This is a genomic window from Formosa sp. Hel1_31_208 (assembly GCF_900104785.1).
Classification (GTDB): Bacteria; Bacteroidota; Bacteroidia; order Flavobacteriales; family Flavobacteriaceae; genus Psychroserpens.
Genome location: NZ_LT629733.1, coordinates 2512376 through 2627718 on the forward strand (window position 1 = coordinate 2512376; position 115343 = coordinate 2627718).

At 34.4% G+C, this 115343-nt stretch carries 112 protein-coding genes, 1 other RNA gene and 1 pseudogene (2 of these 114 running past the window's edge); 55 read left to right on the forward strand and 59 right to left on the reverse strand.

The features are described from left to right. From BLT57_RS11365 to tilS, 3 genes are all read right to left on the reverse strand, one after another. A protein-coding gene (locus tag BLT57_RS11365) for a CocE/NonD family hydrolase (RefSeq protein WP_172827450.1) crosses the window boundary here: on the reverse strand, positions 1-573 show its 5' end (the start). The gene continues 1311 nt to the left of window position 1, outside the view; only the first 573 of its 1884 coding nucleotides appear in the window; its start codon is at positions 571-573; its stop codon lies beyond the left edge, outside the window. A 65-nt stretch (positions 574-638) separates the two neighbouring features. Further along, complete coding sequence (gene ade, locus BLT57_RS11370) at positions 639-2264, reverse strand: adenine deaminase (protein WP_091425789.1); 1626 nt, start codon at positions 2262-2264, stop codon at positions 639-641. A gap of 12 nt (positions 2265-2276) precedes the next feature. Further along, positions 2277-3542, reverse strand: coding sequence for a tRNA lysidine(34) synthetase TilS (tilS, locus tag BLT57_RS11375; protein ID WP_369825369.1), 1266 nt, complete (start codon positions 3540-3542; stop codon positions 2277-2279). 165 nt (positions 3543-3707) lie between these two features. Here tilS and BLT57_RS11380 point away from each other — a divergent pair, with 165 nt between their 5' ends. Then, complete coding sequence (locus tag BLT57_RS11380) at positions 3708-4400, forward strand: hypothetical protein (protein ID WP_091425793.1); 693 nt, start codon at positions 3708-3710, stop codon at positions 4398-4400. Here BLT57_RS11380 and BLT57_RS11385 read toward each other — a convergent pair. After that, positions 4397-5650: an anthranilate synthase component I family protein gene (locus BLT57_RS11385; protein ID WP_091426777.1), complete on the reverse strand. Its 1254-nt coding sequence runs from the start codon at positions 5648-5650 to the stop codon at positions 4397-4399. The genes BLT57_RS11380 and BLT57_RS11385 overlap by 4 nt on opposite strands. Positions 5651-5797: 147 nt before the next feature. Between BLT57_RS11385 and BLT57_RS11390 the strand changes: the two genes are divergently transcribed. Together BLT57_RS11390 and BLT57_RS11395 are read left to right on the forward strand one after the other, a co-directional pair. Then, positions 5798-7150: a DEAD/DEAH box helicase gene (locus tag BLT57_RS11390; RefSeq protein WP_091426778.1), complete on the forward strand. Its 1353-nt coding sequence runs from the start codon at positions 5798-5800 to the stop codon at positions 7148-7150. Between the two features lie 23 nt (positions 7151-7173). Further along, entirely contained in the window at positions 7174-7953 is a 780-nt protein-coding gene (locus BLT57_RS11395) for a S1/P1 nuclease (protein WP_091425794.1), read from the forward strand. Positions 7954-8044: 91 nt separating this feature from the next. Here BLT57_RS11395 and BLT57_RS11400 read toward each other — a convergent pair whose 3' ends face one another. From BLT57_RS11400 to BLT57_RS11415, 5 genes are all read right to left on the reverse strand, one after another. Then, a complete protein-coding gene (locus BLT57_RS11400) occupies positions 8045-8872 on the reverse strand; it encodes a hypothetical protein (RefSeq protein WP_091425796.1) in 828 nt (275 codons plus the stop codon). Positions 8873-8898: 26 nt separating this feature from the next. Then, on the reverse strand, positions 8899-9075 hold the full coding sequence (locus tag BLT57_RS14145) for a hypothetical protein (protein WP_172827451.1): 177 nt from the start codon (positions 9073-9075) through the stop codon (positions 8899-8901). Beyond that, a complete protein-coding gene (locus BLT57_RS11405) occupies positions 9075-9647 on the reverse strand; it encodes an RNA polymerase sigma factor (protein WP_091425798.1) in 573 nt (190 codons plus the stop codon). The genes BLT57_RS14145 and BLT57_RS11405 overlap by 1 nt, the downstream gene beginning before the upstream one ends. A gap of 172 nt (positions 9648-9819) precedes the next feature. Then, the gene (locus tag BLT57_RS11410) at positions 9820-11070 is read right to left on the reverse strand and encodes an alpha/beta hydrolase-fold protein (RefSeq protein WP_091425800.1); all 1251 of its coding nucleotides are present in this window, start codon (positions 11068-11070) and stop codon (positions 9820-9822) included. 20 nt (positions 11071-11090) lie between these two features. Continuing rightward, positions 11091-11507, reverse strand: a complete 417-nt coding sequence (locus BLT57_RS11415; RefSeq protein WP_091425802.1) for a MotA/TolQ/ExbB proton channel family protein — start codon at positions 11505-11507, stop codon at positions 11091-11093. A gap of 189 nt (positions 11508-11696) precedes the next feature. Here BLT57_RS11415 and BLT57_RS11420 point away from each other — a divergent pair, with 189 nt between their 5' ends. From BLT57_RS11420 to BLT57_RS11430, 3 genes are all read left to right on the forward strand, one after another. Then, positions 11697-12758, forward strand: coding sequence for a sensor histidine kinase (locus tag BLT57_RS11420; protein ID WP_091426780.1), 1062 nt, complete (start codon positions 11697-11699; stop codon positions 12756-12758). Then, complete coding sequence (locus BLT57_RS11425; protein ID WP_091425803.1) at positions 12751-13467, forward strand: LytTR family DNA-binding domain-containing protein; 717 nt, start codon at positions 12751-12753, stop codon at positions 13465-13467. The genes BLT57_RS11420 and BLT57_RS11425 overlap by 8 nt, the downstream gene beginning before the upstream one ends. 70 nt (positions 13468-13537) lie before the next feature. After that, positions 13538-14128 carry a hypothetical protein gene (locus tag BLT57_RS11430; RefSeq protein ID WP_091425805.1) on the forward strand — a complete coding sequence of 197 codons (591 nt, stop codon included), beginning with the start codon at positions 13538-13540 and terminating at the stop codon, positions 14126-14128. Positions 14129-14131: 3 nt separating this feature from the next. Here BLT57_RS11430 and BLT57_RS11435 read toward each other — a convergent pair whose 3' ends face one another. The 7 genes from BLT57_RS11435 to BLT57_RS11465 all read right to left on the reverse strand — a co-directional run bounded on the left by BLT57_RS11435 (position 14132) and on the right by BLT57_RS11465 (position 19432). Beyond that, on the reverse strand, positions 14132-14965 hold the full coding sequence (locus BLT57_RS11435; RefSeq protein WP_091425807.1) for a hypothetical protein: 834 nt from the start codon (positions 14963-14965) through the stop codon (positions 14132-14134). A gap of 42 nt (positions 14966-15007) precedes the next feature. Next, on the reverse strand, positions 15008-15415 hold the full coding sequence (locus BLT57_RS11440) for a DUF2721 domain-containing protein (RefSeq protein ID WP_091425808.1): 408 nt from the start codon (positions 15413-15415) through the stop codon (positions 15008-15010). Positions 15416-15431: 16 nt separating this feature from the next. After that, positions 15432-15755: a hypothetical protein gene (locus BLT57_RS11445; protein WP_091425810.1), complete on the reverse strand. Its 324-nt coding sequence runs from the start codon at positions 15753-15755 to the stop codon at positions 15432-15434. A 78-nt stretch (positions 15756-15833) separates the two neighbouring features. Then, entirely contained in the window at positions 15834-17234 is a 1401-nt protein-coding gene (lpdA, locus tag BLT57_RS11450) for a dihydrolipoyl dehydrogenase (RefSeq protein WP_091425812.1), read from the reverse strand. A 270-nt stretch (positions 17235-17504) separates the two neighbouring features. After that, the gene (locus BLT57_RS11455; protein ID WP_091425813.1) at positions 17505-18275 is read right to left on the reverse strand and encodes a LuxR C-terminal-related transcriptional regulator; all 771 of its coding nucleotides are present in this window, start codon (positions 18273-18275) and stop codon (positions 17505-17507) included. Between the two features lie 46 nt (positions 18276-18321). Then, complete coding sequence (locus BLT57_RS11460) at positions 18322-18849, reverse strand: CPBP family intramembrane glutamic endopeptidase (protein WP_231928690.1); 528 nt, start codon at positions 18847-18849, stop codon at positions 18322-18324. A 121-nt stretch (positions 18850-18970) separates the two neighbouring features. Next, positions 18971-19432 carry an Lrp/AsnC family transcriptional regulator gene (locus BLT57_RS11465; protein ID WP_091425817.1) on the reverse strand — a complete coding sequence of 154 codons (462 nt, stop codon included), beginning with the start codon at positions 19430-19432 and terminating at the stop codon, positions 18971-18973. Positions 19433-19596: 164 nt separating this feature from the next. On the opposite strand from BLT57_RS11465, the gene BLT57_RS11470 reads away from it, so the two are divergent. Continuing rightward, the gene (locus BLT57_RS11470; RefSeq protein ID WP_091425818.1) at positions 19597-20823 is read left to right on the forward strand and encodes an aminotransferase class I/II-fold pyridoxal phosphate-dependent enzyme; all 1227 of its coding nucleotides are present in this window, start codon (positions 19597-19599) and stop codon (positions 20821-20823) included. Positions 20824-20873: 50 nt separating this feature from the next. On the opposite strand, the gene BLT57_RS11475 is transcribed toward BLT57_RS11470, so the two are convergent. Continuing rightward, complete coding sequence (locus BLT57_RS11475; RefSeq protein ID WP_091425820.1) at positions 20874-21896, reverse strand: metal-dependent hydrolase; 1023 nt, start codon at positions 21894-21896, stop codon at positions 20874-20876. 101 nt (positions 21897-21997) lie between these two features. Between BLT57_RS11475 and nhaC the strand changes: the two genes are divergently transcribed. The 4 genes from nhaC (at position 21998) to BLT57_RS11495 (ending at position 24896) form a co-directional block, all read left to right on the forward strand. Next, on the forward strand, positions 21998-23482 hold the full coding sequence (gene nhaC / locus BLT57_RS11480) for a Na+/H+ antiporter NhaC (protein WP_091425821.1): 1485 nt from the start codon (positions 21998-22000) through the stop codon (positions 23480-23482). A gap of 209 nt (positions 23483-23691) precedes the next feature. Beyond that, positions 23692-24336 (forward strand): peroxiredoxin, encoded by a 645-nt coding sequence (locus BLT57_RS11485; protein WP_091425822.1) that lies wholly within the window; start codon positions 23692-23694, stop codon positions 24334-24336. Between the two features lie 7 nt (positions 24337-24343). Next, positions 24344-24658 (forward strand): co-chaperone YbbN, encoded by a 315-nt coding sequence (locus tag BLT57_RS11490; RefSeq protein ID WP_091425824.1) that lies wholly within the window; start codon positions 24344-24346, stop codon positions 24656-24658. Continuing rightward, positions 24639-24896: a hypothetical protein gene (locus tag BLT57_RS11495; protein WP_091425826.1), complete on the forward strand. Its 258-nt coding sequence runs from the start codon at positions 24639-24641 to the stop codon at positions 24894-24896. Before BLT57_RS11490 ends, BLT57_RS11495 begins: the two co-directional genes overlap by 20 nt. A gap of 64 nt (positions 24897-24960) precedes the next feature. Here the strand turns inward: BLT57_RS11495 and BLT57_RS11500 are convergent, their stop codons facing one another. Beyond that, positions 24961-25434 carry an ankyrin repeat domain-containing protein gene (locus BLT57_RS11500; RefSeq protein WP_091425827.1) on the reverse strand — a complete coding sequence of 158 codons (474 nt, stop codon included), beginning with the start codon at positions 25432-25434 and terminating at the stop codon, positions 24961-24963. A gap of 89 nt (positions 25435-25523) precedes the next feature. Beyond that, positions 25524-27734 (reverse strand): catalase/peroxidase HPI, encoded by a 2211-nt coding sequence (gene katG / locus BLT57_RS11505; protein WP_091425828.1) that lies wholly within the window; start codon positions 27732-27734, stop codon positions 25524-25526. Between the two features lie 430 nt (positions 27735-28164). Here katG and BLT57_RS11510 point away from each other — a divergent pair, with 430 nt between their 5' ends. Then, positions 28165-28401: a putative signal transducing protein gene (locus tag BLT57_RS11510; protein ID WP_091425830.1), complete on the forward strand. Its 237-nt coding sequence runs from the start codon at positions 28165-28167 to the stop codon at positions 28399-28401. An 8-nt stretch (positions 28402-28409) separates the two neighbouring features. On the opposite strand, the gene BLT57_RS11515 is transcribed toward BLT57_RS11510, so the two are convergent. Then, positions 28410-30035 (reverse strand): ABC-F family ATP-binding cassette domain-containing protein, encoded by a 1626-nt coding sequence (locus BLT57_RS11515; protein WP_091425831.1) that lies wholly within the window; start codon positions 30033-30035, stop codon positions 28410-28412. 190 nt (positions 30036-30225) lie between these two features. On the opposite strand from BLT57_RS11515, the gene BLT57_RS11520 reads away from it, so the two are divergent. After that, a complete protein-coding gene (locus BLT57_RS11520) occupies positions 30226-31644 on the forward strand; it encodes a thioredoxin-like domain-containing protein (protein WP_091425834.1) in 1419 nt (472 codons plus the stop codon). Positions 31645-31698: 54 nt separating this feature from the next. Here BLT57_RS11520 and fsa read toward each other — a convergent pair whose 3' ends face one another. The 3 genes from fsa to ffs form a co-directional block, all read right to left on the reverse strand. Beyond that, the gene (fsa, locus tag BLT57_RS11525; RefSeq protein WP_091425836.1) at positions 31699-32352 is read right to left on the reverse strand and encodes a fructose-6-phosphate aldolase; all 654 of its coding nucleotides are present in this window, start codon (positions 32350-32352) and stop codon (positions 31699-31701) included. A 211-nt stretch (positions 32353-32563) separates the two neighbouring features. After that, positions 32564-33367, reverse strand: a complete 804-nt coding sequence (locus tag BLT57_RS11530) for an SDR family oxidoreductase (RefSeq protein ID WP_091425838.1) — start codon at positions 33365-33367, stop codon at positions 32564-32566. 61 nt (positions 33368-33428) lie between these two features. Further along, positions 33429-33527, reverse strand: an RNA gene (gene ffs, locus BLT57_RS11535) — signal recognition particle sRNA small type. 87 nt (positions 33528-33614) lie between these two features. On the opposite strand from ffs, the gene BLT57_RS11540 reads away from it, so the two are divergent. The 4 genes from BLT57_RS11540 to BLT57_RS11555 all read left to right on the forward strand — a co-directional run bounded on the left by BLT57_RS11540 (position 33615) and on the right by BLT57_RS11555 (position 37552). Continuing rightward, on the forward strand, positions 33615-34646 hold the full coding sequence (locus BLT57_RS11540; RefSeq protein ID WP_091425839.1) for a glutaminyl-peptide cyclotransferase: 1032 nt from the start codon (positions 33615-33617) through the stop codon (positions 34644-34646). 4 nt (positions 34647-34650) lie between these two features. Next, positions 34651-35040 carry a thioesterase family protein gene (locus tag BLT57_RS11545; protein ID WP_091425841.1) on the forward strand — a complete coding sequence of 130 codons (390 nt, stop codon included), beginning with the start codon at positions 34651-34653 and terminating at the stop codon, positions 35038-35040. A gap of 93 nt (positions 35041-35133) precedes the next feature. Continuing rightward, positions 35134-35868, forward strand: a complete 735-nt coding sequence (locus tag BLT57_RS11550) for a hypothetical protein (RefSeq protein ID WP_091425842.1) — start codon at positions 35134-35136, stop codon at positions 35866-35868. Between the two features lie 115 nt (positions 35869-35983). Beyond that, positions 35984-37552, forward strand: a complete 1569-nt coding sequence (locus BLT57_RS11555) for a hypothetical protein (protein ID WP_091425844.1) — start codon at positions 35984-35986, stop codon at positions 37550-37552. Between the two features lie 91 nt (positions 37553-37643). On the opposite strand, the gene glyA is transcribed toward BLT57_RS11555, so the two are convergent. Further along, on the reverse strand, positions 37644-38915 hold the full coding sequence (gene glyA, locus BLT57_RS11560; RefSeq protein ID WP_091425845.1) for a serine hydroxymethyltransferase: 1272 nt from the start codon (positions 38913-38915) through the stop codon (positions 37644-37646). A gap of 190 nt (positions 38916-39105) precedes the next feature. Here glyA and fahA point away from each other — a divergent pair, with 190 nt between their 5' ends. Together fahA and BLT57_RS11570 are read left to right on the forward strand one after the other, a co-directional pair. Further along, positions 39106-40398 carry a fumarylacetoacetase gene (gene fahA, locus BLT57_RS11565; protein WP_091425847.1) on the forward strand — a complete coding sequence of 431 codons (1293 nt, stop codon included), beginning with the start codon at positions 39106-39108 and terminating at the stop codon, positions 40396-40398. 117 nt (positions 40399-40515) lie between these two features. Then, positions 40516-41700, forward strand: a complete 1185-nt coding sequence (locus tag BLT57_RS11570; protein WP_231928691.1) for a hypothetical protein — start codon at positions 40516-40518, stop codon at positions 41698-41700. A gap of 48 nt (positions 41701-41748) precedes the next feature. On the opposite strand, the gene BLT57_RS11575 is transcribed toward BLT57_RS11570, so the two are convergent. The 3 genes from BLT57_RS11575 to BLT57_RS11585 all read right to left on the reverse strand — a co-directional run bounded on the left by BLT57_RS11575 (position 41749) and on the right by BLT57_RS11585 (position 44597). Continuing rightward, positions 41749-42462 carry a class I SAM-dependent methyltransferase gene (locus tag BLT57_RS11575; protein ID WP_091425848.1) on the reverse strand — a complete coding sequence of 238 codons (714 nt, stop codon included), beginning with the start codon at positions 42460-42462 and terminating at the stop codon, positions 41749-41751. A gap of 108 nt (positions 42463-42570) precedes the next feature. Then, a complete protein-coding gene (gene ytxJ, locus BLT57_RS11580; protein ID WP_091425850.1) occupies positions 42571-42957 on the reverse strand; it encodes a bacillithiol system redox-active protein YtxJ in 387 nt (128 codons plus the stop codon). Between the two features lie 38 nt (positions 42958-42995). Further along, on the reverse strand, positions 42996-44597 hold the full coding sequence (locus BLT57_RS11585) for a family 16 glycosylhydrolase (protein ID WP_091426782.1): 1602 nt from the start codon (positions 44595-44597) through the stop codon (positions 42996-42998). 227 nt (positions 44598-44824) lie between these two features. Here BLT57_RS11585 and clpB point away from each other — a divergent pair, with 227 nt between their 5' ends. The 4 genes from clpB (at position 44825) to BLT57_RS11605 (ending at position 49263) form a co-directional block, all read left to right on the forward strand. Continuing rightward, positions 44825-47434: an ATP-dependent chaperone ClpB gene (clpB, locus tag BLT57_RS11590; protein ID WP_091425851.1), complete on the forward strand. Its 2610-nt coding sequence runs from the start codon at positions 44825-44827 to the stop codon at positions 47432-47434. Positions 47435-47535: 101 nt separating this feature from the next. Then, entirely contained in the window at positions 47536-47733 is a 198-nt protein-coding gene (locus tag BLT57_RS11595) for a hypothetical protein (RefSeq protein WP_091425852.1), read from the forward strand. Between the two features lie 286 nt (positions 47734-48019). Next, positions 48020-48682 carry a deoxyribose-phosphate aldolase gene (gene deoC, locus BLT57_RS11600; RefSeq protein ID WP_091425854.1) on the forward strand — a complete coding sequence of 221 codons (663 nt, stop codon included), beginning with the start codon at positions 48020-48022 and terminating at the stop codon, positions 48680-48682. A 68-nt stretch (positions 48683-48750) separates the two neighbouring features. Further along, the gene (locus tag BLT57_RS11605) at positions 48751-49263 is read left to right on the forward strand and encodes a phosphoglycerate mutase family protein (RefSeq protein ID WP_091425855.1); all 513 of its coding nucleotides are present in this window, start codon (positions 48751-48753) and stop codon (positions 49261-49263) included. Here BLT57_RS11605 and BLT57_RS11610 read toward each other — a convergent pair. Continuing rightward, positions 49256-50008 (reverse strand): DUF6503 family protein, encoded by a 753-nt coding sequence (locus tag BLT57_RS11610; protein ID WP_091425857.1) that lies wholly within the window; start codon positions 50006-50008, stop codon positions 49256-49258. The genes BLT57_RS11605 and BLT57_RS11610 overlap by 8 nt on opposite strands. Positions 50009-50091: 83 nt before the next feature. Between BLT57_RS11610 and smpB the strand changes: the two genes are divergently transcribed. The 4 genes from smpB (at position 50092) to BLT57_RS11630 (ending at position 54159) form a co-directional block, all read left to right on the forward strand. After that, a complete protein-coding gene (gene smpB, locus BLT57_RS11615) occupies positions 50092-50550 on the forward strand; it encodes an SsrA-binding protein SmpB (RefSeq protein WP_091425859.1) in 459 nt (152 codons plus the stop codon). Between the two features lie 164 nt (positions 50551-50714). Next, a complete protein-coding gene (locus BLT57_RS11620) occupies positions 50715-53180 on the forward strand; it encodes a DUF5686 and carboxypeptidase regulatory-like domain-containing protein (protein ID WP_091425860.1) in 2466 nt (821 codons plus the stop codon). A gap of 11 nt (positions 53181-53191) precedes the next feature. Continuing rightward, positions 53192-53710, forward strand: coding sequence for a hypothetical protein (locus tag BLT57_RS11625; RefSeq protein WP_091425862.1), 519 nt, complete (start codon positions 53192-53194; stop codon positions 53708-53710). 8 nt (positions 53711-53718) lie between these two features. Further along, the gene (locus BLT57_RS11630) at positions 53719-54159 is read left to right on the forward strand and encodes a cytochrome c oxidase assembly factor Coa1 family protein (protein ID WP_091425863.1); all 441 of its coding nucleotides are present in this window, start codon (positions 53719-53721) and stop codon (positions 54157-54159) included. Positions 54160-54164: 5 nt separating this feature from the next. Here BLT57_RS11630 and BLT57_RS11635 read toward each other — a convergent pair whose 3' ends face one another. Continuing rightward, complete coding sequence (locus tag BLT57_RS11635) at positions 54165-54806, reverse strand: protein-L-isoaspartate(D-aspartate) O-methyltransferase (protein ID WP_091425865.1); 642 nt, start codon at positions 54804-54806, stop codon at positions 54165-54167. A 154-nt stretch (positions 54807-54960) separates the two neighbouring features. Between BLT57_RS11635 and BLT57_RS11640 the strand changes: the two genes are divergently transcribed. The 9 genes from BLT57_RS11640 (at position 54961) to BLT57_RS11675 (ending at position 62611) form a co-directional block, all read left to right on the forward strand. Then, positions 54961-55920 carry a Gfo/Idh/MocA family protein gene (locus BLT57_RS11640; RefSeq protein WP_091425867.1) on the forward strand — a complete coding sequence of 320 codons (960 nt, stop codon included), beginning with the start codon at positions 54961-54963 and terminating at the stop codon, positions 55918-55920. Between the two features lie 10 nt (positions 55921-55930). Next, positions 55931-56113: a hypothetical protein gene (locus BLT57_RS14090; RefSeq protein ID WP_157717184.1), complete on the forward strand. Its 183-nt coding sequence runs from the start codon at positions 55931-55933 to the stop codon at positions 56111-56113. Positions 56114-56169: 56 nt separating this feature from the next. Continuing rightward, a complete protein-coding gene (locus BLT57_RS11645; RefSeq protein ID WP_091425868.1) occupies positions 56170-57060 on the forward strand; it encodes a 3-hydroxyacyl-CoA dehydrogenase family protein in 891 nt (296 codons plus the stop codon). 63 nt (positions 57061-57123) lie between these two features. Further along, on the forward strand, positions 57124-58362 hold the full coding sequence (locus tag BLT57_RS11650) for a DUF1015 domain-containing protein (RefSeq protein ID WP_091425869.1): 1239 nt from the start codon (positions 57124-57126) through the stop codon (positions 58360-58362). A gap of 1 nt (position 58363) precedes the next feature. Further along, complete coding sequence (locus BLT57_RS11655; RefSeq protein ID WP_091426784.1) at positions 58364-59026, forward strand: YggS family pyridoxal phosphate-dependent enzyme; 663 nt, start codon at positions 58364-58366, stop codon at positions 59024-59026. A 12-nt stretch (positions 59027-59038) separates the two neighbouring features. Then, positions 59039-60400 carry an exonuclease domain-containing protein gene (locus BLT57_RS11660; RefSeq protein WP_091425871.1) on the forward strand — a complete coding sequence of 454 codons (1362 nt, stop codon included), beginning with the start codon at positions 59039-59041 and terminating at the stop codon, positions 60398-60400. 147 nt (positions 60401-60547) lie between these two features. Beyond that, entirely contained in the window at positions 60548-61429 is an 882-nt protein-coding gene (locus tag BLT57_RS11665; RefSeq protein ID WP_091425872.1) for an ion transporter, read from the forward strand. Continuing rightward, positions 61380-62333, forward strand: a complete 954-nt coding sequence (gene miaA / locus BLT57_RS11670; protein WP_231928692.1) for a tRNA (adenosine(37)-N6)-dimethylallyltransferase MiaA — start codon at positions 61380-61382, stop codon at positions 62331-62333. The genes BLT57_RS11665 and miaA overlap by 50 nt, the downstream gene beginning before the upstream one ends. Before the next feature lie 86 nt (positions 62334-62419). After that, entirely contained in the window at positions 62420-62611 is a 192-nt protein-coding gene (locus tag BLT57_RS11675; RefSeq protein ID WP_091425875.1) for a cold-shock protein, read from the forward strand. A gap of 68 nt (positions 62612-62679) precedes the next feature. Here BLT57_RS11675 and BLT57_RS11680 read toward each other — a convergent pair whose 3' ends face one another. The 19 genes and pseudogenes from BLT57_RS11680 to BLT57_RS11765 all read right to left on the reverse strand — a co-directional run bounded on the left by BLT57_RS11680 (position 62680) and on the right by BLT57_RS11765 (position 85698). Further along, the gene (locus BLT57_RS11680) at positions 62680-63390 is read right to left on the reverse strand and encodes a response regulator transcription factor (RefSeq protein WP_091425877.1); all 711 of its coding nucleotides are present in this window, start codon (positions 63388-63390) and stop codon (positions 62680-62682) included. Between the two features lie 3 nt (positions 63391-63393). Then, a complete protein-coding gene (locus BLT57_RS11685; RefSeq protein WP_172827452.1) occupies positions 63394-64968 on the reverse strand; it encodes a sensor histidine kinase KdpD in 1575 nt (524 codons plus the stop codon). Between the two features lie 63 nt (positions 64969-65031). Next, positions 65032-65631: a dephospho-CoA kinase gene (coaE, locus tag BLT57_RS11690; RefSeq protein WP_091425879.1), complete on the reverse strand. Its 600-nt coding sequence runs from the start codon at positions 65629-65631 to the stop codon at positions 65032-65034. After that, the gene (locus BLT57_RS11695; RefSeq protein ID WP_091425881.1) at positions 65628-66596 is read right to left on the reverse strand and encodes a CdaR family protein; all 969 of its coding nucleotides are present in this window, start codon (positions 66594-66596) and stop codon (positions 65628-65630) included. Before BLT57_RS11695 ends, coaE begins: the two co-directional genes overlap by 4 nt. Beyond that, positions 66586-67596 (reverse strand): glycosyltransferase family 2 protein, encoded by a 1011-nt coding sequence (locus tag BLT57_RS11700; RefSeq protein WP_091425884.1) that lies wholly within the window; start codon positions 67594-67596, stop codon positions 66586-66588. The genes BLT57_RS11695 and BLT57_RS11700 overlap by 11 nt, the downstream gene beginning before the upstream one ends. A gap of 73 nt (positions 67597-67669) precedes the next feature. After that, complete coding sequence (locus tag BLT57_RS11705; RefSeq protein WP_091425886.1) at positions 67670-69229, reverse strand: T9SS type A sorting domain-containing protein; 1560 nt, start codon at positions 69227-69229, stop codon at positions 67670-67672. Between the two features lie 131 nt (positions 69230-69360). Continuing rightward, positions 69361-71070, reverse strand: coding sequence for an FG-GAP-like repeat-containing protein (locus BLT57_RS11710; protein WP_091425887.1), 1710 nt, complete (start codon positions 71068-71070; stop codon positions 69361-69363). Between the two features lie 151 nt (positions 71071-71221). Further along, a complete protein-coding gene (locus BLT57_RS11715; protein ID WP_091425888.1) occupies positions 71222-74101 on the reverse strand; it encodes a fibronectin type III domain-containing protein in 2880 nt (959 codons plus the stop codon). A 362-nt stretch (positions 74102-74463) separates the two neighbouring features. Continuing rightward, positions 74464-76161 (reverse strand): FG-GAP-like repeat-containing protein, encoded by a 1698-nt coding sequence (locus BLT57_RS11720; protein ID WP_091425890.1) that lies wholly within the window; start codon positions 76159-76161, stop codon positions 74464-74466. Positions 76162-76272: 111 nt separating this feature from the next. Continuing rightward, a pseudogene (locus BLT57_RS14245) lies at positions 76273-76461 on the reverse strand (enoyl-ACP reductase); the annotation flags it as partial. Positions 76462-76521: 60 nt separating this feature from the next. After that, positions 76522-78231 carry an FG-GAP-like repeat-containing protein gene (locus BLT57_RS11725; RefSeq protein ID WP_091425891.1) on the reverse strand — a complete coding sequence of 570 codons (1710 nt, stop codon included), beginning with the start codon at positions 78229-78231 and terminating at the stop codon, positions 76522-76524. Positions 78232-78343: 112 nt separating this feature from the next. Then, entirely contained in the window at positions 78344-79162 is an 819-nt protein-coding gene (locus BLT57_RS11730; RefSeq protein ID WP_091425893.1) for an enoyl-ACP reductase, read from the reverse strand. 47 nt (positions 79163-79209) lie between these two features. Beyond that, on the reverse strand, positions 79210-80862 hold the full coding sequence (recN, locus tag BLT57_RS11735; protein WP_091425894.1) for a DNA repair protein RecN: 1653 nt from the start codon (positions 80860-80862) through the stop codon (positions 79210-79212). A gap of 59 nt (positions 80863-80921) precedes the next feature. Further along, positions 80922-81809 carry a DUF4835 family protein gene (locus tag BLT57_RS11740; RefSeq protein ID WP_091425896.1) on the reverse strand — a complete coding sequence of 296 codons (888 nt, stop codon included), beginning with the start codon at positions 81807-81809 and terminating at the stop codon, positions 80922-80924. Continuing rightward, entirely contained in the window at positions 81802-83013 is a 1212-nt protein-coding gene (gene coaBC / locus BLT57_RS11745; RefSeq protein ID WP_091425899.1) for a bifunctional phosphopantothenoylcysteine decarboxylase/phosphopantothenate--cysteine ligase CoaBC, read from the reverse strand. Before coaBC ends, BLT57_RS11740 begins: the two co-directional genes overlap by 8 nt. Before the next feature lie 7 nt (positions 83014-83020). Continuing rightward, entirely contained in the window at positions 83021-83350 is a 330-nt protein-coding gene (locus BLT57_RS11750) for a DNA-directed RNA polymerase subunit omega (protein WP_091425901.1), read from the reverse strand. 12 nt (positions 83351-83362) lie between these two features. Then, positions 83363-84178 carry an outer membrane protein assembly factor BamD gene (locus BLT57_RS11755; RefSeq protein WP_091425903.1) on the reverse strand — a complete coding sequence of 272 codons (816 nt, stop codon included), beginning with the start codon at positions 84176-84178 and terminating at the stop codon, positions 83363-83365. 108 nt (positions 84179-84286) lie between these two features. After that, positions 84287-85180 carry a 4-hydroxy-tetrahydrodipicolinate synthase gene (gene dapA, locus BLT57_RS11760; RefSeq protein ID WP_091425905.1) on the reverse strand — a complete coding sequence of 298 codons (894 nt, stop codon included), beginning with the start codon at positions 85178-85180 and terminating at the stop codon, positions 84287-84289. Then, positions 85180-85698: a hypothetical protein gene (locus tag BLT57_RS11765; protein ID WP_091425907.1), complete on the reverse strand. Its 519-nt coding sequence runs from the start codon at positions 85696-85698 to the stop codon at positions 85180-85182. The genes dapA and BLT57_RS11765 overlap by 1 nt, the downstream gene beginning before the upstream one ends. 71 nt (positions 85699-85769) lie before the next feature. Here BLT57_RS11765 and BLT57_RS11770 point away from each other — a divergent pair, with 71 nt between their 5' ends. Together BLT57_RS11770 and BLT57_RS11775 are read left to right on the forward strand one after the other, a co-directional pair. Next, entirely contained in the window at positions 85770-86534 is a 765-nt protein-coding gene (locus BLT57_RS11770; RefSeq protein ID WP_091426787.1) for a 5'-nucleotidase C-terminal domain-containing protein, read from the forward strand. Next, positions 86531-87442 carry a bifunctional UDP-sugar hydrolase/5'-nucleotidase gene (locus BLT57_RS11775; RefSeq protein ID WP_091425908.1) on the forward strand — a complete coding sequence of 304 codons (912 nt, stop codon included), beginning with the start codon at positions 86531-86533 and terminating at the stop codon, positions 87440-87442. Before BLT57_RS11770 ends, BLT57_RS11775 begins: the two co-directional genes overlap by 4 nt. On the opposite strand, the gene BLT57_RS11780 is transcribed toward BLT57_RS11775, so the two are convergent. Further along, positions 87443-88219 (reverse strand): hypothetical protein, encoded by a 777-nt coding sequence (locus tag BLT57_RS11780; protein WP_091425910.1) that lies wholly within the window; start codon positions 88217-88219, stop codon positions 87443-87445. Between the two features lie 149 nt (positions 88220-88368). Between BLT57_RS11780 and BLT57_RS11785 the strand changes: the two genes are divergently transcribed. Further along, positions 88369-88758, forward strand: coding sequence for a DoxX family protein (locus BLT57_RS11785; RefSeq protein ID WP_091425911.1), 390 nt, complete (start codon positions 88369-88371; stop codon positions 88756-88758). Here BLT57_RS11785 and BLT57_RS11790 read toward each other — a convergent pair. Together BLT57_RS11790 and ligA are read right to left on the reverse strand one after the other, a co-directional pair. Continuing rightward, complete coding sequence (locus BLT57_RS11790) at positions 88747-89487, reverse strand: hypothetical protein (RefSeq protein WP_091425913.1); 741 nt, start codon at positions 89485-89487, stop codon at positions 88747-88749. The two genes, BLT57_RS11785 and BLT57_RS11790, sit on opposite strands and share 12 nt — an antisense overlap. A 97-nt stretch (positions 89488-89584) precedes the next feature. Beyond that, the gene (gene ligA / locus BLT57_RS11795) at positions 89585-91579 is read right to left on the reverse strand and encodes an NAD-dependent DNA ligase LigA (protein WP_091425914.1); all 1995 of its coding nucleotides are present in this window, start codon (positions 91577-91579) and stop codon (positions 89585-89587) included. A gap of 60 nt (positions 91580-91639) precedes the next feature. Here ligA and BLT57_RS11800 point away from each other — a divergent pair, with 60 nt between their 5' ends. The 3 genes from BLT57_RS11800 to BLT57_RS11810 are packed head-to-tail and all read left to right on the forward strand — an operon-like array spanning position 91640 to position 97083. After that, complete coding sequence (locus BLT57_RS11800) at positions 91640-93913, forward strand: beta-N-acetylhexosaminidase (RefSeq protein ID WP_091425916.1); 2274 nt, start codon at positions 91640-91642, stop codon at positions 93911-93913. Position 93914: 1 nt separating this feature from the next. Further along, a complete protein-coding gene (locus tag BLT57_RS11805; RefSeq protein ID WP_091425917.1) occupies positions 93915-94622 on the forward strand; it encodes a copper homeostasis protein CutC in 708 nt (235 codons plus the stop codon). Continuing rightward, positions 94612-97083, forward strand: coding sequence for a glycoside hydrolase family 2 protein (locus BLT57_RS11810; protein WP_091425919.1), 2472 nt, complete (start codon positions 94612-94614; stop codon positions 97081-97083). Before BLT57_RS11805 ends, BLT57_RS11810 begins: the two co-directional genes overlap by 11 nt. Before the next feature lie 46 nt (positions 97084-97129). Here the strand turns inward: BLT57_RS11810 and prmC are convergent, their stop codons facing one another. Together prmC and BLT57_RS11820 are read right to left on the reverse strand one after the other, a co-directional pair. Beyond that, positions 97130-97999, reverse strand: coding sequence for a peptide chain release factor N(5)-glutamine methyltransferase (prmC, locus tag BLT57_RS11815; RefSeq protein ID WP_091425921.1), 870 nt, complete (start codon positions 97997-97999; stop codon positions 97130-97132). Beyond that, complete coding sequence (locus BLT57_RS11820) at positions 97996-98487, reverse strand: GNAT family N-acetyltransferase (RefSeq protein ID WP_091425922.1); 492 nt, start codon at positions 98485-98487, stop codon at positions 97996-97998. Before BLT57_RS11820 ends, prmC begins: the two co-directional genes overlap by 4 nt. Before the next feature lie 54 nt (positions 98488-98541). Here BLT57_RS11820 and BLT57_RS11825 point away from each other — a divergent pair, with 54 nt between their 5' ends. Genes BLT57_RS11825 through BLT57_RS11845 form a run of 5 tightly spaced genes read left to right on the forward strand, consistent with a single transcriptional unit; the run spans position 98542 to position 102089 of the window. Next, positions 98542-98997, forward strand: a complete 456-nt coding sequence (locus BLT57_RS11825) for a hypothetical protein (protein ID WP_091425924.1) — start codon at positions 98542-98544, stop codon at positions 98995-98997. Positions 98998-98999: 2 nt separating this feature from the next. After that, the gene (ribD, locus tag BLT57_RS11830) at positions 99000-100004 is read left to right on the forward strand and encodes a bifunctional diaminohydroxyphosphoribosylaminopyrimidine deaminase/5-amino-6-(5-phosphoribosylamino)uracil reductase RibD (RefSeq protein ID WP_091425925.1); all 1005 of its coding nucleotides are present in this window, start codon (positions 99000-99002) and stop codon (positions 100002-100004) included. Further along, positions 99991-100608, forward strand: a complete 618-nt coding sequence (locus BLT57_RS11835; RefSeq protein ID WP_369825371.1) for an HAD-IA family hydrolase — start codon at positions 99991-99993, stop codon at positions 100606-100608. Before ribD ends, BLT57_RS11835 begins: the two co-directional genes overlap by 14 nt. Next, positions 100605-101468 (forward strand): DMT family transporter, encoded by an 864-nt coding sequence (locus BLT57_RS11840; RefSeq protein WP_091425928.1) that lies wholly within the window; start codon positions 100605-100607, stop codon positions 101466-101468. The genes BLT57_RS11835 and BLT57_RS11840 overlap by 4 nt, the downstream gene beginning before the upstream one ends. Then, positions 101469-102089, forward strand: coding sequence for a YigZ family protein (locus BLT57_RS11845; RefSeq protein WP_091425930.1), 621 nt, complete (start codon positions 101469-101471; stop codon positions 102087-102089). It begins immediately after the preceding gene. Here BLT57_RS11845 and BLT57_RS11850 read toward each other — a convergent pair. Then, positions 102086-102496, reverse strand: a complete 411-nt coding sequence (locus BLT57_RS11850) for a thioesterase family protein (protein ID WP_091425932.1) — start codon at positions 102494-102496, stop codon at positions 102086-102088. The genes BLT57_RS11845 and BLT57_RS11850 overlap by 4 nt on opposite strands. A gap of 192 nt (positions 102497-102688) precedes the next feature. On the opposite strand from BLT57_RS11850, the gene dnaA reads away from it, so the two are divergent. From dnaA to BLT57_RS11875, 5 genes are all read left to right on the forward strand, one after another. Next, positions 102689-104116 carry a chromosomal replication initiator protein DnaA gene (gene dnaA / locus BLT57_RS11855; RefSeq protein ID WP_091425934.1) on the forward strand — a complete coding sequence of 476 codons (1428 nt, stop codon included), beginning with the start codon at positions 102689-102691 and terminating at the stop codon, positions 104114-104116. A gap of 9 nt (positions 104117-104125) precedes the next feature. After that, positions 104126-104590 (forward strand): low molecular weight protein-tyrosine-phosphatase, encoded by a 465-nt coding sequence (locus tag BLT57_RS11860; protein WP_091425936.1) that lies wholly within the window; start codon positions 104126-104128, stop codon positions 104588-104590. A gap of 67 nt (positions 104591-104657) precedes the next feature. Next, complete coding sequence (locus BLT57_RS11865; RefSeq protein ID WP_091425938.1) at positions 104658-106058, forward strand: PQQ-dependent sugar dehydrogenase; 1401 nt, start codon at positions 104658-104660, stop codon at positions 106056-106058. A gap of 4 nt (positions 106059-106062) precedes the next feature. After that, entirely contained in the window at positions 106063-106779 is a 717-nt protein-coding gene (locus BLT57_RS11870) for an SAM-dependent methyltransferase (RefSeq protein ID WP_091425939.1), read from the forward strand. Positions 106780-106899: 120 nt separating this feature from the next. Beyond that, positions 106900-107718: an energy transducer TonB gene (locus tag BLT57_RS11875; RefSeq protein ID WP_091425940.1), complete on the forward strand. Its 819-nt coding sequence runs from the start codon at positions 106900-106902 to the stop codon at positions 107716-107718. A 72-nt stretch (positions 107719-107790) separates the two neighbouring features. On the opposite strand, the gene BLT57_RS11880 is transcribed toward BLT57_RS11875, so the two are convergent. From BLT57_RS11880 to dapF, 5 genes are all read right to left on the reverse strand, one after another. Further along, positions 107791-108480: a peptidoglycan-binding protein LysM gene (locus tag BLT57_RS11880; protein ID WP_091425942.1), complete on the reverse strand. Its 690-nt coding sequence runs from the start codon at positions 108478-108480 to the stop codon at positions 107791-107793. A 108-nt stretch (positions 108481-108588) separates the two neighbouring features. Then, positions 108589-109425: a DUF2279 domain-containing protein gene (locus tag BLT57_RS11885; RefSeq protein WP_231928693.1), complete on the reverse strand. Its 837-nt coding sequence runs from the start codon at positions 109423-109425 to the stop codon at positions 108589-108591. 74 nt (positions 109426-109499) lie between these two features. Beyond that, on the reverse strand, positions 109500-110543 hold the full coding sequence (gene mltG, locus BLT57_RS11890) for an endolytic transglycosylase MltG (protein ID WP_091425943.1): 1044 nt from the start codon (positions 110541-110543) through the stop codon (positions 109500-109502). 3 nt (positions 110544-110546) lie between these two features. Then, the gene (locus tag BLT57_RS11895) at positions 110547-111068 is read right to left on the reverse strand and encodes a GNAT family N-acetyltransferase (protein WP_091425945.1); all 522 of its coding nucleotides are present in this window, start codon (positions 111066-111068) and stop codon (positions 110547-110549) included. Continuing rightward, positions 111065-111841 (reverse strand): diaminopimelate epimerase, encoded by a 777-nt coding sequence (dapF, locus tag BLT57_RS11900; protein WP_091425947.1) that lies wholly within the window; start codon positions 111839-111841, stop codon positions 111065-111067. The genes BLT57_RS11895 and dapF overlap by 4 nt, the downstream gene beginning before the upstream one ends. Positions 111842-111986: 145 nt before the next feature. On the opposite strand from dapF, the gene BLT57_RS11905 reads away from it, so the two are divergent. The 3 genes from BLT57_RS11905 to BLT57_RS11915 form a co-directional block, all read left to right on the forward strand. After that, the gene (locus tag BLT57_RS11905; RefSeq protein ID WP_091425949.1) at positions 111987-113405 is read left to right on the forward strand and encodes a trypsin-like peptidase domain-containing protein; all 1419 of its coding nucleotides are present in this window, start codon (positions 111987-111989) and stop codon (positions 113403-113405) included. 142 nt (positions 113406-113547) lie between these two features. Continuing rightward, positions 113548-114996: a glyceraldehyde-3-phosphate dehydrogenase gene (locus tag BLT57_RS11910; RefSeq protein WP_091425950.1), complete on the forward strand. Its 1449-nt coding sequence runs from the start codon at positions 113548-113550 to the stop codon at positions 114994-114996. A 167-nt stretch (positions 114997-115163) separates the two neighbouring features. Then, positions 115164-115343: the 5' end (the start) of a tRNA (guanine-N1)-methyltransferase gene (locus tag BLT57_RS11915; RefSeq protein ID WP_369825373.1), read on the forward strand. 423 nt of this gene lie beyond the right edge of the window; only the first 180 of its 603 coding nucleotides appear in the window; its start codon is at positions 115164-115166; its stop codon lies beyond the right edge, outside the window.

Consider the following 115343-nt stretch of genomic DNA (forward strand, 5'->3'; position numbering starts at 1 on the left):
TTGTGGTGACGACGCTTTTAACGCTGGATGTTCAGACAATACCGAATAGGTTGCGTAAAAACCAGGATAAGAAATTCCCCAAGTTCCAACATTCCCGTTGTTATTCTCTACATTATTGACTAGCCATTCAATAGTATCGTAGGTATCGCTAGCTTCATCAGTTTGATCACCTGTTTTATTTGGAATGTAGGCTCTCATATTGTCATATAATCCTTCGCTGTTCCAACGTCCACGAACATCTTGATAAACAATAATATTTCCTTCTTCCATCAAGTATTTGTTAGGACCAATTTTTTCTCTAAACTCATTTTCACCATATGGTCTACAACTATACGGTGTTCGCATCATAATCATAGGATAGGTTATAGAGGTGTCTTTAGGCGCGTAGATTGTAGTGTGTAATTTGATACCATCGCGCATCTCAATCATTACTTCTTGTTTGTTGTAGTTATCTTTAACGTAAGTGCTTTTAACATTTTCAGAAGCTACTGTTTCTGTTAAAGGTGTCTCAGTTCGCTTGCAGCTCGTCAATGTAAATGCTATTAAAGCGAGGATATAAATCTTTTTAATCATGGTTGGTGAATTTTTAGAAAGGCTAAAGATAACCATTCTTTAACTTTCAAAATCGAAATGAAATGTTAAGACACTCCCAAAGAGGTGAACTTAAAAGTTTTACCATTAAATAAACCTTTATCACTTAATTTAAGGGAAGGAATCACCAATAAAGCCATAAACGATAAGGTCATATATGGCGCATGTAACTTACTGCCAAGTCTTTTTGCCATCATATTTAATTCGGCATAATCTCTTGCAATTGTTCTTCCATCTTGATCACTCATGATTCCTGCAACAGGCAATGGAACAATCTTTTCTTCGGAATTAGAGACCGCACAAATACCTCCTTTATTCTCAATAATAAGATTCACTGCTTTACAAATCATCTCATCAGACACCCCAACGGCAATAATATTGTGTGAATCATGTCCTACAGACGATGCAATTGCTCCAACTTTTATTCCGAAGTTCTTAATAAATGCCATTGCTGGTGCAGCATCTTTATATCTATTAACAACGGTCATCTTTAAGATATCTTTATGGGAATTAGAAATCAAATTACCGCCTTCAACAGTCACATCAGCTATGAGTTCATTAGTCACCAATTGCCCTTCTAGAGCTTCAATCACTCTTATTTTTTGACTTTCAGAAGCAACTCTAAAATCTAACGGTTCCTTAATACGGGTATTAAAGTTATTATGATTGTCAAATGGAATAGACACCAATTTAGAGTGTCCATTATCACTAACCAACTCCCCATTAATATAAGTTTGCATCACTCTGAAGCTTATTAAATCTTCAACAACGATACAATCTGCCGGCTGACCAACCTGTAACAATCCCACATCGAGATTATAATGCTCGACAGGATTAACACATGCCGCTTGTAATACTTTAAACACGTCTATCTCTTTAGCTACAGCTCTTGCACAAAGTTTATTGATATGGTCAATGATAAGATCATCAGGATGTTTATCATCGCTACAAAACATCATATGCTCGTAATGTTCTGGCAGCAAATCAATTAATGCTTCAAAATTTTTGGCCGCACTCCCCTCTCTAATAAGGATTTTCATTCCTTTTTGGAGTTTTTCTAAGCCTTCTTCATAAGTAAAGCATTCATGATCAGTTGTAATACCTGCACTTATGTATTTACTTATATCATCTCCAATAACACCTGGTGCATGTCCGTCGATTGGTTTATTATAATACTTAGCCCATTCTATTTTTTTTAAAACCTCATCATCATCAAATAGCACACCTGGATAATTCATCATTTCGGCTAGAAATTTAATATCAGGGTTGACCAATAGTGATTTAACCCCTTCTGAATCAATAATAGCACCAGCAGATTCAAAAGATGTGGCTGGCACACAAGATGGTGCTCCGAAGTTAAATTTAAAAGGCGTTTGCTTCCCGTTATTAATCATAAAGTTCACGCCATCAATTCCAAGTACATTAGCAATTTCATGCGGATCAGATACTGTTGCCACCGTACCGTGATTGACGGCAATTCTAGCAAATTCACTAGGCACCAACATAGAGCTTTCGATATGAATATGTGCATCTACAAAACCTGGTAATATAAAGCTGCTCGCATTCACTTCTTTTTCTTCGATGGCTATTATTTTTCCTTTGGAAATAGTGACTTCGCCCTTATAAATACGTTTTTCCTTAATATCGACTATTTGTCCTTGTAGTTTTTGCATAGAATGTAACTGCTATTCAATTGAAATTCTTAAGATATGCTTTGTTTGATTTATGACTTTAAATCGCTCATCTGCTCGTCTTCCAATCACCCAAACAATATTATTCTTCGAACATAATAGCCATGCGTTTTCTTTAGCGACGAGCGATAATTTTTCGTCTTTGAAATATTTACTCAATTTTTTCTTTCCATTCATGCCTAGTGGATGAAATACATCCCCTGTTTTCCATCGCCTTACAACTAAAGGAAAATCTAGCTTGTCTTTATCTACCAAAATACTTGTTTTTTGCGTTCCCGCCAAAGCATTAGCTTTATCAAAGAGTAATATTCCAGCTGGCGTTTGCACCTTATTCTCAGCATCTGATATTAATAGTTCTTCTTCTGTTTTCCGTTTAATATGAGTAAGTATTAGATGCTTTCTGTCTTTTATTAATCGGTGTGTGTCTGATAGTACTTGCTTTCCAGATTGTGCATCTAATAGTTCTAATATATCCTGCCATGCTGTAAACCCATAATCTTTGAACATTTCATAGAGGTATGCTTTCTGATTATTCACTTTTTTAAATTCGGATATTTTAAAAGTGATATGACTTTCATCTATATCAACTATAGCGCGCTTTGTCACTGCATTTAGACTTTCCTCGACAATATCAGCTGTATCATTAAGATGCGCTAGCGTAGATTTAAAACTCTCAAGCAACTCCGGATTGATCTCCTTGAGAACAGGTATTACTTGATGACGAAGTTTGTTCCGAAGATACTTATCAGACGCATTAGTACTATCTTCTTGCCATTTTAATCGGTTAAGTGTAGCATACGATTCTAAAGTTTCTCTTGAGAACGGTAAAAGTGGTCTCACAATATTCTCATTGATTTTCGGAATTCCTATTAATCCGTTAATACCTGTTCCTCTAGTTAAGTTGATTAAAAATGTCTCTAGGTTATCATCTGCATGATGTCCTGTTAAGATATAATCAAAGCCTATAGCATCTGCAAGACTATAAAACCAATTATAACGCAATTCTCGAGCTGCCATTTGAATGGACAACCTCTCCTCTGAGGCATAACTTTCGGTATCAAAACTTTCAACAAACACTTCTAATTCTAACCTATCTGCCAAATCCATGACAAATGCCTCGTCAGCATCACTCTCATCGTCACGCAAATTAAAATTACAATGTGCTAAAGTGATGTCTAGTTGTAAATCATGACATAAATGTGTTAAAACAACACTGTCTAGTCCGCCAGAACATGCCAATAGACACTTGCTATGCGCCAAGAAACGGAGTTCAGAATGTATATGGTTTTTGAACGCTTCAATCATACTTCAAATATACAATAATGCTTAACGAATTGAAGCTTATATTTTATGGGTAGCTGATAAAAATCATATTTATAATCTAAAATAACTGGTAACTTAGAAAGAAACTAAAAACTCAACCATATGAGCACTCTCAAAAAAATTCAGGACAAATCGACTCAAGACGAGTTTGATAAAAAAGTACTTTCAGCCATACAACATTTACAACCTTATGTGAAGCACCGCCTTTATGTAGCTGAGTCTACAGGAATATTACCAAAAAACATGTATCGCTCTAATGATTTAATCGATACGGCGATTTTAGAGTTATACGAAGGCGGTTATAATATTGATGACGAGTCGTTAGCCGTGAAATTAAAGCTGTTTTCATTGGTAGATAAAGATTTAGACGAATTATTTAAGAAAGAAGCATTTCATCAAAAAACCGTGAGTACTCAAACAATATTAGAAGAAGAGTTAGATGGCTTAGAAGAGTCATTTTCAGTGGATGCTGACTTGGATTTTGTTATGAAAGAAGATTTTGATGATATCTCATACGCACAAGATAATAAGCATAAGCACCTGTTCTTATATGCCGATAACAACAAATCGCTTTTAGAAACTTTTGAAATACAAGATATCTCTGCGAAGAAATCACAACAAGTCATTGGAGGCTTTTATAGCTGGTTGCCAACACAAATTGCAGGTATCGTAGATCTATACGTCTTTGGCAAACTTAGTTTTGAAGATATTTCAAAAATAAAACACATCGAAATTACTAGAATTGAACGCGTTTTTCGCGCTATTAAAAAAAGCTTTAGAAAAAATATAAATTAATGTTCTAAGACATCACGCATAGCCTTTGCTTTCACTAAACATTCTTCATATTCTTTGAACGGGTTGCTCTTTGCTGTTATGGCACTACCCACCGAATATGATATGTAGGCATTGGTTGCATTATAAAGAATACTTCGTATGACCACATTAAAATCAAAATCTCCTTCTGGAGTAAAATAACCTACGGCTCCTGAGTATAAGCCACGCTTTGTTTCTTCTAAGTCCTCAATAATATTCATCGCCGAAATCTTAGGCGCTCCGGTCATGCTTCCCATTGGAAAGGTAGTTTTAATTATGTCAACAGGATGCGTATGCTTGTCTACTTTAGAACAGACTGTTGAAATCATTTGATGCACCTGATCAAAGGTATATACCTTGCAAAGCTCTTCAACCTTAACACTACCTTTGGTTGCTGTTTTTGAGAGGTCATTACGCACTAGATCCACGATCATCACATTTTCGCTTCGTTCTTTAATATCTTCGGAAAGTAATTTTTTTAGTAAATCATCTTCAGATTTATCTACCGAACGTTTAGCTGTTCCTTTTATAGGCTGTGATGTGATTTTAGGACCTTCCTTTTTGATGTACCGCTCAGGAGTTGCCGATAGCAAATACTTATCATAAACTCTTAAAAAGGTGGCAAAAGGTGGTTTTGAAATTTCATTAAGTCTGATATATGTTTCTAAGGGTGAAATTTTAGAATTCTCAGCATAAAACTCTTGACAAAAATTCGCTTCATAAATATCCCCTCTATGAATATGGTCAAGCATTTCATTCACTTTCTCGAAGTATTCATCTTTATGAATTCTGAGTTTTATTTTAATATTATTTCCCTCGGTAGTATGCTCATCTTTTAATGTTATGTTAGGGGCAGTCATCACTTTTAAGTCTGACTCAAGCTCATCCTCAACCAAATTCAGATAATGAGTTTCTAGCGTGTTTCCTTTTAAAAAAAAGAGTTTTTTTGGTTGAAAAAAGAACAAGTCAGGAAATTGCAAACCATCATAATTATCTGACTTTAAATCCTCGATATCATTTTTTAAATCATAAGACAGATAACCAAAAATCCAATCATTGGTCGCAGATTGGTATTCTTTTAACTGATTGAAGGCATCGTAATAATCTGTTTGAAACATGGTTAGTGCTTCAACTGCTAGCACCGCATCGTATGATGTATAAAATGTATCATAATCATTACTATCCAACCATACCACCTCTTCAAACTGCTGACTCCATTTTAGGAGTTCCATTTTGAAGGTTTCTGGATTAGAAATATGCTGGGATCTTATGTGTCTCAATACGTCAACTAATGAATGACAAAGAACCGAATTAAACCTGTGATTAACAAGTATGATTTTCTGCACTAAAAAAATTACCTTTGCAGTATGGAACAACAGATCACTTTTCAGGATTTAAACCTAAACACACCTCTCTATAATGCTTTAGATGACCTAGGGTTCGAATACCCTACTCCTATCCAAGCAGAGGCTTTTAATGTAGTTGCTTCTGGAAAAGATGTGGTTGGTATTGCTCAAACTGGTACTGGAAAGACCTATGCTTACATGTTGCCCATATTGCGTCACTTGAAATATTCAACCCAAGACAATCCGAGAGTACTAATTCTTGTACCAACTCGTGAATTGGTCGTTCAGGTGGTTGATGAAATTAAGAAATTAACAGAATATATCAATGTGCGCACCTTGGGTGTTTATGGCGGCACCAATATCAACACTCAAAAACGAGCTATTTCAGAGGGTCAAGATATTATTGTAGCAACACCTGGTCGTCTATTTGATTTAGCCTTAAGTCATGTATTGCAATTGAAGTCCATACAAAAATTAGTGATTGACGAAGTAGATGTTATGTTAGATCTCGGATTTAGACATCAGTTACTTAATATTTTTGATATTTTACCTGAGCGTCGTCAAAACATCATGTTTTCAGCAACCATGACTGATGATGTAGATGAGTTGATCTCTGACTTTTTTGTCAAACCTCAACGGGTCACTATTGCTGTTTCGGGAACGCCTCTGCATAATATTGAACAACAGCGTTATAATGTTGCCAACTTTTATACCAAGGTGAATTTATTGGAGCATTTATTACATGATATTGATACATATAACAAAGTTTTGATTTTCGTAGGGTATAAGAAATTAGCCGATTTATTGTTTGATCAACTTGAAGAGCGTTTTCCAAATGAAACCTGTGTCATTCACTCTAACAAAACACAAAATTACCGTTTACGAAGCATTGAACAATTTAGGTCAGGCGAGAATCGCGTTTTAATCGCTACAGATGTCATGGCCCGCGGATTAGACATCGAGAATATTAGTCATGTCATCAATTTTGACACACCCAAGTATCCAGAAAACTATATGCATCGTATAGGTAGGACTGGCCGTGCAGAACAACAAGGGCATGCCTTAACGTTTTCATCTGAAAAAGAACTAGAGGCTATTGAAACCATTGAATCGTATATGGATAAATCAATAGACATTTTAGAGCTTCCTGAGGGTGTTGAAATTTCTAAAGAATTAATAGAAGAAGAACGTCCGCAAATTAGAGAGCGGTATAATCCTACAAAACGTAAAGATGAAGATGCTCCGGGACCAGCATTTCATGAAAAAAAGGATAAAAACAAAAAAGAAAACTTAGGTGGTTCATACAAATTTAAAATTGCGGCTAAATACAAAAAACCTAAAACTAAAGGAGACAAAAATTACAATAAAAGAAATAAGCGCAAATAATTAATTTAGCCAATCCAAAATTCATGAAATTCAAATATCTTATTATCCTACTTCTTTTCATGTGCTTTAAAGTAACCGCAAGTAATACTCCTATTTGGGGTAAAACAGGACATCGTGTTGTTGGCGTAATAGCGGACGACTATCTAAAAGCAAGCACAAAACGAAAGCTTAAAAAATTACTTCATAACGAATCGTTAGCATTGGTTTCAACCTTTGCCGACGAAATAAAATCGGATAAACGTTACGATCAATATAAAACTTGGCATTACATAAATATGCCTTTAGACGGCAGCTATGAGACCTCTGAAAAAAATCCTAGTGGCGATCTTGTTACTGGTATTGCCTTTTGTAAATCTAAAATTTTAAATGATCAAGTATCTGATGATGACAAAGCTTTTTATTTAAAACTATTAATTCATCTTATAGGAGATTTACATCAACCATTCCATATTGGATTAAAAGAAGATCGTGGTGGGAATGATTTTTATGTGCAATGGCAATCAAGAGATTCTAATATGCATAGGGTTTGGGACTCTCAAATGATTGACTCCTATGGCATGAGTTTTTCAGAATTTGCAAACAATGTTGATCATCTTTCAAAAGAGGAAATCAAAGCGATAAAAATGGGTTCTGAATTAGATTGGATTGCCGAAACTCATCTATTAACTAAAACGGTTTATGCCTCTGCCGAAAAAGCAGAAAATCTTCGGAACTCTTATTCTTATAAATATTTAGGTATTGCGAGAAAACAACTGCAAAAAGCAGGCATACGATTAGCTACACTATTAAATGACATCTTATAAAAAACCCTTTTCAAATACATGAAAAGGGCCAGCTTGAGAACCTGTCAGCGCTGGATAACGTAATCCATACGATTACCCATAACCCTAATACCTAGTCCATGATCCTTATATGACTCTCAACAATATCTTTGATTGGCACGATAAGCTTCCCGTCTTGGTTTTTTAGAACCACCGAAATATTATCTATTGCCTCAATCTCATAATTGTTATTTTGAAACTGAATTTGTTTAACAACTTCAAACGTTTTTCTGGTATAGAATGTTCTTAATAAATCTCCAACAACTTCTCGTGCTCCTAAACCGAAAGCCAAAGCGAAAGCTAATAAGAAAGCTGCAAGAATCATCGTGAGGTTACTCGTGATAATTTCAGTATTTACACCAGCTTGGTTTAAAGCCGTTATTGAAATAAAAATAAGTAGCAGAAAAAATACGACTTGACTGATCATTTTACCACCCGATAAATCCATAGATTCAAAGAATGATTTCAGTCCGTTCTTTACAAAGTTTGCAAACAGAAGACCTAGCGTAAATATAATCAAGGCTACAAATAACTTAGGAATATACCCTAAGAAGTTACTAATTTGTTCTGATATTATTTTAAGATTTAATATATCTGAAACAATAATGAGCAGCATAATATAAATGACCCATTTCACAAAAGTTGACACCACCTTTATGGTATCAAAATTGAGTTGCTTGCCTTCTATTATTTCAATTTCATTTAGTTTATCATCTAGCTTATTGGCTTTGGCCAATTTAAGCGCCTTTTTGATTAATTTAACTACGATTTTTGTAATTATCCAACCGATAATTAGAACGACAATAGCACCTACAATACTTGGGAATATTTTGGTGATTTCTAACCACATAGCCGTCAATGATTCCATAGCTATATCTTTATATGCTGTTATTTTATCCATGATTTATATTTTAATATTAATAGCTTCTAATTTTTCTCTCTTTTGCTCATTACTGTTTCTATCACATCTCCCAAATTGTACGAAAACAATTCAGCCAATTCCATAATCAGTTTTGCAATGGCGATATCATTCATGACCTTAGCTTTCAATTCCGCTGGAACTGATTTCAATGGCTTATCTATATCTCTAAAAGGATTTTCCATTATTTAAGGTTATTAGTATAAACAGTTAATAATTTATCTTTAGCGCGTTTAATTCTCATTTTTACAGCGCTTTCCCCTATACCTAAAACCATCTCAATCTCCTTTATAGAAAGGTTATCTAGATATTTTAGTAAAAGTATCATCTTCTCATCTGGTGATACAAGTTCTAATGCTTTTTTCAGCTTATCCACTCTCATATCGCTAAAATTCGTCTCGTCTTCATCTTCGGAAATATTTTCTATATCTGCGTAGTCTACTGATTGCTTTTCGAATTTTTTAGCGGTATTTCGTGTCACATAATTTACACAATGATTATAGGTAAATGCATATAACCATGTTGAAAATTTAGATTTCCCTTTAAAACTAGCCAACTTCACAAAGAGTTTTAAAAAGACATCTTGAGTAAGGTCTTTAGCTTCGTCTTCGTCTTTGGCAAAACCATAACATTTATTGTATACGAGAGTTGCAAAACGATCATACAATACTTCAAAAAGCATGGTATCATTGTTTTTCACAATAGCACTTACAAGGGCTTCGTCTGATAACTTTAAAATATCATTAGAGGGTTGCAAAAATGTTGGTTTGAATTAAAAGGTTACTATTTAAGACACAGGACAGTGACAAAGGTCACTATTTTTTTGCAAGAAATGTTAAAATTTAAGACTAATATGATCTATAGATCTGAAAATCAGATAAAAAAAGCGAACATATCTGTTCGCTTTAGATAAAGATTTTGATACTGAACTACTTTTTTAAAGCGTCTAGCTTTTCTTTATGATATAAGTTTCCACTTATTTCAAGGGCTTTTGTAAGATATTCTATTGCTTTTAAATTATCATCTTGAGACAGATAATAGTCTGCCATTGCATCATAAGCATTGGCACTTTGCGGATAATACTTAAGCGCCATGCTAAAAAATAACAATGCTTTTTCAGGTTGTCCCATCTGTAAATTCATATAACCATATCCATTAAACAGCTCTTCGATCATTGGTGGTGATTTGTAGCCAAAATTTTTAGTGTAAATAACTTCTTGCGCATTCAACAATGCACGTAAATCCTGAACAGAAGTATCTGGATTATTATATTTCTGCGGATATTTAAATTGAAACCATTGAAATAGAGATACAAGTCCATCACGCATAGCAGGTAATGGCACAGTACCGTGTAAATCTTCAGGATACACTTTGTATACAACATTCAATTTATTTTGCTGTTGAGCAGACGCGTACTGAGAAAATTCAAGAATTGAACGTGCAAATAAGCTAAACTCAGAAGTATCTTCCATGAGGTTATCTATGGTTACTGAAGCATCTTGCATGTTCAGTTGTTCTGCCGCCAAAGCAACAAACAAACCTTTGCCATCGAAGTTTTTGGCCTTTAATATCTCTTTTGCTTGAATTAATAGTTTTTGATTATCCCACTCTATACTTGGATCGATGGCGATATAATTAGTAAAAAGATGTGAATGATGCAATAAGGTATTAATTGTAAACAAACCAGCATAAGAGTGTCCAATTAATGTGCGGTAGCTAGACGTTTGAAATGTTTTATCAATGTAAGGCATTAAATCGCTTTCAATAAATGCGGTGAACTTTTCAGCTCCTCCACTTTCTGTTTGCATTTCACTGCCACGACGTGTTTCTATTTTTGAAATTGTTAAATCACGGGTTCTATGAATCCTGTTTGATATTCCAACTAAAATCATTTGTGGCAAGTAATGTCCCCAATAATTATTATAAACCACTTCTAAATTTGATTGTAAAGAAAAACCATCTAACACATAGATAACTGGATATTTTCTATCACTTTTCGGATTATAACTTTCGGGCAATTTCACCCAAAAATGACGATAGCTATCTAAAGTTTTTGAATATATACTGTCTACCACTTCACTTTCTACTTGCTGAAACTCATTTGGATGAGTTTGAGCGTAAATGGATTCATTCGAAAGCATTATTGATAAGACTATTGTAAGGTATAAGGCTTGTTTCATGATGTGTTTCAGTTTAAAAATTACGCTTCATTTGTCTTTAGTATCGATCTTAAAACAAGAATTCCAATTCGAGCCACAACAAAACTAAAAAGGCCGAAAGTGGCAGTTAGTAGAGATGTTTTTAATCCACCAGCGAATATAGAAGGATCCGGATTGCCTAAAGCCTCAATAGAATCAAAGGCTGATATTAAGCCTAATACAGATCCCAAAAAACCCATAACCAATCCTAATAAGCTAGAATCTACAGTTAAGCTCAGCATTTTTTGAGCAGCTGAATTATTTTTTTTAACACTACTAAAACCTTTCGCAAGAAAAAACAGCGACGCTAACAAGCATATTAATATCAGTGTCATAAACAAAGGACCTCCATCCATAAAAATATTCAATGTAATTGATTGGCTAATAAGCCCCGTAACCGTCAGCGATAATGTGTTCATATATTTTATTTTAGTTAAACATAGTCAAACATAACACCAAAATTCTCTTTTTTTTGAATTATGCGACCAGCGACCATTTTTCATCTGGATTTAGCATGGATGTCAAAAAGCTTACTAAATTGGTTGTTCGTCTCTAATTCACGCTGGTCCCTAAAAAAATATAGTATTATTGTAATTAGGATATCACATATGTTTACGAAGCAATTTATATTAAAGAAAATAGGACACGCACTTTTGCAAATAGTCTTTTGGGTTGGTGTATTGTTTTTTTATACGTATTTCTTTGGAGTAAATAGCGTAAGATATGATGATACTTTACTCTTTTCTTTGTGTTTAATGCCTACAACCATTGCTACAACTTATGTATCGACCTATAAATTAATTCCAGATTATTTAATTACCAAACAATATTGGCTCTTTGCTATTTATAGCGCATATACGTTTATTATTTCAGTGTATCTATTGATGGTTTCTATCTTTTTTAGTCTCATTTACATCTCAAATTTCGAGTATGCTGATATGAATCCTGCCACAAAAAACATCATTTTTATTTGCACTGCAGTTTATTTAGTCGTCGTTGTGGTAAGTGCATTTAAATTGCTTAAACTAAATCTTGAGCAAGCTTCAAAAACAAAATTATTAGAAACTAAAATATTAGACACGCAGCTCAAGCTAAAAGAGCAAGAGCTCAATTATTTGAAGATGCAAATTCATCCGCATTTCTTATTTAATACGCTAAACACAATGTATGGTTTTGCTTTAAAAAAAGCCGATCAAACACCTGATATGATTCTTAAATTGTCTAATTTGTTAGATTATCTCTTGTACCAATCTGAAAAACCTTTCGTTTTACTTTATGAAGAAATTGAGCATATTAAGGATTATATCGCTTTAGAGAAAATGCGATTTAACGATACATTACAAGTTGATTTTGATATTAATACCTCTACGGAAACTATTACCATTGCTCCGATGCTATTACTTCCATTTATTGAAAATAGCTTTAAACATGGAAGTATTATTGATGGTAAACTTAAGATTGATATTCAACTAACTGCCAATTCAAATTCTATTGATTTTAGTATTCAAAATTCATATTCTGGGAACAATGATTTAAAACATGGTATTGGATTAGACAATATAAAAAAGCGCTTGAGCTTGTTATATGCAGATCAGTATAATCTTGAAATCACATACGAAAACGCTATTTTTTCCATTCAACTTCATTTAAAAATAGTTAATCATGACTAAAAATCAGACCATTTCCTGCTTAATTGTAGATGATGAAGCCATTGCAAGAGATATCATTTCTGCTCATCTATCTCATTTTGATACTATTAAAATTATTGGTCGTTGCGCCAATGCTTTGGAAGCTTTTGACTTCATAAATAAACATGATATTGATTTGGTGTTTTTAGACATCAATATGCCTGAAATCTCAGGAATTTCTTTTGCCAAATCTATAAATCCACAGATAAAAGTCATCTTTACAACAGCTTATAGAGATTATGCTGTAGAGGGCTTTGAACTGAGAGCTGTTGACTATTTATTAAAGCCTATTTCTTTTGACCGTTTTGAAAAAGCGCTCAATTCGTATTACAGTCTGCAAAGTAATCGTGTTCAACCCCAAACTGCAAACACCAACAATTCTGACTTTATGTTTGTACGTTCAGAACGCAAGATGATCAAGATTGATTATAACACCATTATATATATAGAGAGTTATAGTGACTATCTTAAAATTCATTTGCAAGATTCTATAATAATCACTAGAGAGACTATTAGTGCTACCGAAGCCAAATTACCGAAACAGCAATTTTTAAGGATACACAGATCATTTATTATTGCCCTAGCACATATTCAATCCTTCACACATGAACATATCACGATTAATGATATTGCATTACCTATGAGCAGAAGTTATAAAAAAGAAGTACTGGCACATTTAGAGAAATTTTAAATGATGCTCAATAATCTATTAAACTAAACGTTAAACAAATAATTATTATTTTTGTTTAAATACCTACTTAATGAAAGCTAACCTACGTGACTCCATACCGAATCTCGAGCCCTTTGACTATAGTCAACATTACGACTCTCTGTTTATTAATCATAAATGGATTTTAGTGAATGGTATTGCAGAAAAAAAATCAATTTACACATTTAGAAATAATAATATTTTAGAGATCTATAGGAAAGAATCTCTTATTGAAACTACTTGGACTCGCGATGTAGATAATGTATTCTCTATTGAAACTGAAGATGGACTCATCACAGTAAAAGCCTATTTTAAAGATGATGATGTGCTTGTACTCCATCACCAAAACAAGGAAGAATTTGCCCTTTTCATTAATACAACACAATATTCGGAGGAGGTCAATTCTGTAGCTGATGTGCAAAACTTTCTAAAAATTAAGTACAAACAGAAAGTGACCAAATTGATTTACGGACATGAATTCTACTATATCGAGAAGTCTAAAGAATTCGGACCATTTACGGTTGAAGAACTTTCAGAGAAGGTCAACTCTAAGAAGATAAGCATGTATTGCTTTGTTAGGGATATCAACGAAAGTGATTATAGAAAACGCTTGAGGATAAGAGATTTAATTCAGGAATTATAGACTTTAATTTGATTTGTACAAATCATACTTCGCCAGTTCAATAACAACAATAGCCTCCCATTTTTCTTGAATATCTTGTTTTGACCCGCTCTGTGTTTCGGCATCATATTGGTCCTGCTTAAACTCTAACTCACTTGAAATTTTATCAAATATAAGTTTGGCCTCACGCAATTTATTACTGTTTATTTTGGCATCTGAAAATGCCTTTCTCAACTTTCTAGTATAAATTTCAGTTAAGTCAAAATGAATTTGCTCATGACGCAAGACATAATCGTTTCTTCCTTTTGCAAGCACCCAACTTTGATAGGTACTAAAAACACTTTGAACATACAACTTTCCATCTTTGAAGAGATTTCTAGCCGACTCATAACTAAATCCAGAATTCGTAACCGCCAACGCATTTGGAAAATTTAGTATATCTGGCTCCCCTTTAAAGTCGTCCCAAGTTAATTTTCTATCTTGAGTCCATTCAATCTGCGATTCATAGGCTTGGGGATTTTCTACTTTATAGATGGTTGCCCATAAGCGGTGACAAGTACTCCAATTGTCTGGTCTTTTGTGCTTTGTGATTTTAATGAGATTGGCACCTGAAGCTCGTGCCATTTTTTTTAGACTTTGTATATTTTGATAATAGGAGCAATTTTCAGAAAGGCCAGAATCTGTTGCTTGGAGTTCCCCTACTTTGGAAACCGGTATAGATTGGTCATCAATAATATCTAAAACCACAATTACCTCTTTCCCAGATAATAGCGGCAATGTAGTTGTGATATTGCTTTTGAGTTTTGGTGCGCAGGATAATAACATAAAAATAAAAGCGCTTACTAATAATTTCTTCATTACAATTTCAATAGGTTACGAATTGAATCATTCACATTAAATTTATTTTTTCTTCAAATGGCTTTCAATATCTTTTAAATGGAGACTTAAGGCATGTATTGAAATTTGTATTTCTTTAACTAAAAGTGCTAAAGACAGAATTAACAATACTAAGGCCACACCAAATATCCAAACTGCTAGCACATGATAATCAATGTAAATTAAAAACATTGTCAACACACATAACAATAAACTGGAAATTCCTAAAATTTGCATCCATCTTGTGAGATTCAGTCTTAGTTTTAGATTTTTAATTTGCTGAATCAAAGACTCATCCATCTTTTCCAGGTACTTATCATGTAAATTTCTAATCACAGCTGCATACGCTAAAAACCTATTGGTATAGGCCAGCATAATTAATGATATCGCAGAAAATAATAAAGCAGGTGTTGTGAGTGTGAGTTCTTCCATAGAAGGTCTAATGTGTTTATTTAGGTTTTAGAGTCATTACAAAATTGTAACTCTCATTGAAATAATCTACCAATAGCTGAGTATCGCAGAGTAAATGTTCAGGCACTTTTACATAATCGCGCATTACTGCACCATACGATTTGTATTCGGTGGCATTATACTTTTCCTTAAATTCTCTTTGTGATTCTTTTGATAACCGAATTCCAATTTCAGCATCTTTATTAAGTAAGGTAAACATATATCCATTAGCAGAAGTATAAATCATATTCTTACCTTTTCGGTCAAAATTTGGGCATTTTGCTACGATGCTATCATAAAGTTGTAATTGTGCTTCCCACATGAGCCTTACTATTAATAAGAACTAAAGTTACAAAAAAAGCGAACTCGAGAGTTCGCTTTTTGTTAGTGTTATCGTCTTTTACACGTGTAATGCTCTATCATCAGTAGCCGCAAGAGCCGCTTCTTTTACAGCTTCTGCAAATGTTGGATGCGCGTGTGACATGCGTGAAATATCTTCGGCAGATGCTCTATATTCCATTGCGACAACAGCTTCAGCAATCAAATCGGCACAACGTGCACCAATCATGTGAACGCCTAAAACCTCATCGGTTGTTTTATCAGCTAATATTTTCACAAACCCATCCAAATCACCTCCTGCTCTAGCGCGACCTAAGGCTCTAAATGGAAACTGCCCAGCTTTATATTCTATACCAGCTTCTTTTAATTCTTCTTCGGTTTTGCCTACAGCTGCAACTTCTGGCCATGTATAAACCACACCAGGAATTAAGTTGTAATCAATATGCGGTTTTTGTCCAGCTAAAGTTTCAGCAACAAAAACACCTTCCTCTTCAGCTTTATGGGCTAACATGGCACCTTTAATTACATCTCCAATCGCATAAATATTACTTACGTTAGTTTGTAAGTGCTCATTAACGTCTATTTGTCCTCTCTCATTTAATTTTACACCTGCTGCTTCCGCATTTAAACCCTCTGTATGAGGTCGGCGTCCAACAGACACTAAACAGTAGTCACCTTTAAATTCTACCACTTCGCCTTTTTTGTTTTCAGCTTTTACGATGACTTCATCACCTTTGCGCTCAACGGACTGAACTTTGTGAGACATCATCATTTTAAACTTCGCCTTTTTAAAGACTTTATTTAATTCTTTCGATAGCCCTGCATCCATTGTAGGTAAAATTCTGTCCATGTACTCGATAACCGTCACCTCTGCTCCTAATCTTCTATATACTTGACCGAGCTCCAGGCCAATCACACCACCACCAATAATGATCATGTGCTTAGGGATTTCTTTAAGTTTTAAAGCCTCAGTAGATGTGATAACACGTTCTTTATCTAAAGTGATAAACGGTAAGTTTGATGGTTTTGAACCTGTAGCGATAATGATATTTTTCGCTTCAATCTCTCCTGCATCTTTGCCGTCAATCTTAATATGGGTTGCGTCTTTGAAACTTCCTAAACCTTCGTAGACATCGATATTATTTTTCTTCATTAGGAAATCAATACCACCTGTAGTTTGATCAACAACCGCCTGTTTGCGTCCAATCATTTTTTCAAGATTGACTTTGATATCGCCAGGAATCTCAATACCATGCTCTTCGAAATGTTTGGTTGCTTCTTCATAATGATGAGAAGATGCTAAAAGAGCTTTACTTGGGATACATCCCACGTTTAGACATGTCCCTCCAAGTGTCGAATATTTTTCAATTATTGCAGTTTTCATGCCTAATTGCGCACAACGAATCGCTGCTACGTATCCACCAGGACCAGAACCTATTATTGCTACATCGTATGATTTCATAAGAAAAAAGTTATCAGATTAACAGATACAAAAATACAATTTTGATTGACTAACACCTCATGAAAAATAACGTTTTTTAGTCCTAAAACAGAAATTCTCAAATCAATATTGATGTCTATATAATTACGAAAAAAAGTGCCCGCATGAATCAATGACAATCCTACTGCAAACACTTTTTTGTAAATCCCCTAAGAATTAATTAATAACATGTAAATATCTATTTTAACAAATTAAAATGCAATACTCAATTTGAGTAATTTTAATAGTTGCTTAAAGCAAGTTTGTATTCATTTTTAACATACCTACAAGTTCTCCTGTAGAGGAGATATTGAGCTTTTTCAAGATATTTCTGCGATGTGTATCTACGGTATGTGAACTTATATTAAGTTTTTCAGAAATCTCTTTACTACTAAAATCTAAAACTAAAAGTCTAATGACATCTCTTTCTCTATTGCTCACACCCTTACTTATTAATTTTTGTGAGTAATTATTAAAATAAACAGTTTCGTATTCATTTTGACTATTTAGTATTTTTGCAGATGCAGTGATTTCCATTTTAAGACTAGGGTGCAAAACCGTGTAATGCGCCAGTCCGATGATGGGTTTCCCTTCTGTATCAAATGCTAATGGTGTTGTATTTTGAACGATATTCACATAAATACCATCAGCATTTTTAAATCTAAAATTCCAGGTGTAATTTGTACGTTCTCTTTTATCAAGTGAAATCTCACTTAGCGTAAATTCCATGAGTTGATTTAACGCTGAGAGCCACCCTTCAATATCATCTGGATGAATTCTACTCCAAAAATAGCGCATACCATTAGTCTTTAATTCGGCTGGTTCTAATCCCAAACAAGCCTTAAAATTTTTACTGATATACTCAAAAGTTAAATCCTGAGTATTGGTGACACAAAAAAAGGTAGAACTATATGGCAATACTTTATCCAGTTCTATAATTTTTTGAATATGTTCTTTCAGTAAAGGTTTGTCGTAGGATGCAAAAATAGATTTGTAGAAGTCTTTAATTCGATGGTATTTCATAGCAAAATAAAAATGTTTTAGAGCGCTTTAAAAATACAAGTTTTTTTTAACTAGGAAACCCTAACATATTACCCATCCCAACAGTAAATAACCATGAGCCATAAATGGCATGTTCGATAGTGACTAATAGTGTTGATTGCGTGCGTTTATAGGTGTATGCAAAAAGCAGTCCACCAACAAAAGTTAAGATCATCACTAACCCATTTCCGAAGAAAATATGCGCTAATGAAAACAGTGTGGCATTGAATACTATAAAGAGGTATTTATTTTTAAACAACGATTGATAACGTTCAAAAAAGAAAGTTCTATAAATCAATTCTTGTGGATATACTGAAAATAAGCTGTAAACAAATAGAATGATAATCCATAGCAATGGTTTATTTATAATGACATTGAATAGATTGGATGGATCCACAAACCAGGTATACATTGTTGTTAAAACAATGATTCCTATCAGTTGGATACTCATACGTTTCATAAAATGGGTCCAATTAAGATGTGAAGCTACTTTAAATTTTTTTCGTTCAATACGCAAAAGCACAAATACAACATACACAAAGCCAAGTGTACCCATCAACATTTTAATCCATAAAGGAAATTTGAGTAAAAAACTTATTGGGATTAGGATAAAAGCTATAAAAAGCTCTGTTAGTTTATAAAGGGTTGATTGCATCATTAAATATCGTCAATTCTAATTATAACATTATCGCTGTCGTATGCTTTACTTCGTTGATCACAAAAGCACTTTGGGTGCTTCCAATGTGACTAATTGTCGTTAGTTTTTTTACCATGAATTCTCTAAATTCGTCCATATCTGCAACAATGACTTTAAGTAGGTAATCATAATCACCACTAATGTGATAGCATTCTAAGACTTCATCCAATTTAGCGACTTCCATCTCAAACTTTACAACATAATCTTTACTGTGCTGAACCAGTTTAATACTGCAAAAGGTTACGAAGGCCTTATCTATAACTTTCTTATTAATTAAGGCGACGTATTTCGATATAATACCTTCCCGCTCAAGCTTTTTTATACGTTCATACACCGCAGTGACCGAAAGGTTTAATTTATTTGATAATTCTTTATTGGTTTGTTTACTGTCCTCTTGTAGAAAACAGATTAATTTTTTGTCTATAGCATCAAGTTGTGGCATTGGAAAAATTTTCAGTTTAATGATTTGAAACGAACACTTCAAAATAAATATAACTACTATTACCACAATATATAGATTTATTATCTAATTTTCATCTTACTCATTGTTATATTATCTAATAAGACCGATATTTGATGTGACATTAACTAATTACCAATATTAAAATGGCTTTTAAACCCGCTAATAGCATACAAGACTTACAATATTTTGGAGAATTTGGAGGTGTAAACCCTTCAATTTCAGATTCATCTACCTATACGTTTATTTCGGCAAAAACAATGTTTGACACCTTCGAAGGTAATGCAGATGGCTGCTATTTATACTCACGTCATTCATCACCATCAAACCTTTATTTAGGGGAAGCTCTAGCCGCAATGGAAGGCACCGAAACCGCCAATGTATCGGCTTCAGGTATGGGCGCTATTACGCCAGTATTAATGCAACTTTGTGGTGCAGGAGATCATATTGTTTCAAGTCGCACAATTTACGGTGGAACTTATGCATTCTTAAAAAACTTTACACCTCGATTTAATATTGAAACCTCTTTTGTAGACATTACAAAACTTGAGGTCGTTGAAGCAGCGATAACAGAAAACACCAAAGTACTATACTGTGAATCTGTTAGTAATCCTTTACTAGAAGTTGCCGACATTGAAGGATTGGCAGAAATCGCTAAACGTCATAACCTTAAATTAATTGTTGATAATACCTTTTCGCCTTTATCTATTTCGCCTGCAAAATTAGGAGCTGATGTGGTGATTCATAGTCTTACAAAGTTTATTAATGGTTCTAGTGATACTGTTGGAGGTGTTGTTTGTGGTACACAAGAATTTATTGATGCTCTCAGAAATGTGAATGATGGTGCTTCTATGCTATTAGGATCTACAATGGATAGTTTACGAGCTGCTTCGGTACTTAAAAACTTAAGAACACTGCATATTCGTATGCAACAGCATAGTTTAAATGCCTCATATTTAGCTGAAAAATTTGAACAAGACGGATTAACAACAGTGTATCCAGGCTTAGTATCTCATCCTTCTCATGAGTTATTTAAAACCATGATGAATGAAAAATACGGGTTCGGAGGTATGCTTACCATTGATGTTGGTTCAATTGAAAAAGCAAACCAGCTTATGGAAATGATGCAAGAAAAAAACTTAGGCTATCTTGCTGTAAGTTTAGGATTCTACAAAACCTTATTTTCTGCACCTGGCAGTTCTACCTCTTCGGAAATTCCTGAAGACGAGCAAGAAGCTATGGGATTAAGTGATGGCTTGATTCGTTTTTCAATAGGTTTAGACGCTGATATTGAACGCACGTATCAAATGATGCGCGAGTGCATGGAAAACTTAAATATACTTGACAGTCATACAGAAACTGTCGGAGCTTAAACATTTATATGATAATTCTGAAGCCTTTTAAAACATCTTTAAAAGGCTTTTTACATGCCTTTTAGGCGTTTCCAAAGTGCTGATATCGTAAATTTAAAATCATCCATTTCAGGCGCAAAAGGTGTCATATTTAGGCGGTCTTCCTCTTGATATAATTTCAGATTAAAAATAGCTTTGTAACCATCTCGCGTCTCTACTAATGGATATCTCAAATCTTTATACAAGAAATCGCCATCGTCAAGTCGTTCTACGTTAAAATAATTATTGCTAAACCATGTTAGTTGTTTCAAATCAGGGAATTCTTCTGTTTTTAAATCCCGGATCTTAGGAATCACTTGCCATTCTGTGAAGAAATCGGAAGTGTCAAATAGCGAATAATAGGCAACATGATAAGACCTATCAGTTTCAGCAATACCAAACCATAATACATTATTCAGAATAGAGGGTTGTGTGCTAAAACGTTCATAGGTAATACCGTTTTCTGATAAAGATGATTCAAAAACAGAATCGATATATATTTTATTAATCACCGTTATTATCAGGTACACCGAACTCAAGCCAAACCCTAACTTCAGCCATAGCTTACGTTTGTAATTTTGTCTATTAAAAAACATGACCATAATTATACTTACTAAAAATGGTATCGTATACAAGGGATCTGCGACAGCAATATTATTAAGAGCTACTCGATAATTACTAAAAGGGGCAAAAAGTTGCGTCCCGTATGGCGTAAAACAATCTAAAATAGGATGCGTAAACAGTGCCAAAAAAAATAAAAGCATCCAGTCCTTTTGAGTTGTGGTATCCAATCGTTTTTTGGTATTGTATAGCTTATGAACTAACCATCCTAATAATAATGACGCAAGTGCTGCGAATAAAATAGAATGCATAAACCCTCTATGAAAGAGCATGGCATCAATTTCATTACCGTACATCAAATTACCAACAAGTACATCTAAATCTGGAATGGTTCCACCAATAGCTCCATAGAGCAATGCTTTATTGCCAATCTTCTTCCCTAATACAGCTTCTCCACAAGCGGCACCTAAAACAATTTGAGTTAATGAATCCATATTATGATTGACTATTAAATTGCAAAAATACGCAACTCTACTGATTTGCAGAATCACTAACAATATCGTAACATTACAAATCAAATTTAACCAAAACACATATGGAAAGCCAAAACATCAAACCAAGACAACCACAGGATGAAAATATTATTGAAAACAAGGAATTAAACATCTGGGAAGCTCTTATACCTGTATTTGCTCTTGTTGCCATGTTATTTTACAATGTCTTTTTTGTATTTGGTGATGATGCCTTAAGTGGAAGTAATCAGTTTATTCTTTTATTAGGCGCTGCGGTAGCAGCGATTGTAGGATTCTATAATAAGGTGACTTATCAACAAATGATGGACGAGGTTGCTGAAAACATAAAATCCACAAGTGGCGCACTCCTCATATTACTTATGGTAGGTGCTCTGGCCGGTACTTGGCTAATAAGCGGAATTATACCCACAATGATTTATTATGGGCTACAAATATTAAATCCTACAATTTTTCTTGCAGCATCTGTTGTCATTTGTGCAATCATTTCGATTGCCACTGGGAGTTCTTGGACAACATCGGCAACAGTGGGAATTGCTTTAATTGGCATAGGCGACACCTTAGGCATTTCTTTAGGAATGACTGCTGGAGCAGTGCTTTCTGGCGCTTATTTTGGGGATAAAATGTCTCCACTAAGTGATACAACAAATTTAGCACCCGCAATGGCTGGAGCCGAATTATTTGCACATATAAAGTATATGGCCTTAACTACGGTCCCAACTATAGTCGTTACCTTATTGGTGTTTATTATTATAGGATTGAATATTGACACTACGGGAACTCCTGATATCTCAGATAAATTGGCAGCCATTGATAGTGCTTTTAATATCAGTCCTTGGTTATTTTTAGTACCAATAGCGGTCATTTTATTAATTATTAAAAAAACACCACCATTAATTGCATTATTGGTGGGAACACTTTTAGGTGGCTTTGCAGCTATTATTGCGCAACCGGATATTGTTATGACAATTGCAGGTAGTGATAGGTTAACCTTCGAATCAGCTTACAAAGGTGTTATGAATGCCATGACTGTGAATGTCTCAGTAGACACAACTAGTGTTGAATTAAATGATTTATTTTCCTCTGGCGGGATGAGCGGTATGTTAGGAACCATTTGGTTAATCATTTGCGCTATGGTTTTTGGAGGTGTGATGGATGCAATTGGCGCATTATCCAGAATAAGCAAAGCATTACTCAGCTTAGCTACAAGTACATTTGGACTATTCGCGAGTACTGTGGCGAGCTGTCTGGCTTTAAATGTTACTGCTTCTGATCAATATTTGGCTTTAGTAGTTCCTGGAAAAATGTTTAAAAAAGCTTATGAAGACAAAGGACTCGCTCCAGAGAATTTAAGTAGAACACTTGAAGATTCAGGAACGGTAACTTCCGTGCTTATCCCTTGGAATACTTGTGGAGCATATCAATCTGGTGTCTTAGGCGTCCCAGTAGCCGATTATTTTTTCTACGCTATTTTCAATTGGCTTAGTCCTTTTACAACATTGCTCTTTGCTGCGTTCTCAATTAAAATAAAACAACTAAAAGCTAAATAACGAGGTTCATAATTTTTGAATATAATACTTAACAGATTGTTACTTTAGAGTAACTTTTATTAAAACATTGTCAAAAATTCGCACGCTTATTTGACACCATTTTATAATACTATCATTTTATAATTTAATATAATTAGTTCCTATTCATAACACCCTAACTTTAGAAGTAATTTTGCGGTAAACATATATGAACAACTTAAATTATAATTATGACATTAGTAGGTAAAAAGTTTCCAAATTTAAATGTAGACGCCATGAACGATATGGGTGACACGTTCAAGCTTAACATTCTTGAAGAAGCTATAAATAATAAGAAAAAAGTATTACTATTCTGGTATCCAAAGGATTTCACCTTTGTGTGCCCAACAGAATTACACGCATTTCAGGAAGCTATAGGTGAATTTGAAAAAAGAAACACTTTGGTAATAGGTGCATCATGTGACACTCCTGAAGTACACTTTGCTTGGTTAAATACTGCAAAAGATAATGGAGGCATTGAAGGTGTGACTTATCCAATTCTTGCTGATTCGAACAGAAATCTAGCATCTACACTAGGTATCTTAGATATTACAAATGAAACATACAACGAAGAAACTGGTGTTGTAATGGTTGAAGGTGATAATGTCACTTACAGAGCCACTTACATTATTGATGAAGACGGAACTGTAGTACATGAAGGTATTAATCATATGCCATTAGGAAGAAATGTAAACGAATTTTTACGTCTAATTGATGCTTATACTCACGTTCAAGAAAAAGGAGAAGTTTGTCCTGCGAATTGGGAAGAAGGAAAAGAAGCCATGAAGCCAAATGCTAAAGGCACGGCTGAGTATCTTGCAGCACACTTAAACTAAGACGATTATGATAAAAGAACTAGAACAAGATAACTTATCAGAAGTTATTTCTCAAAATGACACAGTGATTGTTCAATACTCTGCCGGTTGGTGTGGAAACTGTCGAATTATGAAACCCAAGTTTAAAAAGTTAGCTACGGAAAATGAAACGATCACCTTTATAATGGCTGATGCTGAAAAATTCCCGGAGTCTAGACAACTAGCAACTGTTGATAATTTACCCACCTTTGCTACGTTTAAAAATGGTGATTTTGTAAATCAAACCCAAACCAATAAGTTTGATGTTTTAAAAGATTTAGTCAATGAAGTTACCAGTAATTAAACATTTATCTCAGTTTATCGAAGATAATGATGAAGACTATTTAGTTGAAACCATTGAGACCCTAGAAAACCTTACAGAAGTACCATCATTAAAAGATGAAGAACTCGATGTCATAGGTGAGCTCATCTCAAATATGTATGGTGCTATTGAAGTACACAACATGGTAAAAAATGGTACCCCTAAAAAGGAAGCCCTTAATTCGTTTATGCAACGTGTTATGGGTTCTATCGATAACTAATTAAGATAACATAAGTCAAACAAAAAACCACTTCAGATATTGAAGTGGTTTTTTAATTTATAACTTACACCTTGAGCCATTCTATGAGGTGACTCAACCCTTTTTCTACGGCGTAATCATAAGCTGTTTTTCCTTGATTATCCCTTAAAACTTTACTCGCCTGATTCTTAGTTAATAACTTCACCATATTTTCCTTATTATACATGGTTGAATAGATTAAAGGCGTAGTTCCTAAACTGTTTTGAGCGTTAACATTTGCGCCATGTTTGATCAATAACTTAGCGATTCTGTCATTTCCTTTAAAACTAACACCTATTAAGGCTGTGTTGCCTGAGGCGTCAGTAGCATCAACCTCAGCATTATACTCTAGCAAAAGCTGTGTCACAGTTTCATTATCAAAATATGTTGCGAAGATTAATGGTGTAAAACCGCGTGAATCTTTTGAATTCACCAGATCTGGATTCCTATTCAACTGTGCTTTAAGATGATCCATTTTTCCAGACTGTAGTGTTCTAAAAAATAATTCTTGCTCATTCATACATCCCATTTTTTTTAATAGAAAAAGGAGCAAGTTTTTATAGGACCTGCTCCTCTTTTATCTTAAATCATTCTAGACATGCAACTGCATTATACTAAATCAAATCGATCTAAATTCATGACTTTGTTCCAAGCGGCAATGAAGTCGTTAACAAATCGTTTTTCTCCATCATTAGCACCATAGACTTCACAAACTGCTCTTAATTCGGTATTAGAGCCAAAAATAAGGTCGGCACGCGTTCCTTTAAATTTCACCTCTCCAGTTCTGCGATCACGACCTTCAAAAAATCGGTCATCATCTGCAGTAGCACTCCAAGTGTTTGTGAAATCAAGAATATTTGTAAAGAAATCATTTGAAAGGCGTCCTACATTATTGGTAAACACACCATAATCAGAACCATCATAGTTTGCTCCTAATACTCTCAAACCACCAAGTAGCACTGTCATTTCAGGAATAGAAAGTGTCAATAAATTTGCACGATCTACTAATAAATCTTCTGCGGCGACTTCTAAATCTGAGTTCATATAATTTCGAAATCCGTCAGCCAATGGTTCTAAATAACCAAAAGACTCTAAATCGGTTTGATCTTGAGTCGCATCTCCTCTACCAGCTGTAAATGGTATAGAAACATTATGTCCGCCATTTTTGGCAGATTCTTCTACTCCAGTAACTCCTCCTAAAACAATCAAATCTGCCATAGAGATCTGTCCTGAGAATTCATTTTGAATACCTTCATACACCTTTAATACTTTATCTAATTCTTTCGGATTATTAACTTCCCAACTTCTCTGAGGCTCTAAACGAATTCGTGCACCATTAGCACCTCCACGTTTATCTGACCCTCTAAAAGTAGATGCAGAAGCCCACGCTGTAGTTACCAATTGGGAAACCGTAAGGCCAGAAGCGAGAATCATCTTTTTTAAAGCTGAAATGTCTGTATCACTTAAAGTATACTCTACCTTCGGAATTGGATCTTGCCACAATAATTCTTCTTTTGGCACGTCAGGACCTAAATAACGATCTCTTGGTCCCATATCGCGATGTGTTAATTTATACCACGCTCTAGCGAAAGCATCCTCAAAAGCCTTATGGTCTTTATGGAAACGCTTAGAAATCTCTAAATAAGTAGGATCCATTTTTAAGGCCATATCGGCCGTTGACATCATCAAGTCTTGTTTACCGTTGGGGTCTCCAGCCTTTGGTGCCATTCTTGCGTGTGATGCTGCTGTTGGCTTCCATTGGTGGGCACCAGCAGGACTTTTTGTTAATTCCCAATCGTAATTTAATAAGACATCAAAATAATCGTGATCCCATTGAATCGGATTAGGTGTCCAAGGACCTTCTAAACCACTAGTAATCGTGTCGTCCAGAACTCCAGTGCCAAATGTATTTTTCCAACCTGTACTCATTTCTTCTATAGAAGCTCCATGAGGTTCTTTACCTACATATTTTTCAGGATCAGCCGCACCGTGTGCCTTTCCAAAGGTGTGACCTCCGGCAACTAAGGCTACCGTTTCTTCATCATTCATAGCCATACGACCAAATGTTATTTTAATGTCATGTGCAGATTTCAACGGATCAGGCTCTCCATTTGGTCCTTCTGGATTTACATAAATTAACCCCATATGAACCGCACCTAAATGACCTTCAAGATCTCCATCACTCGTATCATAGCGCTCATCATTATTCAACCATCCTGTTTCTGAACCCCAATATATATCTTGTTCGGGCTCCCAAACATCTTCTCGACCGCCTGCAAAACCAAAGGTTTTAAAACCCATTGATTCTAAAGCGCAATTCCCAGCCAATATCATCAAATCTGCCCAAGAAATTTTATTCCCATATTTCTTTTTAACGGGCCACAATAACAACCTAGCTTTATCTAAATTCCCGTTATCAGGCCAACTATTCAATGGTGCAAAACGATGCGTTCCTGTACCAGCTCCTCCCCGGCCATCACCTACTCGATATGTCCCTGCACTATGCCAAGCCATTCGAATCATAAACGGACCGTAATGCCCATAGTCTGCTGGCCACCAAACTTGAGAATCTGTCATTAAATCAATGACATCTTGCTTTAAATCCTTATAATTAACACTTTTAAATGCTTCTGCATAATCAAAATCTTCTCCCAAAGGGTTAGATTTAGATGCATTTTGGCGCAAAATATTTAATTTTAATTCATTTGGCCACCAATCGCGATTGCTTGTGCCTCCTCCAGCAGTCTTTTTTTGTGTCCCACTTAAAAATGGACATTGACTTGCATCATTATTAATGTTATAATTCCCTTTATTATCCATATAAATCTGTTTTTATTTTTTATTCTCTCAAATTTAGAAAATTTAGATACTATAAAATAGTTTTAATACATTTTAATAAATTATATCAAAATTGACAAAACTTATATAATATACTTAACCCGACAAGATACTTATATGCTAAATGTGTTAAATTATTGCAGAATTCTAAAAAAGGAAATCACAAGATTGAGCGACAATGCCTTTAAAAATGAAAAAAGCCACGTCAATCAAACGTGGCTTTTTAACAACCTAACTAAATCAATCAAAATATTATCTAGCGATAATTTTACTTTATTGTTCAATAAATGTATGAAAACATTAAACAAAAAATATTATGTTTATAATAACTTTAACGTTTTCGTAATCCTTATCTTATTAAAATATGTGTCACTTTTTTTGTAACTTATAGTTCTATTTAATCTTAACGATCATGAGCGAAACAGAATATACTAAAATTTATAGCGGAAATTTCATTTTAACCACTAGAGTCATTGCCGAACTGGAGGCAGCTGGCATTATTCCTATAATTAAAGATGAAGGCGAGTCTCAACGATTAGCTGGCTATGGCTCTCTAAATCAGGGGTTTCAAGACATATACGTTCATAATGACGAACTTAAAAAAGCCACTGAAATATTGGAACGTGTTAAATCTGAAATGGAAACTTAATAACAGTTTTAAGCCGTAACTGCATACATTTTTTCTCGGAGTTCCTTGATTTTTTTGTCACTCATATACTCATCGAATGTCATATATCTATCAATAATTCCGCTAGGGGTTAATTCTATGACTCTATTTGCAACTGTTTGAGCAAACTCATGATCATGTGTCGTAAACAAAACTGTTCCTTTAAAGTTTTTCAGTGAATTATTGAACGCTGTGATACTTTCTAGATCTAAATGATTGGTAGGCTCATCTAACATTAAGACATTTGCTCTTACCATCATCATGCGACTTAGCATACATCGTACTTTTTCTCCTCCCGATAGTACATCCGAAGTTTTTAAAGCTTCTTCACCACTAAAAATCATTTTACCCAAGAAGCCGCGAATATAGACTTCCTCACGCTCTTCTTCTGTTGTTGCCCATTGACGAAGCCAATCAACTAGTGTTAACTTATTATTGAAGTACTCACTATTATCTAATGGCAAATAAGATTGCGTTGTAGTGACACCCCAGGAAAATTTTCCAGCATCTGCTTTTTCTTTGTTATTGATAATTTGATAAAATGCGGTCGTTGCTCTAGAGTCTTTAGAAAACAATACAACTTTATCGCCTTTATTTAGGTTAATATCAATGTTACTAAATAGCAGGTCGTCCTCTGTTGATGAAGCTAAGCCTTCTATATTTAAAATTTGATCTCCAGCTTCACGATCACGTTCAAAAATAATCGCTGGGTAACGACGACTAGAGCGTTTTATATCAGCTATATTTAATTTTTCAATCATTTTCTTTCTACTTGTCGCTTGTTTAGATTTTGCAACATTGGCAGAAAAACGTCTAATAAATTCTTCTAATTCCTTTTTCTTTTCTTCAGCTTTTTTATTTTGCTGTGCGTGCTGTCTCGCTGCTAATTGAGACGATTCATACCAGAATGTATAGTTACCAGAAAAGTGATTAATCTTTCCAAAATCGATATCTGAAATATGCGTACATACCGCATCTAAAAAGTGTCTGTCGTGAGAAACAACGATGACACAATTATCGTAATTAGCCAAGAAGTTCTCCAACCATGAAATCGTTTCATAATCTAAATCATTGGTTGGCTCATCCATGATTAATACATCTGGATTACCAAATAAGGCTTGTGCTAAAAGCACACGTACTTTTTGTTTACCATCAAGATCTTTCATCAGGGTGTAATGAAAATCTTCTTTAATTCCTAAATTAGAAAGCATGGCCGCCGCATCACTATCCGCATTCCAACCATTCATTTCTTCAAACTCCACCTGAAGTTCTCCTATCTTTTCAGCATTTTCATCTGTGTAATCTGCATAGAGTGCATCAATTTCAGATTTCAATTTATAAAGAGGCTTATTACCCATTATAATTGTTTCTAAAACGGTGTGCTGATCATATAAATTATGATTTTGTTCTAAAACAGACATACGTTTTCCAGGTTCTAAATGAACACGTCCAGAAGTGGGATCCTGTTTACCAGCAAGTATTTTTAAAAATGTAGACTTACCGGCTCCATTGGCTCCAATAATTCCGTAGCAATTCCCATTATTAAATGTGGTATTTACTTCATCAAAAAGTACTCGTTTTCCAAACTGAACGGAAAGGTTTGATACTGATAACATAATCTATGTTTTAATTTTGTGCAAAAGTAGAAAAATCAATTCATTGAAAGAAATGAATAGACTTTAATTTTGAACAAGCAAATTACGTATAGATACCGTAAAATCAACATTTAACAACGTATTAACAAGACTTAGTCTTATCAACCTTTATTTTTGTTAGAAATTGAAATACTTTCGATTGAATACACCAATGAAATTACAGATAATTACATTATTTTTATTATCACTCTTCACAGGATGTGATTCTAACACCGACAGTGGTGATATTGCTTATTTTGGCGGTGAAATTATTAATCCAAACAATAATTACATCACCTTGTATACCAATGAGAACAAGCGTGATACACTTTATTTAGATCAAAATAATAGATTCCTCTACAAGATTAAAAGATTAGAGACAGGTTTATATAAATTTACACATGGTGGAGAATATCAGACCGTTCTCATCGAACCCAATGACAGCATTCTGTTTCGATTAAATACTAATGATTTTGATGAGTCATTGGTCTACACTGGAGCAGGTGCAAAGAAAAACAATTACATTATTAAAGCATTTTTAAATGATGAAATTGAAAATAAAAAAATCATCAATCAACACGATTTAGAGCCTGAGGTTTTTGAAAAATTCATTTATGAATTGAAGCAACAGAAACTTGAGAATTTAGAACGTTTTAATGCCAAGCATAAAACGTCAGACTTGTTTAAAAAAATAGCTAAATCTAGTATTAACTATAACTACTATGCCTATAAAGAAATGTATCCCTTTGGTTATTATGGTAACAATCGATTAATACATTTTAAAGATTTACCCGAAGGGTTTTATGATTTTAGATCTGAAGTAAAATATGATGACACGAACTTGAGTGGTTTGTCTGTTTACGCAAATTTCTTATACTGGCATTTCAGTAATTTAGCCTTAAAACAATACTATGAAGACGGTACTCATAATAGATTTGATCGTCATGCCTTAGATTACAATTTAGAAAAACTAAGATTGATTGATAGCACCATTAATAACGAGGTTGTTAAAAATTTTGCTTTAAATCAGGTTACCAGAGATTTTATTTTTAATAGCACGGACACAGAAGAATGTGACCAGTTATTAGCTTCTTTTTTAGAAAGAAATACAGATGAGGCTGGAAAGAAATATATGACGAGTTTAGTGAAAGCCTCTATTAGTTTGCATCCAGGTAATATAATCCCAAATACAACCATTATTGATTTTAATAACAATAGTGTCGACTTAAATTCTGTAATTACGAAACCAACAGTGGTGTATTTTTGGTCTTCAAATTTTAAAGCACATTACAGAAACAGTCATTACATGATGCGTAATTTAAAATCCAAATATCCTGATATGGAATTTATTGCGATCAACATCAATGATTTCGATTTAAATTCATGGAAAAAAACACTCAGTGTTTTAAAATTTCCTACCGAAAACGAATACATTTTTAAATACCCGAAAAAAGCCATAGAAGAATTCGCCATCACGCGATCTCATAAAGTCATTATTGTAGATAAAGATGGATTCATTATGAAAGCTAATGCTAATTTATTTAGTGAGGATATCGATAAGCAAATCCAAAATATACTAGCTTTAAACTAAAAAACTCCTGAATAGAACATTCAAGAGTTTTTGATATCTTCATAAAGGCAACGTCTAGTTACCTTTTTTATAATCGGCTAAAAACTTTTCCAAACCGATATCCGTTAATGGATGTTTTAATAATCCAACAATAGAACTTAGAGGACCTGTCATAACATCGGCACCTAATTTGGCGCAGTCAATAACGTGCATAGTGTGTCGCACTGACGCTGCTAATATTTCGGTTTCAAAACCATAATTATCATAGATCATTCTAATCTCAGCAATTAGATTTAAACCATCTGTAGATATATCATCTAGACGGCCAATAAAAGGCGACACATAAGTGGCACCAGCCTTTGCTGCTAACAATGCCTGACCTGGAGAAAATACCAGAGTAACATTGGTCTTAATACCTTTATCAGAAAAGTATTTACAGGCCTTAATACCATCTTTAATCATAGGTAATTTAACCACGATTTGATCGTGTAAATCGGCCAAGGCTTCACCTTCTCTAATCATTCCTTCAAAGTCTGTTGAAATAACTTCGGCAGACACATCCCCATCTACAATATTGCAGATATTGACATAATGCTTCATAATATTATCGTGACCTGTTATACCTTCTTTGGCCATTAAGGAAGGATTGGTGGTTACGCCATCAAGAACACCAAGATCTTGTGCTTCTTTGATTTGGTCTAGATTGGCAGTATCAATAAAAAATTTCATGTGTTGTTATATTATAGTTCTGTGATTAATTACGAAGACGAATTTACGATTTTATCGCACTTTCCTTGGAACATATTATCAAATGATATTAACAATGTCACACTTAATCTCCTATAATAATGGGAAACGCTTTAGATGTTGTTTCTGGACATAAGAGATCATCATATGTGTCGTTTTCATCAGAAGTTAAAGGAGGATTGACATGCCATAACTACAATTTGTAGTGATTCAGCAACAACTTCTCGTATACTTTATCTGGAAGTATTCGTTTTAGTACAATAGAAAACTTTTGCATAAATGCACCAACCTTATAATGTATTCTAGGATTTGGAGTATTGATGATTTTAAAAATCATTTGAGATACCATCAATGGATCATTCCCTTTGTTAACATCATCATCAATCGCTTTTAATACCGCACCATATTTGACTTCATATGGAGACCCTTTAGCTACTGGCGCATGATAACGACCTGCCGCGATATTAGTCTCAAAATCTCCAGGAGCGATATTAGTCATCTGAATATTAAAATCTTTAATTTCCATTCGAAATGCTTCAGTAATCAGTTCTAGAGCTCCTTTACTAGCGCTATAAATACCGCGATAGGGCAATCCCATATAGCCGGCAATAGACGTCACATTAATAATGAGTCCCGAGTTTTGCTGACGCATTTGTGGCAAAACCGCTTTGATGACGTTTATTGGTCCGAATAAATTAGTTTCAAAATTACGTTTGATTTCTTCGTTTGGTATTTCTTCAATAGGTCCAGTGATTCCTGCTCCTGCGTTATTAATGAGAACATCGATTTGACCTGTTTCTGAAACCACTATTTTAACCGCGTCTTCTATCGACTCTACATCAGCAACATCTAACGCCACAAGTTTAATTTTAGATTTTGGGTAACGTTGTGGTGATCGACTTGTACCGTAAACGTTATAGCCTTTTTGAGATAAAAACTCACCTATAGATTTACCAATTCCTGAGGAACCTCCGGTAATAAGAACAACTTTAGACATAAATAATGTAACGCAATTGAATTCAAAAATACAATATAAAAAGGAAAGTATTGGGTACAAAAAAAGGCAAGCTACCTACATCACACCGCTACGACCACGTACCTTTGCTTCGTTCCCGACCTGGAGGATTAAGCAGGAGCTGGTTGTGTAGGACTTGCCGACTGCAAAGATACAATCTTTTAATACTTATACAATGATTTTTTTAACCGAATTTTATTAAATAACTTGCGTCAAAATATCATCAAAAATGAGCCCAATTAAAGCTTTCATAATCACTATTTTAAGTGTTGCTATTATTTCTTGTGGAAATACAGAAACACAGAAATCAAATTTATCCATTTCTACAACCGCAAAAAATAATGTGGCTTCGCTTGGACAAACCATTAAATTAAGTCTTAATAACCCAAAAGGGTTAGAGATTTCATCAATACAATATTCTTTAGATGGTTTACCAGTAGACGATTCTTTTTTATTGGACGATGAAAAATTAGGTGTTCAGACAATTTTAGCCAACGTGACCTATAAAGAACAAAAAGAAGAGATTACAGCTAGCTTAACTATATTGAGTAATCAATCACCAAAAGTTTATGGTTATAAGATTGTAAATACATATCCACATGATATCACGTCTTATACGCAAGGATTAGAGTTTCATAACGGGGAACTTTATGAAAGCACAGGTCAATATGGAGAATCAAAACTAAGAAAAGTAGATTATCAAACTGGTGAAGTATTACAAAACATAAACCTCGCTCAGCAGTATTTCGCTGAAGGTTTAACTATTCTAGATGAAAATATCTACCAGCTGACTTGGCAAGAAAGTATTGGCTTTGTATATGATGTCAATACCTTTGAAAAGAAAAGTAGTTTCTCATATGGAAAGAGTAAAGAAGGTTGGGGTATTTGTAATGATGGTAAGTCTATTTACAAGTCGGATGGTACTGAAAATATCTGGATTTTAGACTCTGAAACTCTTACCGAAGCATCTAAAATTCAAGTATACACAAATAAGGGGAAAATTATTGGACTTAATGAATTAGAATATATCGAAGGTAAAATCTACGCAAACAGATATCAAAAAAATGGTGTAGCAATTATCAATCCGTCAAATGGCGCCATTGAAGGTGTTATTGATTTTTCACCGCTTCGAAAGCTTGTGACGCAACACGAAGGTTTAGATGTACTTAATGGTATCGCTTATAACCCTGAGACCAAAACCATATTCGTTACTGGTAAACGTTGGGATAAATTATTTGAAGTAGAGGTTTTTGAGAAGTAGATTTATGCAAATTCACGAGCAAGAACTCACCGTTACTCAAGACGATTTAGACTCCAGAAATCATGTCAACAATGTACGTTATGTGCAGTGGGTTCAAGATATGGCCGAAGCACATTGGTTATTAAAATCCTCCGAAGCAATAAGACAACAGTATTACTGGGTCATGATTAGTCACCACATTGAATATAAGGCTGAAGCTTTCTTAGGTGACATCTTAGTTCTTAAAACCTATGTCACAGAATCTAAAGGTGTAAAATCAACACGTATGGTAGATATCTATAATAAGTCCTCTGGACAACTTTTAAGTACCTCCTCTACTATTTGGTGTTTTATGTCGCACGAGACAAATCGTCCAACGAGAATTCCAGAGGATATTCTTGTGCTCTTTCAATAGGTTAAGTTAAAATACTTGTTAAAGTTTCTTAAGGCAACCTAGTCTCTTCAGAAATTTAATTTAATTTGAAACAACTACCATCAACGCTCTCATTTGAAAACGATTAGATTACTTCTAGTTTTAATACTACCAATCATTTCTCAAGCTCAGACCATAAAAGGCTTTGTATATGATGCAGAGGCTACAATAAAAGGAGCGAGATTAGTAAATACCACACAAAACACACTCAACTACTCTAATGATAAGGGCTATTTCAAAGTACCAGCCAAACTCAATGACACCCTAGCTATTTTCTCTTACTTTCATTTTGAAAAAATTCTTGTTGTAAAGAATACAATGTTTAATGAAGATATTGTTATCGAACTTCAAAAGATCACAAATCAGTTAGATCAGGTTAATCTCAAAAACATTAACGAAAAGAAATTTGATTCTTTGGTATTCAAACGGACAACAGCAAAACAGGGTCAAGTTGCTTTTAGGGAAAGTATTATTAGTAGTGGTACAAATTATCAACCGACTCTTGATGTTATGGCTTTAGCCAAAGTCATAGGGAAATTATTTAAAAAGAAAAACAAGACTCTGGAAATCATCTATGCATCAGCAGATGATTTAGAAAATCTATTCAATTCTAGTTCCCTTTTCACACAAGACATGCTCGTTACAGAATTTAAAATTAAAAAAGACTATCAGTATTTATTCTTTGATTATTGTAGTGCTCAAAATATCAATATAGCGTTGATTACAAATCAAAAAGACGTAGAATTATTAGACCTAATTAACACCTACAGCAAGGCATTTCATAAGATCCTAGAAGATCACAAAAAATAACACAATTCCATTATTTTTCCAATTAGATACTAAAAGATGACTTCAAAAGTTATATTTTTAGTGCCTCAAGGCATATTTGATAATTTACCATGTGCAATAGAACGAAAAGATACCTATGAAGAGACTAGTATATTTCTTATTTACCATTTCTATATTAATGCTTTGGAGTTCATGTCGAAAAGATTTTGATTTTGCTCCAAGTACAGGAAATTTAGAATTTTCGAAAGACACCATATATTTAGACACCATTTTTTCAAATATTGGATCGAGCACTTATAATTTAAAAGTGTATAATCGAAGTGATGAAGACATCGCCATACCAACCGTTCGCTTAGGTGAAGGACAAGCCTCCAATTACAGATTAAATGTAGATGGCATGCCAGGAAAAGAATTTCAAAATGTAGAATTACTAGCCAATGATAGTCTTTTCATTTTTGTTGAAACTACAGCCGATATTGAAGCACTTTCTCAAAACAGTTTAGAATTTTTATACACGGATGCTATAGAATTCGACAGCGGAAATAATCTCCAAAAAGTTGAATTGGTTACCCTCATTAAAGATGCCGTTTTTATCTATCCTGATAGAGATAATACTACAGGCATTATTGAGACCTTAAGCTTTGATATTGATGGTGACGGAACACCTGATGACACAACACTGCAAGGCCGTTTCCTTGAAGATAACGAACTCACCTTTACAAATGAAATACCTTATGTTATTTATGGTTATGCCGCAGTAGACGAGGGTGATGTATTAACGATAGAAGCCGGTGCACGTGTTCATTTTCATTCCAATTCTGGTTTGATAGTCACCAATAATGCGTCTCTCAAAGTAAATGGTGCATTGAGTACAGATCAAGAATTATTAGAAAATGAAGTAATTTTTGAAGGTGATCGTTTAGAGCCCTTATTTGCTGATGTACCTGGACAATGGGGAACAATATGGTTATTTAATGGCAGTGCAGATAATGACATAAACTATGCGACGATTAAAAACGGAACAATAGGTGTTCTATGTGAAGGGAATCAAGATGCCATAGATACAAAACTCACAATTACAAACTCACAAATATATAACTCAAGTAACTTTGGAATATTAGCTCGAGCAACTTCAGTGACTGCTGAAAATGTTGTACTTAATAATTCGGGGCAGTCCTCTTTTGCAGGAACATTTGGTGGACGGTTTAATTTCACCCATTGTACGATTGCCAATTATTGGACTAATTTTGGACGACAATTCCCGGCTTTATTATTGAATAATTTCATAACCGACGACAATAATATAGACACGGGTAATGATTTGGTTGAAGCCAATTTTAATAACTGTATCATCTTCGGAAATGATAACCCAGAAGTCATTTTAGAGAACATACCAAATAGCAGTTTTGATTTTAATTTTAAGTTTACAAACTGCTTGATTCGTTTTCAAAACACTAATAATTTCTTTACAGGAGATAATTATAATTTCAGTAATCCTGACTTGTACGAGAATTGTATTTTCAATGCTGAACCTGATTTTAAAAATCCCTTTGAGAATTTAATGATGATCGGTGAAAATTCCGCCGGTAATGATCAAGGTAATTTTGTTTTTGCTTCCCAAGTGCCTTTTGACATCATAAACACTAGCAGAACAGCTAGTCCAGATTTAGGCGCTTATCAACATGTGATTTTTGACGAAGATTAAATTCAAACTCCTATAAATAAAAAAGACCTTTCAAACGAAAGGTCTTTTTTATTTATTATACACTGAATCGTATATAAACTAAGGTAGTTAATTAAGCAAATAATGGTTTTGCACTCATCATGTCGTTAACTTTATCTGCAATACCTACCAATTTAGTATCGTCTTGATAATTCATAATCGCTTCATCAATAAAGCCAACTATAGTTCCCATATCACCTTCATTTAAGCCTCGTGTAGTAATCGCAGGTGTTCCTACTCTAATTCCAGAAGTTACAAACGGACTTTTATCATCAAATGGTACCATATTCTTATTAACAGTGATATCTGCTTTACCTAAAGCTTCTTCTGCATCCTTACCTGTTACATCTTTATTTCGTAAATCAATGAGCATCATGTGATTATCTGTACCATTAGAAATGATATTATAGCCGCGATCTACAAAAGCTTTAGCCATAGCAGCAGCATTGTTTTTTACCTGCAACATATAATGCATAAACTCATCTGTAAGTGCTTCACCAAAAGCAATTGCTTTGGCGGCAATGATATGTTCTAAGGGGCCACCTTGATTTCCAGGAAATACTCCAGAATCTAATAAACCTGACATTTTTCTCAGGTTCCCATTTTTTAATTTTAAACCAAATGGATTTTCAAAATTCTCACCCATCATAATCAATCCACCTCTTGGTCCACGAAGTGTTTTATGAGTTGTAGTGGTCACTATATGACAATGCGGTAAGGGATCATTCAAAATTCCTTTTGCAATTAATCCAGAAGGGTGTGAGATATCAGCTAATAATAATGCACCTACATTATCAGCTACCTCTCTAAACTTTTCAAAATCCATATCTCGAGAATACGCTGAGGCACCTGCAATAATTAATTTAGGTTTCTCCTTATTTGCGACATCTGACAATTGATTGTAATCGATACGTCCTGTATCTTTATGTACACCATAAAATGTAGGACGATATAATTTACCAGAAAAGTTCACAGGAGAACCATGAGTCAAGTGACCTCCATGAGATAAATCAAACCCCAGTATTGTATCTCCTGGTTTTAAGCAAGCTGCAAATACCGCAGTATTTGCCTGACTTCCAGAATGGGGCTGCACGTTGGCATATGCGGCACCAAAAAGTGTTTTCGCTCTTTCAATCGCAATTAATTCTACTTCATCTACGATTTCACAACCACCATAATAACGTTTACCTGGATAACCTTCGGCATATTTATTTGTTAAAACCGACCCAGCTGCTTCCATCACCTGGTCACTAGCAAAATTTTCGGAAGCAATAAGCTCCAACCCATTCAATTGTCGTTGTTTTTCAGCATCAATAAGTTCAAAAATCTGTGAATCGCGTTGCATATATCAAGTTTAAATTAAATTTTATCAAAAGTAATAAATCATCTCGTTAAAAAGATTCAAAAAATTCAGTTTAACGAATCGTTTTATGAGCAGGTTATCAACAGGTAAATTTAATTTGAATTTTTATGGTTTTGTGCAATTAAATATGTAGGTTTGAATAGAAAAGTAAAACAATAAAATCTCCTGTACTATGCCAATATCTGCAAATAATCCTAATAGAACGTCTTGGTTATACGTTAATAAATATTCTGATTTTCCAATTCAAAATATCCCATTTGGCGTTTTTCTCACAAGAGAAGATATTATTACCATTGGAACACGAATTGGAGATACAGCTATTGACTTAGGAGCACTGCATCAATTAGGTTATTTTAAAGGTATTCCTTTAACCGATGATATTTTTCTTCAAGACTCCTTGAATGATTTCATTGCGGATGGAAGAAAAACATGGAGAGCAGTTAGGAATCGAATTGCAGAAATTTTTGACAGTAATGATACGACTTTGAAGCATAATACAAAGCATAAAGAAATTGTGTGCTTCAGATTAGATGAAATAGAAATGCAGATGCCTGTGCATGTTGGAGATTATACTGATTTTTACGCAAGTAAAGAACACGCGACCAACGTAGGCTCAATGTTTAGAGATCCTGAAAATGCCTTAATGCCAAATTGGGTGCATATGCCTGTTGGATATCACGGTCGCAGTTCTTCTATTATCACAACACATATACCAATTAATCGACCTCAAGGTCAAACGATGCCTGAAGGCGCAAAAAAACCAGTTTTTGGCCCGAGTAAATTGGTCGATTTTGAATTAGAAATGGCATTTATTACAACAGATGCTAATGATTTAGGAGAACCAATTCCAATTGATGAGGCTGAAGAATATATTTTTGGATTAGTATTATTTAATGACTGGTCTGCTCGTGATATTCAAAAATGGGAGTATGTACCATTAGGTCCTTTTTTAGGAAAAAACTTTGCATCTTCTATGTCACCATGGATTGTAACACTTGATGCCCTTGAGCCATTTAGAGTAGAAAGTCCAAAGCAAGACCCGAAACCACTGCCTTATTTACAAACAAAAGGTAAAAAGAGTTTTGATATACAGTTAGAAGTTGGAATTCAACCTAAAGATGGTAAAGAGACCACGGTTTGTAAATCGAACTTCAAATACATGTATTGGAATATGGCTCAGCAATTGGCGCATCATACCGTTAACGGTTGTCCAGTGAATTCAGGAGATATGATGGGTAGTGGAACGATTTCTGGTCCTACTGAAGATTCTTATGGTTCGATGCTAGAATTATCCTGGAAAGGAACTAAACCTATAAAACTGAAAGATGGTAGCGAGCGTAAGTTTATTAATGACTATGATACCGTAATCATGAGAGGACATTGTGAAAATGATGACGTTCGCATCGGATTCGGACAAGTTAAAACGCAATTGTTGCCGGTATTTAATCCGAAGAAAAAGAAATAACTGTTTTATATAAATTAATTAAAACTCGAGACTTAAAATATAGATTTTAAACCTCGAGTTTTTATTTGGCATCATATTTGGAATTCTACTTGTAAATAATCATTTAAATCCAGAATTATGAAGCAATTACTACTTACAACAGTACTTCTTCTGGTACTAACATCATGTAGCGGAAGAAAACAAATTGAAAAAGCCATTAGTCATGGTAATTATGACTTGGCAATCAATGACGCGTTACGAAAACTCGAAAACAAAAAAGACAAAAAACGTAAGCAAGACTATATTGTTATGCTTGAAGATGCGTACTATAAAGTTTTAGAGGAAGATTTACAAGATGTAGCGCATTTAAAAAAGGACGGGAATCCTGAGCAATACAAAACCATCTATGAGATCTATCTTGATCTCAATGCGAGACAAAACGCCATAAAACGTGTATTACCTTTACAGATTAATGGAAAGACCTTGAACTTAAATTTCAATGATTATACAACTGAAATCGTCGATTACAGGTATAAGACATCTGATTATTTAATTGGTCAAGGCATAGCGCTTTTAGATTCTGAAGATAAGTACAACGCCAGAAAAGCATATATGATTTTCAGTTATATCGAAAGCATTAATCCGAATTTTGAAGAGACCAGAAGTCTTATGACTGAAGCGCATCAAAAAGGTATAGATTATGTCTTAGTATCGATTGAAAACCAAACGACACAAATCATTCCGCAACAATTAGAAGCCGATTTATTGAACTTTGACACCTATGGGTTAAATCAGTTTTGGACGGTTTATCATGCCAACACCCTTAATGAGATGACTTACGATTATGCCATGCAATTGCAATTGAAACAGATCCATATATCTCCAGAGCAGGTTAATCGGAACCAATTATTAAAACAAAGAAATATTGTTGATGGCTGGGAATATCAAACAGATAGCAATGGCAATGTTATGGTTGATAGTTTAGGAAATAAAATCAAAGTAGATAAAATCGTTAATGTTAGAGCACGATACTTTTTAATTAACCAGTTAAAGTCAACACTCGTAAATGCAGATGTGGTTTATACCGATTTAAAAACAAATCAAACTATAGATGCTTTTCCTCTAGATAGTGAGTTTGTTTTTAAACACTTATATGCTACTGTAAGAGGCGATACAAGGGCATTGACCAGAAAAGAATTGGCCTTGACCAGAAATCGACCACAACACTTCCCTACTGATGCACAAATGGTGTATGACACTGGTGAAGATTTAAAGCTAAAATTGAAACACATCATCAACTCTTATCAGTTAACTAGAAGTTGATCTCATATAAATTCAATATAAAACTCCTAAATACTATGTTTGGGAGTTTTACTTTTTAATAAACACCATACAATGCTGCCAAGGTAAGTTGTCTATATTTTCCTCTAAAACGAAGCCTCCCGCTTCTAATTCCTTAACAGCTTGCTTTTCGGTCATTTTATGAAGTCTTTTAATAGGAACAGTTGGATCTTCTCCTCTATATTCTATTAAATAAAGTTTGCCATCATTTTTTAGTGCTTTTTTAATTGAAGCAATCATTTCGACAGGAAAATTAAATTCGTGGTATACATCTACCATGAGCACTTTGTCTATAGTGTTTTCTGGTAAGTTTGCACTGCTTTCACTCCCTTGAACGGTTTGTACATTTTTTATGTCTTCAGACGCTTTCCGATAGTCAATTGTGACTAGCATTTCCGGTTGAATATCAACAGCATAAATAAAACCATTCTTAGCAATTGGAGCCATTTTAAAGACATGATAACCCGAACCCGCGCCAATATCAGCAATAGTATCAGTAGCACTTATATTGAGGTTGCTTAGTAATTTCATGGTTTTTTCTTCTTCCTCACGTTCAGAACGTTCTAACCAGCCCATACCTTGGTAACCCATCACATAAGCGATTTCTCTTCCCATAAACCATTTCCCTATACCATTTGGATCACCTTGTTTGAAGGTGTAATTAGAATTAGAGTCTTGAGCCGAGGATTGCAACACGCAACAAAAAACCATTGTTGCAATTATCACATATTTGATGAGCTTCATAAAACGATATTTTTTAATGAAGTTTAAATTGATCTTCATAATTTAGGAAACGAAGTTATTAGAAATCGTAATATATAAAGACCAGTTTAACGCATTGCTAACAAAATACTACGATTCAAATCTATTAAGATCTATATCATTTATCGAGCCATGAGAAGCATGCGCTACAGTAATACCATTTTTTATAACAATCAGTTGTGGTGATTGATGAATCACCTGAAATTTATAACCCGTTTCATGAGAAACATCTCTATAGCTCAATAAATCTAAATAATATAAATCAATATTTGCATCAAGATTATAGGCACTCACAAACTGATTCATCGCCATACTACTGATTCCACATCGCGTAGAGTGTTTAAAAATAACTTGTGTTTTAGTCATAGAGCGCTTTTCAATCTCTTTAAGTTGATCAATATTTGTTAGCGCTTGCCACGGTAGTAGCTTTTCTTCTTTTGGTTCTGAAGTACCAAATATATTTTTTAAAAATCCCATGGACTAATAGTCGGATAATTTAATTAAACTTACTATTCTTATTTCTTAATGAACTTAAACGTGCTACTAGCGCCATCTGTGGTAACAATTCTCATCAAGTACATACCTGAATCCAATGCAGCTGTATTGTATGACATCTTATTATTAGTGACCAGCATAGTTTGTTCTGAAATAATACGTCCACTTAAATCAACTACTTGGAATTTTCCGCTGTCACTTGTATCCGAATTAAATTCTACATACAACCACGTTTCGACAGGATTAGGATAAAAACTTACAAGATTAGCATTCAAGTCTTTTATCGATAACTGACTTTGTTGATACACTCTTACATAGTCTATTTCCATCATGTCCTCATCAAAATTATTAACGATATCACCGCCTAAACTACCACCCATTGCCACATTAAGCAAAATAAAAAACTCTTCATTAAACGGATTAATAGTAGGCATTTGATTGATTAATATATTGTCCATATAAATTTTCATAGAATCCGGACTCCATTCTAACTCATATATGTGCCAATTTTGAGAGGTATCACTATTTACTGTTGGGATACTGCTGCTATTGTATTGATAGCCACTTCCATTATTCCAGTGCCAAGTAGCTAAAATTTCAGTTTTTGGTATATTCGGTTCCATTATATCAATCTCACCACACCAAGGCCAAAATGTCGTACCAAAACCTTCATTATCCCAATATGTCCCATCTTCTTCAATGTTTTTTCCTAACAGCCATATTGCAGGCCAAGTACCTGCAATAGAAGGTAATTTAGCACGTACCTCTACTCGACCATACTGAAAAGAGAATTTAGAGTTTAACCTCGCCGACGTATAATTTTTTGTCTGCCCTTGATCGCTGTAAACCTCGCCTTTTGCTACAATCTTTAAACTTCCATTATCCATAAATGAATTGTCAATACGATTAGTATAGTGTTGTTGCTCGCCATTAGCCCAGCTATCTCCCGCTATGAGTTGCGTTTGATGAAACCACTTTGTATCATCAATAACTCCAACACCATCAAATTCATCTGACCAAACTAAGTTGTCATAAACTGGGTTATCGCTTACAGTATTAAAATTCAACACATCATCAATATAGGCCAGAACATGATCTGTATTATCTTCACCATTCACTTGAATCACCACCCTATTAAAATCTGTTCGTTGCAATGGAATTACTGACGTAGGATCGAGATTAATAAACATATCATTTTCAAAATCAAAAGTTACTTCTTGCCAAGTATTTAGTGTTACAGGTTTGATAATTTCACTTTGTGTAGTCCATGCATCCGTTAAGGTGTTATTCTGAAGTTTAAGAGACACCTGATTTGTTTGATTTCCTGTTAAACCATTTGATGGTATAAAGATTTTTAAACTAAAAGAATTATTAGCAGACAAATCAAAATTAGTATTAACATCAAATTGAACGTTAGCATATTGCCCACCTGTATCATGATACTCTAATACCGTATCTGACAAATTAATACCTTGTTGAACAGGATTAACTAAATTTAGATTCATACCACAATTATCACCAAACCAAGATGAAATAGTACCACTACCTTCAAAATCATCTTGAACGACCTGAGCTTGCAACTGAAAAGTGATTACTATAAATAGTAAGTAAAAATATCTCATAGCTTGTTTTTTTTCAAAAATAGTCCTGCCCATTAAAAATTACTAAATATAAACCCATACATAGACCATACGTCTACACATAAAACTGTTAAATTATAAGTAAAACAGACAAAATGTCTTCAAAACCAAGAATTTGAATGACTTTTTGTCTTTAAAAGTGTTGCAAATTACATTGGTAAGGTTATTGACCTGAACGTTGTATAACAGCATAAAAAACGATTATACATATGAACTTTAATAATTATACTATAAAATCTCAAGAGGCTATTCAGCAAGCACAACAACTTGCACAAAGCTTGGGACATCAGCACATAGAAAATGAACACATCGTTAAAGCCATTTTTGAAGTTGATGAAAACGTATTGCCTTTTTTACTTAAAAAACTAAATGTAAATATCGACGTTCTAAAACTTACACTCGACAAACAACTAGAGAGTTTTGCAAAAGTATCTGGGGCCGAACTTATGATTTCGCGCGATGCGAGCCAAACACTGAACGAGGCCTCTATCATTGCCAAAAAAATGAATGACGATTATGTATCTATAGAGCATTTGATTCTTGCTATTTTTAAATCGAAAAGCAAAATAGCGCAAATGCTTAAAGACCAAGGTGTCACCGAAAAAGGCCTTAAAGCCGCTATTGAAGAATTACGTAAGGGCGATCGCGTTACATCTCAAAGTCAAGAAGAAACGTATAATTCTCTTAATAAATACGCTAAAAATCTCAATCAACTTGCAAAAGACGGTAAATTAGATCCAGTTATTGGTCGTGATGAAGAGATAAGACGAATTTTACAAATCTTATCGCGTCGTACGAAAAATAATCCTATTCTTGTTGGAGAGCCTGGCACAGGTAAAACCGCAATTGCTGAAGGTTTAGCACATCGAATTGTGGATGGTGATATCCCTGAAAACCTAATCGACAAACAAATCTATGCTCTCGATATGGGAGCTCTAATCGCTGGCGCTAAGTTTAAAGGTGAATTTGAAGAACGGCTTAAAGCAGTCATCAAAGAAGTCACCAATAGTGAAGGTGATATTGTACTATTTATTGATGAGATCCATACTTTGGTTGGTGCAGGTGGCGGACAAGGAGCAATGGATGCTGCAAATATTTTAAAACCTGCATTGGCTCGTGGTGAGTTACGTGCTATTGGTGCTACAACCCTAGATGAGTATCAAAAATATTTTGAAAAGGACAAAGCTTTAGAGCGTCGTTTTCAAAAAGTTATGGTTAACGAACCTGATACAGAAAGCGCTATCTCAATCCTACGAGGCATAAAAGAAAAATATGAAACACATCATAAAGTGCGCATTAAGGATGAAGCAATCATTGGGGCTGTAGAACTTTCTGAAAGATACATAACAAACCGATTTCTACCAGATAAAGCCATTGATTTAATGGATGAAGCCGCTTCAAAATTACGCATGGAAATTAATTCTAAACCAGAAGAATTAGATGTCTTAGATCGCAAGGTCATGCAGCTAGAAATTGAGATTGAGGCGATTAAACGCGAAAAAGATGAAGTCAAATTAAAAGCCTTACGCGCTGATTTGGCTAATCTCAAAGAAGAACGCAATGAAATCAATGCGAAGTGGAAAAGTGAAAAGGAAGTCGTTGATAATATACAAACTTTTAAATCTAATATTGAAGATTATAAATTAGAAGCCGAACGTGCTGAACGTGAAGGTGATTACGGAAAAGTAGCTGAGATTCGCTATGGCAAAATCAAAGACGCTCAAGAACAACTCGAGAAGTTGCAAAATGATCTTAAGAAAAATCAGAGTGAGAGCTCACTTATCAAAGAGGAAGTCACTTATGAAGATATTGCGGAAGTTGTAGCTAAATGGACAGGAATACCTGTGACTAAAATGCTGCAAAGTGACCGTGATAAACTCTTAAAATTAGAAGACGAATTGCACAAACGTGTCGTAGGTCAGGAGGAAGCAATAACTGCAGTGAGTGATGCTGTACGACGTTCAAGAGCAGGTCTACAAAATCCAAATAAACCAGTAGGTACTTTCTTATTCTTGGGAACAACAGGTGTTGGTAAAACAGAATTGGCGAAAGCCTTAGCCGAATACCTTTTTGATGACGAAAATGCTATGACCAGAATTGACATGAGCGAATATCAAGAGCGTCATGCCGTAAGTAGATTGGTCGGAGCACCTCCTGGGTATGTTGGCTATGATGAAGGCGGACAATTAACTGAAGCCGTTCGACGTAAACCATATTCTGTAGTGCTACTTGATGAGATTGAAAAAGCCCATCCAGATACTTTTAATATTTTATTACAAGTGTTAGATGAAGGCCGACTAACAGACAATAAAGGGCGCTTGGCAGATTTCAAAAACACCATTATCATCATGACCTCAAATATGGGGAGTCAAATTATTCAGGAACGATTTGGAGCTACAAAAGATATTAATTCGGCAATGGAAGCTGCAAAAGTAGATGTTTTAGCGTTATTAAAACAAAGTGTACGTCCAGAATTTTTAAACCGAATTGATGATACCATCATGTTCACACCTTTAACTAAAAACAATATCAAAGAAATTGTAGGACTACAATTAAAAGGTGTACAGAAAATGATTGATAAACAAGGGATTACATTTGATGCTACTCCCGAAGCAATAGCGTACTTAGCTGAAAAAGGTTATAATCCAGAATATGGTGCGCGACCAGTAAAACGAGTGATTCAAAAAGAAGTTTTGAATGCATTGAGTAAAGAGATTCTATCAGGAAAAGTAACTACAGATAGCATCATTTTATTAGATGCCTTTGACAATCAACTCGTATTTCGAAATGAAGCCAGTTTTGTATCTGAAGAAATTTAAAAAATGCTGTAACAAAACAAAGAAATAACAGTCTTTTAAGTGGTTGGTTAGTGAAAAGCAACGTAAGTTTCATGTAAATGATTCGAGCGTTGCTTTTTTTTATGACTAAAATAATCGCCTATATTGAAATTATTAAAGGCATACATAACTTGATCCAAGATGATAAAAATCTAACCACAACAAAACATAGAGGTGATATTCTAGATGACAGAGATAGAGCCTGGAGTAATAAAACTAAAGACTTTTATTATGAGCAATCTACCTCCATTAGTGATGGAACTATGCATCACACAAGATAAAACAGAGTGATTATACTGCTGTAAAAGTAGTTTATAAAGTTTCTATATGATATGATATTAAATTATTCTTACATATTGAAAGATAAGTCTCTCAAAAAGAGGCTATTTTGTTAAAAAGTAGCATAAATCTTAACAAAGTGACAATAAAACTTTAATAATTAAGATTATGATAATAGGATTTAATTGCTAACTTTGGCTTGCTATTAATTCCCAAATTTACATTAGTTAATAACAATCGTTGGTTCTTCTCAAATCAAGAACCTACGTAAAACATGCCTACTTTAATATGAATATTAACTCATATATAGATCACACACTCCTGAGTGCCACGGCTACCGAACGTGACATTATTGATCATTGCAATCAAGCTAAAACATATAAGTTTTATGCCGTTTGTGTCAATAGCTGCTATGTCCCACTAGCGAAACAATTACTTAAAGATTCAAAAGTTAAAATTTGCACGGTTGTAGGGTTTCCTCTGGGAGCATCTTCAACAGAGGCTAAAGTCTTTGAAGCCAAACAAGCTATAAATGACGGTGCTGATGAAATAGATATGGTAATGAATCTGGGTGTTTTTAAAAGCAAAAATTATGTCGAAGTCTTTAAAGATATCAAAGAGGTAAAAACTGCTATAGGTAAAATACCGTTAAAAGTAATTATAGAGATTAGTGAACTCTCTAAAAATGGAATTGTCAAAGCCTCTGAAATTTGTGTTGATGCCAAAGTAGATTTTGTGAAAACGTCTACAGGATTTTCAAAAAGTGGTGCGACTTTAACAGCAGTGAAAATTATTAAAAAAACCGTTAAAGACCATTGCAAAATAAAAGCTTCTGGTGGTATTGGTGATTTTGAAACTGCTAAAAAATATACTGAAATTGGTGTAGACAGAATAGGCACTTCAAAAGGTGTAGTCATCGTTAATGGTGAGTATTCTGATGCGAAGTACTAGAATTTCTAAACTGAACAATTAAAGTTGTTCGAGAATTGTATATTTGAAACTAACCAATAGCACAATTCATGAAATCTCTATTCACTTTTATCATTGTATTTACTTGCTGCGCCTCTTCTTTTTCTCAAGAACAAGTCAAAGAGCGTACAACCACAACTTACTATTTAATTCGTCATGCCGAAAAAGATAGAAGCGATAAAAGTAATAGAAATCCGGAGCTAACAGAAATTGGAAAAACAAGAGCAAAGCGCTGGAATGAGGTTTTTCAACATATTACATTTGATGCTATTTATTCTACTAAGTATAATCGTACCATACAAACTGCATTACCCACTGCCGAACAAAACAAACTAGAAATTGCGCACTACGATCCTCGAAATTTATATTCAGAAGAATTTGCGGAAGCTACCAACGGCAAAACAGTTTTAGTAGTTGGACATAGTAATACAACACCAGCATTTGTCAATGCCATTTTAGGTATAAAAAAATATCAAGATATTGATGACAATAATAATGGCAACTTGTACATTATTACAATTTCCGATGGCCACATCATAGATCAGGTATTGACGATTAATTAAATGTAAGGTTTTCTAGTTCTATTTTTGATAACAGTTTTAGTTTTCCAAGTTCAAATAATTGTGGTAATTCAGTTAAGTTAATGAAACTTTCTTCAGGTTTGTAATTGTTATAATCAACAAATCGAACACCTTCGATATAGCGCTCGTTATAAGCTTGTCTAAATCGAACACCTTTGCCATCACTCTCGTTATATGAATAGGCCAAATAGTTGATTTTATCCGTTTCTGTGTGCACCCAATACATAAACACGTCTTCAAAATCTTCTCCCCCTCCATCCTGTTCAAAGGTCACTTTAATAGTGTGATATTCCTCATCATTAATAACGGTTGTATTCCGTAGTTCTTTATTCACGGCCTTATTATTTAATCCAAAAGGTAAGACCGAAAAATAGTGTGCTGAATTTACTGATGCCGAATACTTCACAACCATAGAATCTGCAACTTGAATAGCGATACCATCAACAAAGCGCTGAAAACCACTATTGCTTAAAACGTCCTTAACATTGGAAATATGAGAGGAGCTTGAATCAACAAATTCACGCATGAGTTCAAAATTTCCATTATTTCGAATTGCCGTATAATGCATATTTCTAAAATCGAAATGTAGTATTGAAGCATCTAATAACTGGCCTCCAGAAACCTTAATAGACTCATTTATAATGTTTTCAGCTGAAGGTGTTTCAGGTTTAGAAATATTACAATTCCAAAGCAAAATGAATAAAAGGATACATAACGAATATTTCATGGCTAACTATTTTCAGCATTAAGTCGGAAAACTACCGCTTTAATAACAGGTAAAACTACGAAAAATAATTACCTTTGTTTTCCATGTATAAACCAGTAAACATAAAGAACAAAAAGGCAAAATTTGAGTACGATATTTTAGATACGTACACGGCTGGTATTGTTTTAACTGGAACAGAAATAAAGTCTATTAGAGACAGTAAAGCTTCAATCTCAGAAAGCTTTTGTGAATTTAATGACCGAGGTGAATTGTTTGTAATTAATATGACGGTTCAAGAATACATCTTTGGTAATTACTACAACCATAAACCCAAAGCTGAACGCAAATTATTATTGAACAAACGAGAACTTAAAAAATTAGAAAAAGAGGTCAATGTAAAAGGAAATGCCATCATTCCATTGCGCTTGTTCGTTAACGAAAAAGGATTAGCAAAATTAGAAATTGCATTAGGAAAAGGTAAAAAACTCTATGATAAACGCGAAACCCTTAAAGATCGCGACAATAAACGCAACCTCGATCGGATTAAGAAAATCTACAAATAGTCTCTGTCTCAAAATCAATATTGTAAGAAAATATTTAACAATTAGCTTAGTTTTATTTATGATTGTTTAACAATTGTCAGTTGATTAAATGTCTATGTTTGACCATTCACAGGCAATCTTTTTGTAAAAATTTGTGTCTATACTATAAAATCAATCCATTAGCTATGAAAACAAGATTACTATCAGCATTTACATTTTTATGTTCATTTATAGCATTTGCTCAAATTCAAGGATCGGTAACCGATAGTAAAAATGAACCTCTACCCTTTGTAAATATTTATATTGAAAACACATATAAAGGCACGACAAGCAATGAAGATGGATATTATGAACTTAACGTGAATACCCCTGACACTTATGTCGTTGTTTTTCAGTTTTTAGGTTATAAAACGGTCAAAAAAAATGTCGATATTCAGAGTTTTCCATACACTCTAGACGCCTTATTAACAGACGAAGAAATCTCCTTAAACGAAGTCGTTATTAATGCGGAAGAAAATCCGGCAAATATTATCATTCGAAAAGCCGTAGCAAAGCGAAAGGAAAACCAAGACAAAATAAAAAGCTATAAATCCGATTTCTATTCTCGTGGATTGATTCGTATTAAAGATGCTCCTGAGAAAATTTTAGGTGCTGAAGTTGGAGATTTAGGTGGCGGTTTAGATTCTTCAAGAAGCGGTGTAATATACCTATCTGAAACCATATCGAAATTAGAGTTTTTAAGACCTAATAAACTTAAAGAAAAGATTCTTGCCTCTAAAGTAAGTGGCGATGATAATGGCTTTAGTTTCAATAATGCCATCGATGTAAACTTTGACCTTTATAACAATACGGTTGAAATTGGAAACCAGATTATTACACCAATTGCCAATAATGCGTTCGGATATTATAAATATCAACTTGAAGGTGTTTTTTATGACGATAGAGCCCACCTTATCAATAAAATAAAAGTGACGCCAAGACGCCCCAATGACCCTGTTTTTGAAGGTTATATTTATATCGTCGAAGACCAATGGACAATATATGCTGCAGAATTAGACCTTACTGGTATTCAGGCTCGAATTCCAGCAGTGGACAAAATTACAATTACTCAAAATTTTTCCTTCTCTGAAACCGACAGTATCTGGGCGAAAATTTCTCAAAATATCGATTTTAAATATGGATTATTCGGAATTAAAGGTGATGGGCGTTTTACTGCAGTATATAGCAACTATGAGTTAAATCCTGAAATCACTCGTAAAAACTTTACACGAGAAATCGTGTCTTTCGCTGATGAAGCCAATAAAAAAGATTCCACATTTTGGAATACCATCAGACCTGTTCCTTTAACCATTGAAGAAATCACAGACTATGTAAAAAAAGACAGCATTCAAATTGTTAGAGAATCTAAAACCTATCAAGACTCTGTAGATCGAGTCTCCAATACGTTTAAATTAGGTGATATTCTTGGTGGCTATACCTACTCCAACTCTTATGAAAGTTGGAATGTAGGAATTAGCTCCCCTATTGAAGCTATTAGCTTTAATACAGTTCAAGGATGGAATGCTAATATTGGCGCATTTTACACCAAAGGTTTTAATGATTACGAGCGATATATATCTATTAGAGGAAATATAAATTATGGCTTTAGCGATGATCGTTTGCGCGGTACAGTAGCAGCAACTTATAAATTCAATAATAAAAGTAGACCTTTTTTAACGCTATCAGGAGGGGTAACAACACAACAATTCAATGCAAGTAATCCAATTTCAAAAAGTTTGAATACTGGGTTTTCTTTGTTTTCTGAAGAAAATTATATGAAAATCTATGAAAATAGTTATGTTCAAGCTGCATATTCAAATGAGCTGTTCAACGGGTTCAGATTCAATGCAAGCATAGGCTATCAAAGACGTCAAGCCCTTTTTAATACAACCGATCAAGCATGGTATCCTAAAGAAGACAAAATGTATACTAGCAATAACCCCATAGATGAAACAGCTTTTGGTGTTGCCCCTTTTGATACACATAACATCATGAAATTCAATCTTACCGCTCGTATCAACTTTGCACAAAATTATTTGAGCTACCCTGACGGAAAAATTAATATTCCAAATGGCAAGTATCCAACCGTCATTTTAGGCTATGAAAAGGGATTCTCTTCATCCATTGATAATTATAATTTTGATCAGGTGAAACTACGCATAACACAAGGCCTTAATATTGCGGACAAAGGTCGTTTTCAATATAATATTAAAGCCGGTAAATTTTTTAATGGTGACGATATTGCATTCATGGATTTCCAACATTTCAATGGAAATCAAACACAAATTGGATCAGGATCATATCTAAATGTCTTTAATAATTTACCATACTATGCTGCAAGTACAAATGATTCGTATTTAGAGATGCATGCTGAACACGATTTTAATGGTTTTCTCCTTGGAAGGGTTCCTTTATTAAAAAAGCTTAACTTTAATCTCATAGTTGGAGCTCATTCTCTAGCTACTCCAGACAATTCTCCATATCAAGAATATACGATTGGATTGGATAATATTGGCTGGGGTAAATTTCGATTTTTACGATTAGACTATGTGCGTTCATATCAAAACGGATTTCAAAGCGATGCCATTTTGTTTGGTTTAAAATTCTTTTAATAACTGAAATCATGAAAAAAATAATACTGCTTTTACTGCTGGTAAGTGCCTCTGCTGTAGCACAAAAACAGCTCGATTACTCAAAACATGTTATAAGTCTAGATAGCACTTTAGAAACTTTATATGGTGTTATTTCTGGAGACAAAGGCGAAGCCCGTGACTGGGATAAATTTCGATATTTATTTCATAAAGATGCGAAACTCATTCCAACGGGTCTGTCTGAAAACAGCGCATATAACGCGACTTATTTAACACCAGAGGGCTATATTGAAAGTGCGGGTAAATGGCTTGTTGAGAACGGATTTCATGAAGTTGAAATTCACCGAAACACCAACACCTTCGGAAATATTACACAGGTATTTAGCACATACGAATCCTACAGAAGCAAGTCTGATACCGAACCTTTTATGCGAGGAATTAATAGTATACAATTATTGCATGATGGCAAACGTTGGTGGATCATCAATATCTATTGGCAACAGGAAACACAGGAGAATCCAATTCCTGAATCATACCTTCCGAAAAATTAAATTACAGAGTGAATACAGCAGAATTTAAACGTAAAAGCTGGTGGCAACGTCATAGAAAATGGTTAATCTCATCAATATTTACCATTTTAGGACTGATTGCTATTTTTAACCTTGGGATGAGCCCTACAGCAGCCAACATCACCAAAGCCTATACAGATACTGCTCTTTATAAAGACGCGTTGGCTAAAGTTCGAGAAAACGATAGTGTTATTGCAATTATAGGAACTATTGAACCCATAAACAAACTAGCTATTTTAGAAGGTGCTGTAGAGTATGCAAAAGATAACAGTTATGTAAGGTCTTCAATCAGAATTATTGGCAGTAAAGGAAAAGCACGAATGGATTTTAAGGCCGATAAACTAAATAATTATTGGAACTATACACGCATCCAGGTAAGAATAAAGCAACCCAAGGATAAGCAACAGACAATTGTCATTGTATCAGAGTAATACCATTAATTCTTATCCTCTAATAAGGGTACAAAACGAAATTCACCAAATTCATGTTGCTCAAATTCTTTTTGTCCTTTTCTAATAAACAAAGTCATAATCTGAACATCCTCACCAACAGGTATTACTAAGCGACCTTCAATTTTTAATTGACTCAATAATGGTTTAGGCACAAATGGAGCACCGGCTGTAACAATGATGCCATCAAAAGGCGCTTCATCTTCTAGCCCTATATACCCGTCCCCAAATATTAATTTCTTTGGCCTATACCCTAACTTAGGTAAAAACTTACTGGTTTTCTTATAAAGTTCATGCTGCCTTTCAACACTAAACACTTTAGCTCCTAATTCACATAATACCGCAGTTTGGTAACCACTTCCCGTACCAATCTCTAAAACCTTATCCCCAGGATTAACTTGTAATAATTCTGTTTGAAATGCGACGGTATAAGGTTGAGATATGGTTTGATCGGCAGCAATAGGAAATGCTTTATCTTGATAAGCATGACCTAAAAATCCCGAATCCATAAAAAGATGTCTAGGTATTTTACCTATGGCATCAATCACTTTTTCATTGGTTATCCCTTTGGCCTTAATGGTCGCCACTAATTGCTGACGTAGTCCTTGATGTTTAAGCGTGTCTTTCAAAGTAGTTAAGTTTAAATGCTAAAATAATCCAAACATTTATATACTGAAAGTTAATTTCAATGGTTTTATTAACTAAAGTATCTGTCCGATATTTTCTTGCAAAATTCACCCAAATAAACTGTGAAAATCTTATTTTTGTTAAAAACGAAAAACAATGCTAAAAGCTGGTGTACTCGGTGCTGGTCATCTGGGGAAAATTCATTTAAGACTTCTTAGTCAATCTGAAAAATATGAGCTCGTTGGATTCTATGATGCCGATGAAGGAAATGCTAAAAAAGTAGAAGAAGAATTTGGTTATAAATACTTTAATACGATTGAAGCTCTCATAGATGCGGTAGATATGGTAGACATTGTCACACCAACCCTATCTCATTATGATTGTGCCAAAAAGGCTATTGCTAAGGGCAAACATATTTTCATAGAAAAACCAATCACCAATACGGTTGAAGAGGCTGAACACATCAGAGAATTATTAGCAGAACATAATATTCGCGGGCAAGTAGGGCATGTTGAACGATTTAACCCAGCATTCATCGCTGTGAGAGATCAGATTAACAATCCTATGTTTATCGAAACTCATCGGCTTGCCGAATTTAATCCGAGAGGCACCGATGTTCCTGTAGTTTTAGACTTGATGATTCATGATATCGATATTATATTAAGCGTCGTAAAGTCGAATGTAAAAGTGGTATCTGCAAGTGGGGTTTCAGTGATAAGCGACACTCCAGATATTGCTAATGCACGAATTGAATTTGAAAATGGCTGTGTAGCTAATCTTACCGCTAGTCGTATTTCTTTAAAGAATATGAGAAAGACGCGTTTCTTTCAAAAAGATGCTTACATCTCTGTAGATTTCTTAGAAAAGAAATGTGAAGTGGTAAAAATGAAAGATGCACCAGAACAACCTGGTGACTTTGACATGATTTTACAAAATGCTGAAGGCATTAAAAAGCAAATCTATTTTGATAATCCTGACGTTGCAAATAACAATGCTATTTTGGATGAATTAGAAACCTTTGCCGATGCAATTAACAATAAGACCACTCCTATTGTAACACTTCATGATGGCACCGAAGCCTTAAGAGTAGCCACCATGATAATTGATCAGTTTTAAAACAAAAAGTATGGATAGAAGATATGTACTTTCTACAATATTGGTCACAACAATTCTGTTGGTGTTAAAACTAACCGATTTAGATTATGACAATCTTCAAAACGAATCGTATGGTTGGATTATATCGTTTGTGCTTGTCCTAACTACGATGTGTTATGCTTTATTTTTTAAGTTTAACAAAGTCAACGAATAATTAAAAAACATAATAACTAAACCTTCCTTTTACTAGGAAGAACAAATAACATTGATATGAAAAATATTGCAGTCATTGGTGCAGGTACTATGGGAAATGGTATTGCACATACCTTTGCTCAATCTGGATTTAAAGTACAACTCATTGATATTAGCGAAGCCTCTTTAAAACGAGGAATGGATACAATAGCGAAAAATTTAGACCGTATGGTTGCTAAGGAAAAAATTTCCGAAGCAGATAAGCAAACTACCTTAGATAATATTTCAACATTCACGAGTATTGCAGCTGGTGTCGAATATGCCAGTTTGGTTGTAGAGGCGGCTACTGAAAATATTGACTTAAAATTAAAAATATTCAAGCAATTAGATGAGGCGTGTCCAGATGACACTATTTTGGCCAGTAACACCTCTTCCATTTCGATAACACAAATTGCGGCAGTGACGTCTCGCCCTGAAATGGTTATTGGGATGCACTTCATGAATCCAGTACCTATTATGAAATTGGTAGAAATTATTCGTGGCTATAATACGAGTGATGAGGTAACAAATACAATTATGGAATTATCTAAAACTTTAGGTAAAGTACCAACTGAAGTCAACGACTATCCTGGATTTGTTGCCAATCGTATTTTAATGCCAATGCTTAATGAATCTATTGAAACCTTATACAATGGCGTTGCTGGTGTTGACGAAATTGATACCGTAATGAAATTAGGTATGGCTCACCCAATGGGCCCATTACAACTAGCCGATTTTATTGGTTTAGATGTGTGTTTATCTATTTTAAATGTCATGTATGACGGCTTCAAAAACCCAAAATATGCACCTTGCCCTTTACTCGTTAATATGGTTAGAGCTGGTAAATTAGGTGTAAAATCTGGTGAAGGATTCTATGATTATTCAGAAAGCAGAAAAGCGGAGCACGTGGCCAAACAATTCTCTAAATAAATAATGGTACTGATGGCATAATTAGTTTTAAGCCATAAATGCTCGAACTTTAATCATTCAAATATGGCAAAAGTAATTCCATTTAAAGCAGTAAGACCTACTAGAGCCGTTGTTGGCTTAGTTGCTGCACGCCCATATCAGAGTTATACCATTTACGAACGAGAATCCCGAATGGACTATAACCCTTATAGTTTTTTGCACATTGTTAATCCTGGATATAAATATGATAAAGTCATTACTGGTGATGAACGCTACAAACTGGTTAAAAATCGCTATTTAGAATTTAAAGAAGATGGTGTGTTTATTCAAGATGATAAACCATCATATTACGTCTATAAAATTATCAATAGGCACGGACAAGAATTCAACGGCATAATTGCAGCCACTAGCGCTGAAGATTATGAAAATGATGTCATCAAAAAACATGAAGACACCATCGCTAAAAGAGAACAAACCTTTAAAAACTACCTACAAACTGTAGGTTTTAATGCAGAACCTGTGCTTCTTACCTATCCTGATAACGAGGTAATTTCAGGAATTATCAAAGAAGCTCAGAAAGGTCATGCTGAATTTGAATTTACCATGACCTATAAAGACACGCATTACTTGTGGCGATTAGATGACGATGATGCTATAGCTAGAATACAAAATGAGTTTGAAGATATGAAAACGGTTTACATTGCTGATGGCCATCACCGATCGTCCTCTTCGAATTTATTATATCAAGACGAAAAAGCCTCAAATCCAAATCACAACGGTAGTGAGTCCTATAATTTTTTTATGTCGTATTTAATTCCTGAATCTGATTTAGTCATTCATGAATTCAACCGATTGATCAAGGATTTAAATGGTTTGACAAAGGAAGAATTTTTAATTCGATTAGATGCTATATACCGCATTGAGAATAGAGGTACAATGCCTTACCATCCTTCAAAACCACATCATTTCAGCATGTATTTAGATGGTGAGTTTTATTCGTTATATCTACGTAAAGCGAATTACAAGTTCAAAACCGCTTTAGATCAATTAGACGCCCAATTATTATATCAAACCATCTTAAAACCAATTCTAGGTATTGAAGATTTAAGAAATGATAACCGTATAGAATATGTGAACGGTAGACATGAGATGATTACTATTAAAAGCAGTGTAGATAGTGGCGAATTTGAAGTTGGTTTCGGTATGTGTCCAGCCACAGTAAATCAAATAAAACAAATCGCAGATGAAGGGTTGAAAATGCCTCCAAAGAGCACTTATATCCTTCCAAAATTAAGAAGCGGAATTACCATTTATGAATTTTAAAATGAATATTACAGAAAGTTTAAAAAATATAAGCGCCCAACTACCCAGCCATGTCACCTTAGTTGCTGTTTCAAAAACAAAACCTGTTTCTGATTTGATGGAAGCCTACAATGCCGGACAACGTGTTTTTGGTGAAAATAAAATCCAAGAAATGGTTGATAAACATGAGCAAATGCCAAAGGACATACAATGGCATATGATTGGTCATGTGCAACGCAATAAGGTCAAGTATATGGCTGAGTTTATCAGTTTAATACACGGTGTGGATAGTTTAAAACTTCTAAAAGAAATCAACAAACAGGCCAAGAAGCACGATAGAACTATTAATTGCTTGCTTCAAATTAAAATAGCTGAAGAAGATAGTAAGTTTGGAATGCATCCAACAGATGCTAAAGAATTATTGAGTTCGGAAGAATTTTCTGAATTAAAAAACGTGAGTATCACCGGTGTAATGGGAATGGCGACATTTACAGATGACACCAAACAAATTGAACAAGAATTTAACAAACTGAAAGCTACTTTTGAGGAACTTCGTACCATTGACGACTCACTTCAAACCATAAGTATGGGAATGAGTGGGGATTATCAATTAGCAATTGACTGTGGAAGCACTATGATTCGGGTAGGAAGTAGTATCTTTGGAAGTCGTAATTATTCAAACTAAAACTACAACCCTATTTACGCAATAATTGACATAGAAACCACTGGTGGAAAATACAATGAAGAAGGTGTTACTGAAATCGCTATCTACAAATTTGACGGTCATAAAGTAGTTGATAAATTCATAAGCCTAGTGAATCCAGAACGAGACATCCAACCCTTTGTGGTTAATCTCACAGGGATTAATAGTAATATGCTTAAAAGTGCACCCAAATTTTATGAGGTAGCCAAGCGTATTGTTGAAATCACTGAAGACTGCATTATCGTAGCACACAATGCCCAATTTGATTATAGAATACTGAGGACTGAATTCAAACGTTTAGGCTTCGGATTTAAAAGAAAAACATTGTGCACGGTTGAGCTTTCTAAACAACTCATCCCTGGACAGGCGTCTTATAGTTTAGGGAAATTAACCCGAGCCCTTGGTATTCCAGTGAGCGATAGACATCGGGCTAATGGCGATGCAATGGCTACTGTTAAATTGTTTAAAATGCTTTTGAGTAAGGATTTGTCAAAACGTATTATAAAGGACAATATCAAGGTTGAAATTATTAAACGTTTAAATGAAACACATAAAACTATTATAGATGCTTTACCTGCGATTACAGGAGTGTATTACATACATGACGAAAATGGTGACATCATATACATAGGAAAGAGTAAAAACATTAAGCACCGTATCAATCAACACTTTACAAATAACAGTACAAAATCTAAAAAAATACAACTCATAGCAAAATCAGTGACCTATGAATCTACTGGAAGTGAACTTGTAGCCTTGTTAAAAGAAAGTGAAGAGATTAAACGCAATAAACCACTTTATAACCGAGCATTGCGAAGAACCACATTCACTCACGGCTTATATAGTTTTAAAGATGACAACGGGTATCTCAATTTACAAATTAACAAGACAAACATTACAGAAAAACCCATAACGACGTTTAGTAACATGCAAAGCGCAAAAAGCTTTATGTTCAGAATAGTTGAAACTTATGAACTCTGTCAAAAACTCACTGGTTTATACCCAACAAAATCGAATTGTTTCAATTACACCATTAAAAGCTGTAATGGTGCGTGCATCAATGAAGAACCTGCCGACGTCTATAACAAGCGTGTTCAAGAATTGATAGTAAAAAATAGCTATGATAATAAAAATATGGTGATTATAGACCAAGGAAGAGATATCGATGAAAAAAGTGTCATCTATATTGAAAATGGCATCTTCAAGGGCTTAGGTTTCTACGATCTCAACCATCAAATAAATAATATCGAAGTACTGGAATCGATTATTACTCCTATGGAAAACAATAGAGATACACAGCACATTATTCAGAGTTACTTGAGACGAAACAAACGAGTAAAAACGATTTCTTTATAAAAACAAAGACAAATAAGAGTTTCTTCATCAATTTCTAGCGTGATATTTGATAAGAACTCATAAAAATGTCAACCGTTATTGAAATCCAAAACAACTCTCTAATTGTATTAGAGAAGAAACAGTAAAGTTTTTAGTATTTTTGAGGTAATGAGTTTAAAAATCACAAAGTCCAACTGGAGAGACAAACTTCATGAAATTATTTATGAAGCAGACACACCTGCTGGTAAGTTATTTGATGTTATTCTTCTTATTGCCATTCTAGCGAGTATTATTCTTGTGATGCTGGAGAGCGTTAGTAGTTTTGACGCGAAATATCACACCTTTTTAAATATTTCAGAATGGGTCATTACTATTTTGTTTTCAATAGAGTACATAGCGCGCATTGTTACAGTAAAAAAACCATTTAAGTATATTCTTAGTTTTTATGGAGTCATAGATTTATTATCTACAATTCCGAAGTACCTTTCATTGATTCTAGCAGGTTCACATGCATTAGTTGCATTGCGTGCATTGCGATTATTACGTGTATTCAGAATCTTAAAACTGGCACGCTATTTAGGTGCTTCAAATCAATTAGCCAATGCAATCAAGGCCAGTAGAGCAAAGATTGCCGTGTTTTTATTCGCTGTAATTATTGCCTCTGTTATTTTTGGTACTATCATGTATTTGGTGGAGGGTGAAGAAAACGGATTTACAAATATTCCAAAAAGTGTGTATTGGTGTATTGTTACGCTTACAACTGTAGGTTTTGGTGATATTGCTCCTCAAACACCAGTAGGTCAGTTTATAGCCGCTTTAATCATGATTTTGGGTTATGGTATCATTGCTGTTCCTACAGGAATAGTCTCTGCAGAATACACCAAAGCAACTGCTGGTGGTGACGAAAAAAATAAAGTTTTGGATGAAGAGCATGAGCAATTAAAAAATGTGCATCTCAACACACAATGTTGCGTCAATTGCCTTTCTGAACAACATCAGGATGGCTCCAAATTCTGCTTTAAATGCGGTTGCGAATTACATCATGACTAAAGTACTCTTATCAGTTGTAGGACCTACTGCTATTGGAAAAACAGCACTTAGCATACAACTCGCTCAACATTTTAAAACCGAAATTATTTCTGCAGACTCAAGGCAATTCTATAAAGAACTGCAAATTGGTACTGCTGCTCCTACTCCAATAGAATTGTCAAGTGCACCACATCATTTCATTAAGCATATATCTGTTGAAACACATTACAATGTAGGTGCTTTTGAAAACGATGCTATCAATGTATTAACTGAATTATTTAAAACTAATAATGTGGTGGTCATGGTTGGTGGATCTGGCTTATATGTCAAAGTAGTTACGCATGGACTTGATCAATTTCCAGAAGTAGATCCGTCCATACGAGAAGCGCTCAATGAGCGGTTTCAAGTTAAGGGGCTTCAACGCCTACAGGAGCAATTAAAAGAGTTAGACCCTCTTAGTTATCAAACTATTGCAATTGATAATCCGCACCGCGTCATTAGAGCTTTAGAAATCTGTATCGCGAGTGGACACCCCTATTCATCATTCCTTGATAACAACATTGCAACTAGAGATTTCAAAACACTAACAATTGGCTTAACAGCTGAACGCTCTATTATTTATGACCGAATTAATAGGCGTGTAGACCAAATGATGACTGAAGGATTATTAAACGAAGTGAAATCTCTGAAATCAAAACAGCATTTAAACGCATTAAATACCGTTGGATATAAAGAGTTATTCAACTATTTAGATGGGGAATGGGATTTGGAGTTTGCAGTTTCAGAAATCAAAAAGAATACACGTCGTTTTGCCAAACGGCAACTGACTTGGTTCAAAAAGAATGACAGTACGTTATGGTTTAATTGGGACACCAAAATTAGTGATATTATCGCACGTATTGAGCGTGACATAAAGACCTCATAAAGCACTAATTTTAAAATAAAACAAAAAAAAGCTTGTTTTTAGTTTATTAATACTAAATTTGCAGCTTAAATAATTTAATATATATTATGAGTAAAGGAATAGTAAAATTCTTCAACGATTCTAAAGGATTTGGATTTATCACAGAAGAAGGAAACAACAAAGAACACTTTGTACACATTTCAGGTTTAATCGATGAAGTTCGTGAAGGAGATGAGGTAGAATTTGAATTAACCGAAGGAAAAAAAGGATTGAACGCAATTAACGTAAAAGTTATATAATTTTCGATATTTTTTTAAAGCAAAAAGCCAATCATAATGATTGGCTTTTTTTTATGTCTATTTGAAAATTATGCGTCTTGATTCACGACTAATCTAAAGCCCTCACCATGGATGTTTAATATTTCAACTTTAGGGTCTAACTTGAGATACTTTCTCAATTTGGCAATATACACATCCATGCTTCGAGATGTAAAATAATTATCATCACGCCAAATCTTAGTTAATGCTAGTTCCCGAGGCATCAAATCATTTTCATGAAGTGCAAGCATCCGTAATAACTCATTTTCCTTAGGTGATAATTTAATAGGATCTTTCCCATCAAATTTTAAAAAGCGTAATTTAGAATTCAGATCAAATTTACCAATCTTAAATTCAAATTGCTTACTATCAGCAATTGTATCTGTCGCTTTGCGTTGCATGATTGCTTTAATTTTCATTAGAAGCACTTCACTGTCAAACGGTTTGTTCAAATAATCATCTGCACCTACTTTATAGCCTTTTAGCACATCTTCTTTCATCGCTTTTGCAGTTAAAAAGATAATAGGTACGTCTGTATTCTTTTCTCTTATTTCTTTAGCTAACGTAAACCCATCTTTATAAGGCATCATCACGTCTAAAATACATAGATCATAATCATCCTTTTTAAATTTCTCAAAGCCTTCCATTCCATTTTTCGCATGAACCACATCATAGTCGTTCATGTTTAAATAATCTTTTAAAACGGTTCCGAAGTTTGGATCGTCTTCAACTAATAATATTTTCTTATTTTGCTCTTCCATAATTTATGATATTAATGGTAGTTTTATTGTAAACGTGCTACCTTTTCCTTTTTCACTCTCTACTGAAATATGACCTTGATGGTCATCTACTATTCGTTTAACATAAGCCAAACCTAAACCGTGGCCTTTTACATTGTGTACATTTCCTGTGTGCTCTCTATAGAATTTTTCAAACACACGCTTTTGAACTTGCTTTGTCATTCCACTTCCTTGATCTGAAATTTTAAGCAATATATTATTTCCTATATTTTCAGTATAAACATCTATTTTAGGAACACCATCTGTATATTTAATGGCATTATCTAAAATATTAACAATCACATTTGTAAAGTGTGTATCGTTGGCTAAAACAGAAGACTTATCTGCATTAAGATGCGTCTTCACATAACCTTTTCTATCTTCTACAATCAACCCAACATGACTAACAGCATCACTTATTAAGTCGTGGAGTTTTATACGTTCCTTACTAATATTGAGCTCGTTTTTTTCAAGTTTTGAAATTCGCAATACATTTTCTACTTGAGCATGCATACGTTTGTTTTCATCTTTAATCATTCTTAAATAACGCATGACTTTTTCCTGATCTCCTATAATTTTAGGGTTTCTAATAGAGTCTAAGGCTAGATTAATAGTCGCTATTGGTGTCTTAAACTCATGTGTCATATTATTAATGAAATCTGTTTTAATTTGAGAGATCTGACGCTGCTTTATTAACTGATAAATCGCACTAGAATACGCTAAAATTATAATAGATGTAAACACAATTGATAACACAATCATGCCTAATATCGACGACAATAAATATTTTCGACGTTCTGGAAAATCAACATAGAGTGTAAAATCACTGTTATTCTCATTATCCACAAAAACAGGAATTCCCATGGTCGATTTAATATTCAAATCAAAATTATCAGATTGAATTTTAGTCGAAAGGTCTTTATCATAAATCGCATATTCAAAAGCCGTATTAATACCACTACTTTCAAATTGAGATTCTAATAACTCAGACACCTCTTCATTTTTAATTCGTTTATAAACTGGATAATTTTTATAGACACGCCTATAACCTTCTTTGTAGTGCCTTCTTCCTAATTCATCCATCGTATTATAATCTCGATAGGTCTTAATAGGGTCTAAATTAATTTTTCCATCTATAGTATTGCGTTCAAACACTTTCGTTTCACTTATATTGGTGAAACGACTAATGTTTATACTATCTGTACCAATGTCAAAGAACAAGGACGGCACTTTAAAACTCTCTTCGGAAATCGCATTTTTAAATCGAATGGCCTGATTAGTCTCTTCATCAAAAGAATCAAAAATCAATAGATGTTTGATTTCACTTGTATCAGGATTTCGACCATTTTTTAAAGCTTCTTTATATAGTCTATCATAACTAAGAAGCTCTTTATCTTCAATAGCTTTAGAAACTGAAATAAGAGAACGTTTAACATTTAAAGTAAACTGTTTCTCTTCGTTTTTTAAAGTATTATTAATAAAAAATGCTTGAACGAAGATGATGCCAATGAGTGATAAACTCATCAAAACCACCAATAAAATGAATAGCTTTTTGCCCATCAGTCAAATTTAACATTTTAACATTTAGAAATATTAGTGTTTAACCTTACATTAACAAATATGTTAAAATTTATGTTTTTTGATTTTTTCCATGATTAACTGGTGCGTTTCTAGTACTTGTTCTTTGGTGTGTTCTAGATTATCATTGACAATAACAAAATGAGATTTGTTTATTTTTTCAGCATCACTCATTTGATTATTCAGTATCGCCTCTATTTTCGCTCTGTTTGAATGGTCACGCTTAATGACCCTTGCTATGCGTTCTTCTACCTCTGCAGTTACTGTAATGATAACATCATATTCAGATTCTTTGTGATGCTCAAATATAATAGCAGCTTCTTTAATCACATAGGCTGCATGTTGTTTCTTTAACCAACGCCTAAAGTGAGAAGCGACCTTGGGATGCACGATGGCGTTCATTTTGTTTAAATAGTCCTTGTCTTTAAATATCTTTGATGCAATCAAAGGCTTGTTGATGTCATCACCAATATAGACGTCATCACCAAAAAGCTCAATTAATTTTCGCCTAATAACTTTAGACCTTATCATTAGTGCTTTTGCTTCAACATCGGCTATATAAATTGGGACACCAAGTTCTTTAAAGAATGATGCTACGGTTGTTTTGCCGCTTCCGATACCACCTGTAAGTCCTACTACTATCATTTCACAATTATATAATCCACTTTATTCTGCTTGAGCTCAGCAGACTTCACTGTGTTAGAATTAACTAATAATTTTGGTGTAAAAAAAGAGACCTTTAAATCGACAATGTCGTTGTAATCACATTCAATTTTAAAGTCATGGGGCTTTACCAATTTAAAATCCTTAAGACTGAGATAATAGGATACTTTAATAAGCTTTGGGAAATAATTTAGCTCAACATTATCGGGCTTATTTAAAATGGTTACGGGAATTTCAAAAGTCCCTTCTGTGAATTTCTCAATTTTAGCCTTAAGCCTAACGGTTTCTTCTGAAAGTTTTAAGCGCTCAGATGCATTTGAAAGCTCTAGATTAATAGATGCATTCAAGTCTTCTTTTATATCATTAAGGACTATATCCCTGGTTACAATATAATCTATTTTAGCAATTTCACTTTCAGAACCTATTAATTTTACGGAATCTGGAATAAGCTCAAAACCCTCTAAAGAATCATAACCGTCAACAAAATTAATATTAGCCTTCAACATTACTGGGACCATTTTTTCACTAAGCGTGCCATAAGGAAACAAAATACTATCGGGTTTAATAGAAACTATATTAACCGATTGACCTAGCTGCTGTTTTAGGTCATAGGCGCCCTTTTCTGCCAACCAAAGGTATGTTGTGTTATTTATCTTAGAACTGCTTTTAAAATCTATCTGATAGGTCTTGTCGTTAAAATAATACGATAATAATTTGAAGCCATGTGTTGAAAGTGTAACATTAATCTTAGGCATGCTATCTAAGGTAATAATGGTGTTTTCAGGTAAGTTTTTATATTCTATAGAAAACGGGATAGTTTCAACATACGTTTCTGAAAGTTTAGTAATGACTAATATTAAAAATGAAATCAGTACAAACAATCCAAAAACATTTAGTTTTTTGTTTTTTATTGACCGTAACACATATGATTTAAAATTAGTTCGCATGTTTAAAAAATAATTTTGGAAATCGCGATTCAGGATCTTTCTTAAAAAAATCAATGGCTATTGTTGATTTTAAAAACCCGTACCCATAACCAAAGAACTGAATAAAAATAGCTAAAATAGACTTAACAGCCACTCTCAAACTTCGTGTTGAAACAAAAGCCAATATGAAAACCAACAAAAAATAAATACCGTAAAGGAATAATGGTAGTCTGAAATTGGCTAAAAGTAATACTATGGAGACAAGCAACCCAATACTGAAGCAAGCTGGAAACCAATAGGTCAATCTTTTGGTTGTTGGATACCACGTATTAAGTATTGGTCTCACCAAACCGAATTTATAAACCTGTTGATAGAACTTTTTCCATGAAATACGTCGTTTATGATACACAAAGGCTTCTCTAATTAATACGGTTTTATAGCCCATTCTGTTCAATCGAATCGACAAATCTGGATCTTCTCCTGGGTGAATTAATCCAAAGCCACCAGAATCTACAAACGCTTGTTTAGACAGTCCCATATTAAAACTACGTGGTTGAAATTTTTCATTTGATACATTGCCTCTTATACCACCAGTTGTAATAAAAGAAGTCATCGCAAAATTAATTGCCTTTTGTACATCTGAAAACGATTCATGCGCAGCGTCAGGACCTCCAAAGCAATCCACATAATTTGATGATAAATAAGCATAAACGGTATTGAGGTACTGAGGTGGTAATAAACAATCAGAATCTAAGATGATAAAATAATTTCCTTTCGCTTTTTTCATACCAAAGTTTCTAGAATCTCCAGGGCCCGAATTTTCTTTATAGTAATATGAAATCTCTAACTGATTGTGATATTTATTGATGATGTGTTTACAATCTAGATTAGAACCATCCTCGACAATCACAATTTCAAATGAAATATCGCCTTCTTGAGTAGTAAAACTCATTAAGAGTTCATCTACCTCCTCCGGTCTATTATATACAGGAATTATAAAAGAAAACTGTAATGTATTCATACCTCGCAAAGGTAAGTAAAGAAAATACAAAAGCCACCTCGAGGGTGGCTTTTGCTAAATTATTTGATTAAGCTTATTGCTTGATAATTCTAACTGTCTCAGTAACGTTATCGATAGTAACTTGTACGAAGTAAGCACCTTGGCTTAATCCATTCATATCAACAACACTTCTAATAGTGTTAGGTGCAGTTCTAAGAACTTCTTGACCTAGCATGTTGTATATAGCAACATTTTGAATATCTTTTTGAGCATTAAGTGTTAACTCATTTTTAACTGGGTTAGGGAAATAAGTAAATCCGTTATCCTCTTCAAACTGATTAACTCCTAAAGTAGGATCAGTTACAGACAAATCAAAAGTTCCTGTACCCGTACCAAATCCTTCAATTTGTATGTAGTAAGTACCAGGCGCTAAACCTGTTAAAGCTGCTATAGATAATAATCCTGTTCCAGAATCATCATCACATCCAATTTCAGTAAAAGTTAATAAGTCTGAACAATCAGTAGCAGTATAAACAGCAATTTGCGTATCTCCTAAACTACCTCCAGCGATATCTGTACTTACCGTAACATCTGTAGTAGCTGCGATTGTAAATGTAAACCATACAGAATTACTAACATCTCCTGCTGTAAACCAGCAAGTACCGCCAACTTCGTTTGCTTCAATCGTTCCGCCTTCATTGGTATAAGCTTGTCCTGAAGACGCACTTCCAACCGCAACAGCGATAGCATCACATGCATCATCATTTCCTGGTGGAGGAGGTGGAATAGCTGGTGTAGTAAATGCAGCTGGACCAAATGTCGCAGTACCTACACCACCGCAATTGGTAACTATATATAAATCATAATCAATTTCTGGAGTTAATGTTGCTCCAGTAGTTGCTGCTTGATCAGGAGCAGTTTCTGAACCTGACACTACAGTATCTATACCTGGAGTACCACCTGCTGTTACAACTTCCCAATCATAAGATACAGGAGTACCAGCTAAAGGCGCATCCCAACTAAAATCAAGCATATCTGGAGTAAGAGCATCAACAGTCACATTAACAACAACATCACACGTTGGTGGTGTTGCAGACGTAATTGTTGGAGGATCAAAACACCAACCCCATTGCCAACCTGTTAGGTCATCATATGCGAAACGGTATTTAAAACCAGATAATTGCGTTGGTGTAAAACCAGAAATATCAATTGGAGGTGAAGTATAAGCTGCTGTGCCAACACATGTTTGGTAATCGGTATTTGTTGAATTACCACCAAACACGGCAAAGTTAACCCAAGACGCAGCATCTGCATCCCAATATTCAATACTTAAAACATCTCCACCTAAGGGTCTGTAGACAAAATTCCCAGAAACTTCAACAAATGTTTCACCTGCAAAAGCAGCTGCACCTAAATCGATAACTGGAGATTCAGATTGAACTGTATCTGCTGATCCATTACCAGCGGCATCGTCGTCAAAAGTAAAAAAGCCATCAGTGGCTGGATCATTCAATAATCCAGCTGGGGTAAATGTACCTGAAGTTGTCCAAGAACCATTTGTCCAATTGGCTGTTTGATTTAAAACTTGTGCAATACTTTCAGTGGTAAAAACCAATGAAAACACAAACAAGAGTGATAAAGTAATTTTTTTCATATTTAGTTATATTTAATTATTAATCAATAAAAATATGATAAAAATACTGTAAAGTAAAAGGAAACGTATCTAATCGATAAACGACTCATTTAATCGACATAATGCAAACCAATAGTCTGGAACTAAATTGATTATTTTTTAATAAACTTTCTTCTTATGGTCGTATTCTCTATACGAAAGCTCACTACATATTGTCCAGCATTCAATTTTGACACGTCTAACTGGTCATCATATAAATGCGGTTTATAAATCAACCTTTGACCAAGTGCATTCATAACAACTATTTGATCAATTTCTTTTAAGGTCTTTATATACAATTTATCCAGAACAGGATTAGGGTATATGACATTCGTGTTGATTGCGACATCAACACTATTTAAGGTATTATCGCCTTCCACAATATTTAAAGTTTGATTTGACTGGATATTATAAAAGATTTCCTCAACACCACTAGGCCAATTTATTTTTATATAATCTATAACTGTGTGAGTCCCAAGGCCAAAATGCACGCTATTACTAGATTGCGCCATATAACCTTCTCCACAAAACGTATATCGGTATTGTTTATTATCATTAATCGAAATCTCAATCTTGGCGCCTATTGCATTCCTATTACTTTGAGTGCCTATCAATTTTAGTTTTATCCAATTTAATGAATTAGAAGACATATTTTTCCACAAAAATATGTCATCATTATCATTATTAGATACCACTAAATCGATTAACCCATCATTATTGATATCACCAGTGGCATTTGAATAACTCGACCTATTATCTCCTGGAAAAGAACTATTATTCAAAACAAAGCTACTATTAGTATCGTTTTCATAAAACGCTGCTGACAACAAACTTGGAACACTACCATCTAATTGCCCACTCACATAAAGATCGAGATCCATATCGTTATCAGCATCAAAAAATGAAGCTCCCCAACCAATACTATCAAAACTCGTTCCTGTAGCACCGGCAACGTTAGTAAAGGTTTCATCACCATTGTTTCTAAGTAGTACATTTCCGCCTGGATTATTAGTCACATAAATATCAAAAAAACCATCGGCATTATAATCTCCAACCGTCACAGACATTGCATCGATTAAGACATTAGTCCCTGAAGAAACACTAATATCTGAAAAGGTTCCATCACCATTATTTTTATATAGTTTATTCTCATAACTGAGTTTATCGTTAGACACATAAATGTCTTGATAACCATCATTATTAATATCTAAAAAGGCTGAACAAAATGAAAAAGCAGGGTTGAGATCTATTCCTGATTGCAATGTCACATCGGTAAATGTCCCATCACCATCATTTTTATACAATTTGTTTGTCACAATAGATGTTCTATTGCTTAAAAAAACATCCAAAAACCCATCATTATTATAATCTCCCCATGAGGCTCCGTAGGTATATAAGTTGTTTATTGTAATCCCAGACGTAGCTGTAATATCCTGAAACGTCATACTACCAGTATTTTCAAGGAGCTTGTTTCCAACTGTCGTACTCGTAACGAATAAATCATTATCTCCATCATTATCAAAATCTACCCAGGTTACAGATTTTGTTTCATAATTAAAACTCAATCCGCTAAAGTTTTGTTCAACAAAGATTCCGTTACTATTTTTAAGAAACCTTACATCATCACCGCTCCCAGTTGTAATTGTAAGATCATCCCACCCATCGTTGTCAAAGTCATAGAAGGATAATCCGTTCCCTAAAAAAGTGAGTCCTGTAGTTATGTTTGCACCTAATATGGTGGCTTGATCTTCAAATACTATTTGCGAATACACATCATTACCTAAAAACAAAAAACAGAGTAATAAAAAGTAATTATATTTCATAAGTTGCTTTTGTCAAATTTACAAAATTACGCTTTTGATCTCAGTTCCAATAGTTGAAATAAAAAAGAGTAGGATAATAAGACCATCAATATTATAAAAAAAACCGCTAAAAATTTAGCGGCTTTAATTTATTAATAAAAAGGTTTTAAGCTTATTGCTTAATCACTCTTATGGTCTTAGTTGCATTTACAATTGTCACCTTAACAAAATACGTACCTGTTTGTAAGTTAGACATGTCTATATCACTATCTACCGTATTAGGAGTAGTGTTCATCACTACTTGACCTAACATATTATACATCGTTACATTCTCAATATTATTTTGAGCATTTAATGTTAATGTATTTTTAACTGGATTCGGATAGTAAGTGAAAGCGGAAGGATTGTCAATTTCACCTAAACTCAGTGTAGCACATGTTACAGTTGCTGCCCATCCTGTTTCAGGTACAGAACCATCAGAATTAAATTCAATGGTCAGCGCTCCAGAAGGATCAGTAGACGTAAAAGAATCTCCAATATTTAATTCACTTGATGCAACACTTGGCACACCTCCATCACCACTCTCTTCGCCACATAGTGTTTGCGCTAGAACTGGGAATGTATTGTCTGGTCCATCATAAATAGTTAAGAAATCCCAGCAGCCATCTTGGGCACCTGCTCCTCCAGAACTTTCGAGATCAACATATGTGAAAGTTATGGTAACAACTTCGCCGGCAGCATCTGGGAATATTGTCGTAGATGTTGATTCATTATTTGCATATGAACCTGAATTACCACCTGAATCTAAGAAGATGCCGTTTGTACAATCTGGTGGCACAGCCACATAAGGAGTAGCAAACGAGAATGGTCCTGCCCAAGCAGACACGCCATCAACACCACAATCGGCCTGTACATAAAACTCATATGTATTATCACCAACTAAACCAGTAACATTATAAGGATTTGCAACTCCAGAAGCAGTTGCTGTTCCAGTCACGGTTCCTCCTGCGGTTACATCAACTAATTCGATGTTCCAAGAGGTAGCAGCTCCGTTTTCTGTCCAACCCAAATCAGCCGAAGTTTCTAAAATATTGGTAGCTGTTAACGCTGAAGGTGCAGGACAAGTTTCTATTGTCGCGAATGCAAACGGTCCAATCCAATTAGATGTTCCATCAACACCACAATCTGATTGTACATAAAACTCGTAGCTATTGTTTTCTGTTAATCCCATAGCCATATATGGATTAGTAACACCAGTTACAGTCGCAACTCCGGTTACAGTGCCACCTGCAGTTACATCAACAATTTCTATATTCCATAGTGTAGCTGAACCAACTTCAGTCCATCCCAAATCAGCTGTTGTATCAGTAATGTTTACAGCAGTTAGTGCAGAAGGATCTGGACAACTTGGTAATTCATCTAGTGTTACATCATCTATAGCAATATCATCAAGGAAATCACCAGAATCTGCGACAGAAAATCTTACTTGTGCATCACCTGTAAAAGTTAAGCCACTTAAGTTAATGACTTTTTGCTCCCAAGCACCTGACAACGAATTAGAATTGTAAACTGCTACTACATTCCATGCAGCTCCATCCCAAACACTTACGGTAAGCGTTGCATTAGGACCTCCTTCATTATTACTAATCTCATGGAAAAGAAGCGCTGGTACTGCTAAACCAGAAACATCAATAAAAGGCGATGTTAATTCAGCATTCGTAGCATCTGGTGTAGAATCATCTACAACTGCATAGTAGTTTCCTGAAAGCGTACTTCCTGTAATTGTTCCGTTATTCCCAACATGGTTTGGCCCAGCAGTATTAAACAACCAATTTTCATCTCCTCCTAATGACCAACAATCAGGCACTGATCCTGCATTTTCGAAATCTTCAGTATATGGAGCCGTAAAAGTTGTACACGCCGTAGTAAATGCGAATGGGCCAACCCATCCAGAAGTACCATTTACAACACAGTCTGCTCTTACATAAAACTCGTAAGCATTATTAGCTGTTAATCCAGTTTGATTATAAGGATTTGCAACTCCACTAGTTGTAGCAGTACCTGTAACAGTACCTCCAGCAGTAATATCTACCAGTTCTATATCCCATAAGGTTTCTGATCCTCCAGCAGTCCATCCTAGATCTGCAGAAGTAGTTAAAACATTAGTCGTTGTTAATCCGCTTGGATCTGGACAAGCAACAGTAGTTGTAAAGGCAATGGGTCCAATCCAATTTGAGGTACCAACACCTCCACAATCTGCTTGCACATAAAATTCATAATTATTTGAAGGCACTAATCCTGTTTGATTAAATGGATTTGAAACCCCAGAACTCGTAGCAGTTCCTGTGACTGTGCCTCCTGCAGTAATGTCTACTAATTCAATATTCCAAGACGTAGCTGAACCTGTTTCTGTCCATCCTAAATCTGCTGAAAAACCATCAATTACGGTTGCAGTTAATGCTACTGGATCTGGACATGCTGGTGGTGTAGCTGAAGTAATTGTCGGTGACGTCAAGCAGAAGCCCCATTGCCATCCACCTAAATCGTCATAAGAAAAACGATATTGAAAACCTGACAATTGTGTTGAAGTATATCCTGCAATATTGATTACAGCTGTTGTATAAGGTACAATACTCGCACATGTTTGATAATCTGTATTTGTAGAATTTCCTGCAAAAGTTTCTACAGCCGTCCAAGTCATTGCATCAGCATCGTAGATTTCTATTGCTAATATATCTCCTCCAAGAGGTCTGTATACATAATCACTACTAATGGTCACCCATGTTTCTCCAGCAACACTTGCTGGTGTAAGATCAATTACAGGAGATGTAGTTTGAATATTATCTGCAGAACCGTTACCGGCAGCATCATCGTCAAAACTAAATGTAGCCCCCACAGCCGGATCTGATAAAAGTCCTACTCCTGTGTATGTCCCTGACAAAGTCCAGGCAGCGTTTGGCCAACTTGCAGCCTGATTTAATGTTTGTGCCATACCATTGTATGAGAGCACTAACATTACTGCTATTAAAAATTTTAAAGTAATTTTTTTCATGAAATTATTGATTAAGTTAGTAATACTTAAAAATATGTTTATTCTACACCAATTAGAAAAGATACTTTGCCTAATCGATTAAATTCTAAAAACACCGATAAAATGCACTATCATTGTCATTTCTTTAGTTTTAACAATTCAACAATGTAGGTTAATTCGTCAATTTTAAAAGTATTAAAATGTCCTTTATGGTTTCGGTGATGTTGGGTAATAAACTTAATTCTTAAAAACTATTTATGTAGTGCGCAACAAATAATGTGATAGCAATGCCAAGAGGAAACATCTTATCTATATAAGCGTAAGCTCAATTTCGTTTATGTCATTATAGGCTCTAGGAGTTGTTGGTTTCTACGCAATAAAATTTATTCTTTAATTAATTTGTGATTCCATATGCCCTTATCTGATTCTAACACCAGGATATAGTGACCTGCTTGAAGTGAAGACACATCTACACTATTGTTTTCTATTAAATTAACCACTAAAACTTCTTGACCTAAAAGATTAGTAACTCTAACCTTATTTATGGTTGTGTCTGAATTAATTTTCAAGATATCACCTACAGGATTAGGATAAATATAACTCTCAACTTGAGATACATTTGTAAGCCCCAAAGTATTACTACCTTCAGTTACGGTTAATACTTGATTTACTGGGACATTATATATGATATCTTCAACACCACTGAGCCAAGTCAATTTGATATAATCTATAATTGTGCTATCTCCAAGACCAATATGTTTCAATTTAGAATTTTGACTTAAATACCCTTCACCACAATGAGTATATAGATATTGTTTTTCACCATTTACTGAAATTTCGATGCGAGTTCCAACTCCTTCTCTATTGCTGGTAGTACCTATGAACTTTAATTTAATCCAATTTGAATTAGACAAGACTGACGTATTCTTCCATAAAAAAATATCGTCATCATAATTATTAGTAACAACTAAGTCTATTAAACCATCGTTATTAATGTCTCCAGCAGCATTAGAATGACTTGCCCTGTTATTATTAGGAAAACTCGAATTACTCAATGTAAAACTGTCGCTACCGTTATTAAGATAAAAACCTGCTGAAGTGGTGGATTGTGCTGCAGTGCTCACATATAAATCGAGAGCTTTATTATTATCCGCATCAAAAAACACAGCACCCCAACTAAAGGAATTTAATATAGTTCCAGTCGGCCCTGACACATTTGTAAAGGTTTCATCACCATTATTTTTTAGGAGATAATTTCCAGCAGAATTATTAGTCACATAGATATCAAAATAGCCATCACTATTATAATCCCCTACCGTAACGGTCATGGCATCTATAGACATATCTGTTCCTGAAGACATACTAATATCATCAAAAGTGCCATCACCATTATTTTTGTAAAGTTTACTTTTTAAATTCACCTTATCATTAGACACATAAATATCTTGAAATCCATCATTATTGATATCCAAAAAAGCTGAGCAAAATGATAACACGGGATTTAGATCTATACCTGCTTGAAATGATACATCTGTAAATGTACCGTCGCCATCATTTTTATATAGTTTATTAGGAACAAGAAATGTACGATTACTTAAAAACACATCTAAAAACCCATCATTATTGTAATCTCCCCATGACGCCCCATAAGTGTAAAGATTATTTATAGAAATACCTGAAGTAGATGTTATATCTTGAAACGTCATATTACCAAGATTCTCTAGGAGTTTATTACCAACAGTCTCACTGGTTACGAATAAATCATTATCACCATCATTGTCGAAATCAACCCATGTTACAGATCTGGTTTCATAATTTAAATACTGAAGATTATAGTTTTGCTCTACAAAACTACCGTTGACATTTTTAAAAAATCGTACCTCATCTCCATCTTCAGAAGTTAGTGTTATATCATCCCACCCATCATTATCAAAATCACAAAAAGACACACCATTGCCAAGAAAGGTAAAACCTGTGGCTACATTTATTCCCAAAGCAGTTGCCTGATTTTCAAATTGCACTTGTGACTGTAACGCGTATGTTGACAAAAAGATAAGTAGTATAAAGAATTCCTTTTTCATGATGTGTCTTTCTCAAATCTATAAAAAAATCTCCTCGTATCCATTTTCAATCGTTGAAATGAAAAAAACCGATGCTAAACATCGGTTTTTTTTGTAATATCATTTTATTTTTTATTGCTTATCCACAAAGGCATCCATAACAGCATCACTCACACCCATATTACTAAAACCGCCATCATTATATAAGTTTTGTAATGTAACGCGTTTTGTTAAATCACTAAATAGCGTTATGGTATAGTTCGCACAATCTCGCGTTGTTACAAGGCCTCAGGGTGACATCTTTTCTGCATAAACTATGAAATATAAATTCCTTTCTACCCTATCCAGAAATAATAGGTATTAGAGGCTAAGTAATCGTATTTACTCTTTAATTAATTTGTGATTCCAAATACCCTTATCTGATTCTAAAACAAGAATATACTGGCCTGCTTGAAGTGAAGACACATCTAAACTGTTATTTTCTATTGAATTAACCACTAAAACATCTTGACCTAAAATAGTAATAACTCTAACCTTATTTATGGTTGTATCTGAATTAATTTTCAAGATATCACCTACAGGATTAGGATAGATATAACTCTCAGTTGTTGATACATTTGTAAGCCCCAATGTGTTGCTCCCTTCAGTTACTGTTAATACTTGATTTACTGGGACATTATAAATAATATCCTCAACACCACTGAGCCAAGTCAATTTGACATAATCTATAACTGTATGATCTCCAAGACCAATATGTTTTAATTTAGAATTTTGACTTAAATACCCTTCACCACAGTGGCTATATCGATATTGTTTTTCGCCATTTACTGAAATCTCGATGCGAGTACCCACGCCATCTCTATTACTGGTAGTGCCTACAAGCTTTAATTTAATCCAATTTGAATTAGACAGTACAGATGTATTCTTCCATAAAAAAATATCCTCATCGAAGCGATTAGTTACAACTAAATCTATTAGACCATCGTTATCAATATCTCCAATAGCGTTAGAATAACTTGACCTTGTGTCATTTGGAAAGCTTGAATTGTTCAATGTAAAACTACTATTGCCATTGTTTAGAAAAAACCCTCCTGGTAGAAACCCTGTGGATCCATCAGAGACAGCGCAAACATACAAATCTAAACTTTCATCATTATCAGCGTCAAAAAACACAGCCCCCCAACTAAAACTGCTAAAGACTGTTCCCGAAGATATGGCTACGTTTGTAAAGGTCTCATCCCCATTATTTCTGAGAAGATAATTTCCAATTATATTATTATTTGTAACATAGATATCAAAATAACCATCATTATTGTAGTCACCAACAGTTGCAGTCATGGCATCAATAGCAATATCTGTTCCTGAAGACATACTTATATCATCAAAAGTGCCATCACCATTATTTTTATATAGTTTGTTTTTAAACAAATCCCTATCATTAGACACGTAAATATCTTGAAGCCCATCATTATTGATGTCTAAAAAAACAGAGCACAATGTAAGTTCAGGGTTAAGATTAATACCTGCTTGAAATGAGACATCTGTAAATGTGCCATCACCATCATTTTTATATAATTTGTTTGGTACAAGAAATGTTCTATTACTTAAAAACACATCCAAAAACCCATCATTATTGTAGTCTCCCCATGTCACTCCATCAGTGTATAGATTATTTATTGATATGCCAGAAGTTGATGTTATATCTTGAAACGTCATATTACCAGCATTCTCTAGGAGTTTATTACCAACAGTCTCACTCGATACAAATAAATCATTATCACCATCATTGTCGAAATCAACCCATGTCACCGACTTTGTTTCATAATTCAAATACTGTAGATTAAAGTTTTGTTCTACAAAACTACCGTTGACATTTTTAAAAAATCGCACCTCATCTCCATCGACAGAAGTTAATGTTAGATCATCCCATCCATCATTATCAAAATCACAAAAGGATACACCATTACCAAAAGTAGTATTACCTGTGGCTACATTTACTCCCAGCTCAGTTGCTTGATTTTCAAATTGCACCTGCGATTGTAATGACCATATTGATAGTAATGTTAGTAGTATAAAAATATTCTTTTTCATGATGTGTCTTTCTCAAATCTATAAAAAAATCTCTTCGTATCCTTTTTCAATCGTTGAAATGAAAAAAACCGATGCTGAACATCGGTTTTTTTTTGTAATATCATTTTATTTTTTATTGCTTATCCACAAAGGTATCCATAACAGCATCACTCACACCCATATTACTAAAACCGCCATCATTATATAAGTTTTGTAATGTGACACGCTTTGTTAAATCACTAAATAGCGTTATTGTATAATTAGCACAATCAAGAGCTGTCGCATTACCTAAAGGTGACATTTTTTCAGCATAAGAAATGAATCCATCAAATCCCTTTACACCTTGACCAGCTGTGGTTGGTGTTGGTGACTGAGAAATGGTATTGACTCTCACGTTTTTATCTCTTCCGAAGAAATATCCAAAACTACGTGCAATACTTTCTAAATAGGCTTTATTGTCGGCCATATCATTATAATCTGGAAATACACGTTGTGCGGCCATATAAGTTAAGGCTACAATACTTCCCCATTCATTCATGGCATCAGCTTTATAAAGGGTTTGCATAACTTTATGAAATGACATCGCAGAGACATCGGTACCTTTTTGAGTCCAATCGTATTTTTGATCGGTGTAAGGTCTACCTTTTCTAACGTTTATAGACATACCAATAGAATGCAATACAAAGTCAATTTTACCACCAAGAATTTCCATAGATTTCTCAACGAGGTTTTGTAAATCTTCTTCTGAAGTTGCATCGGCAGGAATAATTTGAGAACCTGTTTGTTCGGCTAGCTCATTTATTTGTCCCATTCGCATCGCTATAGGTGCATTGGTAAGCACAAACGTGCCACCTTCTTCATGCACGCGTTCAGCCGTTTTCCATGCGATTGAATTCGAATCTAATGCGCCAAAAATAATTCCGCGTTTTCCTTTTAGTAAATTGTATGACATGCTGTTGTAATTAAGATGTTAGTTGATTTATGTGTTCAAAGATAGTATTAATTGAGTAATTGTTTGGCATGTTCTAATGCCGAATTTGTCACATTGACACCACCTAGCATTTGAGCGATTTCTACGATGCGCTCTTCGGGTGTTAATTTTTTAAGCTGAGTTTGAGTGATGTCATTTACATCTTCTTTATAGACTTTATAGTGCGCATCTCCTTTAGCCGCAATTTGAGGTAAATGCGTAATGGTAAATACTTGCATGGTCTTACTCATTTGCTGCATAATACTTGCCATTTTATTGGAGATTTCACCAGAAACTCCCGTGTCTATTTCATCAAACATTATTGTTGGTAACTGTGTATATCTTGATAAAATAGATTTTATGGCGAGCATAATCCGCGATAATTCCCCACCAGATGCGGCTTTCTTTAAATCATTAAATTGCCCTCCTTTATTAGCAGAGAATAAAAATTGTAATAAATCTGAGCCATTGGCTAAATATGATGTTGAGGATTGTAACCTAATATCAAACTTCGCATTTGGCATGCCTAATGTAGCTAAGATAGTTTCTAATTGTTGTTTTAACTTCGGAATGACCGAAGTTCGCTTCTCATGTATTACATGCGTAAGGTTCTTTAATTCGTTATGAAACACCTCAATACCTTTTTCTTTTTCGGCTATGGATACGTCTAAGTTTTCAGTTATCGAAACCTTTCGTGATAAGGCTTCTTTTATATTCATTAGTTCATCAATAGAAGCCACCGTGTGTTTTTGCATTAAATTATGCAACACTTGTAGTTTGGTATTGACAACGTCTAGTCGATTTGGGTCGGCATCTAAACTATTTTCTAGATTTTCAATTTCAGCAACGATATCATCTAACTCAATCATACTGCTGTTAACGCGTTGATAGATATTATCATAATCTTTTCCAAAGCTAATAAGCTTAGCTAAATGATGTTTAGCCTCAGTAAGGCTAGTAAGTATCCCTAATTCGTCATTACTCAATAATTGCTGTGACTGCAATAACTTCTCCTTAATCTCTTCAACATTATTCAAAGTCTCATATTCGCTCTCTAATAGCTCCAGTTCACCAACTTTTAAATTCGCGTCTTCCAATTCTTTTAAAAGAAATAAATTATAATCTAATTCCTTAATAGATTCTGATTTTTGTTCTAAGAGTTGTTGTAATTCGCGCTGTTCTGCTTTAAATTTTTTAAGTGCAGATGCATAGGATTCTAATACTTGAGAATTTTCAGCTAAAGCGTCAATAATTTGAAATTGAAAATTATCATTAGTGAGTTCTAATGTTTGGTGCTGCGAGTGAATATCAATCAAGCGATTCCCTAAGATCTGGAGACTATCAAGGCGTACTGGTGTGTCATTCACAAATGCTCTAGACTTTCCAGATGGCAAAATCTCTCTTCTAATGATTGTTATGGATTCATAATCTAAATCTTCTGTCGAAAATAAAGTTTTCAAATTGTATTTAGCAATGTCAAAAGTCGCCTCAATAATGCATTTTTTAGTATTGTCTTTGATACTACTTAAATCAGCTCGCTTCCCTAAAATTAAAGATAAGCCTCCCAAGAGAATGGACTTACCAGCGCCTGTTTCGCCTGTGATAATAGACAATCCATTGCTAAAACTCACTTGGAGTTCATCAATAAGCGCATAATTTTTTATAGATAATTGTGTAAGCATAAGGCAGCTAATAAATACAGCATGAATTTACTGAAATTAACTCTAATACTCACATGAGCTTAGAAATTTATTTTACGCCATTTCGAAGAATGCATCGGCGCGATTTTAGTCAATGTCGAAATCAAATCTGAAATATTAATAGACGGTCCTCCACTAAAGATTTGTTGGATTTCGTCTGACTTCGCATCAAAAAAGGTTCGCAGTAAAAAAGAATTAGGGCGTTTATTATTCATTACCCTTAAAGTATTTAACGATTCGACAATTGCTTGTTTTGCTTCTTTCGCATCATTGCTCATTTCATCCAATCCTTTGCGATGGTAATTATACATCACATTGCGATATTCTTTAAAAGTTGGAGATAAAATATTGTCTATCAGAATAAAGCGTGTTTGCTGGCCATCTTCTAGTTTCCAACCTTTAGAGTTATTTTGCTGAGAATAATTTAAAATGGTTTGAGCTTGCTTATAATATTCTGCTCCTCCTCCATCAGAAAATGTATCAGCATCTAATCCCAACATCATATAGATATGAAATGAAATTACAGACACTAAATTAGATTCAAATTGGTTTTCATTAAAGACAAAATTCTGAAATTCTAAATATTGAAATGCAAAATCCTTGTCATTAAAATTATAAACGGGTGTACTGTATGTTGATCCATATACGGGTCTACTACTCTGGATTTGCAGAGAAGCGTCGAACAAATCGTTATTATAACCATTTATAGTAATAATCATTCCACAATCTATGCGCTCTTGTCCTTTAAAAGATTTATCTGTCCATTGCGTATTATTTATAAACTCATTAAGTTGACGTTCTAGAGTTTTAAACACCTGAACATTGTCATTTCCTGTAAGTTGAGCATTGACTATTACGTTACAATTAAGCTCTTGGGCAGTTATGCCTAAGGACATGATCATCAATAAAATAAATATATAATTACGCATGTGTTTGTTTTAAAATTTGCTGCATTAAATCTTGAGCAACTTCTGTTTTTGACTTTAGTTCATGCTCCAATATGTCATGGGCTGCGGTGATAAAAGTAACTTTATTTGTTGAACCTCCAAAACCTGCACCTTTATCGTTTAACGAATTAAGAACGATAAGGTCTAAATTTTTAGATTCCAGTTTTCCTTTTGCATGCTGCAATTCGTTATTGGTTTCTAATGCAAATCCTACTAAAAACTGTTGTTTCTTTATTTCACCTAAGGACTTTAATATATCTTTTGTTTTTTCTAACTCAATAGTAAACGTAGATTCTTTCTTTTTTATTTTTTGGCTCGCGATATATTTTGGTTTATAATCTGCAACTGCTGCCGATAATATGGCAATATCAACATCCTCAAAATACTGATGCGCCTGCTCATACATGTCCTGAGCACTTATTACTCGTATTACCTTTATTAAACTATGCGACACTGTTTGATGAGAAGGTCCAGTTATTAAAATGACCTGAGCACCTAAATTGGCAGCTGCTTTAGCGATTTCAAAACCCATTTTACCACTTGAGTGATTTCCAATAAACCGAACAGGATCAATGGCTTCATAGGTTGGGCCAGCTGTAATCAATATTTTTTTACTTTTCAAAGGCAACTTATCCAGAACATCTTTTTCAATAAAAGCAACAATATCTTCAGGTTCAGCCATTCGACCCTCGCCAATGAGACCACTAGCCAATTCTCCAGAAGTCGCTGGAATCATCACATTTCCGAAGCTCTTCAATGTCTCAAAAGACATCTTCGTAGACTCATGCTTATACATGTCTAAATCCATAGCAGGTGCAAAATACACTGGACACTTTGCAGATAAATAGGTGGCCAGTAACAAATTATCACAGGTGCCATTTGCCATTTTAGACAATGTATTTGCTGTTGCTGGAGCAATCAAAAATAGGTCGGCCCAAAGACCAAGTTCTACATGATTATTCCACATAGCGTTATCATCTTCATCATTTGTGAAAGAAGAAACTACTGGATTTTTAGATAATGTTGAAAGCGTTAAAGGTGTAATGAAGTCTTTTGAAGCAGGCGTCATAACGACCTTTACGTTGGCGCCTGCTTTTATAAATAACCTAACAAGGTTAGCTGTCTTGTAAGCAGCAATACCAGCAGTTATGCCTAAAAGTATATTTTTGCCGCTTAATATAGACATGCTTATATTATTCCTGAACGTCGTCGTCAGTATTTCTGTAGTAAATCTTATCGTCTAACCATTCTTGAACTGCCAGAGCATGTGGCTTCGGTAATTTTTCATAGAATTTTGACACTTCGATTTGTTCTTTGTTTTCAAATATTTCTTCAAGACTATCATTGTAAGTTGCAAACTCTTCAAGTTTATCAACTAACTCTCGTCTGATATCAGTATTGATTTGCTCAGCTCTTTTCGAGATTACAGAAATAGCCTCATAAATATTGTTTGTTGATGCATCGATGATATTTCTATCATACGTTTCTGTGGTTACAGGAGCATTGGTCTTTTTTAAATCCATATGTATATGTAATTAACTTTTTGTATTGATTTGTTCAGGTGTTGATGTCATCTCTTCATTCATTCTATCTGCTTCTTCTATAAATTCAGAATTTGGATAAAACTTCTTGAAACTTTTATAATAATTAATAGCAGTATTTAATCTTGCTTCCTTTTTTGACTTAACACTATTTATTCCAAGTTTGTAAGCAGAGTCTAAACGATAAAACATGGCTTGTTCTCTAAAACTAGTTCCAGGGAAATCAGCTAGAAAATTTTCAAATGCTTTAATTGCAGCTAAATAATCATTAGATTCAAAATAAGCAATATTATTATATTGTTTTGCGATTTCAAATGCTTTTCGCTCTAATTTATAATCTAATTCTTGTATTAAAGTATTGGCCTGCGGTAACAGCTCAGAGTCTGGATATTTATTGACAAACAGCTGTAATTTTTGAAGCGCTTCTACCGTTTCGTGCTGTTCTTTACTATACACAGGTGACAAATGATAAAAACTTTTAGCTGCTAAAAACGCCGCTTCTTGCACTTTCTCACTCTGAGGATATAAACGTTCAAATTGATCTAACTTATAACCTGCTTCTATATAACTACGCATTTCATAGAATGTTTTCGCGTACATGTACATGAGCTTCTCTGCCTGTGGCTTCCCTCTGTAATTAGGTTCGATTTGTTTGAAAAGCCTGTTGGCCTTTGACCATTTGCCAGCGTCAAACAACTCTGATCCTAAATTAAATTTAGTGGCTACATCATCAGATTTCAATGCTTTCTGAAATTCGCTACAAGAGGTTAATAGCAAGAGCGTTACTAATAAATAAAATAATTTCTTCATAAATAAAAAACAGGTTGCAAAAGTACGTATTTCTAACGTATTATAAAAACAAATATTTTCAACTAAAATAACGGTTGAATTTAGGCTCTTCTTATGTTTAAGTAATATTTAACTTTTTATCTCATAGTTGAGTTTTTGAAGCGCTGATTGGATTTGTTGTTTAAGTCCTTCACTTGCCTCAACCAGAGGTAATCTAACCGCTGACTTAGATAAGTTTAAAACCTCCAATACAGCCTTTATCCCAGCAGGATTATTTTCTGAAAAGATAAGTGAAATCATATCCATAAGATCAAAATGAATCTTATATGCTTCTTTTGCTTTCCCTTCTAATCCCAGATTAATCATGCGTGTAAATTGTTTTGGTAACGCCTGTCCTATTACAGAAATTACCCCAGCTCCACCTGCCAGAACAACACCCAATACCAAATCATCATCCCCAGAAATAATTAAAAAATCATCAGGTTTATCTCTTAATAATTTTAAATATTGATGTACATTATTCCCAGCTTCTTTCACAGCAATGATATTGCCAAAATCTCTCGCTAAACGCAAAGTTGTCTCAGGCAGCATATTTGATGATGTACGCCCAGGAACATTGTATAAAATGATATCCACTGGAGACGTTTCTGAAATCACTTTAAAATGCTGATAAATGCCTTCCTGAGTTGGTTTACTGTAATACGGTGACACCGATAATAGCGCATCAATTTGGGACAAATCTGTAGTCTTAATCTCTTCGATTACCTCAGTTGTATTGTTTCCACCAATTCCTAAAACCAATGGCACTCTCCCATTATTCGTATGCACTATTGTTTTTATAATATCTTTCTTTTCTTGTTTGGTAATTGTAACGCTTTCACCAGTTGTTCCACTAATAACGATATAATTCGTACCATTATCAATATTGTAATTCACCAGATTAGCCAGGGCCTCATGATCGACACTTAAATCTGTATTAAAAGGTGTGATTATCGCCACACCTGTGCCATGAAATTTAGTCATTATAATTTGTTTAAAACTGTTAAATATTTCTTCAATTCCTCTTTAAACAATGAAAACTCTTGCGGTTTTACATCAATAATTAAATCATAAAGTCTTTGGTCTTCATTCATTATACCCACTTTAAAATTCGACTTCGAAAGTGCTGCTATTATATCCAGCTCTATATGATGTTCTTTATAAAAGCATATCAAAACATCAAACTGAGTATCAATGAATGTTTGTAAATCAATACTATTAATCTTTCCTTTCCATCCAAAATCTTTCGGATTAAAATAGGTGTCCCAAAGATTATTCGTGCCTTTTGGGTCATCAACAAAGGCTACAATTTTAGTCTTTGCTTCTTGAATATTTAAACTTTTAAAGAACGATCTAAAAGCATCAAAATCGGCAAACTCATTGACATTTAAAATAACACCAATGGTTTTCATTTTTGTATTACTTACTGCAACACGACGAGCATTTAATAATTTGTTGATGTATTTTTGATTTGATTTTTTCTTAAATGCCTTTAAAATCATTTATATTTATGCTTTCCACAAATGTAAAAAAAAGCATACTACGAATTCCTAAACATATCATAATAAAATCTATGAATTATAAACATTTAATCCTCCTATATTGTGCAATCACATTCAGTTCTTGTCAACAAGAGTTTCAACTGCGTAAAATAGAGGGTAAACAAATCAATATTTCAGACAGTCTAGCCTCAAATCCAGATGTAGAAGCCTTTATTAAGCCCTATCGCGAACATTTGAATAAAAACCTAGATAGCGTTTTAGCTTATGCTGTTGACACATACTCTAAAACAGACGGCGAATATAATACAGCTATTGGAAATATGATGGCCGATGCTGTTTATGAAGAGGCTAATTATGTATTCAATAAAAGAACTGGTGAAAATATCGATTTTGTTTTACTCAATCATGGTGGTATTAGAGCTATAATTTCAAAGGGTGATGTGACCATTAGAACAGCTTATGAGGTAATGCCATTTGAAAATTCCGTAGTGGTCGTCAAAATGAAAGGCGAAAAAGTGAAAGAATTGCTCGATTACTTAGCTCGGGCGAAACGCGCACACCCTATTTCAAAATTAAATGTTGTAATTGATAGTAATGGTGATCTAAAATCTGGAGTGCTTAATGGGCAAGCATTAGATTTCAGCAAAACCTACAATGTAGCTACAAATGACTATTTGTATAGTGGCGGCGATCGAATGACCTTCTTTCAGCCTAATGATAGTCTATACGTATTAGATTATAAAATTCGCAACATCCTTATTGATCATTTTACAAAAATAGACACCCTTAATCCTGTTATTGACGACCGTTTTATTCAAATAAAAAATCAATCATGAAGAGAAGAGAGTTTATACAACAAACAGCAGCCGCATCGGCATTAATTGGACTTGGCGGTATTGGATTAACTTCGTTTTCTCCAGCAACAAAGAAAATAACCATTCTTCACACCAACGATGTTCATAGTCATATAGATCCCTTTGGACCAGATGACGGACGAAACCCTAATCAAGGAGGTGTAGCCAGACGCGCAAGTTTAATTGAAACCATTCGTAAAGAAAACCCGAACACCTTATTATTAGATGCAGGAGATATTTTTCAAGGCACACCCTATTTTAATTATTATGGTGGAGAGCTTGAATTCAAACTCATGAGCATGCTTAAATATGATGTCGCTACTATTGGAAATCATGATTTTGACAATGGAATTGACGGCCTCTTTGCACAACTGCCTCATGCTAAATTTGATTTTGTATCGGCTAATTATGATTTTTCCAATACTATTATGGATACGCACGTAAAACCTTATCGAATAATAATAAAAGATGGTATTAAAATTGGAGTTTTCGGATTAGGCATTCAACTTGAAGGGCTTGTAAATGAAAAAATGTATAAAGAGACTGTGTATCTAGATCCTGTTGAAACTAGCCAGGAAATGACACGTATTTTAAAGCAAGATGAAAAATGTGACCTCATCATTTGTCTTTCTCATTTAGGTTATAACTATAGTACTCGTCCTAAAAAAATTAGCGATCTTAAATTAGCTGAAATTACAAAAGATATCGATTTAATTATTGGTGGTCACACGCATACATTTCTGAAAAAACCTACAGTAGTTAAAAATATGGATGGAAAAAATATGTTGGTTAACCAAGTGGGCTGTTATGGTATTAACCTAGGGAAAATAGATTTCTATTTTGATGCCGATAAAAACAAAGCTGCTAACGGAACTTCAATTATTGTCTAATTAAAAGTTAACTCTTATTTGACGTAAACTCTCTGTAGTGGGTATAAAATATTCTGACAAATTAATACGTTTATCGCTATAGCGTTGTGTATGATGATCATAAACGTATTTGTAAAGTAAAAACAATCCTGCGGTATGAAGAATACCTTCAAACATTTCGAATACCCAATAATAGACATATAAGGAACAGATATAGTTTAAAACGTCTGCAAACACAAAACTAAACACCATGAGTAAAAATGTAATAGATTGAGCAGTTTCTCTACTCAAATAGACAGCGAATGCAAAAAACGTCATTGCAATAAGCGTAATCCCGTGAAAAATATATAGTATAAGGTTTATATCATCAACAAAATTCTCTTTGGCAACGCCGTATAAAGCATATAAAAAGTAAGAGTTTAAAATCAAAACTAATATCAAATAAACGGAAACTAAGCCTTCAAACTTTACTCGTCTCAACTTACCAAAAAGGACAAATATCAATAATAAATATGCTCCAATATACATTGACTTTGAAAGCTTCAATGACAGATCGCCAAATCCAAATACCGATAGCGCATCTCCAAGAAAAAACACTAAAAAAATGGTGAGGAACACATTAGCCATTTTATGCAGTTGACAAAAATAAAATGTCAGTAAAATGGTAACAGTAATAAGTTTTGTAATCTTAGGAACAATCCCATAGTCAAAAAAAGTGGCTATAGAATTCCCAAGCAACAAAACTAGTAGAACCATAACTAACGCCATATTTGGCTTTAATTTTTTTGCTTCTTGCATGGTAGACTTTTATATTGGGTAAGACAAATATAGTAAAAAATATGTATTTCAACGTGTTTTTTGAACGTTTTATCGATTAAATATTGAATTAGACATGTTGGATGTAGGTTTTAGCTTTCTAAACGTCTAAACATCAATACTTTTATCTTATGAAAAAACACCTTCCTCTCACTTTAAGAATCCTAGTAGCTATTATTTTAATACAAACACTTCGATTTAAATTTACAGGACATGAAGACAGTGTATTCATCTTTACTATGGTTGGACTGGAACCAGTTGGTAGAATTGGTATAGGAATTGCTGAACTTTTAGCTGCAATACTTTTATTAGTAAGAAAAACGGTGTGGATTGGAGCAACCTTAACTTTAGGAATAATCGGAGGCGCTATTAGTATGCATTTAACACAACTGGGTATTGACATAAGAAATGACGGAGGCCTATTATTTTATACGGCACTAATTACCTTCCTACTTGTTTTAGGGATTTTATATATCTATAGAAAAGACATTCCAATATTTGGTAAGAAATTAAGCTTCTAACTCTGAGTAATTATAAATACTTTCTGGTTCATCAATTAATCGCCATTGAAAGTAGAAGAAAACAAATGCCCCAACAAGAAATACAGAATAAACGAAATTGAGAGTGTTATCGAAGTTGCTAATATAGAAATAAGCAATTTGGATGACTTCTGAAAACACGATGAGGATACAACCAATTAATAAATTCATTGATTTTTTACTGTCTTTATACATGTAATTTACTAATGCCAAGCTCACTAAAAACATAATAACCATATTATAAAACAGCTCCACGGCGTATGTGTAATCAAGATCAAACATTGAACTTTCCAAATCGGTAATCATGTAAACTACAAAAATACCAAGACCAAATAATAATAAAATTTGAAATGGAAACTTAACAAGTGCTTTCCTAAAATTCATTATCGTAAATATTCGGGCAATAAGACATAAATAAGCACATATAAAAAGCACGTTGCCAATGATGTAGTATATATCAATGGTTTCGCCCTCATCTGGAAAGTAATCGTAAGTGAAGTAATTAAAAACTTCAGCGGTAGTGAAAAAAACTAAAAACAATATAAATAACGGATGTTTAACTCGCACAGTACTAAAATAAAGCACCACAAGCAACAACATCGCTAAAGCCTTTATCCCAAAAGCTTCCAATTCCAGACCCTTGAATTGTAAGCCAAGAAAAAACACACTTAAGGCGATTAAAATAACGCCAAGTATTTTACTTAATTGCATAATTTTATTCTTAATAGCAAAACAAATATATATAAAAATTACATATAAACGAATAAAAACGCATTTAATCGATTAATTTTAACACAAAGTAGGAAATTTACTTCAATAAGTCTAAAAATGCAATCTCGGTAAGTATTGGGATATTTAATGATTCTGCCTTTATTCGCTTACTTGGTCCCATATTGGCACCTGCAACGACATAACTTGTTTTAGATGAGATGGAAGATGATACTTTTCCGCCATTATCCTCTATTAGTTTTTTAAGCTCTGTTCTTGACACAGTTTCAAAAACTCCTGAAACAACAATCGATAGCCCTTTGAGCTTATCAGTTTGATTGGCGAGAAGGTCTGCAGACAATTCTAATTGCACACCAAAGTCCTTGAGTTTATGAATAATGATTCTATTTTCTTCGGAAGCAAAAAACTCGACAACACTCTCTGCAATGCGCTCACCAATTTCATCTACAGCAATTAAATCTTCAACCGAAGCCCTACTAATAGCATCTATACTTTTGTAGTGTTTAGCTAACTTTTTAGCGACTGTCTCACCCACATATCGAATTCCAATGGCAAACAAAACACGCTCAAAAGGAATTAGTTTTGATGCTTCAATTCCATTTATCAAATTTTCAGCACTTTTTTCCGCCATGCGTTCAAGAGGCAGGACCTCTTTTTTAGTAAGCGTGTATAAATCTGAATAGTTGGAAATCAAACCCTCGTTCACTAAAAGCGCTACAGTTTCCCCTCCTAGTCCCTCAATATCCATGGCTTTTCGAGAAATAAAATGTTGAATTCGTCCGATAATTTGGGGATTACAGCCATTATAATTTGGACAATAATGCTTAGCATCCCCTTCCTGCCTAATCAATTCTGTATGACATTCGGGACAATTAGTAATATACTGCGTCGGTTTAGAATCTAATGGACGTTTACTTAAATCTACCGCAATAATCTTAGGAATAATCTCTCCACCTTTTTCAACAAACACTTCATCGCCTTCTCTAATGTCTAGTTTTTCAATCTGATCTGCATTATGTAGTGAAGCACGCTTTACTGTTGTACCAGCTAATTCTACTGGCTCTAAGTTAGCAACAGGGGTAATGGCTCCTGTTCTACCCACCTGATAGGTGATTTCATTTAAACGTGTTAATACCTGTTCTGCCTTAAACTTATAGGCCATGGCCCAACGTGGTGCTTTTGCCGTGTAACCTAATTCATCTTGTTGCTGCAAACTATTTACTTTTATCACGACACCATCTGTTTCATAAGGTAGGTCATGACGATGCACATCCCAATATTCAATGAATTCTAATACCTCATCCACAGATGTTGCTAATTTGGCTGCTTCTGGTACTTTAAAACCCATTTGTCTTGCCCTTTCTAATCCATCAAACTGTGTAGATATTCCAAGATTGTTTCCTTTAAGACTATATAATAAACATTCCAACGGTCGCTTAGCTACCTCAGCACTGTCTTGTAACTTCAGACTTCCTGAGGCTGTATTTCTAGGGTTCCTGTAGAGTTCCTCTCCTGCTTCTAATCGTTCATCATTCATTTTTCGAAAGCCTTCAAATGGCAAAACGATTTCTCCACGGATATCAAATTTTTGAGGATAATCCCCTTTTAACTTCAGTGGTACCGATTTAATCGTTTTAATATTTGCTGTTACGTTATCACCTTGTGTTCCATCACCTCGAGTGACTGCTCTTACAAGACTTCCATTTTCATAGGTGAGACTTATTGATGCACCATCATACTTGAGTTCACAAACAAACTCTACGTTGCCATCGATATTTTTTTCAATACGTTTTTCCCAATCCAACAAATCCTCTTTTGAATATGAATTATCTAAGGAGTACATACGATGCTCATGAACCACAGTTTCAAAATTTTTCGTAATCTCTCCACCCACTCTTAAACTCGGTGAGTTTGGATCATAAAACTCTGGATGTTTTGCCTCAAGATCTTGTAATTCTTTAAGCTTCATATCAAACTCATAATCACTAATCGTAGCATTATCTAGAATGTAATAGTTATAATTATGTTCGCGTAACTCTTCGCGAAGACTATGAATTCTCTGTTCTATACTCATTAAAATTGTTGTGAAAAAGTTATCTTTTTACCTTATATTTAAAGCACCTAATATACTAAAATGTACTTCAAAAAAATTGTTGCGATCAGTGTTTTTATTAGCTTTTTATTCAATTGTAAATCTGAGGTGTATGTTCCTGAAATAGCCCAAATTATTCCTATACCCGCAAATCAAACGCTTAACAAAGGTTATTTTGTTTTAGATAATTCCGTTGGAATCTCTTCTCATGATACTTTTAAAGTTTCCGCAGAATTTCTACGTAACTATATTCAAAAAGGAAGCTCAATAGTTCTGGATGACAATAATGATATCCAATTCATTCTTGATGAAACCATTGAAAATACTGAAGGCTATACGCTAGACATTCAACCTTATCAAATTTTTATTAGAGCAAAAACAGATCAAGGCGCTTTCTATGCTGTACAAACTCTGAGACAGCTATTGCCTAAAGACTTTGAAAATGGTTCACTTTCCCAGAAAAGCATAGGTATTCAATGCATAACCATTACCGATGCACCGCAATACCAATATCGTGGCATGCATCTGGATGTGAGTCGACATATGTATTCCGTAGATTTCATCAAAACATACATTGATGCACTAGCTATGTTGAAGATGAATACCTTCCATTGGCATTTAACCGATGATCAAGGTTGGCGCATCGAAATAAAAAAATACCCTAAACTTCAAGAGCATGCTGCCTATAGAAATGAAACCCTTATAGGACATTACAGTGATCAACCCCATCAATTTGACGGTAATCGCTATGGCGGTTATTACACTCAGGAAGATGTAAAAGATATTGTTGCATACGCAAAAACTAGGCATATTACAGTGATTCCGGAAATTGAAATGCCAGGACATGCTCAGGCGGCTATTAGCGCTTATCCTAGTTTAGGTTGTACAGGTGAACCTGTTGATGTGGCAACAAAATGGGGTGTTTTTGAAAATATTTATTGCTCAAAAGATGAGACCTTTTCGTTTTTGGAAGATGTCTTAGATGAAGTGGTTACACTGTTCCCCAGTGAATACATTCATATTGGAGGAGACGAAGCACCTAAAACCAAATGGAAAAATTGTACGCAATGTCAAAACCGAATTAAAACAGAAAATTTAAAAGACGAGCACGAACTTCAAAACTATTTCATCACGCGCATTGAAAACTACCTCAACTCCCAAGGCAAACAAATCATTGGTTGGGACGAAATATTAGAAGGCGGATTAGCTCCCAATGCTACAGTGATGTCATGGCGAGGCACCAAAGGTGCTATAGAAGCGGCAAAACAAAACCATAACGTGGTCATGACACCAACCTCACATTGTTATTTTGATTATTATCAATCAACAAACAGTGACGAACCCTTAGCGATAGGTGGATACCTCCCTTTAGAAAAAGTCTATAATTTTAATCCGATACCTGAAGGACTAACCAAAGAAGAGGCGAAATATATTCTAGGCGCACAAGGTAATATATGGACCGAATACATGCCAACTCAAAATCAAGTAGAATATATGGCATTTCCGAGAATACTTGCCATGAGTGAAGTGGTCTGGTCTAAAAATGAGAATAAAGATTACACAGATTTCACAAAGCGTGTTGAACATTTTAATGAACGCCTCGATGCTATAGATGTAAACTATGCCAATCATTTATATGAAATTTCGGGTGACGTCTTAAAAAATAAGGACGAACTAGCATATCAATTAACTACTGTGACCAATGGAAAAATAATACGGCTGACTATGAATGGTACTGATCCTGATGATGAATCACGACCATATATAGAGCCTATTCGTATTGATACCTCGAAAACAATAAAGGCAGCTGTATTTAGTTCAAAAACGAACAAAAAATTAGGTACAACATTTACAAAACAGTTTAATTACCATAAAGCCGTTGGCAAAACAATTTCAATTGATAAAATCCCACATCAATCCTATTTAGGAAGTGGACCAGATGGACTTATAAACAGTATTTCGGGGAGTGACTCACGTTATGGTGATAAAGAATGGTTAGGGTTTTGGGGTGAGGATATTGAAATTACAATCGATTTGGGAGAAGAAGTTCAAATCTATTCAGTAGAAACACGATTCTATAATAGTAACGGTCAATGGATTTACGCGCCAAACAAAGTAAAATTAGAGCTTGACAATGATTTAGTAATAAATCATTTAGAACAGCGAGAGCAATTAATAATTACAACAAAATTTAATCTCAATCAACGCTCTCGATATATCAAACTTAGAATCCCAAACTTCGGCACCATTCCAAAGGGCAAACAAGGAGCCGGACAAAAGGCATGGACCTTTATAGACGAAATAATAATCAACTAATATGTTGCTAGAAATCTGCGCAAACTCTTACCAATCGGCTAAAAATGCTCAAATAGCTGGAGCACAACGCATCGAACTTTGTAGTGAATTATCCGTTGGTGGCATTACACCATCTTACGGATTAATAAATCAGGTGATTTCCGATTTAGACATTGAAACCTTTGTGCTCATCAGACCCAGAAGTGGAAATTTTTGTTATTCGGAAGAAGAGTTCGAAATCATAAAAAAGAACATTGAAATCTGTAAAACTATAGGTTGCCACGGGATTGTATCTGGTGTATTAAAACCTGATAATACCATAGATTTAAAAAGAACTCGAAATCTCATTGAATTATCAAAACCATTAGCATTTACATTTCATCGGGCATTTGATATTGTTCCGAATCCGAAAGATGCAATAGACCAACTCATCGACTTAGGAGTAGATAGAATTCTAACCTCTGGACAACATTCTAAAGCGATAGACGGATTGGAGACCTTAAAAGATTTGAAGCAACACGCAAAAAACTATATAACGCTTTTGGTTGGAAGCCGTGTGTCTTCGAAAAATGCCAAATACTTTAAAGATGAAGGTTTTGAGGAACTACATGCGTCAGCTTCCGAAGCTATGAATACAGAATCTTCTGTCTATTTTGGGAGCACACCTCAAACAGTATCGAGTATAAAAGAAATTAAAGCTATTTTAAAAGCCATTGCAGATGAAGTATAGCATTGTCATCATTCTGGTGTTCTCTATAATGAGCTGCCAACCCAAACATGACATACCAATTTCAATTGATTTACATAGTCATTGGCAGTATAAATCTCTTAATGATTCGATTTGGAGCTCAGCAAAAGTACCTGGCAATGTGCATTCCGATTTGTTAGATCATAAACGGATTGAGCATCCTTTTATTAGTAATAATGAAGACAGCTTACAATGGATTTCAGATACCGATTGGGAATACAAATCGACTTTTGACGTCGATAAAGAAACGCTTGATAAAAACCATATTGAGCTTAATTTTAAAGGTTTAGACACCTATGCTTCAGTGTTTTTGAATGATAGTTTAATTCTAAAAACAGATAATGCATTCAGAGCATTTTCAGTGGATGTCAAATCGGCTCTAAAACCCCAAAATGACTTACGCATTGTTTTTGAACGCAGCTCTATTTCCGAAGAACAAGAGAAAGCAAAACTGAATTACCAACTCCCAGAAGGCAATCGCATATTTACAAGAAAAGCACAATTTCAATATGGTTGGGATTGGGGACCAAAACTCAATACGAGCGGTATATGGCGGCCTGTAACTCTAGAGACTTGGAATGAGCTTAAACTCAACCACGTCTTTATCAAATTAGATGAGTTAAATGACATTAGTGCCAATTTATCAATGCATCTCGATATTAAAAACACCTCTGAAGCACCCTTACAATATGATGTTTATATTAATAATAAGCTTCACAAATCCTTTGAAAACATAAGAGCTGATAGCACTACCGACTTTAATATTAAAATTGAAAATCCAAAACGTTGGTGGCCACATAATTTAGGAGACCCCTATTTGTACGATTTTAAAGTAGTCGTGCGTGATAACAAAAGAATCCTAGATAGTATATCCGCAAAAAAGGGATTGAGAACTATTGACTTAATTACTAAAAAAGATAGTATTGGCGAGTCCTTCTATTTTAAAATCAATGGTATTCCCGTATATATGAAAGGTGCCAATTATATTCCGCAAAATAGTATGCAAAACAAAGTCACAGACGCTCATTATGAAAAACTTTTAGATGATGTTGTTGATGCTAATATGAATATGCTTAGAGTTTGGGGAGGTGGCATCTATGAAAATGATATGTTTTATAATTTGTGTGATGAAAAAGGGATTCTAATCTGGCAAGATTTTATGTTTGCTTGTGCCATGTATCCTGGTGACAACGACTTTCTTGACAATGTACAACAAGAAGCTATTCAAAATGTAAAACGTTTACGAAATCATGCTTCTATTGCTTTATGGTGTGGAAATAATGAAAACTCTGAAGGTTGGCATCGATGGGGTTGGCAGAATGATAAAAGCGATGAAGAAAAAGACCAAATTTGGAACAACTATTTAAAAGTTTTCGATAGCATTCTTCCTAATACAGTCAACAAATTAACGAATACTGATTATTGGGAAAGTTCTCCGCGTTACGGTCGTGGAAATCTGAAATATAAAACCGAAGGTGATGCTCACGATTGGTGGGTTTGGCATGATGCCTACCCTTTTGAGCATCTTGAAGAGAACGTCCCACGATTTATGAGTGAGTTTGGGTTTCAGTCGTTTCCTAGTTATGAAGCGATTCGCTATAGTAATCAGAGTGATTCATTAGAGATTACCTCGGAAGCGTTTAAAAATCATCAAAAGCATGTTCGTGGTTTTGAGCTCATTGATGAATATATGCAACGTGATTTCCCTGTTCCAAATACTGTAGAAGATTACGTGTATGTCAGTCAGTTGTTACAAGCTTACGGCATCACAAAAGGTATTGAAGCGCATCGTAGAGCCAAACCTTACAATATGGGAACTTTATATTGGCAACTTAACGATTGTTGGCCAGCAGTGTCTTGGTCGAGTATCGATTACTTCGGAAATTGGAAAGCTTTACATTATCAGGCTAAAAAAGCGTTTGAAAATGTATTAGTCTCTAATACGATTGAAAATGACACTTTAAAAACCTTTGTTATTAATGATTATTCTGGATCATTTTATGATATGCTGTCTATTAAAGTTCTCGATTTTAATGGACGCATAATAAAGACATACTCAAAAGGGTTAGATATTAAACCTAACTCTAGCACTTTAATGCATACGATAGCTCTAAACACTCTTGATATTACTAAAAATGAAGTTGTGATTGTCTCAGAGTTTAGCGACACACACTCTTATTTCTACTTGGTAAAACCCAAAGACCTAAAACTCTTAAAAGCATCAATTGAGCGCACCATTACAAAAACAAATAAGGGGTTTCAAATCACCTTACAAAGTACGACGCTTCAAAAAAACGTGTTTCTCTACACTAAGGAAAAAGGTCATTTTAGTGATAATTATTTTGACTTATTGCCAAATAAAATTATTGTAATTGAGTTTGAAACGAATTGTAAGGCTATTGATGATTTAAAAATTAAAACTTTAAATCATCTTATAGAATGAGATGCTAAAACAAATTCCGTACGAGTTGTAATATACATTTGTTTTGTTATTTGATCCCTTTGATGATTCTATCCTTTCCAAAAATATCGGTTTTTAATGCAACGTCTTTGAAACCAAAATTTTTCATCAATGCAATCATTTCTGCTCCTAAATATTCATTGATTTCAAAATATAAAGTACCGCTATCTTTTAGGTTTAATAGAGCAAACTCACAGATGGCTTTATAAAATTGCAGTGGATTCTTATCTTCCACAAATAAGGCCAAATGCGGTTCATAATCTAATACATTGGATGTGATTTCCTCTTTTTCGAGGTTGCGAATATATGGTGGATTTGAGACAATAATATCATAACTATTAGATGCAAAAACACGTGTATTATGACGAGGGTTTAGTATATCATTGCAAATAAATTCAATATCAACCGTATTCATCTCTGCATTCCTTTTGGCTACTTTTAAAGCCGCTTCGGACACATCTAAGGCTGAAACTTTCGCTTGTTGAAGCTGCTTAGCTAAGGAAATTGCAATGCAACCTGAACCCGTTCCAATATCAATAATTTTTAGAGGCGTATCTATTGTAATTGAAGAAACATCATCTAATATTAAAGCCACTAACTCTTCAGTTTCAGGTCTCGGAATTAAGGTTTCCGAATTTACTTTAAACGGCAATCCATAAAACTCTGTTTCGCCCAATATATACTGAATTGGTTGTTCCAATTTAAGTGCACTCAAGGCTTCAAAAATTGGTTGCTCTTCTGTTTTTAAAATGGCGTATTCAGGATCCATAACTAGATGAATGCGCTTGATTCCCAAATAATGTTCAACCACCAGATTAAAAAAGGAATCTACTTCGTTATTTCCGTAGAGACTATCTAGTTCAGTATGATAGATATGTAAAATAGCTTTTAATCTCATAGCTCCTTGGTCATCCAAACACCACAGGAATAATGACCTGTATCTCCTAAAGGCTCGGTTCTGTGTTGAAATCCGAATACCTCATAAATATGAATCGCCGCTTTTAACTGGGAAGCTGTTTCTAAATAAACGGTTTCAAAACCAAAATCTTTTGCCGCTTTTAAACAGGTCTCAAACATCTTTTTACCGAAACCTTTACCTCTTACTTTTGGAGAGAAATACATTTTTTGCAGCTCACAAACATTGCCTTTAAAATCTTTGAGTTGTTTTATTCCAGCCCCACCTAACACTTCTGTATCATTAGCTAAGACAAAATATATCTGTCGGTCACCTTGATAAGATTCGTACATGAAAGGTGTTTCTGCATCTTCATAAGCGGTGCCTTTCAACGGAATATTAAATTCTGGAAAACACCCTTTAATCACCGCTTCTATTTGCAGATTGTCTTCTGGTTGAATTTCCCTAATAATGATATTATTATGACTCACTTTATTATAGTATTTTTACAGCGTGAAGGTACGTTAAATCTCATAAAAAATTAAATGAAGAAACTGATTATCTTATCAATACTTTTCCTCTTTTGTTTGAGTTGCTCAGTCAATGAAAAGCCCGAATTCTTAAAAATAGACAATATTAAAGTTCTAGAATCCACATCTAATTATGTGACACTAACTGCTGATGCCTATTTTTTAAATCCGAATGATATTGGTGGTGTACTTAAATCTGATGGTATAAAAGTATTTGTAAATGATAATGAAATGGCAATTGTAAGCTCAAAGAGTTTTGATGTGCCAACCAATAAAGAATTTTCAATTCCGCTAATGGCGAGTGTTCCCACAGACAGTATTTTGAGTACTAAAAATATGGGCAGTCTCATTGGCAGTTTATTTAGTCAGAAACTTAAAGTGCAGTATATTGGCGATATCCAATATAAGGTATTTGGTTTTTCACACAGGTACCAAGTAGATAAAACTGAAGACGTAAAGATTAAACTTTAATATTGACAACTCACGAAACTTACATACAGCGCTGCATTGATATCGCAAAAAACGGATTAGGAAATACAGCTCCTAACCCAATGGTGGGCTGTGTGATAGTCCATGAGGGAAAGATTATTGGCGAAGGCTATACGAGTGCTTATGGCGGTAATCATGCCGAAGTGAATGCTATAAATGCCGTATCAGATAAAACTGTGCTAAGCGCAGCTTCACTATATGTCACTCTTGAGCCTTGCGTACATTTTGGAAAAACACCACCATGCAGTGATCTAATTATCAAATTTAGAATTCCAAATGTCATCATTGGTTGTGTAGACGATAATGAGCAAGTTGCTGGAAAAGGAATAATTAAACTTAGACAAACTGGTTGCAACGTTACTGTTGGTGTTTTAGAAACTGAATGCAAACAGCATCACAAACGTTTCTTTACGTTTCACAATAAAAAACGTCCGTATATAATATTGAAATGGGCCGAAACTTCAAATGGTTATATTGCACCCTCTACGAAAGACAAAAAAGAACCCGTCTGGATTACTAATATGTTTTCAAGACAATTAGTTCATAAATGGCGCTCAGAAGAACAAGCTATTCTCGTTGGTACGACTACCGTAACAGAAGACAATCCCTGTTTAACTATTCGTGATTGGACAGGAAAACAACCGATTCGCATTGTAATTGATAGACAACATAAGTTATTAAAAAAGCATGCTGTTTTTAATAGCGATGCAGAAACCATAATTATGTCTGAAGATACGATCAATTTTAGCCTACCTGTTGCGGCTCAAATTGCCAAATTATTGCATGCTAGAGATATTAACTCTGTTATTATCGAGGGTGGAGCGAAAACACTTCAAACCTTTATTGATGAAAACCTATGGGACGAAGCTCGCGTTTTTACTGGCAAGTCTATGTTCAATAATGGAACAAAAGCACCCAAATTTTCAGGAAAGCTCATTTCAGAAGCATTTATTTTAAATGATATTTTAAAACAATATGTCAATAATTAAAACGATTATATTCGATTTTGGTGACGTCTTCATTAATTTAGACAAAGAAGGCGCCATGCAAAATGCACTCAACTTATTCGAAATCGATGCATTACCAAAGGATCTTATTGCCATAAACACCTTATACGAGCAAGGATTAATATCTACCGAAGAATTTGTAACATTTTATACTAACAATTTCCCTAAGCTATCGAAAAGAGACATTATTAATGCTTGGAATTATATCTTAAGAGATTTCCCGATTAAAAGATTAGATTTTCTTAAAGAACTTGCTCAAAACAACAACTACAATCGCATCCTTTTGAGTAATACTAACGAGCTACATATCAATTGGGTTATTGATCGAATTCCATTTTATAAAGAATTCAAAGCCTCTTTTGATCAGTATTATTTATCACATGAGATTAACTTAAGAAAGCCAAATAAAGCAATTTATGAGTTCGTATTGCAACACAATAATTTGAAAGCTGAAGAATGCTTCTTCGTTGATGACACCAAAGAAAACACTGATGCTGCTGCGAGTTTAGGAATTAAGGTTTGGAATATTGATGAAACAAAAGAAGACGTTGTAGATTTGTTCACCATTAATCAGCATCTATTTTGATATATCTTTTACTCAGTATAACAGCGTCAACACTCATTTTTATCTTATTTAAATTATTTAATAAATACGGTATAAATACACTCCAGGCGATTGTTATCAATTATCTAACAGCTTGTTTATTCGGACTTTGGAGTTATGATGCGCCAATTAATATAAATGAGATCATAGCCTCACAATGGGTTTATGGTGCTATTGGATTGGGGTTTTTGTTTATTGCAATTTTTAATGTCATGGCGCTTACTGCACAACGCAACGGACTTTCAGTAGCATCAGTTGCTTCAAAAATGAGTGTCATTATCCCCGTTATATTTGGTGTTTATGTGTATCATGAAGGCGTTGGTTTTCAAAAAATTATTGGTATTGTACTCGCATTGGTATCAGTTTATCTTACTTCGGTAAAACCAAAATCTACAACCAATGTTACCAAAGGACTCTGGCTGCCTATCTTATTATTCTTTGGTTCTGGAGTCATTGACACCTCTATAAAATATATAGAAACAACCTATTTACCAGAGAATGGTATTCCGATATTTTCTGCAACTATTTTCGCTTTTGCATTTATCATTGGTTCAGCAGTTTTAATGATCAAAGCATTAAAAAAATCATTTAGAGTTCCATTCAAAACCTTTATCGGCGGAAGTATTTTAGGTGTCGTTAATTATTTTTCTATTTATTATTTACTTAAAGCATTGAACCATGACAGTTTGGAAAGCTCAACCTTATTTACGGTGAACAATGTCGCTATTGTCATGGCATCAACCTTACTAGGTCTATTTATCTTTAAGGAACAAATTTCAAAAATGAATTGGGTTGGAATCGCATTGGCTATCGTATCCATTATAATAGTAACTTTAGCTTAAATGGAGCACACCGATATTTACAGAACGATAACCAAGCCTTCTGAGGAAATTCTATTCAAAGATAAAAACAGTAAATTTTTTGGATATGCATTTCCAGTGACTTCGGAAGAACATGTTAAAGAACATTTGGAAAGCTTAAAAAAACAACATCATGCGGCACGGCATTGTTGTTATGCCTATCAATTTGGAATGCAAGAAAATAACTTTGTATTTAGAGCCAATGATGATGGTGAGCCCAATAACAGTGCTGGAATGCCTATCTACGGTCAAATACAATCTTTTGAAGTTACCAATATATTGGTAGTCGTTGTCCGCTATTTTGGAGGGGTGAAATTAGGAGTTGGTGGGCTAATTAATGCCTATAGAACTGCGGCTCAGATGGCACTAGATACAGTTCAGATTAAAGAACGCACAGTCAATATTAGATATGCCATCTCTTTTGATTATAAAAACATGAATAAAGTCATGCGAATTATCAAAGAAAAAAACCTCAAAGTGATTAATCAAACCCTAGAATTGAGTTGTGAACTTATTATTTCGGTACGATTAAATGATTCCAAATCGATTTTTGAAACGTTTGATAAATTATATGAGATTAACATAAAGGCGTTAAACGATTAAATTTGCAGTTTGTCTAAAATATAATCAGGACATTTTGTAGGGCGTTTCTTAGAAACATCAATAAATGCTAAAACTGAATTTCCCGTTGCTAATAATTCATCGTTTTCATTTAATATTTCATAATCAAATTCAATTTTTACAGCAGGTTTTTTTACGAGTTTAGTCTTTACTTTAATGATGTCATCATAACAGGCTGACTTTTTGTAATTTATGGAAAGTGAGATGACGGGCAACATAATACCGCTCTCCTCCATTTGACTGTAAGAAAAACCCATTTTACGTAACCACTCTGTTCTACCCATTTCAAAATATTGCGCGTAATTGCCGTGATACACTACACCCATCTGATCGGTCTCTCCATAACGCACTCTAAATTGTATCTCATCAAATTTGCAAAGGTTGGACATAGTTTTTGATATTTTTTTTGTAATTTCGGACCGACTTAAACATGAGGAAAAAATTCTTAATATTCAACCCTTTTTGATTTTTTTATTAAGAAATTTGTTCACATATTTGTCTCATAAGAATGATTCAAGAGAAACTCGAATTTCTCTTTTTTTTGCTGACTAACTAACAAACGAAAAAAACTAACTTAGAGAATGGATGTAACTGCGCAATCGGTTTGGAACAACTGTCTGTCTTTTATAAAAGACAACATACAACCACAAGCCTATAAAACTTGGTTTGAACCAATAGTAGCAGTAAAGCTCTCTGATAACGCTTTAAGTATTCAAGTCCCTAGTAAATTTTTCTATGAGTGGCTAGAAGAACACTACGTTAAAATATTAAAAGTTGCTTTAACAAAACAATTAGGAGAAACTGCCAAATTGGTTTATGTAATCAAAATGGAAAACACCTATGGAAACAAGCAGCCATTTACTGAAAAAATACCTAGTTCTAATCGTGGCGCTCTAAAATCTCAAGATGTAGACGTTCCTCTAAATAATAAAAATCCAGAATTAAAAAACCCTTTTGTTATACCAGGCATCAGAAATGTAAAAATTGAGTCTCAACTCAATCCAAATTACAGTTTTGAAAACTTCCTGGAAGGTGATTCTAATCGTTTAGCAAGAAATGCTGGTTTAGCCGTTGCGAATAAACCTGGAGGCACATCCTTTAATCCGCTTCTCATTTTTGGTGGTGTTGGTTTAGGAAAAACACATCTTGCTCATGCCATTGGTGTTGACATCAAGGATAAATATCCTGAAAAAACAGTTTTATATATTTCCGCTGAAAAATTTACACAACAATATATCGATTCTGTAAAAAAGAACAATCGAAATGATTTTATTCACTTCTATCAAATTATAGATGTCTTAATTATTGATGATGTTCAATTTTTATCGGGCAAGTCAGGAACTCAAGACGTATTTTTCCATATTTTCAATCACTTACATCAAAATGGGAAACAAGTTATTTTAACCAGTGACAAAGCTCCTGTGGATATGCAAGACATTGAACAACGTCTCCTATCACGCTTTAAATGGGGACTTTCTGCGGAACTTCAAAGTCCTGACTTCGAAACCAGAGTATCAATACTCAAAAACAAACTCTATCGTGATGGTGTTGAAATGCCTGATGAAATTGTAGAGTATGTTGCAAAGCATATCAAAACAAATGTTCGAGAACTGGAAGGCGCCATTATTTCCTTAATTGCACAATCCTCTTTTAATAAGAAAGAAATTACAGTAAATCTTGCGAAAGAAATCGTTGAGAAATTTGTAAAAAACACGAAACGCGAAGTCTCTATAGATTATATCCAAAAGGTAGTTTCAGATTATTTCCAAATGGATGTGAGCACCTTACAATCTAAAACACGTAAACGTCACATTGTACAAGCTAGACAATTAGCAATGTTCTTTGCTAAAAAATACACTAAGGCGTCATTAGCAAGTATAGGCTCTCAAATAGGTAAACGAGATCATGCCACTGTTTTACACGCGTGTAAAACCGTAGACAACCTATCTTCTACAGATAAGCAATTCAGAAAATACGTTGAAGACCTTTCAAAAAAACTTTCTCTTTAAAATCAACTAATGAAAAGTATTCTCATGGTGTGCTTAGGTAATATTTGCCGCTCACCTTTAGCTCATGGAATTTTAGAATCTAAACTTCCTGAGAGTGAATTCTATGTCGATTCCGCAGGTACTGCAAACTATCATGTTGGGGATCTTCCAGATCACCGATCGATTGCTGTAGCGAAATCTCACGGTATCGATATATCTCATCAAAGTGGAAGACAGTTTCTGGTGAGTGACTTTGATGCTTTTGATCATATTTTTGTTATGGATCATTCTAATTTTACAAATGTTATAAATTTAGCAAGATCCAATGAAGATATTGCAAAGGTAAAGTTGATGTTAGAGGTAAATGCTAATAATAAACAGCAACATGTTCCAGATCCCTATTATGGCGATATGTCCGACTTTGAACACGTATTTAAATTACTGGATAAAGCTTGTGCAAAATTATCTAAGACTCTTATAAACGAAAGCGCATAATCATTTTCACAATAATACTGGCGTTTTTTTTCGTATTTTGTAAACACATTCCTTAAAATCTAGAAAAATGAAAAAAATCGCACTTTTCTTCGCCTACATCTTTATATCAAATACTTATGCCCAAGATATTAGTTTAGAACTATATGCATCGGGGTTTTCTAGTCCTGTGAATGCTAAACATGCCGGTGACGATCGACTCTTTGTTGTTGAACGCGCAGGGGTTATTAAAATCATTGAAGCCGACGGCAGCGTAGGTAGTGTTCCATTTTTAAATATTGATTCTAGAGTAAGTAATAATGGTGGCGAACAAGGCTTGCTTGCATTGGCATTTCACCCTAACTATACAACTAATGGTTTTTTTTATGTGAATTACATCAATAATATAGGTGATACCGTGATTTCTAGATTTACGAGAAGCTCGGTTAGTCTTGCAGATCCAAATTCAGAAGTTATCTTGCTAACGATATTCCAACCCTTTTCAAATCATAATGGAGGCGACATGCATTTTGGTCCAAATGATGGATATCTTTATATATCCACTGGTGACGGAGGTTCTGGAGGCGATCCAGGAAATAGAGCTCAAAATTTAGGTTTGTTATTGGGTAAAATATTAAGAATAGATGTCGATGGCACTAGCAACGGTAATTATGGAATTCCTGCAGACAATCCATTTGTTTCCAATACTGCTGCGATGGATGAAATTTGGGCTTACGGATTAAGAAATCCATGGAAGTTTTCTTTTGATAGATCTAATGGTGATATGTGGATAGCAGACGTTGGCCAGAGCACAAGAGAAGAAATTAATCATGTCTCTTCAACTTCTACAGGAGGCGAAAACTATGGCTGGAAATGCTTTGAAGGCACCACAACTTTTAGCAGTGGCGCAGGATGTAATACCATCACACATCAACCTCCAGTTGCTGAATATAATTATGGTGGTAATCCATTCAAATGTTCTATTACAGGAGGATATCGTTATAGAGGAACCATACAAACAGGCCTTCTAGATTTATTCTTCTTTGCAGATTTTTGTAGTGACGAAATTGGTGTAGTTGAAGAAATAAGTCCGAATAATTTCAATTTAACATTTTTAGATCGTTTTATTGGAGAAGGGTTTTCGACTTTTGCTGAAGACGTGAATGGCGAACTTTATGCTATTGGCTTAATTTCGGGAAGCATTTTTAGAATAGAAGATGCCAATTTAAGTATCAATGAATCTACTTTAAATGACATTAAAATGTATCCTAATCCAGTTAACAACCTGCTAACTTTTGATTTAGTAAACACGTCAAACATAGTCAGTGAGATTCGAATTAACGATGTACAAGGAAAACGTATTCAAACACACACTAACTTTCAAGAACAATTGTTAACAATATCAACAAAATCACTCACAAGTGGTTTATATCTCATAGAAATTATAGATATACGAGGAAATAGTAATATTCGTAAACTGATTGTAGATTAATCCTATGAACCCTAACTACGGAAAACTTTATCTCATTCCCACGCGTCTTGGAGATAATCCACCGCTAGAAGTCTTACCTATTTCAGTAAAAAAAATTGTTGAAATGGTTGATGATTTTATTGTAGAAAATGAAAAAACTGCGAGACGTTTTATTAAAAAAGTCGATTCAAGAAAACAGCAGTCCATCTTGCACTTTGAAATCCTCAATAAATACACGAAACCTGAAGAAATTCAGAATTTTTTAGATACCTGTAAAGCAGGAAAACCGATGGGATTATTATCTGAAGCCGGTTGTCCCGGTATCGCAGATCCTGGAGCAGATATTGTAAAACTAGCTCATGAGAATGATATTCAAGTGGTTCCTTTGGTCGGCCCTTCATCTATTATACTAGCAATGATGGCCTCGGGTATGAACGGGCAAAGTTTTACATTTAATGGCTATATTCCTATTGATAAATCGGAAAGAAAAGCGACTTTAAAACGTATGGAGCGATTATCATATGAGCACAATCAAACACAACTGTTCATTGAAACACCATATCGCAATAATAAAATTCTTGAAGATATATGTGCAACTTTACACACAAACACAAGAGTATGTGTAGCTTGTGATATTACGCTTCCAACAGAATACATTAAGACAATGACGGTTAATGAATGGAAACATACCAAGATAGATCTTCATAAAAGACCTGCGATTTTTATTATTCACAAAGACTAATAACAGTAGCTTACCATTTATCATTCACACTTATTTTACACTTTTTTGACAATTAATTTACTCGAAAACATTTAATGCTATTCTATATTTGAATTGTATGAACGAGCAAATTAAATAATTATGAAAAAGAATAAAATTATATTAGGTATCGCAATCACAATTTTAACAGTGATTATTTCTAGCACATTTAATTGGAACAGTTCCAAAGGCAATCTATTAGAGGTGACTAATGACGAATTAATGGCTTCAAATTTAGCGGCAGAGGCAGAGGTACCACAAACTGTGAGTGATGAACCAGAATCACGATTTTTCTACAACATAAAAACAAGATATAACGCTATTAAAAAAAGTGACGTAGCCAAAGCCATCTCTATTAACGATTTTTTAAATCAGAAGCAGATGCCACCACTAAACTCTTATCAATCTGTGAGCATTATTATAGTCAAAGACAACAAGCAAACCAATAATATTTCCCTGAGTAAAGACGGTAAACTTTCAAATTCTCAAATAGAACTTTTAAAATCTGCCGATTATTCAACAAATTTTTTAGTAAGAGCAAATTATGAAAAAATAAGCGAAGAAACCTTACAATCAGAATACAACTATTGGAGCCCACACTTAAGCATCGTCCCTGAACATCAAGCTGAATATTTGAGCGATCAAGAGGCGCTATCTTCTTATCTCGAAAAAGGCAGTCAAAAAGCAATTATAAGCAGCATGGAGGACAAATTGAGACCTGTCATGTTGTATTTTACAGTAACTAAAACAGGTGTTGTTTCTAATGTTAGAGTAGAATCAATATCCAATTATCCGCTTTTTGATAAAAAGATGGTAGAACTCATAAATAACATACCAGGAACATGGAAACCAGCAAAAGATTCTAAAGGACAAACAGTTGATCAAGAACTTGTGATTACTTTCGGATCCGGCGGATGCTAAATAAATGCCGCTAATTTAAAAAAAAGGAAAGCTCATTGGCTTTCCTTTTCTATTATATCTTATTCTATAAAATTACAGAATTACTTTAGCTCTCTTGTCGGCTTCAATAAAGGAAGTGTCATACCCTGCAAACTTCTTCATGTAGTATCTCACGGTTGAACCATAGGCATCAGAAACATTTTGGTTACCATAACTTCTCAAATACTTTTTTACACTACCTGGTCCAGCCAAGTGCGCTGCTGCTATGATACCAGACTCAGTTACCAGAATACCATTGATTTGTTTACCTTCAAATCGTTTGATATCTTTTCTTAAAATCCATTTATTACGCTCTGCATTTGCTAAGAACGCTTTTTCCTGAAGTTCTGGGTTGTATAAGAACTGTGTTGGGTTATAAATACCAATCAATTTTAAAGTTTCAGCACCAAACTGATACTTACCTAAATACCCTAAGGTGTTGACTGTAAAATAATTTCCTCTAGATTCTTTAAATGCAACGGCCTCTTTAAACCCATTGTAAGATTTACCTAAATATGGAAAATATGTATGCGTGGAGTGAAATGGATTAGACAATTCAATATTAGAATCGCGATGAGAAGGCACCATATTAAAGGCGATCTCTTTAGAAATATTATAGTCTAACTCCAAACCTTCGGTAGAATAGTCGTCATAATTTAACGAAGATTCTGGCTTTAGTGCCACATAAAGTGTAACACAAATAGCTAAAGGTATTACGAAATAATTACCTACTTTTTTCAACATAATAGCTAATATTCTGAAGTACTAACTGTCCCTAATACAGTACATCAATTTCAGCGTGCAAATATACGCATTTTTTTAAACATTTGAAAATAAGGCGTTAAAGTGTTGTTAAAAGTAGATATAGTGCAGCTTTATGCCATTTTTTACATTGAATTCAATGGTCGGAAATGGCACTTTAATAACATTAATAACGTCAAAAATGGTTCTTAACACTCTTGACTTTGTTTCTATCCTTGATAAATCTACATCTAAACTGAGATAAAATTGACGTTGTCGGTTTTGATTTACGAATAAGTTATCAACGTTTTCATTTTTTCCCGTTAACATTCCATCTGCTCCATAGCCAAAAGCGAGATTGAGCCACCTTGGAATTTTACTTTGTTTAAAGAAGGAATGGAGATTAGCACTGAGCCAATAGGTTTGACCATTGTAATCTTTTAGCATTTCTTCCAAAATGCCTTGACCTAATTTATCAGGACGCCGATTAGCAAAACGTGTTTGATGAAAGGAATACTTAATGGTCACCCGTTGTTCTTCCCAGAGTAATTCTTGTCCGATATACAAACCTGTACCTAAACCGTTCGCGGCCATATCCGACCATGAAAAGCCCCATTCTGAAGAAAAACCGTCAAACATTTCAACTGCAGTTAAGAATCCAAACCCTAAAGTAGCGCCATATAAGAGTTGATTTTTTTTAGCCACACCACTCCAATGAAGTGCATTAGCGCCCACGCGACCCAATTGATAGGCAGAAAAGACATGACCTAACTTATCCATTTGCAGCCATTCATCACTATCATTGATTGTTTTAAATTTTGATCGTGGAAAATCAGCATACCATAATTGATCTAAACCTATTAAGGTTAATGACGCGATTGATGCCTCGGTAATTATTACGACATTTTTGCGAGACGTATTTAAAGTATCACTTGGTGTTAAGAACAATTCAATTTTTGACTGAGCCCATACAGTTTCAGAAAAAAAACAAAATACCAGAAGTATACAATACCTTATCACGATCACCTATTGATACCTTGAGATGACAAGTAGCGTTGATATGCTCTGGCATTAACATTATGCTGAGCTAATGTTTTAGCAAATTTATGATAGCCTAATTTTTTAGCATCGGCAGCAAAATAGAGGTACTTGTGTTTTTCATAATTCAAAACGGCATTAATCGCTGAAATATCAGGCATTGCAATCAGCCCTGGAGGCAAACCAGTATTTTTATAGGTATTGTAAGGAGACTCTATTTCTTTATGCTTATTCAATACACGTTTGATTATGGTGTTCTGGTATTCCGGTAATTGATACGCTGCAAATTTTAGCGTAGGGTCCGCTTGCAATGGCATTCCAATTCGAATTCGATTCATGTAAACCCCAGCAATACGCGGCTGCTCAATAGCTTGCTTTGACTCTTCGTGTACTATTGATGCCATAGTCATGATCTCATCACGAGATAAACCAATAGCCTTGGCTTTGGCCATCCTGTTATCGTTCCAAAAACGATTATACTCTTTGAGCATACGCTCTCTAAATTGTTCTGCCGATGTATTCCAAAAACACTCATAACTATTTGGAATGTACATTCCTAAAGCCGTTTGTTCAGAAAATCCAGATTTTTGAAAAAACGCACTGTCATACATGGCAGTAATTAAACTCAAACTATCAGCTTCTATTTGATTAGCAATTCTTCCTGCCAGTTTTTCTAGTGTTTCCTGATTATTGAAAGAGACTTTAATAGGCAGATTATTACTACGGATGGAGTTAATAATATCATTATTACTCATTCCGTTTTTAATAACATACTTACCTGCTTTCAAATAATTTGTATACTTTTTTCGTGATGCCAATGCATCAAAAGCATCCATATCTTTCAACAAAGGCTCTAACTGACTTCTAACGTCATTATATTCAGCATCAGTTGCTACATATATAAAGGCTTCATCATTAGCGAATTTCGTGTTTGGCGATAGCATCACATTATAAATAGAATATGCAAATATTGCAGCAACCACCAAGCCGATAAGGGCTATTGCCCAAAGTATTTTTTTAATATACATTATTTATAAAAGTATTTGTAATAAGAATTCATTCTTGTAAGAGCCATTAATGTAATTCCAATCTTTTTTAAGGCCGATGACATCAAACCCTTCATTTTTAAACAACTTAAGACTCATTTTATTGTCTTCGGAAATATTGCAATACAATTGATGCATAGACAGTTGCGATTTGCAGTAGCTTTTTAAAAGTTGGAGCGCTTCTTTTCCGTAGCCTTTTTGACGATTATTCGGAGCTTTAATTAATATCCCTACACCTGCCCTTCTGTTTTTAAAATCAAAATCGAAAAGATCTATCATACCTAGTGCCTCATCCTCATGATTACAGATGACCAAACGCAATTGTTTGACTTCAAATATATCTTTATGTGAATGCTCGAGATATTGTTTGATGAGATATTTTGAATAAGGTGTTATCGTATTACTTATCTCCCAAAACCCCTGATCATTCTCAATCTCATGAATAAAATCGAGGTCCTCAGGCTCTAGAGCTCTTAAGTAAATATGTCGTCCTTGTAGTGATTTCATTCAATTATACCTTTAAAAACTAAGTTTGCAGGCCCCATTAACCAAATATTCTTATATCCAGTTACGTCTTTTTCAAAGGACACTTGCAAATTTCCTCCTTGAGTTTTCAAGGTAATACTGTTTTTCTCAGTTTCTTCTAGATAATGCATCGCTATAGCAACGGCTGTAACGCCAGTTCCACAAGATAATGTTTCATCTTCAACACCTCGTTCATAGGTGCGTACTGAAAAATTATTAGCTGAATTCTTATACACAAAGTTTACGTTGCTACCTATCTCCTTGTATGGTTCTCCATAACGAATAGAGCTCCCTTTAGCTTTTACATCCAAATCTTCTAACATTTTCGTCATTTCAACGTGATGAGGAGATCCAGTATCCAAAAAGACATGGTTTTCATGCCCTTCAATTATGTCAACATCTTTCATTTGTATACTCACTAAACCATTTTCTATTTTGGCGTGGTGCAATCCATCAGTAGCTTCAAACGTCGCTTCATTAGAAATTATTCCTAAATGCTGCGCAAAAGCAGTGATGCAACGACCTCCATTTCCACACATCGAACTTTCATTTCCATCCGCATTAAAATAAACCATTTTAAAGTCGTAATTATCGTGATTCTCTAATAATATGAGGCCATCGGCTCCAATACCAAAATGTCTGTCACATAAAAAGGCAATGCGTTTTGTATCTTTTTTGTCAAAGACCAACTGACGATTATCAATCATCACAAAGTCATTTCCAGTTCCTTGATATTTAAAAAATGTCAGTTGCATAAGTGTTGCAAATATAAGAATAATGATGTGATATATTAGCTGTTAAATGAGCGTTAAATGCCACGTTAAAAATCGTTAAAGTTCATTATCAATGTCAATAAATATTTAATTTTAGTCGTTACCTAATTATAAAACAATTTAAACAATGAAAAAGATTTTAACCTTAGTATTTGTTTCGGTGTTAGGTGGTATTATTGCTTTATCAGCCTACACCCTTTTTTATTCAAATCAACAGACAACAGCGCTCACAGATGACTCTTTAGCGCCGCCATTAATTAATGCGCATTTTGATACTAAAACAGCGAATTTAATTACTAAAGAATATACAGATTTTACTATTGCTGCAGAAAACACCATCAATTCTGTAGTACACGTGAAAAATACATCCTTAGTAACCGGGCAACCTACGCTACAAGATTTATTTTTTGGAAGACGTGCCACACCTCGAGCTCAAGTTGGAACAGGAAGTGGCGTAATCATAGACAGAAATGGTTACATTATTACCAACAACCATGTCATTGCAGGTTCCAGTAGTATTTCAGTAACATTAAACGACAATCGTGAATATGAAGCCGAATTAATTGGAACTGATGAAGAAACCGATATTGCATTGTTAAAGATTAATGCAGAAGAAGACTTGCCATCTATTGCATTTGGCGACTCAGACACTGCTAAAGTTGGAGAATGGGTTTTAGCCGTAGGAAATCCGTTTAACCTTACTTCTACAGTAACAGCAGGTATTATTAGTGCGAAATCCAGAGATTTGTCAGCAAATAATTCACAATCCTTTATTCAAACCGATGCAGCTGTAAACCCGGGGAATTCTGGAGGTGCACTCGTAAATGCGAGAGGTGAATTAATTGGTATCAACACAGCGATTAGCTCTCAAACAGGATCATATATTGGCTACTCATTTGCAGTACCAAGTAATATTGCACGTAAAGTCATAGAGGATATTATGGAATTTGGTGATGTCCAGGAGGGTGTTTTAGGTGTAATTGGAGGATCTGTTAATGGTCGATTTGCAGAAGAATACGGCATAGAAACCTCACAAGGGTTTTTCGTTAAAGAGGTTGAAGATAATTCAGGCGCAAAAAAAGCTGGCATTACAAGTGGCGATATTATAAAAAAATTAGATAACGTAGAAATTTCTAAGTTTTCAGATCTGAGCGGATACTTAAAAACTAAGCGCCCTAATGATGTCGTTAATGTCGAGATTTTGAGAGATGATGAACTTAAAGTCGTCCCAGTTAAGCTCTCTAAAAGCGATATTATTAGTGTGGAGTTTCTAGAAATGGAACTGCGGAATCTTCCAACAAAAATTAAAAAAGAAACTGATATTAAAACTGGTGTAATTGTTCAAAGAAACCAAAACGCTTTCCTATACTCCAGACTAGGAATTCGTCCTGGATATATTATAACAGGAATTAATGATATTGAGATTAATACCATTGAGGATATTTCAAAATTTACAGAGAAATATGGCAAAGATGTTCAAGATAACATTTTTAAACTGGAGTATATGGATAGGAACTTCGACAAAAAAGAGGTCATATTTAGATAGACCTAACCCAAGCTACAATTAAACCCTTCAAGTGATAAAATTTGAAGGGTTTTTTATTTTTCAAAATTAGCTTACGAAAACGTTTGAAATATGTTATTTTTGCAAAAATTTTTAAACCACAATACACACTAAACAACACACTATGAGTCTAAACGGAACCTATGAAAAAGAACTCGCTTTTCAGGCAGATCGCCGGAGAGCAACCGTAGAATTTATAAAAATCGTTAGCGACCTGTGGTATGACAAGTCGATCGAACTAGTTATATTCAGAAATCAGCTCATCGATCGTAATGTAAGCGAAATATTAAATTTGCATGAATATGCCGGCGCGTTTGTACAAAAACCTATTTCTATTTTTGATTCTGTTGAAATTGCGCAAGCGATAAAAAACATGGATCTTCCTCCTGCAAAATTAGACATTGGAAAATTGACGTATGAGTTTCATCTCGAAGATCAAAAATACAGTAATGCTACCGGATTTGTTACCGCTAAGTTAAAGGACGCCAAAAAATCAAAAGAGATACAACCCAAAGATGTTGTGCTTTACGGTTTTGGACGTATCGGACGATTAGTGGCCAGAGAATTAATGACAAGAACTGGAAAAGGAAGTCAATTGCGTTTAAGAGCGATTGTTACCCGTGGTGTTATTGATAGTGTTGTTTTAGAGAAAAGAGCATCTTTGTTGAGGAATGATTCAGTTCATGGTGATTTTTCAGGAACAGTTACAGCCGATATAGAAAATAAAGCTTTAATTATTAATGGCACTACAGTTAATGTTATTTCTGCAAACGCACCAGAAGATATAGACTATACTACCTATGGAATTAGCGATGCATTAGTGATTGATAATACTGGTGCCTTTAGAGATGATAAAGCATTGGCAAGGCATTTAAAATCTAAAGGCGTTAATAAGGTATTACTCACGGCCCCTGGAAAAGGAATCCCTAATATTGTTCATGGTGTAAATCACTTAGAACATAATCCCGACAAAGTAGACATCTTCTCAGCTGCGTCTTGTACTACCAACGCAATCACACCAATTTTAAAAGCAGTGGAAGATTCTTTTGGTGTTGTAAGTGGACATTTAGAAACCATTCATGCTTATACAAACGACCAAAATTTAGTAGATAATTTCCATAATAAATACCGTCGTGGTAGAGCTGCAGGACTCAATATGGTTATTACCGAAACAGGAGCTGGACAAGCAGTATCTAAGGCCTTGCCATCCTTAGAAGGTAAATTAACTTCTAATGCCATAAGAGTACCAGTGCCAAATGGATCTTTAGCAATACTTAACTTAGAATTAGAAAAAAAGACCTCAATTGATGGTATAAACACAATTATGAAAAAATATGCTCTTGAAGGCGATCTTGTAGAGCAGATTAAATATGAAATGAGTGATGAGTTAGTCTCTAGTGATATTGTTGGTAGTTCAGCACCTTCAATTTATGATAGTAAAGCGACAATTATGCGTGGTGATGGCAAAAACGTCATACTCTATATTTGGTATGATAACGAATATGGCTACAGCCATCAGGTTATTAGATTGGCAAAGTATATCGCTAAAGTAAGACGTTTTTCATACTACTAGCAGATTGAAACATCCAAAAAAAATTTTGAATCGTATATTAATTAGCCTTGCAAAATGCAAGGCTAATTGTTTATATCAACATAGTATTAAAGACCATAAATTTGATATTAATTATTATATTGTGAACAATTAATTAGCTACTAATATTCAACCAGACCAAAATGAAGATGTTCAAAACACTATTGTTTACTGTACTTGCCCTTTCATACTTTTCAAGCACCATGGCTCAAACTGCCAATAACGAAGAAAAATTGTCCTTAAATAGTGGTACTATAGATAACCAATTTGAATACGTGATTAGACGTTCTAATAGCTGGCAAGAGTACAAAACCGTCAAAAAAACTTGG

Excerpts from the sequence above, each read along its gene's own strand:
- ade (WP_091425789.1), bottom strand. The coding sequence starts at position 2,264 with ATGCAAAAACTACAAGGACAAATAGTCGATATTAAGGAAAAACGTATT.
- BLT57_RS11380 (WP_091425793.1), top strand. The coding sequence starts at position 3,708 with ATGAGCACTCTCAAAAAAATTCAGGACAAATCGACTCAAGACGAGTTT.
- BLT57_RS11385 (WP_091426777.1), bottom strand. The coding sequence starts at position 5,650 with ATGGAACTCCTAAAATGGAGTCAGCAGTTTGAAGAGGTGGTATGGTTG.
- BLT57_RS11395 (WP_091425794.1), top strand. The coding sequence starts at position 7,174 with ATGAAATTCAAATATCTTATTATCCTACTTCTTTTCATGTGCTTTAAA.
- BLT57_RS11400 (WP_091425796.1), bottom strand. The coding sequence starts at position 8,872 with ATGGATAAAATAACAGCATATAAAGATATAGCTATGGAATCATTGACG.
- BLT57_RS14145 (WP_172827451.1), bottom strand. The coding sequence starts at position 9,075 with ATGGAAAATCCTTTTAGAGATATAGATAAGCCATTGAAATCAGTTCCA.
- BLT57_RS11410 (WP_091425800.1), bottom strand. The coding sequence starts at position 11,070 with ATGAAACAAGCCTTATACCTTACAATAGTCTTATCAATAATGCTTTCG.
- BLT57_RS11415 (WP_091425802.1), bottom strand. The coding sequence starts at position 11,507 with ATGAACACATTATCGCTGACGGTTACGGGGCTTATTAGCCAATCAATT.
- BLT57_RS11420 (WP_091426780.1), top strand. The coding sequence starts at position 11,697 with ATGTTTACGAAGCAATTTATATTAAAGAAAATAGGACACGCACTTTTG.
- BLT57_RS11425 (WP_091425803.1), top strand. The coding sequence starts at position 12,751 with ATGACTAAAAATCAGACCATTTCCTGCTTAATTGTAGATGATGAAGCC.
- BLT57_RS11430 (WP_091425805.1), top strand. The coding sequence starts at position 13,538 with ATGAAAGCTAACCTACGTGACTCCATACCGAATCTCGAGCCCTTTGAC.
- BLT57_RS11435 (WP_091425807.1), bottom strand. The coding sequence starts at position 14,965 with ATGAAGAAATTATTAGTAAGCGCTTTTATTTTTATGTTATTATCCTGC.
- BLT57_RS11440 (WP_091425808.1), bottom strand. The coding sequence starts at position 15,415 with ATGGAAGAACTCACACTCACAACACCTGCTTTATTATTTTCTGCGATA.
- BLT57_RS11445 (WP_091425810.1), bottom strand. The coding sequence starts at position 15,755 with ATGTGGGAAGCACAATTACAACTTTATGATAGCATCGTAGCAAAATGC.
- lpdA (WP_091425812.1), bottom strand. The coding sequence starts at position 17,234 with ATGAAATCATACGATGTAGCAATAATAGGTTCTGGTCCTGGTGGATAC.
- BLT57_RS11455 (WP_091425813.1), bottom strand. The coding sequence starts at position 18,275 with ATGAAATACCATCGAATTAAAGACTTCTACAAATCTATTTTTGCATCC.
- BLT57_RS11460 (WP_231928690.1), bottom strand. The coding sequence starts at position 18,849 with ATGGGTACACTTGGCTTTGTGTATGTTGTATTTGTGCTTTTGCGTATT.
- BLT57_RS11465 (WP_091425817.1), bottom strand. The coding sequence starts at position 19,432 with ATGCCACAACTTGATGCTATAGACAAAAAATTAATCTGTTTTCTACAA.
- BLT57_RS11470 (WP_091425818.1), top strand. The coding sequence starts at position 19,597 with ATGGCTTTTAAACCCGCTAATAGCATACAAGACTTACAATATTTTGGA.
- BLT57_RS11475 (WP_091425820.1), bottom strand. The coding sequence starts at position 21,896 with ATGGATTCATTAACTCAAATTGTTTTAGGTGCCGCTTGTGGAGAAGCT.
- nhaC (WP_091425821.1), top strand. The coding sequence starts at position 21,998 with ATGGAAAGCCAAAACATCAAACCAAGACAACCACAGGATGAAAATATT.
- BLT57_RS11485 (WP_091425822.1), top strand. The coding sequence starts at position 23,692 with ATGACATTAGTAGGTAAAAAGTTTCCAAATTTAAATGTAGACGCCATG.
- BLT57_RS11490 (WP_091425824.1), top strand. The coding sequence starts at position 24,344 with ATGATAAAAGAACTAGAACAAGATAACTTATCAGAAGTTATTTCTCAA.
- BLT57_RS11495 (WP_091425826.1), top strand. The coding sequence starts at position 24,639 with ATGAAGTTACCAGTAATTAAACATTTATCTCAGTTTATCGAAGATAAT.
- BLT57_RS11500 (WP_091425827.1), bottom strand. The coding sequence starts at position 25,434 with ATGAATGAGCAAGAATTATTTTTTAGAACACTACAGTCTGGAAAAATG.
- katG (WP_091425828.1), bottom strand. The coding sequence starts at position 27,734 with ATGGATAATAAAGGGAATTATAACATTAATAATGATGCAAGTCAATGT.
- BLT57_RS11510 (WP_091425830.1), top strand. The coding sequence starts at position 28,165 with ATGAGCGAAACAGAATATACTAAAATTTATAGCGGAAATTTCATTTTA.
- BLT57_RS11515 (WP_091425831.1), bottom strand. The coding sequence starts at position 30,035 with ATGTTATCAGTATCAAACCTTTCCGTTCAGTTTGGAAAACGAGTACTT.
- BLT57_RS11520 (WP_091425834.1), top strand. The coding sequence starts at position 30,226 with ATGAAATTACAGATAATTACATTATTTTTATTATCACTCTTCACAGGA.
- fsa (WP_091425836.1), bottom strand. The coding sequence starts at position 32,352 with ATGAAATTTTTTATTGATACTGCCAATCTAGACCAAATCAAAGAAGCA.
- BLT57_RS11530 (WP_091425838.1), bottom strand. The coding sequence starts at position 33,367 with ATGTCTAAAGTTGTTCTTATTACCGGAGGTTCCTCAGGAATTGGTAAA.
- BLT57_RS11540 (WP_091425839.1), top strand. The coding sequence starts at position 33,615 with ATGAGCCCAATTAAAGCTTTCATAATCACTATTTTAAGTGTTGCTATT.
- BLT57_RS11545 (WP_091425841.1), top strand. The coding sequence starts at position 34,651 with ATGCAAATTCACGAGCAAGAACTCACCGTTACTCAAGACGATTTAGAC.
- BLT57_RS11555 (WP_091425844.1), top strand. The coding sequence starts at position 35,984 with ATGAAGAGACTAGTATATTTCTTATTTACCATTTCTATATTAATGCTT.
- glyA (WP_091425845.1), bottom strand. The coding sequence starts at position 38,915 with ATGCAACGCGATTCACAGATTTTTGAACTTATTGATGCTGAAAAACAA.
- fahA (WP_091425847.1), top strand. The coding sequence starts at position 39,106 with ATGCCAATATCTGCAAATAATCCTAATAGAACGTCTTGGTTATACGTT.
- BLT57_RS11570 (WP_231928691.1), top strand. The coding sequence starts at position 40,516 with ATGAAGCAATTACTACTTACAACAGTACTTCTTCTGGTACTAACATCA.
- BLT57_RS11575 (WP_091425848.1), bottom strand. The coding sequence starts at position 42,462 with ATGAAGCTCATCAAATATGTGATAATTGCAACAATGGTTTTTTGTTGC.
- ytxJ (WP_091425850.1), bottom strand. The coding sequence starts at position 42,957 with ATGGGATTTTTAAAAAATATATTTGGTACTTCAGAACCAAAAGAAGAA.
- BLT57_RS11585 (WP_091426782.1), bottom strand. The coding sequence starts at position 44,597 with ATGAGATATTTTTACTTACTATTTATAGTAATCACTTTTCAGTTGCAA.
- clpB (WP_091425851.1), top strand. The coding sequence starts at position 44,825 with ATGAACTTTAATAATTATACTATAAAATCTCAAGAGGCTATTCAGCAA.
- BLT57_RS11595 (WP_091425852.1), top strand. The coding sequence starts at position 47,536 with ATGACTAAAATAATCGCCTATATTGAAATTATTAAAGGCATACATAAC.
- deoC (WP_091425854.1), top strand. The coding sequence starts at position 48,020 with ATGAATATTAACTCATATATAGATCACACACTCCTGAGTGCCACGGCT.
- BLT57_RS11605 (WP_091425855.1), top strand. The coding sequence starts at position 48,751 with ATGAAATCTCTATTCACTTTTATCATTGTATTTACTTGCTGCGCCTCT.
- BLT57_RS11610 (WP_091425857.1), bottom strand. The coding sequence starts at position 50,008 with ATGAAATATTCGTTATGTATCCTTTTATTCATTTTGCTTTGGAATTGT.
- smpB (WP_091425859.1), top strand. The coding sequence starts at position 50,092 with ATGTATAAACCAGTAAACATAAAGAACAAAAAGGCAAAATTTGAGTAC.
- BLT57_RS11620 (WP_091425860.1), top strand. The coding sequence starts at position 50,715 with ATGAAAACAAGATTACTATCAGCATTTACATTTTTATGTTCATTTATA.
- BLT57_RS11625 (WP_091425862.1), top strand. The coding sequence starts at position 53,192 with ATGAAAAAAATAATACTGCTTTTACTGCTGGTAAGTGCCTCTGCTGTA.
- BLT57_RS11640 (WP_091425867.1), top strand. The coding sequence starts at position 54,961 with ATGCTAAAAGCTGGTGTACTCGGTGCTGGTCATCTGGGGAAAATTCAT.
- BLT57_RS14090 (WP_157717184.1), top strand. The coding sequence starts at position 55,931 with ATGGATAGAAGATATGTACTTTCTACAATATTGGTCACAACAATTCTG.
- BLT57_RS11645 (WP_091425868.1), top strand. The coding sequence starts at position 56,170 with ATGAAAAATATTGCAGTCATTGGTGCAGGTACTATGGGAAATGGTATT.
- BLT57_RS11650 (WP_091425869.1), top strand. The coding sequence starts at position 57,124 with ATGGCAAAAGTAATTCCATTTAAAGCAGTAAGACCTACTAGAGCCGTT.
- BLT57_RS11655 (WP_091426784.1), top strand. The coding sequence starts at position 58,364 with ATGAATATTACAGAAAGTTTAAAAAATATAAGCGCCCAACTACCCAGC.
- BLT57_RS11665 (WP_091425872.1), top strand. The coding sequence starts at position 60,548 with ATGAGTTTAAAAATCACAAAGTCCAACTGGAGAGACAAACTTCATGAA.
- miaA (WP_231928692.1), top strand. The coding sequence starts at position 61,380 with ATGGCTCCAAATTCTGCTTTAAATGCGGTTGCGAATTACATCATGACT.
- BLT57_RS11675 (WP_091425875.1), top strand. The coding sequence starts at position 62,420 with ATGAGTAAAGGAATAGTAAAATTCTTCAACGATTCTAAAGGATTTGGA.
- BLT57_RS11680 (WP_091425877.1), bottom strand. The coding sequence starts at position 63,390 with ATGGAAGAGCAAAATAAGAAAATATTATTAGTTGAAGACGATCCAAAC.
- BLT57_RS11685 (WP_172827452.1), bottom strand. The coding sequence starts at position 64,968 with ATGGGCAAAAAGCTATTCATTTTATTGGTGGTTTTGATGAGTTTATCA.
- coaE (WP_091425879.1), bottom strand. The coding sequence starts at position 65,631 with ATGATAGTAGTAGGACTTACAGGTGGTATCGGAAGCGGCAAAACAACC.
- BLT57_RS11695 (WP_091425881.1), bottom strand. The coding sequence starts at position 66,596 with ATGCGAACTAATTTTAAATCATATGTGTTACGGTCAATAAAAAACAAA.
- BLT57_RS11700 (WP_091425884.1), bottom strand. The coding sequence starts at position 67,596 with ATGAATACATTACAGTTTTCTTTTATAATTCCTGTATATAATAGACCG.
- BLT57_RS11705 (WP_091425886.1), bottom strand. The coding sequence starts at position 69,229 with ATGAAAAAAATTACTTTATCACTCTTGTTTGTGTTTTCATTGGTTTTT.
- BLT57_RS11710 (WP_091425887.1), bottom strand. The coding sequence starts at position 71,070 with ATGAAATATAATTACTTTTTATTACTCTGTTTTTTGTTTTTAGGTAAT.
- BLT57_RS11715 (WP_091425888.1), bottom strand. The coding sequence starts at position 74,101 with ATGAAAAAAATTACTTTAAAATTTTTAATAGCAGTAATGTTAGTGCTC.
- BLT57_RS11720 (WP_091425890.1), bottom strand. The coding sequence starts at position 76,161 with ATGAAAAAGGAATTCTTTATACTACTTATCTTTTTGTCAACATACGCG.
- BLT57_RS11725 (WP_091425891.1), bottom strand. The coding sequence starts at position 78,231 with ATGAAAAAGAATATTTTTATACTACTAACATTACTATCAATATGGTCA.
- BLT57_RS11730 (WP_091425893.1), bottom strand. The coding sequence starts at position 79,162 with ATGTCATACAATTTACTAAAAGGAAAACGCGGAATTATTTTTGGCGCA.
- recN (WP_091425894.1), bottom strand. The coding sequence starts at position 80,862 with ATGCTTACACAATTATCTATAAAAAATTATGCGCTTATTGATGAACTC.
- BLT57_RS11740 (WP_091425896.1), bottom strand. The coding sequence starts at position 81,809 with ATGCGTAATTATATATTTATTTTATTGATGATCATGTCCTTAGGCATA.
- coaBC (WP_091425899.1), bottom strand. The coding sequence starts at position 83,013 with ATGTCTATATTAAGCGGCAAAAATATACTTTTAGGCATAACTGCTGGT.
- BLT57_RS11750 (WP_091425901.1), bottom strand. The coding sequence starts at position 83,350 with ATGGATTTAAAAAAGACCAATGCTCCTGTAACCACAGAAACGTATGAT.
- BLT57_RS11755 (WP_091425903.1), bottom strand. The coding sequence starts at position 84,178 with ATGAAGAAATTATTTTATTTATTAGTAACGCTCTTGCTATTAACCTCT.
- dapA (WP_091425905.1), bottom strand. The coding sequence starts at position 85,180 with ATGACTAAATTTCATGGCACAGGTGTGGCGATAATCACACCTTTTAAT.
- BLT57_RS11765 (WP_091425907.1), bottom strand. The coding sequence starts at position 85,698 with ATGATTTTAAAGGCATTTAAGAAAAAATCAAATCAAAAATACATCAAC.
- BLT57_RS11770 (WP_091426787.1), top strand. The coding sequence starts at position 85,770 with ATGAATTATAAACATTTAATCCTCCTATATTGTGCAATCACATTCAGT.
- BLT57_RS11775 (WP_091425908.1), top strand. The coding sequence starts at position 86,531 with ATGAAGAGAAGAGAGTTTATACAACAAACAGCAGCCGCATCGGCATTA.
- BLT57_RS11780 (WP_091425910.1), bottom strand. The coding sequence starts at position 88,219 with ATGCAAGAAGCAAAAAAATTAAAGCCAAATATGGCGTTAGTTATGGTT.
- BLT57_RS11785 (WP_091425911.1), top strand. The coding sequence starts at position 88,369 with ATGAAAAAACACCTTCCTCTCACTTTAAGAATCCTAGTAGCTATTATT.
- BLT57_RS11790 (WP_091425913.1), bottom strand. The coding sequence starts at position 89,487 with ATGCAATTAAGTAAAATACTTGGCGTTATTTTAATCGCCTTAAGTGTG.
- ligA (WP_091425914.1), bottom strand. The coding sequence starts at position 91,579 with ATGAGTATAGAACAGAGAATTCATAGTCTTCGCGAAGAGTTACGCGAA.
- BLT57_RS11800 (WP_091425916.1), top strand. The coding sequence starts at position 91,640 with ATGTACTTCAAAAAAATTGTTGCGATCAGTGTTTTTATTAGCTTTTTA.
- BLT57_RS11805 (WP_091425917.1), top strand. The coding sequence starts at position 93,915 with ATGTTGCTAGAAATCTGCGCAAACTCTTACCAATCGGCTAAAAATGCT.
- BLT57_RS11810 (WP_091425919.1), top strand. The coding sequence starts at position 94,612 with ATGAAGTATAGCATTGTCATCATTCTGGTGTTCTCTATAATGAGCTGC.
- prmC (WP_091425921.1), bottom strand. The coding sequence starts at position 97,999 with ATGAGATTAAAAGCTATTTTACATATCTATCATACTGAACTAGATAGT.
- BLT57_RS11825 (WP_091425924.1), top strand. The coding sequence starts at position 98,542 with ATGAAGAAACTGATTATCTTATCAATACTTTTCCTCTTTTGTTTGAGT.
- BLT57_RS11835 (WP_369825371.1), top strand. The coding sequence starts at position 99,991 with ATGTCAATAATTAAAACGATTATATTCGATTTTGGTGACGTCTTCATT.
- BLT57_RS11845 (WP_091425930.1), top strand. The coding sequence starts at position 101,469 with ATGGAGCACACCGATATTTACAGAACGATAACCAAGCCTTCTGAGGAA.
- BLT57_RS11850 (WP_091425932.1), bottom strand. The coding sequence starts at position 102,496 with ATGTCCAACCTTTGCAAATTTGATGAGATACAATTTAGAGTGCGTTAT.
- dnaA (WP_091425934.1), top strand. The coding sequence starts at position 102,689 with ATGGATGTAACTGCGCAATCGGTTTGGAACAACTGTCTGTCTTTTATA.
- BLT57_RS11860 (WP_091425936.1), top strand. The coding sequence starts at position 104,126 with ATGAAAAGTATTCTCATGGTGTGCTTAGGTAATATTTGCCGCTCACCT.
- BLT57_RS11865 (WP_091425938.1), top strand. The coding sequence starts at position 104,658 with ATGAAAAAAATCGCACTTTTCTTCGCCTACATCTTTATATCAAATACT.
- BLT57_RS11870 (WP_091425939.1), top strand. The coding sequence starts at position 106,063 with ATGAACCCTAACTACGGAAAACTTTATCTCATTCCCACGCGTCTTGGA.
- BLT57_RS11875 (WP_091425940.1), top strand. The coding sequence starts at position 106,900 with ATGAAAAAGAATAAAATTATATTAGGTATCGCAATCACAATTTTAACA.
- BLT57_RS11880 (WP_091425942.1), bottom strand. The coding sequence starts at position 108,480 with ATGTTGAAAAAAGTAGGTAATTATTTCGTAATACCTTTAGCTATTTGT.
- mltG (WP_091425943.1), bottom strand. The coding sequence starts at position 110,543 with ATGTATATTAAAAAAATACTTTGGGCAATAGCCCTTATCGGCTTGGTG.
- BLT57_RS11895 (WP_091425945.1), bottom strand. The coding sequence starts at position 111,068 with ATGAAATCACTACAAGGACGACATATTTACTTAAGAGCTCTAGAGCCT.
- dapF (WP_091425947.1), bottom strand. The coding sequence starts at position 111,841 with ATGCAACTGACATTTTTTAAATATCAAGGAACTGGAAATGACTTTGTG.
- BLT57_RS11905 (WP_091425949.1), top strand. The coding sequence starts at position 111,987 with ATGAAAAAGATTTTAACCTTAGTATTTGTTTCGGTGTTAGGTGGTATT.
- BLT57_RS11910 (WP_091425950.1), top strand. The coding sequence starts at position 113,548 with ATGAGTCTAAACGGAACCTATGAAAAAGAACTCGCTTTTCAGGCAGAT.